The organism is Blautia sp. AF34-10 (genome assembly GCF_003477865.1).
GTDB lineage: Bacteria > Bacillota > Clostridia > Lachnospirales > Lachnospiraceae > Fusicatenibacter > Fusicatenibacter saccharivorans.
This window is the reverse complement of the sequence record NZ_QUED01000001.1, coordinates 57,672-173,014: the sequence shown is the minus strand read 5'-3', so window position 1 is coordinate 173,014 and position 115,343 is coordinate 57,672. Positions and strand designations below refer to the sequence as shown.

The 115,343-nt window shown below is 49.0% G+C and carries 97 protein-coding genes, 9 tRNA genes, 15 pseudogenes and 2 riboswitches (2 of these 123 cut by a window edge); of the genes and pseudogenes, 107 read left to right on the top strand and 14 right to left on the bottom strand.

Going from position 1 to position 115,343, the window contains the following annotated elements:
- From rffA to DWZ60_RS00785, 13 genes and pseudogenes are all read left to right on the top strand, one after another.
- Positions 1-723: pseudogene (rffA, locus tag DWZ60_RS20535) on the top strand (dTDP-4-amino-4,6-dideoxygalactose transaminase) (it extends 410 nt beyond the left edge of the window).
- A gap of 6 nt (positions 724-729) precedes the next feature.
- Positions 730-1,338 (top strand): YdcF family protein, encoded by a 609-nt coding sequence (locus DWZ60_RS00845; protein ID WP_055221246.1) that lies wholly within the window; start codon positions 730-732, stop codon positions 1,336-1,338.
- A gap of 280 nt (positions 1,339-1,618) precedes the next feature.
- Positions 1,619-1,849 carry a hypothetical protein gene (locus DWZ60_RS00840; RefSeq protein WP_055227097.1) on the top strand — a complete coding sequence of 77 codons (231 nt, stop codon included), beginning with the start codon at positions 1,619-1,621 and terminating at the stop codon, positions 1,847-1,849.
- Positions 1,850-1,933: 84 nt separating this feature from the next.
- Positions 1,934-3,352 carry a 23S rRNA (uracil(1939)-C(5))-methyltransferase RlmD gene (gene rlmD / locus DWZ60_RS00835; protein ID WP_119221126.1) on the top strand — a complete coding sequence of 473 codons (1,419 nt, stop codon included), beginning with the start codon at positions 1,934-1,936 and terminating at the stop codon, positions 3,350-3,352.
- Between the two features lie 235 nt (positions 3,353-3,587).
- Positions 3,588-4,277, top strand: a complete 690-nt coding sequence (locus DWZ60_RS00825) for a response regulator transcription factor (RefSeq protein WP_055181289.1) — start codon at positions 3,588-3,590, stop codon at positions 4,275-4,277.
- Positions 4,253-5,518: a sensor histidine kinase gene (locus tag DWZ60_RS00820; protein ID WP_119221125.1), complete on the top strand. Its 1,266-nt coding sequence runs from the start codon at positions 4,253-4,255 to the stop codon at positions 5,516-5,518. The genes DWZ60_RS00825 and DWZ60_RS00820 overlap by 25 nt, the downstream gene beginning before the upstream one ends.
- Before the next feature lie 177 nt (positions 5,519-5,695).
- On the top strand, positions 5,696-6,370 hold the full coding sequence (locus DWZ60_RS00815) for an ABC transporter ATP-binding protein (protein ID WP_119221124.1): 675 nt from the start codon (positions 5,696-5,698) through the stop codon (positions 6,368-6,370).
- Positions 6,367-8,796: an ABC transporter permease gene (locus DWZ60_RS00810; protein WP_119221123.1), complete on the top strand. Its 2,430-nt coding sequence runs from the start codon at positions 6,367-6,369 to the stop codon at positions 8,794-8,796. The genes DWZ60_RS00815 and DWZ60_RS00810 overlap by 4 nt, the downstream gene beginning before the upstream one ends.
- A 374-nt stretch (positions 8,797-9,170) precedes the next feature.
- Positions 9,171-9,242 (top strand): hypothetical protein, encoded by a 72-nt coding sequence (locus tag DWZ60_RS00805; RefSeq protein WP_279220571.1) that lies wholly within the window; start codon positions 9,171-9,173, stop codon positions 9,240-9,242.
- Positions 9,243-9,498: 256 nt separating this feature from the next.
- Positions 9,499-10,494 carry an ROK family protein gene (locus DWZ60_RS00800; protein ID WP_173841560.1) on the top strand — a complete coding sequence of 332 codons (996 nt, stop codon included), beginning with the start codon at positions 9,499-9,501 and terminating at the stop codon, positions 10,492-10,494.
- 396 nt (positions 10,495-10,890) lie between these two features.
- On the top strand, positions 10,891-11,919 hold the full coding sequence (locus DWZ60_RS00795) for a zinc-dependent alcohol dehydrogenase (RefSeq protein ID WP_119221122.1): 1,029 nt from the start codon (positions 10,891-10,893) through the stop codon (positions 11,917-11,919).
- Between the two features lie 9 nt (positions 11,920-11,928).
- Positions 11,929-12,321: a VOC family protein gene (locus DWZ60_RS00790; protein ID WP_117760520.1), complete on the top strand. Its 393-nt coding sequence runs from the start codon at positions 11,929-11,931 to the stop codon at positions 12,319-12,321.
- Between the two features lie 18 nt (positions 12,322-12,339).
- Positions 12,340-13,704: an MFS transporter gene (locus tag DWZ60_RS00785; RefSeq protein WP_119221121.1), complete on the top strand. Its 1,365-nt coding sequence runs from the start codon at positions 12,340-12,342 to the stop codon at positions 13,702-13,704.
- 32 nt (positions 13,705-13,736) lie between these two features.
- On the opposite strand, the gene DWZ60_RS00780 is transcribed toward DWZ60_RS00785, so the two are convergent.
- Complete coding sequence (locus DWZ60_RS00780) at positions 13,737-14,042, bottom strand: MarR family transcriptional regulator (protein ID WP_243038165.1); 306 nt, start codon at positions 14,040-14,042, stop codon at positions 13,737-13,739.
- 223 nt (positions 14,043-14,265) lie between these two features.
- On the opposite strand from DWZ60_RS00780, the pseudogene DWZ60_RS20530 reads away from it, so the two are divergent.
- From DWZ60_RS20530 to DWZ60_RS00755, 7 genes and pseudogenes are all read left to right on the top strand, one after another.
- Positions 14,266-15,119, top strand: a pseudogene (locus tag DWZ60_RS20530) (YitT family protein).
- A gap of 256 nt (positions 15,120-15,375) precedes the next feature.
- Positions 15,376-16,776 carry a rhamnulokinase gene (gene rhaB, locus DWZ60_RS00770; RefSeq protein ID WP_118601434.1) on the top strand — a complete coding sequence of 467 codons (1,401 nt, stop codon included), beginning with the start codon at positions 15,376-15,378 and terminating at the stop codon, positions 16,774-16,776.
- Positions 16,777-16,810: 34 nt separating this feature from the next.
- Positions 16,811-17,683 (top strand): hypothetical protein, encoded by an 873-nt coding sequence (locus DWZ60_RS17700; RefSeq protein WP_243038164.1) that lies wholly within the window; start codon positions 16,811-16,813, stop codon positions 17,681-17,683.
- Positions 17,677-17,895 carry a hypothetical protein gene (locus DWZ60_RS17695; protein ID WP_243038163.1) on the top strand — a complete coding sequence of 73 codons (219 nt, stop codon included), beginning with the start codon at positions 17,677-17,679 and terminating at the stop codon, positions 17,893-17,895. The genes DWZ60_RS17700 and DWZ60_RS17695 overlap by 7 nt, the downstream gene beginning before the upstream one ends.
- The gene (locus DWZ60_RS17690) at positions 17,892-18,230 is read left to right on the top strand and encodes a hypothetical protein (RefSeq protein WP_243038162.1); all 339 of its coding nucleotides are present in this window, start codon (positions 17,892-17,894) and stop codon (positions 18,228-18,230) included. The genes DWZ60_RS17695 and DWZ60_RS17690 overlap by 4 nt, the downstream gene beginning before the upstream one ends.
- A gap of 45 nt (positions 18,231-18,275) precedes the next feature.
- Positions 18,276-19,097, top strand: a complete 822-nt coding sequence (gene rhaD, locus DWZ60_RS00760; RefSeq protein WP_055265851.1) for a rhamnulose-1-phosphate aldolase — start codon at positions 18,276-18,278, stop codon at positions 19,095-19,097.
- 210 nt (positions 19,098-19,307) lie between these two features.
- Entirely contained in the window at positions 19,308-20,990 is a 1,683-nt protein-coding gene (locus DWZ60_RS00755; RefSeq protein WP_119221120.1) for an AAA family ATPase, read from the top strand.
- 64 nt (positions 20,991-21,054) lie between these two features.
- Here DWZ60_RS00755 and DWZ60_RS00750 read toward each other — a convergent pair whose 3' ends face one another.
- A complete protein-coding gene (locus tag DWZ60_RS00750; protein ID WP_119221119.1) occupies positions 21,055-21,987 on the bottom strand; it encodes an AEC family transporter in 933 nt (310 codons plus the stop codon).
- A 587-nt stretch (positions 21,988-22,574) separates the two neighbouring features.
- Here DWZ60_RS00750 and DWZ60_RS17685 point away from each other — a divergent pair.
- Genes DWZ60_RS17685 through DWZ60_RS00740 form a run of 3 tightly spaced genes read left to right on the top strand, consistent with a single transcriptional unit; the run spans position 22,575 to position 24,005 of the window.
- Entirely contained in the window at positions 22,575-22,814 is a 240-nt protein-coding gene (locus DWZ60_RS17685; RefSeq protein ID WP_243038161.1) for a hypothetical protein, read from the top strand.
- A complete protein-coding gene (locus tag DWZ60_RS17680; protein ID WP_243038160.1) occupies positions 22,807-23,217 on the top strand; it encodes an L-2-amino-thiazoline-4-carboxylic acid hydrolase in 411 nt (136 codons plus the stop codon). The genes DWZ60_RS17685 and DWZ60_RS17680 overlap by 8 nt, the downstream gene beginning before the upstream one ends.
- A gap of 29 nt (positions 23,218-23,246) precedes the next feature.
- Complete coding sequence (locus DWZ60_RS00740; protein WP_119221118.1) at positions 23,247-24,005, top strand: class I SAM-dependent methyltransferase; 759 nt, start codon at positions 23,247-23,249, stop codon at positions 24,003-24,005.
- A gap of 98 nt (positions 24,006-24,103) precedes the next feature.
- On the opposite strand, the gene DWZ60_RS00735 is transcribed toward DWZ60_RS00740, so the two are convergent.
- On the bottom strand, positions 24,104-24,760 hold the full coding sequence (locus tag DWZ60_RS00735; RefSeq protein WP_119221117.1) for an SDR family NAD(P)-dependent oxidoreductase: 657 nt from the start codon (positions 24,758-24,760) through the stop codon (positions 24,104-24,106).
- Positions 24,761-24,989: 229 nt separating this feature from the next.
- Between DWZ60_RS00735 and DWZ60_RS00730 the strand changes: the two genes are divergently transcribed.
- The 7 genes and pseudogenes from DWZ60_RS00730 to DWZ60_RS00705 all read left to right on the top strand — a co-directional run bounded on the left by DWZ60_RS00730 (position 24,990) and on the right by DWZ60_RS00705 (position 30,645).
- Positions 24,990-25,721: an ABC transporter ATP-binding protein gene (locus DWZ60_RS00730; RefSeq protein ID WP_117804223.1), complete on the top strand. Its 732-nt coding sequence runs from the start codon at positions 24,990-24,992 to the stop codon at positions 25,719-25,721.
- Positions 25,721-26,643: pseudogene (locus tag DWZ60_RS00725) on the top strand (SufB/SufD family protein). The gene DWZ60_RS00730 and the pseudogene DWZ60_RS00725 overlap by 1 nt, the downstream one beginning before the upstream one ends.
- A 186-nt stretch (positions 26,644-26,829) precedes the next feature.
- Positions 26,830-27,477 carry a beta-galactosidase trimerization domain-containing protein gene (locus tag DWZ60_RS00720; RefSeq protein WP_118601439.1) on the top strand — a complete coding sequence of 216 codons (648 nt, stop codon included), beginning with the start codon at positions 26,830-26,832 and terminating at the stop codon, positions 27,475-27,477.
- A 211-nt stretch (positions 27,478-27,688) separates the two neighbouring features.
- Entirely contained in the window at positions 27,689-28,078 is a 390-nt protein-coding gene (locus DWZ60_RS18880; protein ID WP_330422003.1) for a hypothetical protein, read from the top strand.
- Positions 28,021-28,524 carry a PfkB family carbohydrate kinase gene (locus tag DWZ60_RS18875; protein WP_330422002.1) on the top strand — a complete coding sequence of 168 codons (504 nt, stop codon included), beginning with the start codon at positions 28,021-28,023 and terminating at the stop codon, positions 28,522-28,524. Before DWZ60_RS18880 ends, DWZ60_RS18875 begins: the two co-directional genes overlap by 58 nt.
- A complete protein-coding gene (locus DWZ60_RS00710; protein WP_022462642.1) occupies positions 28,524-29,183 on the top strand; it encodes a TatD family nuclease-associated radical SAM protein in 660 nt (219 codons plus the stop codon). The genes DWZ60_RS18875 and DWZ60_RS00710 overlap by 1 nt, the downstream gene beginning before the upstream one ends.
- 80 nt (positions 29,184-29,263) lie before the next feature.
- Positions 29,264-30,645 (top strand): annotated as a pseudogene (locus DWZ60_RS00705) (uracil-xanthine permease family protein).
- A 282-nt stretch (positions 30,646-30,927) separates the two neighbouring features.
- Here the strand turns inward: DWZ60_RS00705 and DWZ60_RS00700 are convergent.
- Positions 30,928-31,410 carry a hypothetical protein gene (locus tag DWZ60_RS00700; protein ID WP_022462640.1) on the bottom strand — a complete coding sequence of 161 codons (483 nt, stop codon included), beginning with the start codon at positions 31,408-31,410 and terminating at the stop codon, positions 30,928-30,930.
- A gap of 216 nt (positions 31,411-31,626) precedes the next feature.
- On the opposite strand from DWZ60_RS00700, the gene DWZ60_RS00695 reads away from it, so the two are divergent.
- Positions 31,627-32,868 carry an Nramp family divalent metal transporter gene (locus tag DWZ60_RS00695; RefSeq protein WP_118594598.1) on the top strand — a complete coding sequence of 414 codons (1,242 nt, stop codon included), beginning with the start codon at positions 31,627-31,629 and terminating at the stop codon, positions 32,866-32,868.
- Positions 32,869-32,944: 76 nt separating this feature from the next.
- Here DWZ60_RS00695 and DWZ60_RS00690 read toward each other — a convergent pair whose 3' ends face one another.
- Both DWZ60_RS00690 and DWZ60_RS17675 read right to left on the bottom strand, forming a co-directional pair.
- Positions 32,945-33,580: a LysR family transcriptional regulator substrate-binding protein gene (locus DWZ60_RS00690; protein WP_243038159.1), complete on the bottom strand. Its 636-nt coding sequence runs from the start codon at positions 33,578-33,580 to the stop codon at positions 32,945-32,947.
- Between the two features lie 50 nt (positions 33,581-33,630).
- Entirely contained in the window at positions 33,631-33,801 is a 171-nt protein-coding gene (locus DWZ60_RS17675) for a helix-turn-helix domain-containing protein (RefSeq protein WP_242998360.1), read from the bottom strand.
- A 137-nt stretch (positions 33,802-33,938) separates the two neighbouring features.
- Between DWZ60_RS17675 and DWZ60_RS20525 the strand changes: the two are divergent.
- From DWZ60_RS20525 to DWZ60_RS17665, 41 genes and pseudogenes are all read left to right on the top strand, one after another.
- Positions 33,939-35,697 (top strand): annotated as a pseudogene (locus tag DWZ60_RS20525) (ABC transporter ATP-binding protein).
- Between the two features lie 41 nt (positions 35,698-35,738).
- The gene (locus DWZ60_RS00680; protein ID WP_119221146.1) at positions 35,739-37,448 is read left to right on the top strand and encodes an ABC transporter ATP-binding protein; all 1,710 of its coding nucleotides are present in this window, start codon (positions 35,739-35,741) and stop codon (positions 37,446-37,448) included.
- Between the two features lie 311 nt (positions 37,449-37,759).
- Positions 37,760-37,850, top strand: a riboswitch (glycine riboswitch).
- A 209-nt stretch (positions 37,851-38,059) separates the two neighbouring features.
- A pseudogene (locus tag DWZ60_RS00675) lies at positions 38,060-39,423 on the top strand (alanine/glycine:cation symporter family protein).
- 286 nt (positions 39,424-39,709) lie between these two features.
- Positions 39,710-39,976: a hypothetical protein gene (locus DWZ60_RS00670; RefSeq protein ID WP_118742045.1), complete on the top strand. Its 267-nt coding sequence runs from the start codon at positions 39,710-39,712 to the stop codon at positions 39,974-39,976.
- Positions 39,973-40,158, top strand: coding sequence for a hypothetical protein (locus DWZ60_RS00665; protein ID WP_022462634.1), 186 nt, complete (start codon positions 39,973-39,975; stop codon positions 40,156-40,158). Before DWZ60_RS00670 ends, DWZ60_RS00665 begins: the two co-directional genes overlap by 4 nt.
- 119 nt (positions 40,159-40,277) lie before the next feature.
- On the top strand, positions 40,278-40,595 hold the full coding sequence (locus DWZ60_RS00660) for a rhodanese-like domain-containing protein (RefSeq protein ID WP_022462633.1): 318 nt from the start codon (positions 40,278-40,280) through the stop codon (positions 40,593-40,595).
- A 106-nt stretch (positions 40,596-40,701) separates the two neighbouring features.
- Entirely contained in the window at positions 40,702-41,244 is a 543-nt protein-coding gene (gene yfcE, locus DWZ60_RS00655) for a phosphodiesterase (RefSeq protein WP_022462632.1), read from the top strand.
- Between the two features lie 16 nt (positions 41,245-41,260).
- Positions 41,261-42,418 (top strand): THUMP domain-containing class I SAM-dependent RNA methyltransferase, encoded by a 1,158-nt coding sequence (locus DWZ60_RS00650; RefSeq protein ID WP_022462631.1) that lies wholly within the window; start codon positions 41,261-41,263, stop codon positions 42,416-42,418.
- A 161-nt stretch (positions 42,419-42,579) separates the two neighbouring features.
- Entirely contained in the window at positions 42,580-43,104 is a 525-nt protein-coding gene (locus DWZ60_RS00645; RefSeq protein ID WP_055219714.1) for a hypothetical protein, read from the top strand.
- A 44-nt stretch (positions 43,105-43,148) separates the two neighbouring features.
- Positions 43,149-44,879, top strand: a complete 1,731-nt coding sequence (locus DWZ60_RS00640; protein ID WP_119221116.1) for a carbon starvation CstA family protein — start codon at positions 43,149-43,151, stop codon at positions 44,877-44,879.
- A 128-nt stretch (positions 44,880-45,007) separates the two neighbouring features.
- Positions 45,008-45,610 carry an XTP/dITP diphosphatase gene (locus DWZ60_RS00635; RefSeq protein ID WP_117760504.1) on the top strand — a complete coding sequence of 201 codons (603 nt, stop codon included), beginning with the start codon at positions 45,008-45,010 and terminating at the stop codon, positions 45,608-45,610.
- A 20-nt stretch (positions 45,611-45,630) separates the two neighbouring features.
- Positions 45,631-46,110: a metallophosphoesterase family protein gene (locus DWZ60_RS00630; RefSeq protein ID WP_055265863.1), complete on the top strand. Its 480-nt coding sequence runs from the start codon at positions 45,631-45,633 to the stop codon at positions 46,108-46,110.
- A 320-nt stretch (positions 46,111-46,430) separates the two neighbouring features.
- A tRNA-Pro gene (locus tag DWZ60_RS00625) sits at positions 46,431-46,504 on the top strand.
- Positions 46,505-46,510: 6 nt separating this feature from the next.
- Positions 46,511-46,581: transfer RNA gene (locus tag DWZ60_RS00620), tRNA-Gly, on the top strand.
- Between the two features lie 26 nt (positions 46,582-46,607).
- Positions 46,608-46,681, top strand: a tRNA-Arg gene (locus DWZ60_RS00615).
- A gap of 46 nt (positions 46,682-46,727) precedes the next feature.
- Positions 46,728-46,801: transfer RNA gene (locus DWZ60_RS00610), tRNA-His, on the top strand.
- A 19-nt stretch (positions 46,802-46,820) separates the two neighbouring features.
- Positions 46,821-46,892, top strand: a tRNA-Gln gene (locus DWZ60_RS00605).
- A gap of 18 nt (positions 46,893-46,910) precedes the next feature.
- Positions 46,911-46,983 (top strand) — tRNA-Lys (locus DWZ60_RS00600).
- 69 nt (positions 46,984-47,052) lie between these two features.
- Positions 47,053-47,134: transfer RNA gene (locus DWZ60_RS00595), tRNA-Leu, on the top strand.
- 133 nt (positions 47,135-47,267) lie between these two features.
- Positions 47,268-48,932 carry a transcription termination factor Rho gene (gene rho / locus DWZ60_RS00590; RefSeq protein WP_119221115.1) on the top strand — a complete coding sequence of 555 codons (1,665 nt, stop codon included), beginning with the start codon at positions 47,268-47,270 and terminating at the stop codon, positions 48,930-48,932.
- 131 nt (positions 48,933-49,063) lie between these two features.
- The gene (gene rpmE, locus DWZ60_RS00585) at positions 49,064-49,264 is read left to right on the top strand and encodes a 50S ribosomal protein L31 (protein ID WP_022462139.1); all 201 of its coding nucleotides are present in this window, start codon (positions 49,064-49,066) and stop codon (positions 49,262-49,264) included.
- A 104-nt stretch (positions 49,265-49,368) separates the two neighbouring features.
- Positions 49,369-50,352, top strand: a complete 984-nt coding sequence (locus DWZ60_RS00580; RefSeq protein WP_117804214.1) for a DUF1385 domain-containing protein — start codon at positions 49,369-49,371, stop codon at positions 50,350-50,352.
- 3 nt (positions 50,353-50,355) lie between these two features.
- Complete coding sequence (prmC, locus tag DWZ60_RS00575; protein WP_330421997.1) at positions 50,356-51,156, top strand: peptide chain release factor N(5)-glutamine methyltransferase; 801 nt, start codon at positions 50,356-50,358, stop codon at positions 51,154-51,156.
- Between the two features lie 131 nt (positions 51,157-51,287).
- The gene (prfA, locus tag DWZ60_RS00570; RefSeq protein ID WP_022462136.1) at positions 51,288-52,364 is read left to right on the top strand and encodes a peptide chain release factor 1; all 1,077 of its coding nucleotides are present in this window, start codon (positions 51,288-51,290) and stop codon (positions 52,362-52,364) included.
- 92 nt (positions 52,365-52,456) lie between these two features.
- Positions 52,457-53,377, top strand: coding sequence for a nucleotidyltransferase family protein (locus tag DWZ60_RS00565; RefSeq protein WP_055219722.1), 921 nt, complete (start codon positions 52,457-52,459; stop codon positions 53,375-53,377).
- 103 nt (positions 53,378-53,480) lie between these two features.
- Positions 53,481-54,827 carry a phosphoglucosamine mutase gene (gene glmM, locus DWZ60_RS00560; RefSeq protein WP_022462134.1) on the top strand — a complete coding sequence of 449 codons (1,347 nt, stop codon included), beginning with the start codon at positions 53,481-53,483 and terminating at the stop codon, positions 54,825-54,827.
- Entirely contained in the window at positions 54,824-55,858 is a 1,035-nt protein-coding gene (locus DWZ60_RS00555; RefSeq protein WP_055219726.1) for a tetratricopeptide repeat protein, read from the top strand. Before glmM ends, DWZ60_RS00555 begins: the two co-directional genes overlap by 4 nt.
- An 18-nt stretch (positions 55,859-55,876) precedes the next feature.
- Positions 55,877-57,112, top strand: a complete 1,236-nt coding sequence (gene hflX, locus DWZ60_RS00550; protein WP_119221114.1) for a GTPase HflX — start codon at positions 55,877-55,879, stop codon at positions 57,110-57,112.
- 247 nt (positions 57,113-57,359) lie between these two features.
- Complete coding sequence (locus tag DWZ60_RS00545; protein WP_117813196.1) at positions 57,360-59,768, top strand: ribonucleoside triphosphate reductase; 2,409 nt, start codon at positions 57,360-57,362, stop codon at positions 59,766-59,768.
- A gap of 158 nt (positions 59,769-59,926) precedes the next feature.
- Positions 59,927-61,204 carry an O-acetylhomoserine aminocarboxypropyltransferase/cysteine synthase family protein gene (locus DWZ60_RS00540; protein WP_055227011.1) on the top strand — a complete coding sequence of 426 codons (1,278 nt, stop codon included), beginning with the start codon at positions 59,927-59,929 and terminating at the stop codon, positions 61,202-61,204.
- A gap of 41 nt (positions 61,205-61,245) precedes the next feature.
- Positions 61,246-61,728: an acyl-CoA thioesterase gene (locus DWZ60_RS00535; RefSeq protein WP_022463109.1), complete on the top strand. Its 483-nt coding sequence runs from the start codon at positions 61,246-61,248 to the stop codon at positions 61,726-61,728.
- 132 nt (positions 61,729-61,860) lie between these two features.
- Positions 61,861-61,941: riboswitch (ZMP/ZTP riboswitch) on the top strand.
- Positions 61,942-62,019: 78 nt separating this feature from the next.
- A complete protein-coding gene (locus tag DWZ60_RS00530) occupies positions 62,020-62,733 on the top strand; it encodes an IMP cyclohydrolase (protein WP_022463110.1) in 714 nt (237 codons plus the stop codon).
- A 31-nt stretch (positions 62,734-62,764) separates the two neighbouring features.
- Complete coding sequence (locus DWZ60_RS00525; RefSeq protein WP_055227009.1) at positions 62,765-63,943, top strand: phosphoribosylaminoimidazolecarboxamide formyltransferase; 1,179 nt, start codon at positions 62,765-62,767, stop codon at positions 63,941-63,943.
- Positions 63,944-64,186: 243 nt separating this feature from the next.
- Positions 64,187-64,429, top strand: a complete 243-nt coding sequence (locus DWZ60_RS00520; protein WP_022463113.1) for a hypothetical protein — start codon at positions 64,187-64,189, stop codon at positions 64,427-64,429.
- Complete coding sequence (locus DWZ60_RS00515) at positions 64,416-64,943, top strand: DNA-deoxyinosine glycosylase (RefSeq protein ID WP_022463114.1); 528 nt, start codon at positions 64,416-64,418, stop codon at positions 64,941-64,943. Before DWZ60_RS00520 ends, DWZ60_RS00515 begins: the two co-directional genes overlap by 14 nt.
- Positions 64,944-64,947: 4 nt before the next feature.
- Positions 64,948-65,178 carry a hypothetical protein gene (locus DWZ60_RS00510; protein ID WP_022463115.1) on the top strand — a complete coding sequence of 77 codons (231 nt, stop codon included), beginning with the start codon at positions 64,948-64,950 and terminating at the stop codon, positions 65,176-65,178.
- 38 nt (positions 65,179-65,216) lie between these two features.
- Positions 65,217-65,561 carry a metal-sensing transcriptional repressor gene (locus DWZ60_RS00505; RefSeq protein WP_119221113.1) on the top strand — a complete coding sequence of 115 codons (345 nt, stop codon included), beginning with the start codon at positions 65,217-65,219 and terminating at the stop codon, positions 65,559-65,561.
- A 30-nt stretch (positions 65,562-65,591) separates the two neighbouring features.
- Positions 65,592-66,416 (top strand): Mrp/NBP35 family ATP-binding protein, encoded by an 825-nt coding sequence (locus tag DWZ60_RS00500; RefSeq protein WP_055219741.1) that lies wholly within the window; start codon positions 65,592-65,594, stop codon positions 66,414-66,416.
- Between the two features lie 335 nt (positions 66,417-66,751).
- A pseudogene (locus DWZ60_RS00495) lies at positions 66,752-66,978 on the top strand (HPr family phosphocarrier protein).
- Between the two features lie 328 nt (positions 66,979-67,306).
- The gene (locus DWZ60_RS17670) at positions 67,307-68,461 is read left to right on the top strand and encodes a DEAD/DEAH box helicase (protein ID WP_243038157.1); all 1,155 of its coding nucleotides are present in this window, start codon (positions 67,307-67,309) and stop codon (positions 68,459-68,461) included.
- Positions 68,462-68,544: 83 nt separating this feature from the next.
- Positions 68,545-69,798 (top strand): ATP-dependent DNA helicase, encoded by a 1,254-nt coding sequence (locus DWZ60_RS17665; RefSeq protein WP_119198574.1) that lies wholly within the window; start codon positions 68,545-68,547, stop codon positions 69,796-69,798.
- On the opposite strand, the gene DWZ60_RS00485 is transcribed toward DWZ60_RS17665, so the two are convergent.
- The gene (locus DWZ60_RS00485; protein ID WP_055219743.1) at positions 69,789-70,682 is read right to left on the bottom strand and encodes an AraC family transcriptional regulator; all 894 of its coding nucleotides are present in this window, start codon (positions 70,680-70,682) and stop codon (positions 69,789-69,791) included. The two genes, DWZ60_RS17665 and DWZ60_RS00485, sit on opposite strands and share 10 nt — an antisense overlap.
- 264 nt (positions 70,683-70,946) lie before the next feature.
- On the opposite strand from DWZ60_RS00485, the pseudogene DWZ60_RS00480 reads away from it, so the two are divergent.
- The 7 genes and pseudogenes from DWZ60_RS00480 to DWZ60_RS00450 all read left to right on the top strand — a co-directional run bounded on the left by DWZ60_RS00480 (position 70,947) and on the right by DWZ60_RS00450 (position 80,756).
- Positions 70,947-72,115: pseudogene (locus tag DWZ60_RS00480) on the top strand (galactokinase).
- A 40-nt stretch (positions 72,116-72,155) separates the two neighbouring features.
- On the top strand, positions 72,156-73,649 hold the full coding sequence (gene galT / locus DWZ60_RS00475) for a UDP-glucose--hexose-1-phosphate uridylyltransferase (RefSeq protein WP_055219747.1): 1,494 nt from the start codon (positions 72,156-72,158) through the stop codon (positions 73,647-73,649).
- Between the two features lie 72 nt (positions 73,650-73,721).
- Positions 73,722-74,738, top strand: coding sequence for a UDP-glucose 4-epimerase GalE (galE, locus tag DWZ60_RS00470; RefSeq protein WP_022463123.1), 1,017 nt, complete (start codon positions 73,722-73,724; stop codon positions 74,736-74,738).
- Between the two features lie 187 nt (positions 74,739-74,925).
- Positions 74,926-76,826: pseudogene (gene ftsH, locus DWZ60_RS00465) on the top strand (ATP-dependent zinc metalloprotease FtsH).
- 92 nt (positions 76,827-76,918) lie between these two features.
- Complete coding sequence (gene uvrC / locus DWZ60_RS00460) at positions 76,919-78,778, top strand: excinuclease ABC subunit UvrC (protein ID WP_119221112.1); 1,860 nt, start codon at positions 76,919-76,921, stop codon at positions 78,776-78,778.
- Positions 78,779-78,872: 94 nt separating this feature from the next.
- Entirely contained in the window at positions 78,873-79,808 is a 936-nt protein-coding gene (gene hprK / locus DWZ60_RS00455) for an HPr(Ser) kinase/phosphatase (protein WP_119221111.1), read from the top strand.
- A 4-nt stretch (positions 79,809-79,812) separates the two neighbouring features.
- Positions 79,813-80,756 (top strand): annotated as a pseudogene (locus tag DWZ60_RS00450) (ROK family glucokinase).
- Here DWZ60_RS00450 and DWZ60_RS00445 read toward each other — a convergent pair.
- A complete protein-coding gene (locus DWZ60_RS00445) occupies positions 80,668-83,445 on the bottom strand; it encodes a transglycosylase domain-containing protein (protein WP_279220296.1) in 2,778 nt (925 codons plus the stop codon). The pseudogene DWZ60_RS00450 and the gene DWZ60_RS00445 sit on opposite strands and share 89 nt — an antisense overlap.
- Before the next feature lie 205 nt (positions 83,446-83,650).
- On the opposite strand from DWZ60_RS00445, the gene DWZ60_RS00440 reads away from it, so the two are divergent.
- Positions 83,651-84,346 carry a YigZ family protein gene (locus tag DWZ60_RS00440; protein WP_022463129.1) on the top strand — a complete coding sequence of 232 codons (696 nt, stop codon included), beginning with the start codon at positions 83,651-83,653 and terminating at the stop codon, positions 84,344-84,346.
- A 13-nt stretch (positions 84,347-84,359) separates the two neighbouring features.
- Entirely contained in the window at positions 84,360-85,388 is a 1,029-nt protein-coding gene (locus DWZ60_RS00435) for a S66 family peptidase (protein ID WP_055226999.1), read from the top strand.
- A 72-nt stretch (positions 85,389-85,460) separates the two neighbouring features.
- Here the strand turns inward: DWZ60_RS00435 and DWZ60_RS00430 are convergent, their stop codons facing one another.
- The 5 genes from DWZ60_RS00430 to DWZ60_RS00410 all read right to left on the bottom strand — a co-directional run bounded on the left by DWZ60_RS00430 (position 85,461) and on the right by DWZ60_RS00410 (position 87,832).
- Positions 85,461-86,144 (bottom strand): Crp/Fnr family transcriptional regulator, encoded by a 684-nt coding sequence (locus tag DWZ60_RS00430; RefSeq protein WP_119221110.1) that lies wholly within the window; start codon positions 86,142-86,144, stop codon positions 85,461-85,463.
- A gap of 151 nt (positions 86,145-86,295) precedes the next feature.
- Positions 86,296-86,613: a thioredoxin gene (gene trxA / locus DWZ60_RS00425; protein ID WP_117509658.1), complete on the bottom strand. Its 318-nt coding sequence runs from the start codon at positions 86,611-86,613 to the stop codon at positions 86,296-86,298.
- 174 nt (positions 86,614-86,787) lie between these two features.
- Positions 86,788-87,588, bottom strand: coding sequence for an NAD(+) diphosphatase (locus DWZ60_RS00420; protein ID WP_243038156.1), 801 nt, complete (start codon positions 87,586-87,588; stop codon positions 86,788-86,790).
- An 81-nt stretch (positions 87,589-87,669) separates the two neighbouring features.
- Positions 87,670-87,741 (bottom strand) — tRNA-Gly (locus tag DWZ60_RS00415).
- Positions 87,742-87,761: 20 nt separating this feature from the next.
- Positions 87,762-87,832: transfer RNA gene (locus tag DWZ60_RS00410), tRNA-Gly, on the bottom strand.
- A 251-nt stretch (positions 87,833-88,083) separates the two neighbouring features.
- Between DWZ60_RS00410 and DWZ60_RS00405 the strand changes: the two genes are divergently transcribed.
- The 10 genes and pseudogenes from DWZ60_RS00405 to DWZ60_RS00360 all read left to right on the top strand — a co-directional run bounded on the left by DWZ60_RS00405 (position 88,084) and on the right by DWZ60_RS00360 (position 97,881).
- Positions 88,084-88,350 (top strand): 4Fe-4S dicluster domain-containing protein, encoded by a 267-nt coding sequence (locus DWZ60_RS00405; RefSeq protein WP_158554987.1) that lies wholly within the window; start codon positions 88,084-88,086, stop codon positions 88,348-88,350.
- A 174-nt stretch (positions 88,351-88,524) separates the two neighbouring features.
- Positions 88,525-88,980 carry an Lrp/AsnC family transcriptional regulator gene (locus DWZ60_RS00400; RefSeq protein ID WP_022463135.1) on the top strand — a complete coding sequence of 152 codons (456 nt, stop codon included), beginning with the start codon at positions 88,525-88,527 and terminating at the stop codon, positions 88,978-88,980.
- Positions 88,981-89,091: 111 nt separating this feature from the next.
- On the top strand, positions 89,092-90,216 hold the full coding sequence (alr, locus tag DWZ60_RS00395) for an alanine racemase (protein WP_055226992.1): 1,125 nt from the start codon (positions 89,092-89,094) through the stop codon (positions 90,214-90,216).
- A gap of 206 nt (positions 90,217-90,422) precedes the next feature.
- Positions 90,423-91,276 (top strand): annotated as a pseudogene (locus DWZ60_RS00390) (amino acid ABC transporter substrate-binding protein).
- Positions 91,277-91,282: 6 nt separating this feature from the next.
- The gene (locus DWZ60_RS00385) at positions 91,283-91,930 is read left to right on the top strand and encodes an amino acid ABC transporter permease (protein ID WP_055226988.1); all 648 of its coding nucleotides are present in this window, start codon (positions 91,283-91,285) and stop codon (positions 91,928-91,930) included.
- Between the two features lie 24 nt (positions 91,931-91,954).
- Positions 91,955-92,713 carry an amino acid ABC transporter ATP-binding protein gene (locus DWZ60_RS00380; protein ID WP_117760494.1) on the top strand — a complete coding sequence of 253 codons (759 nt, stop codon included), beginning with the start codon at positions 91,955-91,957 and terminating at the stop codon, positions 92,711-92,713.
- Positions 92,714-92,880: 167 nt separating this feature from the next.
- Positions 92,881-94,317 (top strand): adenylosuccinate lyase, encoded by a 1,437-nt coding sequence (purB, locus tag DWZ60_RS00375; RefSeq protein ID WP_117760493.1) that lies wholly within the window; start codon positions 92,881-92,883, stop codon positions 94,315-94,317.
- A gap of 141 nt (positions 94,318-94,458) precedes the next feature.
- Complete coding sequence (locus DWZ60_RS00370; protein WP_055265795.1) at positions 94,459-95,739, top strand: adenylosuccinate synthase; 1,281 nt, start codon at positions 94,459-94,461, stop codon at positions 95,737-95,739.
- 25 nt (positions 95,740-95,764) lie between these two features.
- Positions 95,765-96,457 carry a hypothetical protein gene (locus tag DWZ60_RS00365; RefSeq protein WP_022463142.1) on the top strand — a complete coding sequence of 231 codons (693 nt, stop codon included), beginning with the start codon at positions 95,765-95,767 and terminating at the stop codon, positions 96,455-96,457.
- A 27-nt stretch (positions 96,458-96,484) separates the two neighbouring features.
- Positions 96,485-97,881, top strand: a pseudogene (locus tag DWZ60_RS00360) (glycine--tRNA ligase).
- A 76-nt stretch (positions 97,882-97,957) separates the two neighbouring features.
- Here DWZ60_RS00360 and arcC read toward each other — a convergent pair.
- A complete protein-coding gene (gene arcC / locus DWZ60_RS00355; protein WP_022463144.1) occupies positions 97,958-98,887 on the bottom strand; it encodes a carbamate kinase in 930 nt (309 codons plus the stop codon).
- Between the two features lie 197 nt (positions 98,888-99,084).
- Here arcC and DWZ60_RS00350 point away from each other — a divergent pair.
- The 16 genes and pseudogenes from DWZ60_RS00350 to mraZ form a co-directional block, all read left to right on the top strand.
- Positions 99,085-100,559: pseudogene (locus tag DWZ60_RS00350) on the top strand (UDP-N-acetylmuramoyl-L-alanyl-D-glutamate--2,6-diaminopimelate ligase).
- Positions 100,556-102,783: pseudogene (gene priA / locus DWZ60_RS00345) on the top strand (replication restart helicase PriA). The pseudogenes DWZ60_RS00350 and priA overlap by 4 nt, the downstream one beginning before the upstream one ends.
- Positions 102,784-102,846: 63 nt before the next feature.
- Entirely contained in the window at positions 102,847-103,338 is a 492-nt protein-coding gene (def, locus tag DWZ60_RS00340; protein WP_055219778.1) for a peptide deformylase, read from the top strand.
- A gap of 27 nt (positions 103,339-103,365) precedes the next feature.
- The gene (gene fmt / locus DWZ60_RS00335) at positions 103,366-104,337 is read left to right on the top strand and encodes a methionyl-tRNA formyltransferase (protein ID WP_119189001.1); all 972 of its coding nucleotides are present in this window, start codon (positions 103,366-103,368) and stop codon (positions 104,335-104,337) included.
- A gap of 87 nt (positions 104,338-104,424) precedes the next feature.
- Positions 104,425-105,120 (top strand): zinc metallopeptidase, encoded by a 696-nt coding sequence (locus tag DWZ60_RS00330; RefSeq protein ID WP_119221109.1) that lies wholly within the window; start codon positions 104,425-104,427, stop codon positions 105,118-105,120.
- Positions 105,110-106,477, top strand: coding sequence for a 16S rRNA (cytosine(967)-C(5))-methyltransferase RsmB (gene rsmB / locus DWZ60_RS00325; protein WP_306665733.1), 1,368 nt, complete (start codon positions 105,110-105,112; stop codon positions 106,475-106,477). Before DWZ60_RS00330 ends, rsmB begins: the two co-directional genes overlap by 11 nt.
- A gap of 3 nt (positions 106,478-106,480) precedes the next feature.
- On the top strand, positions 106,481-107,521 hold the full coding sequence (rlmN, locus tag DWZ60_RS00320; RefSeq protein WP_055226967.1) for a 23S rRNA (adenine(2503)-C(2))-methyltransferase RlmN: 1,041 nt from the start codon (positions 106,481-106,483) through the stop codon (positions 107,519-107,521).
- Positions 107,522-107,551: 30 nt separating this feature from the next.
- A complete protein-coding gene (locus tag DWZ60_RS00315; RefSeq protein WP_022463152.1) occupies positions 107,552-108,295 on the top strand; it encodes a Stp1/IreP family PP2C-type Ser/Thr phosphatase in 744 nt (247 codons plus the stop codon).
- Positions 108,289-110,348, top strand: a pseudogene (pknB, locus tag DWZ60_RS00310) (Stk1 family PASTA domain-containing Ser/Thr kinase). Before DWZ60_RS00315 ends, pknB begins: the two are co-directional and overlap by 7 nt.
- A 41-nt stretch (positions 110,349-110,389) precedes the next feature.
- On the top strand, positions 110,390-110,554 hold the full coding sequence (locus DWZ60_RS17160) for a hypothetical protein (protein WP_158576257.1): 165 nt from the start codon (positions 110,390-110,392) through the stop codon (positions 110,552-110,554).
- Positions 110,555-110,556: 2 nt separating this feature from the next.
- Positions 110,557-111,441: a ribosome small subunit-dependent GTPase A gene (gene rsgA / locus DWZ60_RS00305; protein ID WP_055219788.1), complete on the top strand. Its 885-nt coding sequence runs from the start codon at positions 110,557-110,559 to the stop codon at positions 111,439-111,441.
- Position 111,442: 1 nt separating this feature from the next.
- The gene (gene rpe, locus DWZ60_RS00300) at positions 111,443-112,126 is read left to right on the top strand and encodes a ribulose-phosphate 3-epimerase (RefSeq protein WP_022463156.1); all 684 of its coding nucleotides are present in this window, start codon (positions 111,443-111,445) and stop codon (positions 112,124-112,126) included.
- Positions 112,127-112,160: 34 nt separating this feature from the next.
- A complete protein-coding gene (locus DWZ60_RS00295) occupies positions 112,161-112,814 on the top strand; it encodes a thiamine diphosphokinase (RefSeq protein WP_147326103.1) in 654 nt (217 codons plus the stop codon).
- Between the two features lie 124 nt (positions 112,815-112,938).
- Positions 112,939-114,036 carry a redox-regulated ATPase YchF gene (gene ychF / locus DWZ60_RS00290; protein WP_022461456.1) on the top strand — a complete coding sequence of 366 codons (1,098 nt, stop codon included), beginning with the start codon at positions 112,939-112,941 and terminating at the stop codon, positions 114,034-114,036.
- A 28-nt stretch (positions 114,037-114,064) separates the two neighbouring features.
- Positions 114,065-114,940 carry a prolipoprotein diacylglyceryl transferase gene (lgt, locus tag DWZ60_RS00285; protein ID WP_055265775.1) on the top strand — a complete coding sequence of 292 codons (876 nt, stop codon included), beginning with the start codon at positions 114,065-114,067 and terminating at the stop codon, positions 114,938-114,940.
- 323 nt (positions 114,941-115,263) lie between these two features.
- Positions 115,264-115,343, top strand: the beginning of a protein-coding gene (mraZ, locus tag DWZ60_RS00280) for a division/cell wall cluster transcriptional repressor MraZ (protein ID WP_022461070.1). 352 nt of this gene lie beyond the right edge of the window; the window shows 80 of its 432 coding nt (coding positions 1-80); the start codon lies at positions 115,264-115,266; its stop codon lies off the right edge, out of view.

Here is a 115,343-nt window from a genome sequence, read left to right as displayed (position 1 = left end):
ACCATCATGGATATTGCAAAACGCCATAACCTGAAGGTTGTAGAGGATGCGGCACAGGGTGTGAGCGCGTACTACAAGGGAAAAGCCCTTGGAACGATCGGCGATTTTGGCTGCTACAGCTTCCATGAGACGAAAAACTATACGATGGGAGAGGGCGGCGCGCTGCTGTTCCAGGATGAGAATTATCTGGAAAAAGCAGAGATCCTTCGTGAAAAGGGAACGAACCGCAGCAAGTTTTTCCGCGGACAGATCGACAAATATACCTGGATCGACTACGGCTCCTCCTATCTGCCGAGTGATATGAATGCGGCTTACCTGCTTGCAGAACTCGAGGAACATGAGAAAATCGACAGAAAGCGGATGGCCATCTACAACTATTACCATGAGCAGCTCCGTCCGCTGGCTGAGGCTGGAAAGATCGAGCAGCCGGTTGTGCCGGAAGGCTGTGTACATAATGCACATATGTACTTCATCAAGGCAAGAAATCTGGAAGTGCGTACAAAACTGATCAACTATATGAAAGAGCGCGGTGTGATGTGTGTCTTCCATTACGTTCCGCTCCATACCTCCCCGGCCGGACAGAAGTTCGGTGTTTTCCACGGAGAGGACAAATACACAACAAAAGAGAGCGAGCGCCTGATGCGTCTGCCGATGTTCTACAGCCTGTCTGAACAGGATATGGCATATGTCGTAGAGTGCCTCATGGACTTTAAAGAGTGGTAACATTTCATGTATGAGAAGTTTTTAAACTACTTTACGGACTATATTTTCGTGAAGGATGAGCCGCAGAAAGCCGATGTGATTTTTGTGCCGGGAAACGGATATCCGCAGATGGCGGCGCACGCGGCAGAACTCTGGAAAGAAGGATTTGCGCCGTATGTGCTTCCATCGGGAAGATACAGTACTGTGCTCGGGCATTTCGCCGGTGTACAGGATCTTGCGGAGCAGTACGGCGGGAACTATGAAACCGAGTGGGAGTTTCTGCGGACGGTACTGCAGAAAAACAGCGTGCCGGAGAAAGCGATTCTGCGCGAAGACCAGGCGACGTATACGTATGAAAATGCACTGCGGTCACGGGAAGTGACAGATGCGGCGGGCATCGAGGTGAAAAAAGCGATCCTCTGCTGCCGGAATCTCCATGCGAGACGGTGTATTCTGTATTACCAGCTTGTCTACCCGGAGACAGAGTTTTTTGTCTGTCCTTCGGATATTGAGTTCACCAGAGAAAACTGGCATACAAAGGGTGAATGGATCGACCAGGTGTTAGGAGAAATGGAGCGCTGCGGCGGTCAGTTCCACAAGATTCTGCGGGAACTGCCGGCGGATTCTGAATTTTAACACCAGTAGACAAGAAGTCCTCAGCTTCTAAAGTGGTGGGATGAATTGTTAAAAGAAACATAACGGCAGTGGTAGGCGGAGAGAAATCGGTATCCTCCACTGACATGAGGAAAGTCACAGTCGAACTATTCTCGACATGTCAGACTCCGTGCAAATACCGATTGTGAGTTGAAACGAAAAGATTTATAAAAAAGAGCGGAAATTGTGGTAAAATTGCGGCTCGTATGGTATACTATCGTTAAGTTAAGTTTCTAATCTAAAGCAAAGGTTGGTGGACAGTATGAATAAGATTGATGAAGTATTAGAGCTTTTAAAACAGAGAGAACGTGAGAGCGAAAAACCGAAAAACGTGATTTTATGGGTCCTTGCCATTGTCGGAGCGGTAGCGGCAGTTGCAGGAATCGCATACGCAGTATACCGGTTTGTAACTCCGGATTATCTGGAAGACTTCGAAGATGATTTCGATGACGATTTCGACGATTACTTCGAGGATGAAGACGAAGATAAGTAGGATGGAAAAAAGAAACTCCGGTGCCGGAACGTGGTACCGGAGTTTTTCTGTCCGGAAATCAGTTTGACATAGAAGGAGAAGAGAATGAAAAAAGGAGAAATTTACGAGGGAGTCGTGGAAGGAATCGATTTCCCGAATAAAGGACGTGTACATGTGGAGGGCGAGACGGTTACCGTGAAAAATGCAATTCCGGGACAGAAGATCCGCTTTCAGATCAACAAAAAAAGAAAGAACCGCATGGAGGGCCGCCTGCTCGAAGTAACAGAAAAATCCCCGATGGAAAAGCGCGATCCGGTCTGCAGTATTTTCCCGTCCTGCGGCGGATGCATGTACCAGACGATGAGTTATGAGGATCAGCTTGCAATGAAGGCCGGTCAGGTGAAAAAACTGCTCGACGATGCCCTCGTGGAGGCCGGCCAGGTCAATGAGGCGGGGGAGGCCGATTATCCGTTCCTTGGAATCAAGGGAAGTCCGAAGGAGTTTGCATACCGGAATAAAATGGAGTTTTCCTTCGGCGATGAATACAAGGACGGCCCGTTGTCTCTCGGACTTCATAAAAAGGGAAGCACCTACGATGTCCTGACCGCGTGCGACTGCAAAATCGTGCATGAGGATTTCACAAAGATTCTGACCTGCGTGCTGGCGTACTTTAAAGAGCGGAACGCAAGTTACTACCACAAGATAAGCCACGAGGGTTACCTGCGCCACCTGCTGGTGCGAAGAGCCGAGAATACCGGAGAAATCCTGGTAAATCTCGTCACCACAAGCCAGGAAGAATGGGATCTGATGCCGCTTGTGCAGGAAGTGCTTGGTCTGCCGCTGGAAGGAAAGGTTGTCGGATTCCTCCATATCATAAATGATTCCCTGGCAGATATTGTAAAGAGCGATGAGACAAAAGTGCTCTACGGACAGGACTACTTCTATGAAGAACTCCTCGGACTGAAATTCAAGATCACCCCGTTCTCCTTCTTCCAGACCAATTCCCTTGGCGCGGAAGTTCTCTACAGCACCGCCCGCGAGTTCGTCGGCGAGACGAAAGACCGCACGATCTTCGACCTCTACAGCGGAACCGGAACCATCGCCCAGATCCTTGCACCGGTCGCAAAAGAAGTGATCGGCGTGGAAATCGTGGAAGAAGCTGTTACAGCTGCAAAAGAGAACGCAGAGGCAAACGGCCTTACCAACTGCAGTTTCCTCGCCGGAGACGTGCTGAAGGTGATCGATGAAATCGAAGAAAAACCGGACTTCATCGTTCTTGATCCACCGCGCGAAGGAATCCATCCGAAGGCTCTGCCGAAGATAGTTGATTTATATAGGTGTGAAAAAATGCTTTACATCTCCTGCAAGCCGACTTCTCTTGCGCGGGATCTGGTAGAGTTTGCAAAATATGGATACCGTGTAGAAAAGGTCTGCTGTGTTGATATGTTTCCGGGAACGGTGCATGTGGAGACGGTTGTTCTTTTGTCCCAACTGAAACAAAAGCCAGATGTATCTCACAGGTAAAGAGAAAATGCGGAATTGAGGTTGGAAAGAATTTGCGCGTTGCAACGAGGAGAATGGACTGCTTGCAGGGCAATTCGACGACTGCCGCGACAGACTTGGAACTTGTTCCAAGTCCTAATTTACCTAAAAATGAAGATAGCAGGCAACCGCAGTGTCCAGAAGATAAAGAGAGTGCAATTGTGGAGGCATTGAAGCATTTTAAGATGAATAGTTAATAAAGAGAGGTGCAGATGCTATGCCAGGTATACTCGTGGTTGAAGATGATGAAAATTTAAATCGTGGAATTACATTTTCACTGAAAAAATCCGGATATGAGGTTTTTTCAGCAGAATCAGTGAAAAAAGCGAAAAGAATTGCAAGTGATCATAATGTGGATGTTACCATTTGTGATGTGAATCTTCCGGATGGGAATGGACTGGAATTTGTAAGGTGGATGAGATGCAATTATAATACATACATTATTTGTCTTACAGCACTAGATCAGGAGATGGATCAGGTCATGGGATATGAAGCAGGGGCAGATGATTATATTACAAAGCCGTTTAGTCTTTCGGTACTTCTTTTGAAAATAGAAGCACATTTCCGCCGCAGACAGGAGAAAACGGAAGCCGGAAAGATGATTTCGGGAGATATCGTATTTATCGCAGGAGAAATGAAAGTCCTGATAAAGAGTCGTGAAATCAGTCTGACAAAAACGGAGTTGAAAATGCTGACTTTTTTTCTTCAGAATCCGAAACAGATTCTTTCAAAAACACAAATATTGGAAAATGTGTTTGATCTGGAAGGGGATTTTGTGGATGAAAATACAATCGCTGTCAATATCAGAAGACTCCGTGAGAAAATCGAAGACAATCCGGCTGCACCGGTCTATATCAAGAATATCAGAGGTCTTGGGTATATATGGAATCAGGAGGTAAGGCAGTGACAAAGAGATATCGCAAGAAGATTACAGTAGTGCTCTCCTTGGTATTACCTGTCATAGTATTGTTTGCAATATTAAATTGCTTTACCACGTATGTGTTTTATGAAGATTACAAATATAAAATGAATCTTATGACAGAGATTGCTGCAAAGGAAGAATTTTCCGGGCTGGATGCTGTTTCGGAATTGCTTAAGGATAAGGATATTGAAACTAACGAACAGGGAAGGCGATTATTGGAGCAATATGGATACTGGGGGAATAAAGGGAATGCATTTTATTCGCAATTCCAGCATCAGGTTATGGTGACCGGTGCTGTAAGCACTGTGATATGCGTGTTTTTTTTGACTTTTTTACTTTATTGGAAGAAAAAAGAAGATGCGTGTCATCAGAAAATATTAGACCAGTTGGAAGAAATTCTGATCAGATTCCGTGAAAATAAATTTGATGATTTACTGAAAACGGAAAATTACGCAGAACTGGAAAAATTGAATGACCAGCTTGAAGCAATCGGACATCATATTCAGTTGCTAAAGGAAGAAGCACGGACAGAAAAAGAGAGCACGAAAGAAATGGTTTCTGACATCTCACACCAGTTAAAGACACCGGTTGCAGCTTTGGATATATGTTTTAGTGTGCTGATGCAGAATGACTTAAGTGCCACAGAACAGGAGGAGTTTCGTATCCGTTGTCGGAGTGCTCTGGATGGACTGGAGACATTATTGCAGTCGCTTCTTGAAATATCCAAGATGGAAACTGGACTGATTCAGATGAATAAGAAAAAACTTCCACTTATAGATACTGTCATATCTGCTGTGAATCGTACATATCCAAAAGCGGATGAGAAAGAAATTGAATTCGTTTTTGACTATGAAAAAGAGCTGGAAACATGCACGATTATGCAGGATAAAAGGTGGCTTGGCGAAGCTGTGATCAACGTTCTGGATAATGCGGTCAAGTACAGTCCGGGTGGTTCAAAAATATTTATCCGGTTACAAAAAAGAAACGATCTTGTAAGAATGGAAATTGAGGATCAGGGAATTGGTATTCCGCAGAATGAGTATCACAAAATTTTTCAACGATTTTACAGAGGAAGTTCCAGGGAGGTCATGGAAAAGAGTGGTACAGGAATCGGACTTTTTCTATCGAGAGAAATTATCGAAAAGCACGTAGGTATGATTACGGTAACCTCCGGCAAAAAGAAAAAAGGAAGCACGTTTGTGATTCAATTACCATATGTTAGTTAAATTTTAAATGAGCAGAAATCTTACAATTCTGTAAGACTTCTGCTCGTTTTTGAAAGTGAAATGAAAGATTATCCTGATACAATTTGGATGTAGGTTGAAAAATGACCAAATATATAAACAGACAAAGAAAGCGTGTTGAAAAGGTACGTTTTACAGAATTGAAAAGGAGGTAGCACATTGAGTGTGATATTAGAAACCAAGCAGCTTTGTAAGTTTTATGGCGCAGGTGAGAATCAGGTCAAAGCGGTCAATCAGGTGGACATTCAGATTGAGCAGGGAGAATTTGTCGCAATTGTCGGAAAGTCAGGTTCCGGTAAAAGTACATTACTTCATATGCTTGGAGGGCTAGACACCCCGACAAAAGGCAGTGTTACTTTAGCAGGGAAAGATTTATACAGGATGAAGGAAGATGCCCTTGCTGTTTTCCGCAGAAGAAAAATCGGATTTGTTTTTCAGGCATTTAATCTGGTTTCATCTGTTAATGTCTGGGAAAATATTGTACTGCCACTGGGGCTGGATGGAAGAAAAGTGGATGAAGCGTATGTAAATGATATTATTGCAACTCTGGGGATTGAAAACCGGATTTATAATCTGCCAAATCAGTTATCCGGAGGACAGCAGCAGAGAGTAGCAATTGCAAGAGCACTGGTGAATCGTCCGGAAATTATATTTGCAGATGAGCCGACAGGAAATCTTGATTCTAAGACCAGTGATGAGGTAATCGCTCTGCTTAAGATGACAGCAAAAAAATATGGACAGACAATTGTAATGATTACCCATAATGACGAAATTGCACAGGTCGCTGACCGTATTCTGGTGATTGAGGACGGACAGGTGGTGGATTTCAGATGAAGACAATAAGCAGGATTGCATATAGCAATGACAAAAAGAACAAGACAAGAAGTATACTGATTATGATGTCCATATGTCTGACTATGATGCTGCTTGTGATTATCAGTACTGTGGGAAATGGAATGATGCGTTTGCAGAAAAGTCAGGCGGCAGGCTCATATGGAAGCAATTATGGTCTGTTTGTCGCAGCAGATGGTACGCAATTAAAAGAAGTGGAACGCAGAGCTGAGATATCTGATATCGGCATCATGTGTACGGAGGGCATCCTGAAAGGAAATGAAAATGGCGGGTTTGTCAGTGCGGATGAAACGGTCAGGAAAATGCTTCCCTATAATCAGGAATATGTGTTGAAGGAAGGTACCTATCCGGAAAAGGCGCAGGAAATTGCCGCAGGACGCGCTTTCTTTGATGCAGTGGGATACCATGATGTAAAGGTCGGAGACACCGTAACATTGGAGTACCGTTCCGGCATGCAGTCGGAATACGCACCGGTGGAATTTACTGTCAGCGGGATTTTATATGACCGGGATGAATATACCATCGAGGCTTCCTATGTTGTATTCGGTTCGCAGGATTTTTATAATGAGCGTGTTGCGGAGGGTGACAGGCAATATAATATCTATTTTACCTTGAGCGATTCTGCAAATGTATCTATGAATAATGTTGCGCCTGTTATAAAAGAAATCGCGGATTCCTGCGGCATTGACCAGAAAAACGTGATCATCAATGACCTCTACCTGCAGTGGGTATTGCAGCCGAGCTATGAAATGATTGTGGTTTGTGGAACCCTGATCCTCGGAATCGTGCTGTTTTCCATTGTGGTCATTTATAATATCTTCCAGGTCGGGATCGCCCAGAAGATTCAGGAGTACGGAAAAATCAAGGCGTTGGGTGCAACCAGAAAGCAGATGAAGCAGTTGATTTTTCGTGAGGGCATTCTTCTGGCGGTTCCTTCGATACCGCTGGGGCTGCTGTTTGGTTTCCTGATTGCAAAAGTCAGCTTCAACTGGCTGGTGGAGCAGGGAAATCTGGTATCGTCCGGAATCAAGAACCATCAGGTGCCTCTGTTTTCACTGACAATTATACTCATCTGCATTTTTGTATCGTTTCTTACGGTCGTTTTGGCTCTGCGCAAACCCATGAAAATTGTTTCCCGGATTTCACCCATCGAAGCGACACGGTATCTTGACGGTTCCAAAACGCAAAAACAGGGCAGACGAAAAGGCAGAAAAGATGTCACCGTTTTCTCCATGGCAATGGCAAATGTGACAGGCAATCCGAAAAGAACCATTGCTACGATTCTTACCATGGGGCTTTCCTGTGTATTGTTTGTAATTATCTCTAATTATGTTGGAAATATTGACACGGAGCACGAGGCGCGGATTGCAATCAACCATGGACAATTTGAGTTGCAGCTGGATTATTCCCAGAATTATGATGAAGCTTATTCGGAGAATAATCTGGACACAATCCTACAGAACAACCCACTGAATGATTCAATGAGTGAAGAAATCAAAAGCATTCCAGGAGTGACAGATGTCATGACGAGAGAGATTGTCTCTGTAAATCTGGACGGAAAGAGATTTCCGGCTGCTGTTGTGAGTAAAAAGGATTTTGATTTTATGCGCCAAGACGGGGATATTGGCTCTATGGACTATGATCAGGCGGTAAAGAATGGTGAGATTTTCTTTGGCTGGTCGACGTGGATGGAACAAGATGGATATGCTCCGGGAGAATCCATTGCATTTGACTTTGAGAATGGAAGTGAAACCTATACCTATCAGGGAAAGATTGCAGGATCCTTTGTAAGTGCGGACACTTATCTTGTCATTCCGGAAGGTGTATACCGTTCCATGAATCCGAGGGGAACAGCCTATGGCTATCTGTGGGTGGACTGTGATAAAAAAGATGTTGCATCTGTGGAACAGAGTCTGAATACTTTGATTTCTAATACTTCGCATATAAAAATGGATACCTATCATGCACAGTTACAATCTGCAGAATACGCAAGCCGTATGATGAAGCTTGGCTGCTATCTGTTCATGGCAATTGTCGGTCTCATTGGGTTTATGAATCTGGCAAACACCATGATCATCAATATCACCACGAAGAAGCAGGAATACGGTGTGCTGCAAGCGGTAGGCATGACCAATAAGCAGTTGAATCTGTGCTTACAAATACAGGGCTTGATTTTTACGGTTGGCACCATCTGCGTCGCACTTGCTGCCGGTCTGCCCCTTGGCTATGCACTGTTTTCCTATGCGAAGCATAATGGGATTTTTGGAATGAACGTTTATCATGTTCCTCTTATCCCGATTCTTGTTATGATTCTTCTGGTTGGTATTCTACAAATTGTGCTTTCCTGTGTTTTAAGCAGTAATCTGAAAAAGGAAACGCTGGTAGAAAGAATAAGGTATCAGGGATAGCAAGTAATATGTAATGAACTAGGTCTTAACGAAGAGGAAAAATAGATAACTTCCATTTTGTATGTATGATAAATCTAAACAGTATTTTAGCAACATTTCCTGAGTGGGGGCAGAAAGTGCCCCCACTTTCACGATTTGGGGGCGAAAAGCACCACCATATATCATAAATGATGGGTTCAAGGGAAAAATCCCTTATAAGTTTTTTGAAAACTGTCGTTTGGTAAAATCTATTCCATTTTTAAAAGCCTTGCGATAAAATATGTTCTGTGAGACGGTAGTTCTTTTGTCCCAACAAAAGCCAGATGACACGATAGAGATCGACTTAGATTTAGAAGTTGGATGCAATCAGTGCTGAGTTGAAAGCTCGTGATCAGATGGAATGGGTCAGATTGGTAAATGGTATTCGTAATATGGCAGAAGAACTTGTGCTAAAAGAATTGGTGTAGATCTAAAGCGTGGAAAACTCCTTCGGGAGCTTTTGGCTGTTTATAAGATAAATTCTGTCGGAGATTTATTATAAAACATTACTTTACAAGAAGAATAAAAAAGCATATAATTCTTTTATAATATATTTAATAAAAGAGGGTAAGAAAACGGAAAATAAAGATAAAAAAAATACAACAAAGAAAAAAAATAATTAATTATGTGCTAAACAAGCATGTTACATCCAAGGCGGAAATCGCAAAAGAGTTAAACTTGAGTATGCCGACTGTGTTAGCAAATGTGAATGACTTATTAGAAAAAATGGTGTTGGAAGAAACTGGGGAATATGCTTCGACCGGTGGACGAAAGGCAAAAAGTATAGGGATTAATAAGTCATACTGTCATGCAATGGGAATTTTGATTACAGCGAATCATATAGAAATGGTATTAGTAAATCTTGGAGATGAGATTATAAAAAAAGATCGCATCCGTTTAAAATTTACGGCAGAATTATTCTATTGTACAGAGGTGGCACAAAAGGTCAAAACTTTTCTTGAAGGCGAATTAGCGAAGGACACGCTACTTGGGATTGGAGTGGCGATTCCAGGAATTATTGATCAGAAAGAACGGATCGTTTTAAAATCTCATGCTTTAGGTATAGAGAATTATAGTCTGCGCTTTTTAGAGCAGGCGTTGGAAATTCCAGTATATTTTGAAAACGATGCTAATGCTGCAATGCTTGCAGAAAAAAAGCAAAAGTATCCAAATGCGATATATCTGTCTTTGAACCACACCTTAGGAGGTGCATTCTGCATAGATGGAAAGCTGTTTCGCGGGCAGAACCAGAAAGCAGGGGAGTTTGGTCACATGATACTCGTTCCCGGTGGAAGAAAGTGTTATTGTGGTAAATCAGGATGTGCAGATGCATATTGTGCAGCAAGTGTACTGACACAAGATAACAGGCAGTCACTGGATGCATTTATGGAAAAAATTGAAAGTGGTGATGAAAAAAATTTGCAGACATGGAATGAGTATTTGGATCATCTTGCTGTTTTGATATCAAATCTGCGGATGGCATATGATATGGACATCATACTAGGAGGTGATGTGGGAGGCGTATTGTCAGATTATATGATACCACTGGGAGAAAAAGTGATGGCATATAATGGCTTTGAGCATGATGTTTCATACTTGAAAAATTGTTCGTATAAGAAAGAAGCGTCGGCTGTTGGAGCCGCGAAATACTTTTTTACAAAACATATGGTAGAATTGTAATTTTTTTGAACGCAGATAAGCAGTCCACCGCATCTGGTGCGTAGGGAATTAAGCGTTGGGTAAGGGGATGTTTAGTCTGTTGGAGTTAAAAACTCCCACTGACAGGTTGCAAAGCGAATGCGATGTCCGATTTATATGTGTGAAAAACGAGAAGTCGTGTAAAATTAGAAAAAGATATTATAGTAAAAAACGGAAAGAAAACAGTAACTACGGTTTCCTTTCCGTTTTTTTGCATATTAATTGTGAAAAATATACAAAAAATATATTTTGAAATTATGAAATATATAAAAACATGAAAAAACATATTGACAAATTGTGTTTATAGGGCAATAATATAATTACTTTAATAAAACGTTTTATAAAACGCATAACAATATAAAAAAGGAGGAAACAACTATGTTACAGCAGGTAATGACAAATCCAGGAGAAATTATTTTCAGAGAGGTTCCGGTTCCGGAGGTAAAGGAAAATCAGGTTTTGGTAAAGATTATGAATATTGGTGTTTGTGGATCAGATATTCATGTTTATCATGGAAAACATCCGTTTACAAAATATCCGGTAACACAAGGACATGAGGTTTCCGGTGAGATTACAGAACTTGGAAAAAATGTCACAGAGTTTCATGTGGGACAGAAGGTGACGATAGAGCCGCAGGTATATTGTGGACATTGCTATCCATGTCGTCATGGAAAGTATAATCTCTGTGAGGAATTAAAAGTAATGGGATTTCAGACGACAGGAACAGCATCTGAGTATTTTGCAGTGGATGCATCTAAAGTAACACCTATTCCAGAAGATATGTCCTATGAAGAAGGAGCTATGATTGAACCTCTTGCTGTGGCAGTTCATGGTGTAAAACAGATAGGTGATGTGGCTGGCATGAATATTGCAGTTCTTGGAGCAGGACCGATTGGAAATCTCGTGGCACAGGCAGCAAAAGGAATGGGGGCAGCGAAAGTGATGATCACAGATATCAGTGATCTTAGACTGGCAAAGGCAAAAGAATGTGGAATTGATGTGTGTGTGAATACCAAAAATAAAGACTTCGGTGCGGCAATGCTCGAAGCATTTGGCCCGGACAAGGCAGATGTGATCTACGACTGTGCCGGAAACAATATCACAATGGGACAGGCAATTAAATATGCAAGAAAAGGAAGCACGATTGTACTGGTGGCTGTTTTTGCAGGAATGGCAGAAGTAGATCTTGCAGTGGCAAATGACCACGAACTTGACATTAAGAGCACGATGATGTACCGCCATGATGATTATATAGATGGAATCAGATTGGTAAATGAGGGCAAAGTTCATTTGAAACCGCTCATCTCAAAAACATTTGCTTTTAAAGATTATCTGAAGGCATACCAGTATATTGATGATAACCGCGAGACAACGATGAAAGTAATTATCAACGTCAGTGAAAAGTAAGGAGTTCGTATGGAAAATAAATATGGAATTGTCGGAGTTGCCCATGTCGGGCTTCCGACAAACGATTTACAGAAAACAGTTGAGTTTTATAAGAGTCTTGGATTTGAAGTGATTATGCAGTCTTATAATGAAAAAGCAGGGGAAAAAGTGGCATTTTTACAGATAAAAAATTATTGTATAGAGACTTTTGAAAATGGGCAGGCGGCAATGTCAGACGGTGCATACCAACATGTTGCACTTGATGTGGAAGACATTGAAAGTATGTATCAGAAAATCTGCAATGAAAAATACACAATTATTACAGACGGAATCGAAGAACTACCATTTTGGGAAAATGGTGTGAAGTATTTTATGATTAAGGGACCAAATGAGGAAAGAATAGAGTTCTGTCAGAAACTCTGATAAAAATAGGAGAGACATATGGGAAGCGAAAACAAAAATGGAAAAGTACCGCTGATCAGTAAGATTGCATATGGGTTTGGTGATGTTGGATGTAATTTCAGCTGGATGTTCGTCAGTAATTTTCTGATGATATTTTATACAGACGTGTTCGGAATCAGTATGGCGGCTGTGTCAGCACTGATGCTTTTTTCAAGATTCTGGGATGCAATCAATGATCCAATCGTCGGGGGACTTACGGATAAAACAAAATCGAGATGGGGACGGTACCGTCCATGGCTGTTAGTAGCGGCACCAATTACAGCAATTCTTCTTGTGATGACATTCTGGGCAAGACCTGACTGGCCGCAGAATGGAAAGATCATTTATATGGTAATTACATATTGTCTGCTGGTTTTGGGATATACCTGTGTGAATATTCCATACGGAACCTTGTGTGGTGCTATGACACAGGATATTGATGAACGTGCAAAAATAAATACATCCCGTTCGGTTGCAGCGATGATTGCAATTGGTGTGTTAAATATTATCACAGTTCCGCTGCTCAGCAAATTCGGCAGTCACAGTGCAAAGACAGGATATCTAACGGTTGCGGTCATATATGGGTGTATTTTTACAGCCTGTCATTTCTTCTGCTTTGCGAAGACGAAAGAGGCAGTGATTACTCCGGAAAAAGAAAAAATTTCTGTAAAGGTTCAGTTGAAAGCAGTTATGCAGAACAGACCATATCTTCTTGCGTTGGCAGGACAGATATTATTTGGATTTACATTATATGGTAGAAATGCAGATATTCTGTATTATTTTACATATGTGGAAGGGAATGCCTCCTACTACACAACTTATTCGATGTGCATCATTATTCCTTCTATCATCGGGGCAGCTTGTTTTCAACCATTATTCCGCAAGTTGAATAACAAAGGAAGAACAGCCTCTCTCTTTGCTTTATTTACAGGAATTTCCATGTTATCTATGTTTTTCTTCAATGCCAAAGAATCACCAGCTATTTTTTACGCATTATCTGGTCTCACACAGTTTTTTTTCTCTGGATTTAATACCGCAATCTATGCAATTATTCCAGACTGTGTGGAATATGGTGAGTGGAAAACCGGACTTAGAAATGATGGTTTTCAGTATGCATTTATTTCACTTGGAAATAAAATCGGAATGGCAGTTGGAACAGCACTTTTAGCAGGATTACTTGGAAAATATGGTTACATTGCAAATCAGACACAAAATGCAACTGTACTTTCAATTATGAAACATGCATTTACGACGATTCCAGGTGCACTTTGGATTGTGACTGCGGTTGTATTATTTTTCTACCGGTTAAATAAAAAACGTTATAACGAGATTGTGGAGGAACTGAAAAATGGAAGAAAAAGTTAACATCGTGGCATTGGAAGAATTGCTGATTGATTTTACGGAAGCAGGACACAGCCAGGATGGGAGGAAATTAAAATACCGATACCAATAGAAATTTTAAAATCGGATACAATCTGAATGGCGTTTGCTTTTCTTCTGCCGGTGGATGCAAAAAGCCGTTTTTTTTCTATCAGACCTTCCTGCTCCAGAAGGTTGAGGTTCTGGCTGACTGTGGATAAACCCATCTGCAGTTCCTGAACGATCTGCTGCTTGGAGGTCTTTTTCTTTCTGTAAATATATTGGTAAACCTTTGATTTATTTATTTTTTTGAGACTAATATTGGTCAATCCCTTTTCGCTCATGTTGTTCTCCTGATTACGTTGCAAGATAATGTTAAGTTTATTGTAGCATAGAACGAAAAAAAGCAATAAAAAGGATATGTATTACAGAAAGCTGACGGAAAAGCAACAACGATACACAAATATGTTGGAATGATTTCTGGAAAGGGTTTACATATCTTCAAAATGCCATTAATATAAAGAAGGGATCTTCCCATCCATAAAAAATAAGATACGGAGAATTAACATGAAAAAACAATTGAAGGATACTCAGATTCTGTTGGAAATCCTGATCCTGACAGCAGCTGTTGCTATTATTGCAGCGGCAGTCTATTTTTTTCTGGTACCAAGCCATACTTCTGTCAGCAGTATTTCGGGTCTTGGTATCGTACTTTCCAACTTTGTACCGTTGCCCCTTTCCGCCATCACCATGATTCTGAACGTAGTACTTCTGATCATCGGCTTTTTTACCTGCGGAAGAGAATTTGGTGTAAAAACCGTCTACACCAGTATCATGCTTCCTGTTTTTCTTGGAGTTTTTGAAAAAATCTTCCCGGATTTTGGTTCGATGACAAACAGTCAGGAGCTGGATGTTCTGTGCTATACACTTGTAGTCAGTGTGGGACTCAGTATTCTTTTTAACAGAAATGCTTCTTCCGGCGGACTTGATATTGTAGCAAAGATCATGAATAAATATCTTCATATGGAGCTTGGAAAAGCCATGTCTCTGTCTGGTATGTGTGTTGCTCTGTCTGCAGCACTCGTTTACGACAAGAAAACGGTAGTTTGAGTATTCTTGGAACGTATTTTAACGGAATTGTTCTGGATCATTTTATTTTTGACCATAATATCAAACGCCGGGTATGTATCATCACTCCAAAGGAAGAAGAACTTCGGGAATTTATTCTTCATGAGCTGCACAGCGGTGCTACGATCTACGAAGCCTATGGTGCCTACAACATGCAGAAGCGCAAAGAAATCATCACGATCGTAGACAAGACAGAATACCAGAAATTGATGAATTTTATCAACAAACTTGATCCGAAAGCGTTTATCACAGTTTATAATGTATCCAACATGAGATATCAGCCTAAAATGTAAAAAAGTTCCGCAGCACCTCAATCACAGAAGTGCTGCGGAATTTTTTTACCGTAATTTCCTGTGAAAACGTTTCTTGAATTACCCCATGGAGCAAAAACTCCGGCGCGGCTGAAGGAGAAGAAGAGCGAACGGATGCAGATGGATACGATCAATGACATCGTTATAGTGCAAATAAGGACACTTTTTTAGACAAAGCGTGTTCTTTTTTTACCACATAAAGTTATCTATAATTAGAGACAGAAAATGGAGGAAGGGTATGAAAAGATATTATTTAGCAATTGATATAGGAGCATCCAGCGGAAGGCATATTCTCGGGCATATGGAAGATGGGAAAATGGTTCTCGAGGAAATTTACCGTTTCCCGAATGGAATGCAGAAACGGGACGGTGAGAAGGTGTGGGATATCGAGGCACTCTTTGAAGCCGTGTTGGCCGGAATGAAAAAATGCAGAGAACTTGGAAAGATCCCGGTGAGTGTCGGAATTGATACATGGGCAGTTGATTTTGTCCTTCTGGACAAGGATGATCAGCGGATCGGAAATGCCGTTGCTTATCGCGATGACCGCACGAAAGGAATGGATGAGGAGGTTTATCGCACGGTGCCGGAGGAAGAACTCTATGCATCGACCGGCATTCAGAAACAGATTTTTAACAGTATTTATCAGCTTATGGCGTGGAAGAAGAAAAAACCGGAACAGCTGGAAAAAGCAGAGACGTTGCTGATGATTCCGGATTACCTGAATTTCCTGCTTTCCGGCGTGAAAGCGCAGGAATACACAAATGCAACAACGACCCAGCTCGTCAATCCGGAAACCGGGGACTGGAACAGGGAGATGATTCAAAAACTGGGATACCCGGAGAAAATCTTCCTGCCGATCCGTGAACCGGGGACTGTGATCGGTCGTCTGAAAAAAGAAATTCAGGAGCAGGTCGGCTTCGACTGTGAGATTGTTCTTCCCGCAACACACGACACAGGCTCCGCAGTAGTCGCTGTGCCAAGCAATGAGGAACATGTACTCTACATCAGCTCTGGAACCTGGTCTCTGATGGGAACAGAATTAAAAGAGGCCGATTGCGGAACAGAAGCTATGCAGCACAATTTTACCAATGAGGGCGGCTACAACAGAAAATACCGTTTCCTGAAAAATATCATGGGTCTGTGGATGGTCCAGTCTGTGAAAAAAGAAATCGCAGAAGATTTAAGCTTTGGAACGATCTGCGAAATGGCATCGAAATGCACCATCCCATCTATCGTGGATGCAAACGACGATCGTTTCCTTGCACCGGAACATATGACAGCCGAGGTACAGAAGGCATGTGAAGAAAGTGGCCAGCAGATACCGCAGGGAATTGCAGAGGTTGCAGCAGTGATCTATAACAGCCTGGCAGTATGCTATGCAAAGACATTAAAAGAACTGGAAGAAAAAACAGGCTGCCGGTACCGAACTATTCATGTCGTAGGCGGCGGCGCCAATGCCGGTTATCTGAACTGGCTGACAGCAGAAAAGACCGGAAGAACCGTGCTGGCGGGACCGACCGAGGCAACTGCCATCGGCAATCTGGCGGTGCAGATGATCACCGGAAAGGAATGCAGCAATTTGAAGGATGCGAGAAACTGTATTTTCCATTCCTTCGAAATCAAACAATATGAGCCATAAAAAATGAGACGAAAGGTTAAAAGGGGCAAAGAACATGTTAGTTGAAACAAAAGCAAAAGTAGGTGTATTTGCAATCGCACTGGGTGCATATCTGCCGCAGTTCCCGACGCTGGTTCCGGAATTTGAGACACAGTACGATGCGTTCAAAAAGACGATTCCGGATACCGTTGAAATGATCGATGGTGGAATCGTTACAACGAAAGAATTATCGATGGAAGCAGGAGATAAGTTTCGTGCAGCGGATGTAGATCTTGTTATTTTACAGCTTCTGACCTACGCGACCAGCTACAATATGCTCCCGGCAGTCCGTGACCTGAATGTGCCGGTTGTACTTGTGAATGTGCAGAAACGGAAAGCACCGGATTATGCGAATACCGATACGCCAAAATGGCTCGGTGAGCTGTATGCCTGTGGAGCAGTCGGTGAGATGGTAGCCGATCTGGAGCGTGCAGGAAAACGTCATGCCGTTATCACCGGTGTTGTAGAAGGCGGAGATGCTTACGTGGCAAAGGAAATCGACGAGTGGTGCCGGGCAGCCCAGGTACGCAGAAGATTCCGCTACACCAATATTGCCCAGATCGGAAGACCATATCCGGGAATGATGGATCTGTATATCGATGAAACCAATCTTTACAACCGGATGGGACTTTACACGAAACAGTTCGACTGGGAGAAAATGTGGGCAATCGCGGATCCTGTCACAGATGAGGACGCAATCCGCGCCAAGGCAGAGGAGATTCTGGATACTTTTGATATCGAGGGCGGTGCAACGGTAGAGACCGTATGGGATATGGCAAAATATGTCGTTGCATTTGAAGAGTGGGTGAAAAAAGAAGATCTTGGTATGGTGGCATCCCATTATGACGCTTTGCCAAGGGGGTTGCCGGAAAACTGGACAGCATGCTGATCCCGGCATTTTCCATGCTGATTAAACAGGGCACAGCCTGCGCCGTAGAGGGTGATATGAAAGTTGCAATGGCAATGAGCATTCTGAAAACAATCGCCGGAACCGGTCAGCTTTCTGAGATGTATTCGATCGATTTCAATGAGGATATCTGTATTATCGGCCACTCCGGATCGGGAGATGCTGATATTTCGCAGGCGAAAAACCGTCCATGAAAATCGTTGATGTTTTTCATGGCAAGACGGGCGGCGGATATCTGACGCAGTTTTATCCGCCGGTCGGAGATGTTACATATCTTGGAATTACGCAGGATAAAGACGGTCATTTTAAATTTGTTGCTGCAGAGGGTGTCAATGAGGATGGTCCGATCTTTACCTTTGGCGATACAAACATGAGAACACGTTTCTCCATTGGGGCAAGAGAGTTCTGCAACAGATGGAGTGAGGCGGGACCAACACATCATATGGCAGCAGCTGTCGGACATCATATTGATACGATTCTGAAAGTGGCAAAAATCCTGGATGTGCCGGTAGACATTGTATGCCGGTAAATATCGATAAAAGAAGAGAAAAGAGAGAAAGAAGAGGGAAATAACATGAAATTCTTAGATGCAGAATTTGTAAAGGGCTTTATCCGCATGGCAAATGATGGCTGGGAGCAGGGATGGCATGAGAGAAACGGCGGAAACCTTTCTTACCGTGTGAAACCAGAAGAGGTTGAAGAGGTAAAAGAAAACTTTGAGGCCAGAGAGTGGAATCCGATCGGAACCGCCGTTCCAAATCTTGCGGGAGAGTATTTCCTGGTAACCGGAAGCGGAAAATATTTCCGAAATGTCACAATCAAACCGGAAGACAGCATCTGTATGATTGAGCTGGATGAAAAAGGTGAAAATTACCGCATCGTCTGGGGTCTCGTCAACGGAGGACGTCCGACCTCAGAGCTTCCGAGCCATCTGATGAACCTGGAGGTAAAAAAACTTCAGGACGAAAGATACCGCGTTGTGTACCATGCACATACCACCAACGTGATCGCGCTTACCTTTGTTCTGCCGCTGGAAGATAAAGTATTTACCCGCGAACTCTGGGAGATGGCAACCGAGTGTCCTGTTGTATTCCCGTCCGGAATAGGTGTCGTTCCGTGGATGGTTCCGGGAGGCAGAGAGATCGCCGTTGCCACGAGCGAGCTGATGAAGAAATATGATCTTGCTATCTGGGCACACCACGGCATGTTCGCCGCCGGCTTTGATTTTGACCTGACCTTCGGTCTGATGCATACCGCAGAAAAATCTGCAGAAATCCTGGTAAAAACACTTTCTATGCAGCCAACGAAACGCCAGACGATCACACCGGATGAATTCCGCCATCTGGCAAAAGACTTCGGCGTAACACTTCCGGAAGAGTTTTTGTATGAGAAATAAAACTGGAAACTGATAGTGAAAAATGGCCGTCTGATCCTTGCACTGAGGAATGGGACGGCCATTTTTTTGCTGTGCAGAAGAAAAAGTCTATTAATTTCTTTCGGAATTTGATAAACTATAAGATAAGATTATCGATTAGAAAACAGTGGAACATTTCATTATCAGACAGAAAATGCTGGTGTGTCTGCGCTCAGAAAGGAAAGATGAAATATGACTTCAGCGATTAGTATAGGAAAGCAGGATTTTGCTTCCCTTCGAGAAAATCATTATTTTTATGTTGATAAAACCGATTTTATCAGACAATGGTGGGAAAGTGGAGATGACATTACGCTGATCACACGTCCGAGAAGATTTGGCAAAACATTGAATATGAGCATGCTGAATTGTTTCTTTTCCAGACAGTATGCAGAAAAAGGTACCATCTTTGAAGGGCTTTCCATCTGGAAACAGGAAAAATACCGCAGACTGCAGGGAACTTATCCGGTGATTTTTCTGAGCTTTGCGGACGTAAAACAGAATAACTATCAAGATGCAGTGCAGAAGATAAAAAATATTATTGTAGATGCTTATCGCCAACATCGGTATTTGGAGCAGGAAGAATGCTTTACGCAAAATGAGAAACAGCAGATGCTGGAAATTACAGAAAAAATGCGTGATGTGACAGCACAGGATGCATTAAAAAATCTTTCCAGTTATTTGAATCTTTTATATGGAAAAAAAGTTTTAATCTTTCTGGATGAATATGACACGCCCATGCAGGAAGCCTATATTCATGGATACTGGGGTGAATTTGCCGGATTTATGAGAAGCCTTTTCAATGCGACATTCAAAACAAATCCATATCTGGAACGTGCTGTGATGACTGGAATTACCCGTATTTCCAAAGAATCTGTTTTTTCGGGCCTTAATAATCTGACGGTTATTACAACAACATCGGATGCCTATGCAGACTGTTTTGGTTTTACAGAAGAAGAGGTATTTCAATCATTAGATCAATTTGGAATGCCGGAAAAGAAAGATCTGGTAAAGCAATGGTATGACGGATTTTGCTTTGGCACGCATCGTGATATTTACAATCCGTGGTCTATTACAAATTATCTGAAAGAGAAAAAACTGCGGCCCTACTGGGCAGCTACAAGTTCCAATGGATTGATCAGCAAACTCCTGCAGTCAGCATCGGTAAATATGAAGGAAGAACTGGAAAAACTGATCAACAGACAACAAATTGTAGTTAATTTTGATGAGCAGATTATATTTGGACAATTAGAACAGGATGAAAGTGCGGTATGGAGTCTGTTGGTGGCAAGCGGTTATCTGAAAGTGGAGGAGATTGAATACAGAGGACTGACGCTGGAGCCATGGTATTCTCTTTCCATCACAAATCTGGAGACTGTGAGCATGTTTTCGAATATGTTCAAAAGCTGGTTTGCAGCGGCATCTGCCAATTATAATGAATTTATCAAAGCAATGCTGAATGGTGATGTAAAAGCGATGAACCTCTATATGAATGATATTGCACTTGCTACATTTAGTAATTTTGATGCTGGAAAACATGCGTCCGAGCGGAGCCAGCCAGAGCGGTTTTATCATGGATTTGTACTTGGGCTGCTGGTGGAAGTGCGAGATCTTTATGAGGTGCGTTCCAATCGGGAAAGTGGGTATGGAAGATACGATGTGATTCTAATTCCCAGAAATTTGGATCGAGATGCTATGATTCTGGAATTTAAAGTAAAAGAAACGGAAGAAAAAACGCTGCAGGAAACGGTACAAAAAGCACTGGCGCAGATTGAAATAAAGAAATACGACGCGGAACTGAAAGAACGGGGAATCCCAAAAGAAAGAATCCGGCATTATGGATTTGCGTTTGAAGGGAAAAAGGTACTAATTGGGTAATAGAAAACGCTGTCAATGCTTCTCTGGAAGGGGAAGCGGGACAGCGTTTTTCTGTTAATTGTGATTAGAGTACCATTTGAAGCAGCATTACCATAAGCGGCATCGTCACAATAGAAGCCAGCGTAGTAACAACATTGATGGCACTGGCATAGCGCGAATCGTTGCCGTATACCTGGCACATCTGGGTAACCGTGGAAGCAGATGGCGTGATGATGGCGAGAAAAACGATCAGAATCAGTGTCGGTCCGTCAGCGGAAAGGTCGGCGAGATGGCTGAGTTTTAAGAGAACAAGCACCATCAGCGGAACGGCGATCAGGCGGAGAAAGGTCACGAAGTAAATTCGTTTATTCGCAAAAATCTGCCGGAAGTCCATGCCGGCAAAAAGCATACCCGTAACAATCATACTGACAGGGCCAACCATGCTTCCGACAGAATGAAGCGTATTGTTGACCAGCGCAGGAAGCCGGATGCCCGTGAAAAAAAGAAGAATTCCGACGAAAATAGAAATAATATTGAGGTTCAGAACAATCTTCTTCCAGTCATAGGAAGCCTCACGGCTGATCACCTTTTTGCAGTGCGTCCAGAAAAAGACAAGCTGTACGCTCATATAAACACAGCTGTAAAGCACCCATTCCGCTCCTAAAACAGCCGTCACAAGCGGCACAATCAGATTGCCGGAATTGGAGTAGTAAACAGAAGTTATCTCAACCGCATCCAAATGAAACACCCGTCCAAGAGCTGAAACCGCAAAAAGAAGCACAACCTGCATCAGAAGCGAAGCCGCAAACGCAACCAGCAGCCCCCGCACCGTTTCCGGCGTGTAATCGACCTGAAACGCATTCAGAATCACGCAGGGAATGATCAGGTACAGCACAATTTTCGACAGAACTTTGCTGTCCTCATCCTTTAAAAGTCCGGCTTTTACGATTAAAAAGCCCATAAAAATCATAAGAAAAAGCTGCGCGATCTGTTGCGCAAGAAGAATACTGATCGTCATAAAAATCTCCCCATATGTGTGTCTTATAGAAAATATTATAAGGTGGAGGAGAGGGGATTTCAATTTCTTTTTGAGAGATTTGGGTCGAAATAATGGTGAAAATATAAGAAAAATGGCTGTTGACCAAAAGAAAGTGCTGTCATATAATATATTCGACAAGAGAGCCGTTGGTCAGTGTACACCTGACCGCCGGATAAAGCTTCTAACTAAAAATAGCGCCTAACTTTACCAGAGCAGGGGCGCTATTTTGATTTGACAAAATTACACGATTGCAATATAATATACTTAACAAGACAGCCGGAAGGTGAGCGCAATCACCCGATCTGGCGAAAATATTAAATAGCTATAAGAAGTGGCCATCCATGCTTACCAGAGAGCAGGATGGCCATTTCTTAATTTCTATTAATAAAGGAAGGCTGAATTATAGTCAAGAAATTTTTGCGATTTTAAAACAAAGTAATAAAAAGTGTGATATAATAACCTCATAATGAAAAGTAAAATTCTGCCTATTTTTCAACATTGTAGGCGGCAATTTTACACCTGCCAGTTAGTGAATCCTAATAAAAGTAAGATGGAGGTACCCGCCCATGATGGAATACACCAGCAAATATTGGAACATGCTGACTCCTTTAATAAAGAAAAGTCTGCTAAAACGCTACGGAAAAGAGGAGACCGCAGAGCTTCTCCGCAAGACCAACCAGATCTACCGCGACATGCTTCGCCGCGCCGATGATATCGGAAAGGACAACCCGATGGCGTCGAATCTCTATGAGGCTCATTTTTCTTGCGCTCTGGGATGCGTCGGACAGACAGATTTCTGTGGATGAACTGCGTACAATCTCAGAGGAGATGATGTCCTTCCCGCTTCTGAAAGCCATGGGCCTGATGATTAATGCGAATAAGAAGAGCGGCATGGCGCGGATTGCGAAGATGATGCATAAGGATGCCGCCTGGCTGGAAGCACATCCGCAGTATAAGGCGTATTCGTGGGATTTTCATTTTGATGAGACGAAGCATCAGGACGGTTTTTATTACCACTTCACCCAATGTCCCCTGAACACCTTCGCCCGAAAAGAGGGCTATCTGGAAGTGCTGCCGATTATGTGCGACATTGATTACAAGACAGCAGCCCTGATGCACGCGAAGCTCTACCGTGACCATACACTGGCAGGCAGCGGTGAGGTCTGTGATTACTGGTTCGTGGGGGACAAGGTGGAAAATCCGAAATAAAACAAGACCGGACCGGAACTGCCGAGACGATGCTGCAGTGCTTCTACGCCCGCGCCATGCACAGCAGAAATCCGAAAAACAAGTTCCGCGACACCAAAGCAGAAGAGCTGATTGACCGCATCGACTATGATTTCAGCAATGCGAAAAAGGACACAGCAATGAGCGGCGGAATCGTAGCGCGGAGTGTTGTGTTTGATGAGCTGGTCAGCGACTTTATCCGAAAGAACCCGGATTGTACCGTCGTCAACATCGCCTGTGGTCTGGACACACGGTTTTACCGCATGGATAATGGAAAAATTACCTGGTACAATCTCGATCTGCCGGAGACGATTGAGGTGCGCGATTCCATCTATCAGGAATCCGGCCGCGTTTCCACGATTGCGTGTTCCGTGCTCGATCCGGCATGGGCCGATCAGGTAAAAGTGTGGGGCAAAATGCTTTTCATTATCGAAGGTCTGACCATGTACATGAAAGCGGATGAGGTCAGAATGATGCTCGCCATCATCCGCGATCATTTCGACAATGCCTACGTCTGCATGGAAACGCTGTGCCCGTACTTTGTAAAGAAAGAAAACATCGAAAAATCTATTCAGGCGACGGGCGCGACGTTTACCTGGGGTGCGAACAGCTTTGCAGACCTGGGCGATATTGCCGCCGGTTTCCGAAAAGTAAAAGACGACAACATCGCCCGCGGTATGGAAACGCTGAATCCCATCTACAAGCTGGTGATGTGGATGCCGATCATCCACAAATTCGCAGAGAAAATTCTGGTGTTTGAAAAAGCGTAAGAAAAGAAATGAAAAGAAACAGGCAGCCCGGCAGCGGAAAAGCCCCAAAAGCTTCCGTGCAGGGAACCTGTTTTTTGCTTGTACAGGAAATTAACAAATCATTCATCCGGCCACACAAAGTGTGCGTTTCCCGCCTCAAGTCCGTCGATCAGAATATTCTGTCCCGTGCAGAACCGGTTCGTCACGGTCATAAAATACGCCCAGTCCGCCGTTTCCTCGACGGTCATCCACCGTTTCAGCGGTGTCAGATCCATGATCTGATCCCAGAGCTTTTGGTCTTCTGTGACAGGCAGATTCAACTCGGTCAGTACGCCGCCGAAATCAAGGCTGTTGCACGTTCCGCCATACGGTGCAATGCGGAGTGCCACGTTTTTCGTGTAGGCGAGCACACCGCCCTTGCTTGCCGTGTATTCCGGAAATTCAGCTCCGGTATGGCCGCTGGCCGAGCCGATCATAAGGACGGCGCGGATGGTGTCATGAATGCCATACGCCTCTGTGATTGCGATGGTTCCCTTTAAATTGATATCAATATCATTCTCGTTCTGCACACCGGCGTTGTTGATGACAATATCGAAAGGCGCAAGCGCCGGATACTGTTCCCTGTCGCGGATATCAAGGCAGAAATGAGTATACAAATCCTGGCTGATCGAAGCCTCCTTCCGGTCAAATCCGGTAACATCAAAGCCTTCTTTTAAAAATTTCTCCGCAATCGCCTTTCCGATTCCGGAGCTGGTTCCTGTAATAAGTACACGCATACGATAACCTCCCGATGAAATATTACCCTCATTATACCGCAAACACAGCATGCGATCCAGAAGAAACGAAAAAGAATGCAGGAAAAGAAAATGTTACGGGAAAAATCACTGTATAAAACAAAAGAGTCTCCCAAACTGCAACAAATAATTGACAGATTTTAGGAGAAGGAGTAGAGTTTTTGAAAGGGGGATTATCCCTGCAAAGAGTGAAAACAAAAGAGGTGCAAATATGCTGAAAGTAGACAATCTTACCTTTGAAGTAAACGAAGAGGGAAGAAAACGCTGCCTCGTCAACCACATCAGTTTTGAGGTAAAGGACGGGGAAATGCTGGTGATTACCGGACCGAACGGCGGCGGAAAATCGACGCTGGCAAAAGTACTTGCCGGCATTGAGGAAGCAAACGGCGGAGAAATCTTCCTGGATGAGGAAAATATTACCGGTTATGATATTGACCACCGCGCAAACGCTGGCATCGGCTATGCATTCCAGCAGCCGCCGCGTTTTAAAGGAATGACGGTGAAAAAAATGCTGTCGCTGGCAGCCGGAAAAGAACTGACGGAAGCCGAGAGTTGTAAACTCCTCTCCGCTGTCGGACTCTGCTCTGCCGATTACCTGAACCGCCAGATGGACGGTACGCTCTCGGGAGGAGAGATGAAGCGTCTGGAGATCGCAACGGTTCTTGCAAAACCGCATAAGGTCAGCATTTTCGATGAGCCGGAGGCCGGCATTGACCTGTGGAGCTTTTCCATGCTGATCAAACGGTTTGAAGAAATCCACAAAGAGAAGAAAGAATGTCTGATCCTCATTTCTCATCAGGAACGCATTATCCAGATGGCAGACAAGATCATGGTGATCGAGGACGGCCAGGTGAAAGAATACGGTACAAAGGAAGACGTACTGCCGACCCTGTTCCAGCAGAAAACAGGCCGGATGTGCGGCCAGGAAGGAGGCACATGCTGATGGTACAGGTAGATGAGACAACCCAGGGCGTATTAAATCAGATCAGCGAGGGATTTGAGCAGAAAGGGGCATATAATCTCCGCCAGAACGGCATTCCGCTCTGCCACGGTGACAGTGAGCATATCAAAATCCGCAAAAAAGAGGATAAGCCGGGCATTGATATTTTGATCGATGGCGAGACGAAAGGTGAAAAAGTATTTATCCCGGTTGTCGTCAGCGTTTCCGGCATGACGGACCTTGTTTACAATGATTTCTACGTTGCGGATGGCGCCGATGTTACGATTGTAGCGGGCTGCGGTATCCACAACGGCGGCTGCAACGACAGCCGGCACGATGGTATCCATACGTTCCATGTAGGAAAAAATGCCAACGTGCGCTACGAGGAAAAGCATTATGGCGAGGGAAACGGAACGGGACAGCGGATTCTGAACCCGGTGACAAATATTGAAATCGGAGAAAATTCCGTTTTTACGCTGGATACCGTACAGATTAAGGGCGTTGACTCAACGATCCGCACGACGAATGTTGTGATGGATGCAAACTCCAAACTGTTTGTGCTCGAACGTCTGATGACAGACGGTGACCAGAAGGCAGAGTCGGATATTGAAGTATGTATGAACGGAAGCGGTTCTTCCGCACAGATTATTTCACGTTCTGTCGGAAAGGGCAATTCCTCACAGGTCTTCCATCCGAAGGCAGTCGGCAAAAACAAATGCCACGCCATATCCAGTGCGATTCTATCATCATGGATCACGCCCAGGTCGGATCTATTCCGGAGATCCAGGCAAAACATGTGGATGCGGCAATCATCCACGAGGCGGCGATCGGACGGATCAATGATGAGCAGCTATTGAAACTCAGAACGCTCGGCATGACGGAAGCGGAGGCGGAAAACGTCATTATTGAAAACTTCCTGAGCTGAAGAAAAAAAGGAAACAAGAGAACAAAAAAGAGGCATTTCCAGTCTGCATAGATGGAGATGCCTCTTTTTGTGCATTTTTCACAAAAGCAAGTAGTAAATTTTACTAAAATAAAAAGTAAAATATTTTGACTTTTAACATATGATAAATTTGTACTGTTGAAAAAAGGAAAGATACAAGATAGAGAAATGGGGAAAGCGAAAATGGGTATTGTGATCAATCATTCCGAAAATATTTTCCTGCCGCAGATGATCATTACGAAGCCGGAGATGGAAGAAAAGGTGGAAGCGTTTGTGAAAAACGGCGGAACCGTAATCGTGACGTACCGACACGCCGTGAAAGATGCGGACAACAACGTTCCGTTCGGCGAGACACTGCCGGTGCACTACAATGCGCTTGCGGGTCTGACCGTAGAAGAGACGGAGAGCCTGCAGGACTATGATGCATTCCCGGTTGTGGGAAGCGGCGTGTTCGAGGGCGTGGAAGGCACAGGCGGAATTTTCCGTGATATGATTCAGGTGCAGGATGCGGAAGTGCTGTTCCATTACGCGGATGCGTTCTATCTGGAATTCGCAGCCGTGACGAGAAAACAGACCGGCAGGGGAACTTTGTATTACGTGGGCTGCGGCCTGGAAGAGAAGATCACGAAGCTTCTGATGGAGCAGGTGATGCGGGACTGGCATTTCCAGATGGTGCCGTCCGAAGAGAGCCTTGAGATCGTGACGAGAGGAAACGAGAAGCAGAAGGTGACGATGTACATCAACCACAATGCAAAGGAAGTGACGTATGGGGATATGACACTGGCACCGTTTGCATGCAAGATTTTAGAAGCATAATATAAAAGAGTAAACGAGAGAAAAGGCGCGGCCGCTCGGAGCAAAAAACAGCTTCGGGCGGGCCGTGCCTTTTGCGTGCTGACAAAAAAGATGCAAAAAGCGGAATTCTGTGTTGACAAGTGTCCGAAAAAAACTTGTAAATAAGACGCGAGTGTGCAAAAATAGACATAAAACAGATGCGGAGGCATCCTGAAAAAAAGAGGAGAACAACATGGAAAAACAGAAAAAGATAGCACTGATTAATGATCTGACAGGCTTTGGACGGTGCTCGACGGCTGTGATGGCGCCGATCGTGTCGGCGCTGAAGATTCAGGCGGTGGCAGTTCCGACCGCAATTCTCTCAGCACACACGCAGTTTCCGACGTATTACTTTGATGATTATACTGACCGGATGAAGGATTACATTCAGACCTATAAGGATCTGAAGCTCGATTTCGATGCGATCTCGACCGGCTTCTTAGGATCGGAACAGCAGGTGGATATCGTGCTTGATTTTATCCGCCATTTAAGACGGACCGCAACTTTGTCATCGTCGATCCGGTCATGGGAGACTATGGGAAGCTGTATCGGACGTACACGAAAGAGATGTGCGAAAAGATGAAAGAACTGGTTCACTACGCGGATATCATCACGCCGAACTTGACAGAGCTCTGCACACTGATCGATGCGCCGTATCCGGAGAACGGGGCTTCGATTGAGGAGCTGAAAGAGATGTGCGGAAAACTGGCAAAGCGGGGACCGAAACACATCGTGGTGACGGGCATCCACTTTAACCAGACGCAGATTGCCAACTTTATCTATAACAAAGGCGAAGACTTCCAGATTGTCATGGTAGACCGCATCGGCGGCGACCGGAGCGGTACGGGAGATGTCATTGCGGCAATTATCGCAGGCATGTATCTGAACGGCCACAGCCTGTACGAGTCGGTGAAAAAGGCGGCGGATTACGTATCGAAATGCATCCGCTACTGCGAAGAAAACGAAGTGCCGAGCTACTGGGGACTCTGCTTTGAAATGTTTATGAAGGACTTAACGGAGGAAGCGTAATGTATTTATATACTGTAACCGGAGCCGTCGGCGAGGAAGGGTATCTCGACCTTGCAAAGAGCGGCGATCTTACCGGAAAAAATGTCTATGTCAACATGACAAACAAATGCCCGTGCAGCTGTGTGTTCTGTCTGCGCCAGACGAAACAGCAGCAGGAGGGAAATACACTGTGGTTAAAAGAGGGCGAGCCATCCGTTGAGACGATGCTGGAGCTGTTCGCACAGTACGATCTGAACGTGATCAATGAACTGGTCTTCTGCGGCTTCGGAGAACCGCTTGAGCGGCTTGAGGATGTCTGTCGGGTGATCGATTCCTTAAAAGAAACGTATCCGAACCTGAAAGTGCGTCTGAATACGATCGGTCTTGCCAACCTGATCTATGGAAGAGATGTCACCCCGGAATTAAAGGGAAGATTTGATACCGTCTCGATTTCCTTAAACGCGCCGGATGAAAAGGAATTTCTGGAGCTCACGCGGTCGAAATTCGGCATCCAGTCGTACGAGGCGATCAAGGAGTTTGCGGTTCTTTCCAAACAGTATGTGCCGAATGTTGTGATGACGGTTGTCGAGAAAGTCATGCCAGAGGAGAAAATTCAGAAGTGCCAGGAGATCTGCGATACCTTAGGAGTTACTTTACGTGTCCGCCCGTTTGAAAATTGAGAGGCCCGCAATCTTTCGCTTGTATTTGAACGACATAACGCCTATAATGGGAAAGAAAAACAAAAGAGAGGGAGAGACGTATGAACGAGTCTAATGGAGTCATCCGCGATGCGAGAAAGCTCGGTATTCCTAAAATGCTGATTCTCGGATTGCAGCACATGTTTGCCATGTTCGGTGCAACCATTCTGGTGCCGATTCTGGTAAACAGCTACTTTGTAGACGCATGCGGCGAGGGGCCGTCCCGCGGTCTTACCGTATCCGTCACACTGTTCTGCGCCGGCTTTGGAACCCTGCTGTTTCATCTGTGCGCGAAATTTAAAGTACCGGCATTTCTTGGTTCTTCGTTTGCATTCTTAAGCGGTTTCGCCGCTGTTGCAAACCTGAATACCGGAAAATATGCCAGCATGAGTGTCAACGACAAGGCAGCCTATGCCTGCGGAGGTATTGTGGTAGCAGGTCTTCTGTACCTGATTTTTGCCTTGATCATCCGCATGGTCGGTGTCAAACGCGTGATGCGCTACCTGCCGCCGGTTGTCACAGGTCCGGTTATCATCTGCATTGGCCTCAGCCTTGCTGGTTCCGCCATTAATAATGCTTCGACGAACTGGTTCCTGGCACTGGTTGCGCTGGCAGTCATCATCATTTTCAACATCTGGGGAAAAGGAATGCTCAAAATCATTCCGATTCTGATGGGCGTTGTGATTGCCTACGCTGTGGCAGTTGTCCTGAATGCACTCGGCATCAAAAATCCGGACGGATCCGTGATCATCAACTTTGCGCCGGTTGCACAGGCAGGCATCGTCGGACTTCCGCCGCTGCAGCTCTGCAAATTCGATCTGACCAGCATTATGATCATGGCACCGATCGCGATCGCGACCATGATGGAGCATGTCGGTGATATGTCGGCGATCTCTGCAACCGTAGGAGAGAACTTCCTTTCTGATCCGGGCCTGCATAGAACCCTGCTCGGTGATGGTCTTGCAACCGCAATGGCAGGTTTCATCGGCGGACCGGCCAACACGACGTACGGCGAGAACACCGGCGTTCTGGAATTGAGCCGCGTACATGACCCGAGAGTCATCCGTATTGCCGCAGTCTTTGCGATTATCGTCAGCTTCATTCCGAGGTATCGGCACTCATCAGCACCATGCCGTCCTCTATCATCGGAGGCGTCAGCTTCATGCTGTACGGTATGATTTCTGCCATCGGTGTGCGCAACGTGGTAGAGAATAAAGTAGACCTGACCAAATCGAGAAACCTGATCATCGCGGGCGTCATCTTTGTCTGCGGACTGGGCTTCAGCAACGGTCTCTCCTTTACGATCGGCGGAACGACCGTCACCCTGACTGCACTTGCCATTGCAGCCATCGCAGGAATCCTGCTGAACATGATTCTGCCGGGCAATGATTACGAATTCGGCGTAAACGAGTCCGGGGACGAGAACAGAGGAATCCACGCATAAAGAAAAATGCAAAAGAAAATCCGTTTTTTCTGCATCTGTATTCTGCACAAAGGAATGTGCAGAAACAGAGGGGAAAAAGCGGATTTTCTTTGTATTTCGGTACGGGCAAGTGTATACTGAAGAGTAAGAAGATGTAAGGTTGGTAAAAAAATGACACACGAAAGATCGAAAAAGGGGATGATGGGACAGGTCGTCGGATCCTTATATTACCTGGATCCAACGGTGATTCCGCGGCTGAAAAGTCTGCGAAGCGGTGACGATCCGGTGTTTTCGTTTGGTGTTTTATTTTACGCGCTCAAACGCAATCCGCGGAGAGTGGTTCAGCACGTAGATGATGCCGCGCCGTTCAAATCCGTTTTTCTGGATCAGATGCTGCATGATTTGATTGTCCGTATGCGTATCGACGCGCAGGTGCGGGATCTGTGTCCAGCAGTAATCGACGATCTGGGAGAAAAATCCGTGGATTGTTCCGTCTGAGGCAACCTGGTGGATCGTGCCATACGGCGCATCGGAGAGCCAGGAGCCGTCGTCGATCTGCAGATACGTCGGATCCTCACCGATGATGAAGGCAAACGCGCCGTGCAGCGTGCCGTTTTCTTCCAGGACAAAAAGCTGTTTGTCACGGATTCTGTTGTGAATCAGCTCCTCCGGCGGAAAATGGTTTCCCCACTGATTCGGATTTCCGGTTTCCTGCATAAAAGAGCGGGCGTACGCATAGATTGACATGAGCGAAGTAAAATCCTCCGGGACGGCAAGTCGTATCATGATAAAAATTCTCCTTTTAGTTCAAAATAAGCAGTTTTATTGTAGCACAGTGGACGGTGAAGCACAAGAAAGAGAAAACAGGATTTGACTTTTTGAAAAATCCCATGTACAATGCAGTTAGTTGCAACTAACTAAAGCAGCCAAAACCACAACAAAACGATTTCTGCCGGTCTTGGATGGGCCGGTTCCGCATCAAATTGTCAGAAAGGAAAGAATATGAAACAAAATCGAAAACGAAAAGAGACGGCGGGCATGAATTTTCTCCGCTATCTCGGCCCGGGACTTCTTGTCACGGTCGGTTTTATCGACCCGGGAAACTGGGCATCCAACATTGCCGCCGGATCGGGTTACGGCTACGAGCTTCTGTGGATGGTCACCCTGTCCACGATCATGCTGATTTTTCTGCAGCACAATGCGGCGCATCTCGGCATTGTCACGGGAAAGTGCCTCTCGGAGGCGGCGAGCCTCTATCTGCCTGCGTGGCTGAAAAACACGATTCTTGCGACGGCGATGATGGCAGCGGTGGCGACCGCAATGGCGGAGATCCTCGGCGGTGCGATTGCGCTCCAGATGCTGTTCGGCATTCCGATCAAGCTCGGCAGCATGATGATTCTCGTGCTGGTTCTGATCTGTGAGTTTACAAGTGCTTACAAACGGATTGAAAAACTGATCATTGTGTTTGTCTCGCTGATTGGCTTTTCGTTCCTCTTCGAGGTCTGGATCGCCGATATCGACTGGGCGCAGGCGGCTGTCGGCTGGGTAAAACCGTCGTTTCCAGAGCACTCAATGCCGGTCATCTTAAGCGTCCTCGGTGCGGTCGTCATGCCGCACAACCTGTTTCTCCACTCGGAAATTATTCAGAGCCGCCAGTGGAATCTTGAGGATGATGAGGTGATTGCGCGCCAGTTAAAGTATGAGTTCAAAGACACCCTGTTTTCTATGATCATCGGATGGGCCATCAACAGTGCAATGATCCTGATGGCGGCCGCAACGTTTTTCCAGCCGCAGAATGCAAAGCAGGTGGATGATCTCGCAACGGCGGGAAAGATGCTGACACCTCTCCTTGGAAATGCCGCATCGGTGATTTTTGCAGCAGCGCTTCTGCTCGCCGGAATTTCATCGAGCATCACCGCGGGAATGGCGGGCGGAACGATTTTTTCGGGGATTTTTAACAAGCCGTATGAGATCAAGAGTAAGGAGACACGCTGGGGAATCCTTCTTACCATGATCCCGGCCGCAGCGGTCATTCTTCTGATTGATTCCCCGTTCCAGGGCCTTCTCTATTCACAGATGTTCCTTGGAATGCAGCTCCCGATTACGGTATTTACACAGATTTATCTGACGTCCTCGAAAAAAGTCATGGGAAAATACGCGAACAGTCTGCAGCTGAAAATTGCCCTGTTTGCGATTGCGGTGATTGTGACACTGCTGAATATCGCGCTGCTGTTTGTGCAGTAAAAAGAATGAGAAATAAAAAAAAGAAGTCCGCTGTGCTGATCCCTGAAAAAGAGACCGGCGCAGCGGACTTCTTCTATTATAATATGCTCTCCATGCAGGCATCGACAAAGTCCTGCAGAAGCGGAGAGAGTTTCCGCCCCTTTTTCCAGATCACGGCGATCTGCGTTTCCAGGTCGCTTTCTGCGAGCGGCTGGATGCGGAGTCCCTGGCAGAGAGAGCTCATGGACTGCGGGAAAATGGCAGTGGCAAGGCCTTCCTTTGCCCAGAGCATCGCGCCGCGGGGATCGTCGCAGACGCAGAAAAGATCGGGCTCCATGCCGCGCGAGTGGAACGCATCCATGATGAGCGCCTCATACCGGCGGTAGATGATGAGCGGAATATTCAAAAGATCCGGGAGCTTTAGCGATCCGTTCTTCTCGGGAAGCATATCTTTTGAAGAAACGGCAATCATAGGTTCAGAGCTTAAAATTTTATAGTCTACATCGTCGAGCCGCAGCGGCGTGCGGGCGATGGAAATGTCGATGATGCCGTCCATCAGATAGCGGTACAGCGTGTAGGTGATGCCGTCGTGCACCTCGAAGTTAACATCGGGATTGCGGCGGGAAAAAAGCGAGACGCACGGCATGATCGTCGCAACGGTGGTCGGTGTGATGCCGAGGCGCAGAACCCGCTTTTTGCCGACCTTTGCGACCTCAAGCTCCGTCGATTTCACGTACTCGAGCAGGTTGGCGGAGCGGTCGTACAGCAGTTTTCCGGCTTCGGTCAGGCGGACGCCTGGCGGGTGCGTTCAAATAAAGTGACGTTCAGTTCGGCTTCCAGCTGCTTTAACTGATAACTGAGCGGCGGCTGGGACATATTGAGGCGGCGGGCGGCCTCGTGAATGCTTTCGGTTTCGGCGATGACGCGGAAATATTCAAGCTGGCGCAGTTCCATAAGAGACTTCCTTTCGTGAAATTATCTATGATATTAAAATTGTATCACTAAGCTATAAAAACAATACTATTCGTATTAATCATATGAGATTATACTGTCAATGTCAAGAAACAAAGAAATGGAGAGTGAAAAAGAAGATGAAAAGTCTTGGAGTCTACTTGAAGCACTACAAAAAAGAGAGCATCATCGCTCCTTTGTTCAAGCTTCTGGAAGTCGTATTCGACCTTCTGGTGCCGATGGTTGTTGCCAGATCATCGATGTGGGTATCGCAGGCAATAACCGTCCGTACATCGTCAGCCGTTTTGGAATCCTCGTTCTGATGGCGGCAGTCGGACTTTGCTGCAGCTTCACCGCGCAGTATTTCGCGGCAAAAGCGAGCGTCGGCTGTGCAACCGAGCTTCGCCAGGCGGTCTTTGACCACATCCAGGCTCTGTCCTTTACGGAGCTGGATACCATTGGAACCGATACGCTGATCACCCGTCTGATCAACGATATCAACCAGGTGCAGAACGGAATCAACATGGGTCTGCGTCTGCTGCTGCGGAGTCCGTTTATCGTATTCGGTTCCGTTGTGATGGCATTTACCGTCAACGTAAAATGTGCCATCGTATTCCTGGTTACTATTCCGATCCTGTTCGTTGCTGTATTCGGCATTATGCTGGTCAGCATCCCGCTGTTCAAAAAGGTACAGGCGGCACTCGACCGCGTCACCGGAATGACAAGAGAAAATCTGAACGGTGTCCGTGTCATCCGTGCGTTCTGCCGTGAGGAGCAGTCTGTTGCCGATTTCGAAAAGAGCAACGATGAGCTGACTTGTCTGAACGAGTTTGTCGGAAAAATTTCCGCACTGTTAAATCCGCTGACCTATGTCCTCATCAACATCGCAGCCGTTGTCCTGATCTGGCAGGCAGGCTTCAGGTTAACATCGGCAGTATGCAGCAGGGACAGGTTGTCGCACTTTACAACTACATGCTGCAGATCATCGTGGAACTGATCAAACTGGCATCGCTCATCATCACCTTAAACAAATCCGTTGCCTGTGCAGAGCGTGTCTCCGGCGTACTGGCGGTTCCGACAACCATGAACTACCCGGCAAAAGGCGGCGCTGCAAAGAAAGTAACTGGCGATGCAGCTGTTACATTTAAAAATGTCAGCTTCACCTATGCAGGAGCCGGCGCAGAGAGCTTATCGGATATCAGCTTTACCGCAAAACGCGGACAGACCATCGGAATCATCGGCGGTACCGGAAGCGGAAAATCGACGCTGGTCAGCCTGATTTCCCGTTTCTACGATGCGACCAGCGGTGACGTCATGGTAGACGGCGAGAATGTAAAGAATTACACGAAAGAAGAGCTCTGCAATAAAGTCGGTGTTGTTCAGCAGAGAGCAGTGCTCTTTAAAGGCAGCATCCGCGACAATATGAGGTGGGGCAAAGAGGACGCCACCGATGCAGAAATCTGGGAGGCGCTCACCACAGCCCAGGCGAAAGAAGTCGTAGAAGGCAAACAGGATCAGCTCGATTTTATGCTGGAGCAGAACGGAAAGAACCTCTCCGGCGGACAGAAACAGCGTCTTTCTATTGCGCGTGCGCTGGTAAAAAAACCGGAAATCCTGATTCTGGACGACAGCTCGAGTGCGCTTGACTTTGCAACGGATGCAAAACTCCGCAAAGCCGTCCACAATCTCGAAGGAAACACGACAACCTTCCTCGTATCCCAGCGAATCGCCGGCATCCGTCAGGCAGACCAGATCCTCGTTCTTGGAAATGGTACGCTCGAAGGAAACGGCACACACGACGAGCTGATGAAAACCTGCGAGGTTTACCGCGAGATTTACTTCTCCCAGTTCCCGGAAGAGCGTGCAGCTTATAACAACGAAAGCGGGGTGATCGCATGAAAAAGACAGAAAACAAGTCCGGAAAAAGCGGCATGCAGGTCATGAAAAAGCTGATGGCGTTTATCGGAAATTATAAAATTTTCTTAGGCCTTAGTATTGTCCTGGCTGCGGTTACCGTTATTTTACAGCTTTATATTCCGATCCTGTTCGGCGATGCGATCGATGAGGTCGTTGCAGCCCACCAGGTCAATTTCCCGGAGATGTGGTTCTATCTGAAACGAATCGTATTCTTCACCCTCGTTTCCGCACTTTCCGCATGGATCATGAACCTGATCAACAACCGTATGACGTACCGCATCGTGCGCGACCTTCGTTCCCAGGCGATCCGTCATATCCAGGTGCTGCCGCTGTCCTATCTGGATCAGCACAGCTCCGGAGACATCGTAAGCCGTGTTATCGCAGATACCGATATCTTATCGGACGGTCTTCTGCTTGGCTTTACGCAGCTGTTCTCCGGCATCGTAACCATTATTGTGACACTGTTTTTCATGTTCTCGAAGAACGTATGGATCACCCTTCTTGTGATCTGCCTGACACCTCTGAGCTTCTTCGTGGCAAAATTTATTTCCGGCCGCTCGTTCAAAATGTTCCAGAAACAGAGTGAGACGAGAGGAAAACAGACCGCACTCATCGATGAGATGATCGGAAACCAGAAAGTAGTCAAAGCGTTCGGCTATGAGGAAAAAGCTTCCGAGCGTTTTGCAGAGATCAACAAAGATCTGCAGAAATACAGCCAGCAGGCCGTGTTCTACAGTTCCTTAACGAACCCGTCCACCCGTTTTGTCAACAACGTGATCTATGCCGGTGTTGCCCTTGTGGGAGCTTTCATGATCCCGGGCGGCGCGCTGACCGTCGGCGGACTTTCCGTTCTGCTGTCGTACGCAAATCAGTATATGAAACCGTTCAATGATATCAGTTCCGTTATCACCGAGATGCAGAACGCGCTTGCCTGCGCAGACCGTATCTTTGCTCTTCTGGAAGAGAAAGAGGAAAGCGCAGACCCGGCCGGAACGATCGATACCGTGACAGGAAATGTGACGATCGATGATGTAGCATTCAGTTATGATAAAGAGAAAAAACTGATCGAGAACTTTAATCTTGACGTACAGCCGGGCATGCGTGTTGCCATTGTCGGCCCGACCGGATGCGGAAAGACGACGTTTATCAACCTGCTGATGCGCTTCTATGATGTCGATGCCGGGAAGGTCTGCATCGACGGAAAGCCGATCGACGAACTGTCCCGCCATGCGCTCCGCAGCTGTTTTGGTATGGTGCTGCAGGATACCTGGATCAAACAGGGAACCGTGCGCGACAACATCAGCTTCGGAAAGCCGGATGCGACGGAAGAGGAGATTGTCAATGCGGCCAAAGAGGCACACAGCTGGGAGTTTATCAAGCGTCTGCCGAAGGGGCTTGACACGGTTCTCAGCGAAGACAGCATCAGCCAGGGTCAGAAACAGCTTCTCTGTATCACCCGTGTCATGCTCTGCCTGCCGCCGATGCTGATCCTCGACGAGGCGACCTCCAGCATCGATACCCGTACCGAACTGCAGGTTCAGGAGGCGTTTGACAAGCTGATGCAGGGCAGAACGAGTTTCGTCGTTGCCCACCGTCTGTCCACGATCCGCAACGCTTCGCTGATCCTCGTCATGAAAGACGGAAAGATCATCGAGCAGGGACGCCATGAGGAGCTTCTTGAGAAGAAAGGCTTCTACTACAATCTGTACAACAGCCAGTTCCAGGCGTCATAAAAGATATTTGGAAAAGAGAACAGCAGATCTGTGCCGCGCATGCGATTTTGAGGCGTGCGCGCTCAGATCTGCTGATTTTTTATATGTTTTTGCAATATTCTGAAAAAAATACGGCATGGGGTATTGACGAATCCTATCACAGGTGCTATAGTTTTACAAAAATAAAAAAAGACGTAGAAGTTTTTAGAAAATGTGCGGAGAGCCTTTGGAAATTTAATTTTCGAAAGGTGCACGACCGAAGAAGTAAAACTTTCAGGTGCTGGTTCTCTTCTTAAAACAAGAACGGACGGGAGACGGCGAGGACTAAAAACGGAGTGGTCTCTGGAGAAGCTCTTGAAAAGAGTGCCGAAGGTGCAATGCAGCGATGCAGAATCTCTCAGGCAAAAGGACAGAGTCAAAAAAGATACAGAAGAAAAACAGCCGCGGAACAAAAAAAGCGGTGCGCAGAAACGAAAAAATTCCGGAAGCGCGGTTTTTTGCTGTATTTTTCAATCAGAGCCATGTTCTGCAGGAAAAATTCCGCAGGAGATGGTATTTTTTTTCTCAAAACGGTGCGGATGTGTGATCCACATCGTTCAGACCATACGTCGAATGGAAAGGGAGAAAAGAAAATGGATGCATTGAATCAGGCAATTGCGCAGATCAGTGATGTGCTCTGGAACAGCGTACTGCTGTTTCTGCTGGTAGGTACGGGAGTTTATTTCTCTGTTCGGACCCGCTTTGTACAGGTAAGAAAGTTTAAGACCGCGTGGAACCGCGTCTTCGGCGGTTTCTCGTTAAAGGGTAAGAAGGCCGGAAAAGACGGCATGACTTCCTTCCAGGCACTTGCAACAGCGATCGCCGCACAGGTCGGAACCGGAAACATCGCAGGATGTGCGACCGCACTCGTATCCGGCGGCCCGGGAGCCATCTTCTGGATGTGGCTTGCTGCGTTCTTCGGCATGGCAACGATCTACGGCGAGGCGTATCTCGCGCAGATCTCCAAACGCCGCGATGAGAGCGGAGAAGTCATCGGAGGACCGGTTTACTACATTACCCACGCATTCAAGGGAACGTTTGGAAAAGCACTGGCAGGCTTCTTTGCCGTAGCCGTTATTCTGGCACTTGGCTTTATGGGAAATATGGTACAGTCGAACTCCATCAGTGATGCGTTCTACACCGCATTTTCCGTACCGAAATGGGTGATGGGTGTGATTGTAGCCGTTCTCGCCGCATTCATTTTCATCGGAGGTATCTCCCGTATCGCATCCTTCACCGAAAAAGTTGTTCCGGTGATGGCAGCACTGTATCTCGTCGGAGCCCTTGTTGTTATTCTGATCAACATCCAGCATGTGCCGTCAGCGATTGCTCGATCTTTATCTGTGCATTCCGTCCGGACGCCGTATTTGGTGCAGCAGCCGGTATTACCGTGCGGAAAGCCATGCGTTACGGTGTTGCCCGAGGCCTCTTCTCTAATGAAGCCGGTATGGGTTCCACCCCGCATGCCCATGCGATTGCCGATGTCGAGAACCCGGAGGATCAGGGTGAAGTAGCGATGATTGGTGTCTTTATTGATACCTTCGTTGTCCTGACCATGACCGCTCTCGTTATTCTTTCTTCCGGCGTTCTGGAAGAGATGATGAGTACCGGTGTTAAAGGAACCCCGGTCGCACAGGCGGCATTCCGAACCGGCCTCAAAGGCTTCGGACCGGCGTTCGTAGCGATCTGTCTTCTGTTCTTTGCATTCTCGACCATCGTCGGATGGTACTTCTTCGCAAGACAGAACGTACAGTATCTGTTCGGAAAGAAAGCAGTCGTTCCGTTCTCGCTGATCGTCGTTGTGTTCGTTTTCCTCGGCTCTCTGCTGAAAGTGGATCTCGTATGGAACCTGTCAGACCTCTTTAACGGCCTGATGGTAATTCCAAACCTCATGGCGTTGATCGTCCTCGCAGGAACCGTAGCAAAAGCGGCAAAAGGTGAAAAAGTAGAATTCTAATCATATATACAGAACGGGAAAAAGGAGGAAAGTCTGCTGATGCAGACTTTCCTTTTGCAATTATTCAGAGCCACATCTCGATTCCGCTGCGCTGCATCTCGATGTGGCTTCTCGCCATATAAAATTTCAAGAAGAACTGTTCGTTCATGCGAGCATGACTCACAGTTCTTCTTGAAATTTTGCATGGCTCTGAATAATTGCAAAAAGAAAGACCGGCAGGGGAGCTACCGGTCTTTCAAGGGGAGTATAAATAATTAATAAGGGGTTATTAATTGTAAAAAAATTTATGAAGGGTAAATTCTTTTACAAAATTGATTATAATACAGATAACGGGAAAAAGCAACATCGAAATTCAAAAGTTGGAAAAAATTACCACAATTTGGAAAGCAGTGGTCCGAAAGCAGGAAAAACACTGTATTTTTGGGCTTGCATTCCCCACTTTGGAACAGATACCGTGGAAAAACAGGGTTCTGGATGCATAATCTGCGCGGAAAAAGCGATACTAAAGGATGTCGCAGGACAAAAAAACATTCAGGAGGAAGCAAGATTATGACCAGAAACAGCAAAAATGAATACAGCAAAAACGAGTACAGCAAAAACGGATACGAGAAAAGCGAATACAGCAAAAACCAGAAGAACAGCAGAGACTGCAATCATGTGAAAGACCGTGAGATGTCATCCTACGGTCAGCAGAACCGGGAGCAGGACGAGAAGGATGAGTATGAAAAATACTAAGTAAACCTTGGGATTCCGGCAGAAAAAGCCGGCGGAGGGTCCCATACGGACTCTGCCGCCGGTTTCTGCATACATATAAAACAGGAGAGAAAGTCAGATCCGGAGAGGGGGACCAGGATATGGCAGGCATGACACTGCTGGCGGCAGACCAGCTGGACTGGTACGTGGGAAAACCGTGGGCGATGATCATCGATGTGCGGAACCGGCGGGAATACGAAAAAGGGCATGTGAAAGGAGCGGTGAATCTTCCCTATGACCATCTGCTCGAACGGGTCTGTCTGCCGCGGGACAAAATTCTTGTGATCTGCTGTGAGCGGGGTGCCGCGAGCATGGCGGAGGGAAAGCGGCTGGCGGAGAACGGATACGAGGTCAAAACGGTCATCGGCGGAATGCATGCATACCGCGGACGATATCTGGTGGCGGGAGAAGAACTGTAAGGGGGCGGCAATCCAACATTTCTTCTTGTCAAGCGGGAAAAGATACGGTAAGATGAAACAGAAAACAATACAAAACCAAACCACAAAACGAAAGAGAGATCACGATATGAAATACATGTTTGCATCTGATATTCACGGTTCTGCCTATTACTGCAGAAAAATGCTGGAAGCCTTCGAGGCAGAGGGCGCAAGCCGCCTGTTTCTGTTAGGCGACCTTCTCTATCACGGCCCGAGAAACGATCTTCCAAAAGAATACGCACCGAAACAGGTCATCGCCATGTTGAATGAGAAAAAACAGTACCTCACCAACGTGCGCGGAAACTGCGACGCAGAAGTAGATCAGATGGTACTGGAGTTCCCGGTGCTGGCAGATTACGGCATCCTGATCGAGGGAGGCCATACCTTCTATATGAGCCATGGCCACATCTACAATGAGCAGAATCTGCCGCCGCTGATGGATGGAGATATCTTCCTGTACGGCCATACCCACGTCCTGCGTGCCGAGAAAAAAGGCGCACACACCTTTCTGAACCCGGGTTCTGTATCTCTGCCGAAAGAGGGCAATATCCCGACCTATGCAATCCTCGAGGACGGCGTATTTACGATCAAAGGCTTTGACGGCACCGTCGTAAAACAGCTCACATTATAAGAGGGGACGGGAGAGTATGGAATTATATGAACTGATCGCCCCGTGCCACTTCGGCCTGGAGGCGGTGATGAAACGTGAAATCCTCGACCTCGGCTACGAAATCGAGCGCGTGGAGGATGGAAAAGTAACGTTTCTTGCAGATGCAGAGGGAATCGCCTACGCCAACCTGTTCCTTCGCACGACCGAGCGTATCCTGCTCAAAGTAGGACAGGTCCACGCCGAAACGTACGATGAACTCTTTGAAGCGACAAAAGCGCTCCCGTGGGAGAAATTTATCCCGAAAAACGGAAAGTTCTGGGTAACGAAGGCAAACTCCATCAAGAGTAAGCTCTTCAGCCCGTCCGATATCCAGTCGATTATGAAAAAAGCGATTGTCGAGCGATTGAAACAGGTCTACCACATGGAGTGGTTCCCGGAGGACGGTGCACAGTACCCGATCCGTGTTTCGATTTTAAAAGACGAGGTTACGATCGGACTCGATACCTCCGGCGTTTCCCTTCATAAGAGAGGCTACCGCAAGCTGACCGCGAAAGCGCCGATCACCGAGACCCTTGCCGCAGCACTTATCATGCTGACTCCGTGGAAGGGTGACCGGATTCTTGTCGATCCGTTCTGCGGAAGCGGTACGTTCCCGATCGAGGCGGCCATGATGGCGGCCGATATTGCACCGGGTCTCAACCGTTCTTTCCTTGCGGAGCAGTGGACGCACCTCGTGCCGAAAAAATGCTGGATGGATGCGGCGGAGGATGCACGCTACCGGATCCGGAACGATATTGAGACAGATATTCAGGGCTTTGATATCGACGGAGATGTCATCAAGAGTGCCAGAGAGAACGCAAAGCTGGCCGGTGTGGATCACCTGATCCATTTCCAGCAGCGTCCGGTTGCCGAGCTGTCGCACCCGAAAAAATACGGTTTTCTGATTACCAACCCGCCGTACGGTGAGCGCCTGGAGGACAAAAAAGATCTTCCGGCCCTGTATCAGACATTAGGAGAGCGGTACCGCGCTCTCGATTCCTGGTCGATGTATCTGATCACGAGCTACGAGGATGCCGAGCGGTATCTCGGCAAAAAGGCGGATAAAAACCGTAAAATTTACAATGGAATGCTGAAAACCTACTTTTACCAGTACGCGGGACCGAAGCCGCCGCGCCGGGAAAAAGAACAGAAATAATACAAATGGAGGAGCAATGCCGAATGATTTTTGGCGTTGCTCCTTTTTGATAACAAAAATTAAAAGAAGAATTTTAGAAAAGTTTAATATTTTCTTGAAATCACTGCACTACTGTGCTAAACTGTCCTCATGCGAAATTTTTTCATCAAGCGGAGGAAACCATGAACGGACAGGAGATCAGAGACAGGCTGCTGCATTCCTACGAGAGGAGCTACGATATCGTAAAGCCGTCCGAAGTAAACGGCCATACATACGATGCCTGTGCAAGCTACCACGAGAGCGGCGCAAAATACGTGCTCTCAAAGAAAGCAGAGCTGTGGAGGATCAGCTGTCATGAGCATGCGTATTTTAAAGCGGTGGAAGAACTGAACGACCAGGACGTCGAAACATTTCTGACGGACCTGACAGAATGGATAGAGCCAAAGGTGGTTCGCGAGGGGAAGGAAGTACCGGATACCGACCACATGTACACGCTGGTCACCGGTATTTTTTTTGCGGACAAACCGGTTGCGGACAGCGTAAAGAAGAAAATCCGAAAATATAAGTATTATAAAAATTACCGGTTTTCTTTGAGAGGCTACTGTCAGGTGCGGCTGCTCGTCTTTGATACGGCAGAACAGAAAGTGTTTGGAAACCGGGCGGCTTGGGAATTGGTAAAGGGATATGCTAAGATGTTCCGGTCTTAGTTATCTATAAATTTATTCTACCAAAAAGAGGGAGGAAAAAACAAATGAATAGTATTCTTGTACTGGTTGTCGGAATCGGCATTCTGATCGCCGGATACGTATTCTACGGAAAATGGCTTGCCGGGCAGTGGGGCGTTGATCCGAAACGGAAAACCCCTGCATTCACCGAGGAGGACGGTGTGGACTACGTTCCTGCCAAAGCTCCTGTCTTAATGGGACATCACTTCTCATCCATCGCAGGCGCAGGCCCGATCAACGGACCGATTCAGGCCGCTGTCTTTGGATGGGTTCCGGTTCTTTTATGGGTACTCATCGGCGGTATCTTCTTTGGAGGCGTTCATGATTACGGCGCACTGTTTGCATCCCTGCGCCACAAAGGACAGTCCATCGGCGAGGTTATCGCAGACACCATGGGAAGTAAAGCGAAAAAACTCTTTATCGTTTTCGCTTACCTGACCCTGATTCTTGTTGTTGCAGCCTTCGGTTCCATCGTTGCCAATACCTTCAAGGCAGCCTATACCGAGAGCGGCGCTGTCGATGTGGCAGCAAGTTCTGCAAATGCAACAACCGCTATGATTTCCATTCTGTTTATCGTACTTGCTGTTGTGTTCGGCTTCATGGTATACAGAAAAAATGTATCTCTTGGCGTTTCCACCATCGCAGGCGTTGTAGCTATCGTTGTCTGCGTTGTTGTTGGATTAAACTTCCATCCGATCTATCTCTCTGAGACAGCATGGATGGTAATCGTTGGTATCTATATCACCGTAGCTTCTGTTGCACCGGTCTGGATTCTGCTTCAGCCGCGTGACTACTTAAGCTCCTTCCTTCTGTACTTCATGATGATCGTAGCCGCTGTCGGTGTCATCGGAAGTGCTCTGATGGGCCATGCATCCCTGGATATCCCGGCATTCACCGGATTCAAAGATACGCTGGCTCCGACCGGAAGTTCTCTTGGATTTATGTTCCCGGCCCTGTTCGTAACCATCGCCTGCGGAGCAATTTCCGGATTCCATTCACTCGTTGGTTCAGGAACTACATCGAAACAGCTTGACAATGAGAAAAATGCCCGCCCGATCGCATACGGCGGTATGCTGATTGAGTGTGCGCTTGCGATTGTATCTCTGTGTGCAGTCGGCTACATCTGGTCCAGATACGCAGACGGAACCACCGTTGTTCCGACCGCTGTATTTGCAACCGGTATCTCCGAGATGGTAGCAACCATTCCGGGACTTGGCGGATCGACTCATGTACTGTACTCTCTGCTGGTTCTGACTGTATCGGTATTCTGCCTGACTTCTCTGGATACCGCAACCCGTCTGGCAAGATACATGTTCCAGGAGTTCTGGCTTGAGCCGGGACAGACTTACAAAGAGGCAACCGGCTACAAAGCCGTTCTGACCAATCCGGTTGTATCAACCGTTATCACCGTAGTACTCGGCATCGGCCTTGGCCTGACCGGTTATTCCAAAATCTGGCCGCTGTTCGGTGCATCCAACCAGCTGCTGGCAGCCATCGGACTTCTTGCTGTTGCCACCTGGCTCGGAAAAGTCGGCAAAAACAACAAAATGTTCCTGTTCCCGATGGTATTCATGCTGATCGTAACCATCACATCCCTTGTACAGACCCTGATCGCAAACTTCAAGGGCCTTGGCGCAGGCGTTGGCATCGGCTGGTGCGTAGCACGTATCGTGCTGGCAGGCCTGCTTGTCATCCTGGCGCTGATCCTGGCTTTCGATGGATTCAAGACTCTGGCAAATCAGAAAAAAGCAAAATAATGTGTGATTACAAAAAAAGGCTCCCGGATAAAACGGGGGTCTTTTTTTGTGACAGGGTTCTTGTGTTTGCGTCACACATACGGTATAATGATCGCAAGTTATTTCAGCGTGAAAGAAGGAAAACGGTTATGAAAAAAATTGTATTTGCAACAGGAAATGCCGGCAAAATGAAAGAAATCCGTGAAATCCTTGCGGATCTGCCGGTGGAAATTTATTCGATGAAAGAAGCCGGCATTTCGGTCGAGATCGATGAGAACGGCAAAACCTTTGAGGAGAATGCAAAAATCAAAGCACAGACCGTTGCCGGATGCACAGACGGCGACATGATCGTGCTGGCGGATGACTCCGGTCTGGAAGTGGATGCCTTAAACGGCGAGCCTGGTGTCTATTCGGCAAGATATATGGGAGAGGATACGTCCTACCGCATCAAAAATCAGAGCCTCGTTGACCGCCTGGAGGGCGTGCCGGTGGAAAAAAGAACGGCACGATTCGTCTGTGTGATTGCAGCCGCCTTCCCGGATGGAACAGTCTGTACCACCAAAGGAACGATCGAGGGAAAAATCGGTTACGAGGAACGCGGGGAGAACGGTTTTGGCTATGACCCGATTTTCTATCTGCCGGATATGAGCCGCACGACCGCAGAACTTTCTCCGGAAGAGAAAAACGCAGTCAGCCACAGAGGAAAAGCACTGGCGGCGATGAAAGAACAGATTGCATCATATTTGAAATAAGAAGAGGGAAGAGAATGAGTATGAAATTTCTGATAGTGAGCGATACCCATGGACGGATGTATAACCTCGAGGAGGCCATGGAACGTGAGGAGTTCGACGGCATGATCCACTGCGGTGACGTGGAAGGGATGGATGACCTGATCAAATCCAAGGTAAACGGCCCGTGCTATATGGTCATGGGAAATAACGACTGGTTTTCAAACCTCCCGGCGGAGATTCAGGTGAACATTGATGATTACCGTGCCTTTATCACACACGGTCATAACTACGGCGTATCGCTCGGCCTGGAGGGAATCTATGCGGAGGCGCTTTCCAGGGGTGTGGATATCGTACTGTTCGGCCATACGCACCGGCCGGTCGCAGAAAAGCGTGGAAATCTCTGGATTGTCAATCCGGGCAGCCTCACGTATCCGCGTCAGATGGGAAGAAAACCAAGCTATGCCATGCTGACGATCAACGAAGAGCATGAGCTTTCGGTGGAAATCAAGTATCTGGATTAAAAAACGGGTCGAAAAAGGGCGGAGAACAGCCCAAAATCGAATGAATTATCGCAACTAACATGACTATTCCAAAGAAAACAGGGTAGTACCGGAGCAGGTTCTGACTAATTCTTAAAAAGTTTGTCAAAAAAATACAATTTAGGTGTTGACAGATGAGAAAAGATATGATAAGATCTCTTTGTTGTCCGGTGAGAACAAAACAACACAAAAAACATTTTGAAAAAAATGAAAAAAAGTGTTGACAAACCGAAAACAATGTAATATAATAAATCTTGCGTCGAGCGCGAAAGGGTTAAACGCAAATCGGGAAACCTTGTTTACGGGGTGTGGCTCAGCTTGGCTAGAGCGCTGGTTTGGGACCAGGAGGTCGCAGGTTCGAATCCTGTCACCCCGATGTCGTGCGGGTGTAGTTCAATGGTAGAACACCAGCCTTCCAAGCTGGATACGTGGGTTCGATTCCCATCACCCGCTTGCTGCTACAATTTTGTAGAAGCTGTGTGCTTGTAGCTCAGTTGGATAGAGCAACGGCCTTCTAAGCCGTGGGTCGGGGGTTCGAATCCCTCCAAGCACGCTTCACTAAAATTAAATAGTGAAAAAGACTGTAAGTCGTAATTATGGTGGGTATAGCGCAGTTGGTTAGCGCGCCAGATTGTGGCTCTGGAGGCCAAGGGTTCGAATCCCTTTATCCACCCTGCCAGCAAGGCGAAACATTGGCTATCGCCAAGCGGTAAGGCACAGCACTTTGACTGCTGCATTCGCTGGTTCGAATCCAGCTAGCCCAGTTGGATGCAAAAGTATACGGAGCATTAGCTCAGTCGGTAGAGCACTTGACTTTTAATCAAGTTGTCCGGGGTTCGAATCCCCGATGCTTCACTAAATAACCCATAGAAAACGCCCATGGAGGTTTTCTATGGGGTTTTTCTTTTCTTGAAAAAATAATATGCGGTTATGACGGAATTGGCAGACGTGCAGGATTTAGGTTCCTGTGCCTTTCGGCGTGTGGGTTCGAGTCCCACTAACCGCAGAAAAATCCACAGCAATAAAATGACAAAAATCAGATTCTAAATAATTGCAGCAAAAATATTCGCGCATCAAATATCTTAAAAACTCCAAACAGAACCGAAAATCAAATAGAGAATAGATAGAGGAAAAATGGTATGACAAGAGAAAAGTATGAGTCATTGCCTTTGAGCACGCTGAAAGCGCTGGCAAAATCCAGAAACATGAAGGGGATTTCCACCCTGCGGAAAGAAGCGCTGATTGAGCGGATGCTGGAAGAAGATCAGAAAGAAAACCAGAAAAACATGGAAGAGCCGACGGTTCTAAAAGAGGAAAAAAAGACGGAAACTGTACAGGATCAGAATCAGGAACCGCAGGAAAAGCGGGAGGACGGTATGGAGCGCCAGAATCGGGAAACCTCGGAAAACGGCACCGCGCGCCCGTACCAGAGACCGCGGTATGTCCGCCGGGAAGAGCGCAGTGAAAACGGAGAGCGCCAGGAGTACCGTCCAAGAGCACCGCGTTTCAATGAGCGTAGATTTCAGGAACCACGGAATTATAATCAGAATAACCGTGAGGAAGAGCAAAGACAGGAGCCGTGTCAGGAAGCAGGGCAGGAAATGAGACAGGAGCCGCTGCATCAGGAAGCAAGACCAGAGACGAGACAGGAACCGCGTCAGGAAACCAGCACGCTCGACAGCGGCCAGGAGGCCTGCGGCATCCTCGAGGTCATGCCGGACGGATTTGGATTTATCCGCTCCGACAACTATATGCCGGGCGACAGCGATGTCTACGTTTCCCCGTCCCAAATCCGCCGTTTCGGACTGAAAACGGGAGATATCATCCGTGGAAACACGAGAGTAAAGTCCGCAACCGAAAAATTCAGCGCCCTTTTATACTTAAAGAGCGTCAACAATCTGCCGCTCGACCAGATCATGCGCCGCGGCAATTTCGAAGATATGACACCGGTCTTCCCGGATGAGCGGCTGCGCCTTGAGCGCCCGGGCGGAAGCATGGCGATGCGGATCGTGGATCTTGTAAGTCCGATCGGAAAAGGCCAGCGAGGCATGATCGTCTCCCCGCCGAAAGCCGGAAAAACGACGCTTTTGAAGGATGCGGCAAAATCCATCCTGCGGAACAACCCGGAGATGTATCTGATCATCCTTCTGATCGACGAGCGGCCGGAGGAGGTCACCGACATCAAAGAAGCGATCCAGGGCTCCAATGTGGAGGTTATTTATTCCACGTTTGATGAGCAGCCGGAGCACCACAAACGCGTGTCCGAGATGGTCATTGAGCGCGCGAAACGTCTTGTGGAGAGTAAAAAAGACGTTACGATCTTCATCGACAGCATCACACGTCTCGCCAGAGCTTACAACCTGACCGTTCCGCCGAGCGGCCGTACCCTTTCCGGCGGTCTCGATCCGGCAGCACTCTACATGCCGAAACGGTTCTTCGGCGCGGCCAGAAACATGCGTGAGGGCGGAAGCCTGACAATTCTTGCAACGGCGCTTGTGGACACCGGAAGCAAGATGGACGATGTCGTTTACGAGGAATTCAAAGGCACCGGAAACATGGAACTCGTGCTCGACCGGAAACTGCAGGAACGCCGCGTATTCCCGGCCATCGACATAGCCAAATCGGGAACAAGAAGAGAAGATCTGCTTCTGACACCGGATGAGCAGGAGGCCGTTTACAATATGCGGAAGGCATTAAACGGCATGAAATCCGAGGAAGCCGTGGAAAATATTCTGAATATGTTTGCCCGCACCAGAAACAACGGCGAACTGATTCAAATTTTAAAAAAACAAAAAATAGTATAAGGCTTGCAATTTTCAAAATTGTGTGATACAATGAGAAAGCTGTGCAAGGTTGATGAGATTTTGTCAGCCTGAAATACGAAATCATCAGAGTAAATCTGAGAAGATAACAATATTAAGAAGAGGTGAATAAAATGAGAGAAGGAATCCATCCAGAATACCATCAGGCAACTGTTACCTGCAACTGCGGAAATACTTTCGTAACAGGTTCTACCAAGAAAGAGATCCACGTTGAGATCTGTTCTAAATGCCATCCGTTCTACACTGGCCAGCAGAAAGCTGCTGCAGCTCGTGGACGTATCGAGAAGTTCAACAAGAAATACGGCATGAAATAAGAATTGAATCAAGCAAGATGAAAAACGGGCTGAGGTTGGAAGATCTCAGTCCGTTCTTGCGTTACGGATGCAGAAAATCCCCTTTGAGGAGGTAAACGTAAATTATGAAATCATCCAATATTGGCGGCCAGGCCGTGATGGAAGGCGTCATGATGATGAACAAGGATCACTATTCCGTCGCAGTACGCCGGCCGGACGGGGAGATTGAGGTTAAAGTAGAGCAGCACAGGCCGCTGACAAAGCACAAGGGGCTTTTAAAAGTTCCGATTCTGCGCGGCGTCTTCAGCTTTGCCGATTCGATGATCGTTGGCATGAGTTCCCTTATGTACTCCGCTTCGTTCTATGAGGACGAGGAGGAGGAAAAGAAAAAGCCGGCGACGAAAGAGGAAGAGGAGCAGCAGAAAGCGAAAAAAGAAAAGACAGACAGGCTGATGATGTACGGAACCGTCACATTTTCCGTTGTCATCGCCGTCGTTCTCTTTCTGATGGTGCCGTACTTCCTGTCCGAACTGCTGCACAAAGCGGGAGCCGGAACGACACTGACCGCGGTGGCAGAGGCCTTTGTGCGTGTGGCACTGTTCCTAGGCTATCTGGCAGCCATTTCCCGTATGGAAGACATTCAGCGCGTGTTCATGTACCACGGCGCCGAGCATAAATGCATCAACTGTGTTGAGCACGGTCTGGAACTGAACGTGGAAAACGTCTTAAAGAGTTCCCGGGAGCACAAGCGCTGCGGAACGAGCTTTCTTATGTACGTCATCGTCATCAGCATCATCTTTTTCATGTTCATCCGGGTCGATTCCCCGGTGCTGAAAATTGTGATCCGCCTGCTTCTCATTCCGGTGATCGCGGGCGTTTCGTATGAAATTATCCGCCTGGCGGGAAAAAGTGACAATAAACTGGTCAACCTGATCAGTAAACCGGGCCTGATGCTGCAGCACCTGACGACGCGCGAGCCGGATGCCGAGATGGCAGAGGTTGCGATCGCCGCTGTGGAGGCTGTGTTTGACTGGAGAGCGTACCTGAACGAAAACTTTGGTTATACGTACCCGGCCAAAACCGAAAAGAAAGAACATGAGGAGCCGTGACCGATGAGTGTGCACGATAGAAAAAACTTGAAATCTGCACTGGAATCCGCTATTCTGTACTTACAAAAGCAGGGGGTGGAGGAAGCCCGGCAGGACGCATGGCTTTTACTGGAGCATGTCTGCGGGATCAGCCACAGCACCTACTTTGTACACAGTGAAGATGAAATGCCAAAAGAACAGCAGGAGCAGTACGAAGCGCTGGTCAGAAAGCGCGGCGAACACATTCCGCTGCAGCAGCTGACCGGAGAGGCGTGGTTCTACGGAATCCCGTTTTTTGTGAATGAGCATGTACTGATTCCGCGGCAGGACACCGAGATTCTTGTGGAGGAAGCGCTCCGCGGCCTTCCAAAAGATGCACGGATTCTCGATCTCTGCACCGGTTCGGGATGCATCCTCATATCGCTTCTTGTGACGAGAGAGGACTGCACGGGAATCGGCGCGGATCTCTCCGAGAAAGCCTTACAGGTTGCGGAAAAGAACGGCGCACAGGCGGGCGGACGGGCATCGTTCGTAAAGAGCAACTTATTTGAAAACATCGAGGGAACCTTCGATGTGATCGCAAGCAATCCGCCGTATATCCGCACGGATGTGATTGAAACGCTGATGCCGGAGGTGCGCGACCATGAGCCGCGGATGGCACTCGACGGCAGTGCGGACGGTCTTGTCTTTTACCGGAAGATTACAGAGCAGGCAGGAAGCTATTTAAAAGAGGGCGGAAAGCTCTGTTTTGAAATTGGATACGATCAGGGAGATGAAGTGCGGGAGCTGATGGAAACCCACGCTTTGCCGATGTACAGGTTCTGAAAGATCTGGCAGGCCTGGACCGCGTGGTGGCCGGTATCTGGCACAAAAAACCCTGACAGAAATGAATTTTAATTTTGACACCATAATGACATCATAAACAGACGAAAACAGTAAAAAGGAGCAGTCATTTTATGTTTGATAAACTTGATGATATCCTCATGCGTCTCGAGGAGGTACTGAATCAGTTAAGCGAGCCGGACGTCGCTGCCGATGCGGCGAAGTTCCAGAAGCTGATGAAGGAGCAGGCAGAACTCCAGCCGATCGCAGACGCATATAAGGACTATAAAACACAGAAACAGACCATCGAAGAGAGCCTGATGCTTCTCGAGGAGGAATCCGACGAAGAGATGCGTGAAATGCTGAAAGAAGAGCTCTCCGATGCGAAAAAACGCGTAGAGGAGCTGGAGCAGGAACTCAAAGTCCTGCTTCTGCCGAAAGACCCGAACGATGACAAGAACGTTATCGTAGAGTTCCGCGCAGGTGCCGGCGGAGACGAGGCGGCACTCTTTACCGCAGAAATCTGCCGTATGTACATCAAATACGCAGAGAGCCGCGGCTGGAAAACCGAGCTGACCAGCGCCGATGAAAACGGAATCGGCGGCTTTAAAGACGCAACACTTCTGATCAACGGAGCAGGCGCGTACTCCCGGATGAAGTACGAGAGCGGCACGCACCGCGTACAGCGTGTGCCGGAAACCGAGTCCGGCGGAAGAATCCATACCTCAACCATGACCGTAGCGATCATGCCGGAGGTGGACGACGTCGAAGTACAGATCGACCCGAAAGATTACAAATTCGATGTATTCCGTGCTTCCGGAAACGGCGGCCAGTGTGTCAATACGACCGACTCAGCAGTCCGTCTGACCCACTTCCCGAGCGGCATCGTCATTTCCTGCCAGGATGAGAAATCACAGTTAAAGAATAAGGACAAGGCACTGAAGATTCTGCGTGCCCGTCTGTACGACTTAGAGCAGCAGAAACAGCACGATGAGATGGCCGAGCTTCGAAAGAGCCAGGTCGGAACGGGAGACCGCTCCGAGAAGATCCGTACGTACAACTTCCCGCAGGGACGTGTGACGGATCACAGAATCAAACTGACCTTATACAAACTGGACGCCATCATGAACGGCGATCTGGATGAAATCATCGACAGTCTGATTGCAGCCGATCAGGCCGCAAAGCTGAGCAGCATGCAGGAAGAAGCATAATAATAAACGCTGCGAATCACGATTGGTCTACAGGATCGATTGCTGATAGAATAAACAAGAGAAAAAAGGGGAAAAGAGAAAGGGAAAACGCTATGAAGAAAACAGCACTTGTGATCATGGCAGCCGGAATCGGCAGCAGATTTGGAAAGGGAATCAAACAGCTTGAGCCAGTAGGACCAAACGGGGAGATCATCATGGATTATTCCATCCACGATGCACTGGAAGCCGGCTTCAACAAAGTAGTCTTCATCATCCGCAAGGATCTGGAGAAAGATTTCAAGGAAGTCATCGGCAACCGCATCAGCAAAATCACAGAGGTGGAATATGCATTCCAGGAGCTCGATGATCTGCCGGCAGGCTTTGCAAAACCGGAAGGCCGTACCAAACCGTGGGGAACCGGCCAGGCCGTTCTTGCCTGCAAAGGTCTTGTAAAAGAGCCGTTTGCTGTTATCAATGCTGATGACTATTACGGAAAAGATCCGTTCGTAAAACTGCACGACTACCTCGTACAGGAGCATGATGTGGATGAAGTTATGCCGATCTCCATGGCAGGATTCGTGCTTGGAAACACCTTAAGTGACAACGGCGGTGTTACAAGAGGTGTCTGCGTCGTTGATGAAAACGGAAACCTGACCGGTGTCAACGAGACGAAAAACATCGTAAAGACCGCAGAGGGCGCAGGCGTTGAAAAAGAAGACGGAACGGTTGATCCGATCGACAAAAACTCCCTTGTTTCCATGAACATGTGGGGACTGCAGCCGGAGTTCATTGATCTTCTGGAGAAAGGCTTTGTTGAATTCCTTTCTGCACAGAAAGAGGGAGATGTAAAAGGCGAGTACCTCCTTCCGATCTACATCGACGAGCTGCTGCACGCAGGAAAAGCAGAAGTAAAAGTTCTTCCGACCGACGCAGAGTGGTTCGGCGTAACGTATCAGGAAGACAAAGCTTCCGTAACAGAAGCATTCCGCAAACTGATTGCGGACGGCGTATACAGCGAGAAGCTGTACGACTAATTACGTATTTTGTTATTTGAGTGAATAACCAGAAAAAGCGTGTTTGAATGATTGCAAAAAATTTCAGACACGCTTTCTGCCCGAAAGGGGAAAGGAGCATACCATGGGTAAATATTTTGGAACAGATGGATTTCGCGGAGAAGCAAACATTGATCTGACGGTTGAGCATGCATATAAAGTGGGAAGATTCCTCGGATGGTATTTCGGAAAAGACCACAAAGCACAGATCGTCATTGGAAAAGACACCAGACGCTCCAGCTACATGTTCGAATATTCGCTGGTAGCAGGACTGACCGCATCGGGAGCAGACGCTTATCTGCTGCACGTAACGACCACCCCGAGCGTTTCCTATGTTGTCCGTACTGAAAACTTTGACTGCGGAATTATGATCTCCGCCAGCCACAACCCGTTCTATGACAACGGAATCAAAGTCATCAACGGCCTGGGACAGAAACTGGAAGCCGACATCGAAGCGCAGATCGAAGCCTACATCGACGACGGAACACCGAAGATCCCGTTCGCAACGAGAGAAGACATCGGACGCACCGTGGATTTTGCAGCCGGAAGGAACCGCTACATTGGACACCTGATCTCGATTCCGACAAAATCCTTTAAAAACATGAGAGTCGGACTCGACTGCTCCAACGGAAGTGCCTCTTCCGTAGCCAAGAGCGTGTTTGATGCCATCGGCGCCAAGACATATGTGATCCACAACGAGCCGGACGGAACAAACATCAACTGCGGCTGTGGTTCCACCCACATCGAAGAGCTTCAGAAATATGTAAGAGAGAAACACCTCGACGTCGGATTTGCCTACGACGGAGACGCAGACCGCTGCATCGCTGTCGATGAGCTGGGAAATGTGGTAGACGGAGACCTGATCATGTATGTCTGCGGTAAATACTTAAAAGAAAAAGGCCAGTTAAACGGAGATACGATTGTGACCACGATCATGTCAAACCTCGGTCTTTACAAAGCGTGTGACCGCGCCGGTATCCGGTATGAGAAGACGGCAGTCGGCGACAAATACGTGTGCGAGAACATGATGGCAAACGGCTATTCTCTCGGCGGAGAGCAGTCCGGCCACATCATTTTCAGCAAGCACGCGACGACCGGTGACGGAATCCTGACCTCCCTGATGGTGATGGAAGTGCTGATAGATAAGAAACTCCCGCTCAGCACCCTGACAGCCGAGGTAGTGATTTACCCGCAGCTCTTAAAGAATGTCCGCGTGGCAAACAAAGCAGCTGCAAAGGCCAACCCGGCAGTACAGAAAGCAGTAGAAGACGTAGCAGAGGCCCTGGGCGATGACGGACGCATCCTCGTAAGAGAGAGCGGCACCGAGCCGGTGATCCGTGTCATGGTGGAAGCACCGGACGACGCAACGTGTGCAAAATACGTAGACCAGGTTGTTTCTGTGATGCATAAAGAAGGACTTGTGACAGAATGAAAAAAAGACTGGTAATCTTTTTTCTGGCGGCGGCAATGGTGCTTGGCGGCTGTGAAAATAAAAATTCAAAGCTTTATAAAAAGGGCATCGAGGCGCTCGAACAGAAGGACTACGTAACGTCGATTGCGATGCTGGAGGGAGCCGTAAAGGCAGGCGACCGACTGGCGGAGAGCTACCGGTCGCTCGGCATCGCTTATCTGAAAAGCCAGGAGTATGACAAGGCAAAAGAGGCTTTCAAGAGCAGTCTTTCGAGCATGAAGCACAAAGACGCGGAGTTTTCGCGCGATGTCATGTATTACGAGGCGGAAACCTGCGTACAGGCCGGAGATCTGGATGGAGCCATTGAGATCTGCACCAATATTCAGGAAGAAAAGGCCGATGCCGATGCGCTGTTCCTTAGGGGACGCGCGTACTTCCTGCAGAAGAATTACGAGCAGGCGAAGGTGGATTTTGATGCGGCAGTGGAGACGAAGGAGAGCTATCAGCTCTGCCTTGACATTTACGAGCTGTATCAGGAGAGCAGCATGAAAGCGGACGGAGACCGTTACCTCGAAGCGGCAGTGAAGATTGAGCCGAAAACGACCGAGGATTATTATAACATCGGCTGTGCATACTACTATCTGGAGGAGCAGGACGAGGCGGTCAAAGCGTTCTCGAAGGCAATGAAGGACGGCAGCAGCGCGGCGATGGAAATGCTCGGCGAGGTTTACCTTTCCAATGGTCAGAACGACGAGGCGAAAGCACTGTTTTCTTCGTATCTTTCGACAGATGGCTTTGCGGCGGCAGCAAACAACGGGCTGGCGCTCTGCGCACTTGCGGAAAACGACACGGACAGTGCACTCTCGTATATCGAGGAAGGACTCAAAACGGCAGAGGATTCCGACCGGGAAAATCTGCTGTTCAACCAGATTGTATCCTATGAAAAACGGGCGGATTTTGATACCGCGAAGTCGCTGATGGCGGATTTTCTGGCAGCATACCCGGAAAACACCGCGGCGCAGCGGGAAAATACGTTTCTCCAGAACCGATAACAGACGGAGGAAGTTGGATTGTTTGATTTAAGAGAAGAACAGGAGCGCGTGATTCTGGTCGGCGTACAGGAAAACGGCGGCGCAAACGCAGAAGAATCGCTCGACGAGCTGGCGGAACTGGCCAGCACCGCCGGTGCGAAGGTGGAGGGCCGCCTGGTGCAGGTGCGGGAGGCCATTCATCCGGGAACGTACATCGGAAAAGGAAAATTAGAGGAATTGAAAATTCTGGTGCGCGCCTGCGATGCGACGGGCATCATCTGCGACGATGAGCTCTCCTCGATCCAGTTAAAAGGGCTGGAGGAAGCACTGGAATGCAAGATCATGGACCGTACGCTTTTGATCCTGGATATCTTTGCGGCGCGCGCCGTGAGCAGCGAGGGTAAAATCCAGGTTGAGCTGGCCCAGTTAAAGTACCGTGCGTCCCGACTTTCCGGCCTTGGCACATCGCTTTCCCGTCTCGGCGGCGGAATCGGTACGAGAGGACCGGGAGAGAAAAAGCTGGAAACCGACCGGCGCCTGATCCGCACGCGTATTACGCAGTTAAAACGTGAGCTTGAGGAAGTACGCCAGCACAGAGAGCTCCTTCGTGAAGGCAGAAAACGTTCCAAAATCCCGGTAGCGGCGCTCGTAGGCTATACGTCAGCGGGAAAGAGCAGTCTTTTAAATGCACTGACAGGATCGGAAATTCTGGCAGATGCAATGCTGTTTTCCACGCTGGATACGACGACGCGGTCACTGACCCTTCCGGATGGACAGGAAATCCTGCTGACCGATACGGTTGGATTTATCAATAAGCTGCCACATCATCTGATCGATGCATTCCGCAGTACGCTGGAGGAAGCACGGTATGCCGACTATATTCTCCACGTTGTGGATACGTCAAATCCGCAGATGGAGCTGCAGATGCAGATCGTGTACGATACGCTGCGGGAACTGAAAGTTGAGGACAAAAAGATCGCCACCCTGCTGAACAAGCAGGATAAGCTTCTTGCCCCGGTGGTTGTAAAAGATTTCCGGGCAGACGCGAGCCTTGCGGTCTCTGCCAAAACAGGACAGGGACTCGAAGACCTCAAAAATTTACTCTCCTCGTGGATGATGGAGGGAAAAATCTATATCGAGCGCCTCTATCCGTACGATAAGGCGGGAACGATTTCACTGATCCGCGGATACGGAATTCTGCTCGAAGAAGAATATCTGCCGGAAGGCATCCGCGTAAAAGCCTATGTACCGAAGGATATCTATCCGAGGGTATAGAGGTATGGCAAGCGGGCTTAAAAACGGCAGTACATCCCTTTAAGCGCCGTACAGCGCCGAAAAATGGAAGGGACAGAATACAAGTAAAAGTACCATATCTAGTGATGTTAGAAAATTTTACACTAGATATGGTACTTTTTACTATTGACGGGAGAAACATGCTCTGCTATCATATGGTTCAGACACTGCAAAGAGTGGAACCTTAAAAAGGCCTTGCAGAAACGGTTGAATTAACAGGAGGGATTCCATGTTTCAGGTAGAAAAGAGAGACGGAACGATTGCAGAGTTCCAGATGAAAAAGATTACCGATGCGATTGGAAAAGCATTCGGCGCAAAAGATATGCAGTTCAGCGATGACATGCTTCAGATGCTGGCACTGCGCGTAACAGCGGACTTTCAGTCCAAGATCAAAGACGGAAAAATTTCAGTGGAGGCAATTCAGGACAGCGTGGAGAACGTGCTGATCCAGTGCGGCTACGCAGAAGTGGCAAAAGCTTACATTCTGTACCGCAAGCAGAGGGAAAAAATCCGCAACATGAAATCGACGATCGTAGACTACAAAGAGATCGTGGACAGCTACGTAAAAGTAGAGGACTGGCGTGTCAAAGAGAACTCGACCGTAACGTATTCTGTCGGCGGTCTGATCTTAAGCAATTCCGGCGCGATCACAGCCAACTACTGGTTATCAGAGATTTATGATGACGAGATCGCCGAGGCACACCGCAACGCGGATATTCACATCCACGACCTGTCGATGCTGACCGGCTACTGTGCAGGATGGTCGTTAAAACAGCTCATCAAAGAAGGACTTGGCGGCATCAACGGAAAGATTACTTCTTCTCCGGCAAGACATCTTTCGGTTCTGTGCAACCAGATGGTCAACTTCCTCGGCATTATGCAGAACGAGTGGGCAGGTGCGCAGGCATTTTCTTCATTTGATACGTATCTGGCGCCGTTCGTCAAAGTGGACAACTTAAGCTACGGCGAAGTGAAGAAGTGCATCGAGGCGTTTATCTACGGCGTCAACACACCGAGCCGCTGGGGAAGCCAGGCACCGTTCTCCAACATCACACTCGACTGGACCGTACCGGATGACCTCGCGGAGCTTCCGGCGATCGTCGGCGGTAAGGAGATGGACTTCAAGTACAAAGACTGTAAAAAAGAGATGGATATGGTCAACAAAGCGTTCATCGAGACGATGATCGAGGGAGATGCCAACGGAAGAGGCTTCCAGTACCCGATCCCGACCTACTCCATCACATCCGATTTTGACTGGTCCGATACGGAGAATAACCGTCTGCTGTTCGAAATGACTGCAAAATACGGTACCCCGTACTTCTCCAACTACATCAACAGCGATATGAAACCAAGCGACGTGCGCTCCATGTGCTGCCGTCTCCGCCTGGATCTGCGTGAGCTTCGAAAGAAAACCGGCGGATTCTTCGGTTCCGGCGAGAGCACCGGATCGGTCGGCGTTGTCACCATCAATATGCCGCGTATCGCATATCAGTCCAAAGATGAGAAAGAGTTCTACCGCCGTCTCGATCATATGATGGATATTGCCGCACGTTCGTTAAAGACGAAACGTGAGGTCATTACCCGTCTCCTGGACGAGGGACTGTATCCATATACGAAACGGTACCTTGGAACGTTTGAGAACCACTTCTCAACCATCGGTCTGATCGGTATGAACGAGGCCGGCTTAAATGCCGCATGGCTCGGAAAGGGTCTGGAGGATCCGAAGACACAGCAGTTTACGAAAGAAGTTCTGAACCATATGAGAGAGCGTCTTTCTGATTACCAGGAGGAGTACGGCGATCTGTACAACCTTGAGGCAACTCCGGCGGAGTCGACCGCATACCGTCTGGCAAAACACGACCGTGCAAAATGGCCGGATATCAAGACCGCAGGCCATGAGGGAGATACCCCGTACTACACCAACAGCTCCCATCTGCCGGTGGACTATACCGAGGATATTTTCTCTGCGCTTGATATTCAGGATGATCTGCAGACGCTGTACACCTCGGGAACTGTATTCCATGCGTTCCTTGGCGAAAAACTGCCGGACTGGAAAGCAGCAGCTTCCCTTGTGCGGAAGATTGCAGAGAACTACAAACTGCCGTACTACACGCTGTCCCCGACGTATTCTGTCTGTGCGAACGACGGCTATCTCGCCGGCGAGCATTTTACATGTCCGATCTGTGGAAAAGAGGCAGAGGTTTACAGCCGTATCACGGGATATTACCGTCCGGTCAAGAACTGGAACGACGGAAAACGCCAGGAGTACAAGAACAGAACTGTATATGATATCATCCACTCCAAATCGCCGGAGCAGAAAATGAAATCGTACGGCGCAGCAGAGAAACTGGCAGAGCAGGCCGCTGGAAAAGAAGAGCCGAAAGCCGCTGCAGCAGATAAAATCGAGGAAGACGGCATGTACCTGTTCACGACAAGCACCTGCCCGAACTGCAAAATGGCAAAAGAAATGCTCGCCGAGGAGCAGTATGAGGTGATCGACGCAGAGCGTCACCCGGATCTTGCCGCACAGTACGGCATCATGCAGGCACCGACTCTTCTCGTTGTGGAGGACGGCCAGGCGCAGAAGATTGTGAATGCTTCCAATATCCAGAAATATGTGGATGAATATCTCTCCTAAATCTGTGCGCATATAGTTGCAGGAAAGAACAAACAGAGTTATAATAGGAAAAAGTGATACCCTCGCCCGGGCATCCCGGGTGGGGGTATTATTATGGCGCTGAGCACAGCAGAAATCGGCCCGGTGGACCGGTTTCACTTACAGAAGGGAGAAAAATTATGGGATACAGCCAGGACACAATCTGTGTACAGGGAGGATGGCAGCCGAAAAACGGTGAGCCGCGTGTACTTCCGATTTACCAGAGCACAACATTCAAATATGCAACCAGCGAGGAAATGGGAAAACTGTTCGATCTGGAGGAAGAGGGATATTTCTATTCCCGTCTGCAGAACCCGACGAACGACGTCGTAGCACAGAAAATCTGCGATCTGGAGGGCGGCGTGGCAGCCATGCTCACATCTTCCGGCCAGGCGGCAACGATGCTTGCTGTTACCAACATCTGTGAGGCAGGCGACCACGTTGTCTGCGCGGCAAAGGTTTATGGAGGAACCTCCAACCTGCTCGCCGTTACCTTAAAACGATTCGGCATCGAGACTACCCTCGTGGACCAGGATGCGCCGGCAGATGAGCTGGAAAAAGCATTCCAGCCGAACACCAAAGCTGTCTTTGCCGAGACGATTTCCAACCCGGCAGGTGTTGTACTTGACATTGACAAGTTTGTTAAACTTGCACATGAGCACGGCGTTCCGATGATCTGCGACAACACCTTTGCAACCCCGATCAACTGCCGTCCGTTCGAGTTCGGTGTAGATATTGTCACCCATTCCACCACAAAATACATGGACGGCCATGCAATGGCGCTCGGCGGAGCGATTGTCGATTCCGGAAACTTCGACTGGGATGCGCATGCAGACAAATTCCCGGGCCTTACTACACCGGACGAATCGTACCACGGCGTGATTTATACGCAGAAATTCGGTAAAAAAGCGTATATCACAAAAGCAACCGCACAGCTGATGCGTGATATGGGAGCGTGCCAGTCCCCGCAGAATGCATTCCTGACGAATGTCGGTCTGGAGACCCTGCACCTGCGCGTGGAGCGTCACTGCAGAAATGCCGAGAAAGTGGCAGAGTTCCTGAAAAACCACCCGAAGGTAGCATGGGTTGAGTACGCAGGCCTTGCAGACAGCAAATACCATGCGCTGGCAGAAAAATACATGCCGAACGGAACCTGCGGCGTTCTCTGCTTCGGACCGAAGGGCGGAAGAGACGGTGCGATGCGTTTTACGAACGGCCTGAAAATGGTAGCAATTGTAACACACGTTGCCGATGCAAGAAGCTGCGTTCTGCACCCGGCAAGCCATACCCACCGCCAGCTGAACGATCAGCAGCTCATCGAAGCCGGTGTTCTGCCGGATCTGATCCGTCTGTCGGTCGGCATTGAGGATGTGAACGATATCATTGCAGACCTTGATCAGGCGCTTGCGAACGTATAAAGATACAAAAAACAGGATGTGAAAAGGAGCGTATTGGTAAAATGGAAGAAATGGCAAAGAAACGCGTAAAAGATTCTGAGACAGAGCAGTCGTATCTTCTGATGCACCGCCATATCAACGGCTATGGCCGTCTGTTCGGCGGCCAGCTGGTCGCGTGGATCGATGAGCTTGCCGGTCTGGTGGGACGCCGCCACTGCGGCCACGAAATCACCACCGCGTGCATCGACAATCTGAACTTCAAGCATCCTGCTTTTCTGAACGACACCGTCGTACTGGTCGGAAGAGTGACGTATGTCGGACGCACCTCAATGGAGGTGCGCGTCGACACGTACGTGGAAGAGCTTGCGACCGGCATTCGGAAAATGATCAACCGTGCCTACGTGGTGATGGTGGCCATCGACGAGAACGGCCGCGCACTTCCCGTCCCGGGCCTGATTCTGGAATCCCCGGAGCAGGAGGCCGAGTGGGAGGGCGGAAAACGCCGCTATGAACTGCGAAAAGAGCGTCACAGAGAGGGGTTCTAAGTTGACGTTCACCCACACATTTGCAGAATCCACCGGGGCGTTTACCGGAGCTGTCTTCGTGCATTCTGAAAATTTCATTTAAAAAAATCCCGCCGTGTCCCTTGACAGGCGGGATTTTCCATGTTAAGGTAAAGGCAGTTATACGACTGACGGAAGTGGAAATGACCACAGGGAGTATAGCGTGAGAAGAGGCCGACCGTCTGGGCAGAAGAATGCTTGGGGGAGTGGGTCTGTTTTTTTATCCAAAAACAGAAAATCCCATTCCAGCCACCTTGAAAAGGAGATCAGAAGATGAAAAAAGTATCACTGGAACAGGAATTAAAAGGAAATGCATATCCAGGAAGAGGAATTGTGATCGGCAGATCCAAAGACGGCACAAAAGCCGTTGCCGGATACTTTATTATGGGCAGAAGCCAGAACAGCCGCAACCGTGTCTTTGTTGAGGAGGGTGAGGGAATCCGCACACAGGCGTTTGATCCGTCGAAGCTGGAAGATCCGAGCCTGATCATCTACGCACCAGTACGCGTTCTGGGAAATGATACGATCGTAACAAACGGAGACCAGACCGATACCGTATACGAAGGATTGGAGCAGGGAAAAACGTTTGAGGTATCCCTTCGAAGCAGAGAGTTTGAGCCGGATGCACCGAACTACACTCCTCGTATTTCCGGTGTGATGCACGTAGAGAACGGAACGTACGGCTACCAGATGTCGATCTTAAAGAGCAATAACGGCGATCCGTCCCAGTGCAACCGCTACACCTTCTCCTATGATAACTGTGTAGCAGGGGAAGGCCATTTCATCCACACCTACATGCACGACGGCAATCCGCTGCCAAGCTTTGAGGGTGAGCCAAAACTGGTCGAGATTCCGGATGACATCGATGCTTTCACCGAACTGCTCTGGAGCAGCTTAAACGAGGACAACAAGGTGTCCCTCTTCACACGCTATATCGACATTGCAACCGGCAAGTATGAGACAAGAATCGTGAATAAAAATAAATAAGAAATCGAGTGTTTTGCGAAAGGAGAAAATCATGAAAGAATTAGCGTTAAAATACGGATGCAACCCGAACCAGAAACCTTCCAGAATTTACATGGATGATGACAGAGATCTTCCGATCGAAGTATTAAGCGGCCGTCCGGGCTATATCAATTTTCTGGATGCCTTCAATGGCTGGCAGCTGGTACGTGAGCTGAAAGCAGCCACCGGTCTTCCGGCAGCAACTTCCTTCAAGCACGTTTCCCCGGCAGGTGCAGCCGTAGGTCTTCCGCTGGACGAGATCCTGCGTAAAATTTACTGGGTAGACGATATGGGAGAGCTTTCTCCGTTAGCATGCGCTTATGCAAGAGCCAGAGGCGCAGACCGTATGTCTTCTTTCGGCGACTTTATCGCACTTTCTGATGTCTGCGACAAAGACACCGCATCCCTGATCAAACGCGAGGTTTCTGACGGTGTCATCGCTCCGGGATTTACCGATGAAGCACTGGAAATCCTGAAAGCAAAGAAAAAAGGTAACTACTGCGTCATCAAAATCGATGAGAATTACCGTCCGGCTCCGCTCGAGCACAAACAGGTCTTCGGCATTACCTTTGAGCAGGGCCGCCAGGAGCTGCCGATCGACGATGAGCTGCTCTCCAACGTGGTAACCGAGAACAAAGAGATTCCGGAAGCAGCAAAACGCGATCTGAAGATTGCACTGATTACCTTAAAATATACCCAGTCCAACTCCGTATGCTTCGTCAAAGACGGTCAGGCCATCGGTGTCGGTGCAGGCCAGCAGTCCCGTGTGCACTGCACCCGTCTTGCCGGACAGAAAGCCGACAACTGGTTCCTGCGTCAGTGCCCGAAGGTGCTGGATCTGCAGTTTGTAGACGGCATCCGCCGCGCAGACCGTGACAATGCGATCGACGTTTACATCGGCGAGGAGTACATGGATGTTCTCGCAGACGGCGCATGGGAGAAGATCTTCAAAGTAAAACCGGAAGTCTTCACAAGAGAAGAGAAACGTGCATGGCTCGACCAGATGAAGGGCGTAACCTTAGGTTCCGATGCCTTCTTCCCGTTCAGCGACAACATCGAGCGCGCACACAAGAGCGGCGTCCAGTACATCGCAGAGCCGGGCGGATCAGTCCGTGATGATGCTGTGATCGAGTGCTGCAACAAGTACAACATGGCAATGGCGTTTACGGGAATCCGTCTGTTCCATCACTAAAAAGAAATGCGTTTTATATTTATATAAGAAGAAAGAATCCGGTCTCTGGGCGGCCGGATTCTTTCTTTTTTTCGCACATGTATCATCAAAGAGAGAGTAGCACTTTCTGAAGAATAAAAAATAAGCAGGAAGAGGGCGGTACCGCCCTTTTTCTGTCGAAAACCCCTGTTCTTTTTCGGAAAAGTGTGATAAAATACCCCATGGGCGTATCTTTTGCCCGCTGCAAAAAGGAGGATGAGGAATATGCGGCAGATGGAATTTAAAATGGAGCGACAGGGACTTCTCGAGGAAGGCCAGGAAGTCAACGTGACAGAAAGCGCACTGCCTACCTCCTATTATTATACGATTACCCCGGCAGTGGCCATGAGCAGGAATTATCAGGCGTATGAGAGGCTGCAGTCCCGGAAGGGAATCGTAAAAGAAGTAAAAGAGACACCGAGAGGATTCTATACGGTAGTGGAGTTTGATGAAGATGAGCCGACCTGACGAGAACAAAAATGAGCACCCGGTGGTGCATCCGATTCCGCCGGTTTACCGCGCCGATTCCCGGATTCTGATTCTCGGCAGTTTTCCGTCCGTAAAATCCAGGGAGACCGGATTTTTTTACGGCCATCCGCAGAACCGTTTCTGGAAAGTGACGGCAGCCGTGTGCGGGGAAGAGGTGCCGCAGACCGTGGAAGAGAAGAAGGCGTTTCTGCTCCGGAATCATATCGCTGTCTGGGATGTGATCGCGTCCTGCGTCATCACAGGCTCGAGCGATGCGAGCATCCGCGATGTTGTGCCGAATCCGCTGCAGGACATTCTGGAATGCGCCGATATCCGGCAGATTTACTGCAACGGGGCGACCGCGTGGAAGTATTACCGGAAGTACCAGGAGAAGCAGCTGGGACGGGAAGCGGTTCGCCTTCCGTCGACGAGTCCCGCGAACGCCGCATGGTCTGTGGAGCGGCTGCTTGGCGAGTGGAGCCAGTGCGGAGAAGTCTTACGAAACGGAGAGTGACAGGATGAAAAAAGAGTACGAGACCGTCTGGGAGATTTTTAATGAGTGTGCCAATAATCAGATGCGGGACGTCTTTTTCGACGAGATCGAGACGGATGACCCGGAGGCGTATATCCGTCAGAAATTTCCGGACAAAAACTTAAAATATGAAAAAACGGTGGAAGCGGACGGATCTCTGGTCTTTGACATTGAGACCTCCGGCATCCGCCAGCGGTTTACGTTTACAGAAATCTGAATCGCGCAGAAAATACCAGAAAAGCGGAGAAAAAAACGATGAGTGAAGAAAAACACACGCATGTGCATGTGCTGGAAGACGGCACCGTGATCGAGCATTCCCACGATCACGCCCACGGGCACCATCATACAAATACAAAAGCAGTCTTAAACCGCCTCTCCCGCGCGATCGGACACATGGAGTCGATCAAGCGGATGGTAGAGGAAGGCCGGGACTGCGCTGAGGTTCTGATCCAGCTGTCTGCCGTGAAGGCGGCCATCAACAACACAGGAAAAATTATCCTGGAGGATCACATTGAACATTGCATCGTCGATGCAGTCGAGCATGGGGACACAAAAGCGATTGAGGAGCTGAATAAGGCGATCGACCGCTTTGTCAAATAAGCAAGAAAAACAAGAAAAGAGGAAAGAAACATGGCAAAAGAATGCAGCAATTCGAGCTGTTCCAAAGAAAGCTGCGAAGGATGTCCAAGCAAAGCAGGACAGGGCAAACCGGATTTTCATATTGATCTGAATGCCGATTCTTCGATCAAACATGTCATTGGCGTTGTCAGCGGCAAGGGCGGTGTTGGTAAATCCATGGTAACCGCATCTCTGGCAAACCAGAAAGCAAAAGAGGGCTACAAGGTTGGTATCCTCGATGCCGATATCACAGGACCGTCCATCCCGAAAATGTATGGCCTGAAAGGACCTGCAAACGTAGATGACAAGGGCGTTTACCCGGCAGTTGCAGCAAACGGCGTAAAGGTAATGTCCATCAACCTCCTGCTTCCGGGCGAGGAAGAGCCGGTCATCTGGAGAGGACCTGTCATCGCAGGAACCGTAAAACAGTTCTGGACCGATGTCATCTGGGGCGACCTGGACTATCTCTTCGTCGATATGCCGCCAGGAACCGGTGATGTTCCGCTGACCGTTTTCCAGTCTCTTCCGGTAGACGGCGTAGTGATCGTATCTTCCCCGCAGGATCTGGTGCGCATGATCGTCATGAAAGCCTACAAGATGGCACAGATGATGAGCGTTCCGGTGCTCGGTATCGTAGAGAACTACAGCTACCTCGTATGTCCGGACTGCGGCAAAAAGCTGTCCATTTTCGGCGAAAGCCACATCGACGAGATCGCAGCCGAGATCGGCGTGCCGGTTCTCGGCAAAATGCCGATTCATCCGGAGTTTGCCGAGCTGGTGGACGAAGGAAGATTTGCAGAAGTGGATAACACCGATATTGCAAAGATCAACATCTAATCATTAAATATAGAAGCAAGTAATGGCATGAAAAACTCGTTTTTCCTTGATTTTACAAGGAAAAGCGGGTTTTTTTGACAAGATTTTTACGTTTCTTTTGGCAAAAACTATTTTATTTTAAACGGATTTTGTGTAACCGGTTACACACGACTGCGCAAATGAGACAAAAAGCGACAAATATGAAGGGTTAATGAGAAAAACTTGCATAAAAAACATGCATAATATGGCAAAAACAAGGAAATAAATTCAATATTGACATTTAAAGAGAAAAAGTGCATAATCTACCTCAACGATAGGAAAACAAACAGCTATTGATTAAGAAAGAGGTGAATCGTATGTCACACTGCGTAGTAAGACTCAATGGAACTGAGGAAGTAGAGGAGTTTGTAAAAGCAGCTTCCAAATGTGATTTTGATATTGACATTTTTTACAACCGCGTTATTATTGATGCAAAATCCATTCTTGCATCCTCAGCATGGATCTGAACCGTGATCTCACCGTACACTGCTATGGTGACAGTCCGGCATTCAATAAAACCCTGCAGAAATTTGCTGTAGCATAAATTTTATTAAGGGAAACGAAAAAAATTCAGCCTGCGCCGCCAGCGAGAGTAGAGACAGAATTTGCGCAGGGGACTTTCTGAAGAAAAACTAATCACACGAGACACATAACTTCAGAGAGAAAAAAGGAGACTGTTGCGGCAGTCTCCTTTTTTCTGTATAATGATAACTATTCAGAGCCATGCGAAATTCCAGAAAAGGACACGAATCATGCTTGCATGAATGAGCGTTCTTTTCTGGAATTTCATATGGCGAGAAGCCACATCGAGATGCAGCGCAGCGGAATCGAGATGGGGCTCTGAATAGTCTGGTTAGAAAAGGAGCGGGCTAGTGGAAGAGAAGAAGAAAGAGATCCGGATTTCCGTGCGGAATCTGGTGGAGTTTATTCTGCGCAGCGGGGATCTGGACAACTCGTCGGGAGGTTTCGGCGAGCGCGATGCCATGCAGGCGGGAACGCGGGTGCATCAGCAGATTCAGAAAAAACGGGGCGCCGATTACCGTGCGGAGGTTCCGCTGGTTCACGAAAAAGAATATGAGCATTTCATCCTGCGCGTCGAGGGAAGAGCAGACGGCATGTACGAGGACGGAACCACGACCGTGATCGAGGAGATCAAGGGAACGTACCGTGACCTCGAAACGATGGAAGAGCCGGTTCCGGTACATCTGGCACAGGCGAAGTGCTACGCTTACATCTACGGCTTTCAGAACCGCAAAGAGGAGATGGGCGTGCTGATGACGTACACCCTGCTCTCCTCCGAGGAGGAAGGCCTTCTGCGCCCGCTCACCAAAGAAGAGGTAAAGCCGGAGCACTCCAACTGGCGCATCCGCCATTTTCTGCAGACGTACAAGCTCCCGGAACTGGAGCAGTGGTTCGATGAGCTACTCGACGCCTGGTTTATCTGGGCGGAATTCCAGTACCAGTGGCAGAAAGCGCGAGATGCCTCAATGCAGCACCTCGAATTCCCCTTCCCGTACCGGAAAGGCCAGCGGGAACTGGTGAGCGGCGTCTACCGTACCATTCTGCGGAAAAAAGAACTCTTCGTCCAGGCGCCGACCGGCATCGGAAAAACAATGTCCACGGTCTTTCCGGCCATCCGCGCGATCGGAGAGGGCTGCGGCGACCGTCTTTTTTATCTGACTGCGAAAACCATCACCCGTACCGTGGCAGAGGAGGCGGTCTCCATTCTAAAAGAGAAGGGACTGCAGTTCAAAGCAATCACGCTGACCGCAAAAGAAAAAATGTGCATCCTCGATGAGCCCGAATGCGATCCGATCCACTGCCCGCGCGCGAAAGGCCATTTTGACCGGATCAACGCGGCGGTGTACGAGATGCTGACGGAATGCGATTCCTACACAAGAGAGGAAGTCCTGCGCCAGGCGGAAAAATGGAACGTCTGCCCGCACGAGTTCCAGTTTGATGTGGCTTCGTGGGTGGACGGCGTGATCTGCGATTACAACTATGCGTTTGATCCGACCTCGAAATAAAACGCTTTTTCGCAGAAGGAACGAAGGGTGATTACATCTTTCTGATCGACGAGGCGCACAACCTGGTCGAGCGGGGCCGCGATATGTTCAGTGCCACGCTCGTCAAAGAGGAGATTTTAAAGGTCCGCCAGCTCCTCCGCCCGTATGCACCGGGCAAAAAGCTCGAGAAGGCGCTGAATCGCTGCAATCACCAGATGCTCGTCTACAAAAGAGAGTGCGATTCCTGCACGGAGCTGGAAAGCGTATCGACGTTTCTTATGATGGTCAATCAGCTGCTGGAAGAACTGGCGGGCTGGCTGGAAGCGCATAAGACAAGCGAAATCCGGAAGCAGGTTCTGGAATTTTACTTTAACTTGCGAAATTTTTCCGAGATTTACAATTTAGTGGATGAAAATTATCTGATCTACACGAGTTATCTCGATAACGGCGATTTTGCACTGCGCCTGTTCTGCGTCAACCCGGCGGAGAATCTGCAGCAGTGTATCAACCAGGGGCGGTCGGCCGTCTTCTTTTCCGCGACGCTGCTGCCGGTGCAGTATTATAAGAAGATGTTCAGCACGAATACGGACGATTACGCGATTTACGTGGAGTCCCCGTTTGATCCCGCGAAGCGGTGTCTGGCGATCGGAAGCGAGGTCAGCACGAAGTATCAGCGGAGAAACCGCGCAGAGTTTGAGAAGATCGCTGCCTATCTGAATGAGATGATCCAGAGCCGGAAGGGCAACTATATGGCGTTCTTCCCGTCATACCGCCTGATGCAGGATGTCTATGCGGTCTATGAGGAACTGTATGCAGATGAAAACGTGACCTGCCTGATCCAGGAGTCGGCGATGCGGGAGCAGGAGAGAGAAGCGTTTCTGGAAGCGTTTGCGAAAGACAACGAGAAAACGCTGGTGGGATTCTGTATCATGGGAGGCATTTTCTCGGAGGGAATTGATCTGGACGGGGAAAAGCTGATCGGCGCGGCCGTTGTGGGAGCCGGAATCCCGCAGGTGGGGCCGGAGAGAGAACTTTTAAAGCAATATTTTGACCGCAGCGGAGAGAACGGTTTCGACTACGCGTACCGCTATCCCGGCATGAATAAAGTATTGCAGGCGGCAGGGCGCGTGATCCGTACGACGGAGGACACGGGTGTGATTCTGTTGCTCGACGAGCGGTTCCGAAACCGGGAGTACCGCGAGCTGTTCCCAAGAGAATGGGAGGACTGCCGGATTGTGCAGCGCAGCAGCCTCCCGGAGGTAATCCATTCGTTTTGGGAGAGGGTGGATTGTGAGAGCGGATCAAAAGCCGGGCAGCAGGAAATGAAATCTCGGTGCAGCGCTGAACGTTACGTGTGATCCGCGCGGTTCCGGTATTCGCTCGGCGAGCAGCCCATCTGCTGCCGGAAAATTTTAGAAAAATAGGCAGGACTGGAAAATCCGGTCTGTTCCGCTACGGAAGTGATACTGGCCTGGCGCTCGAGAAGGAGCGGCAGGCTTTTTTCAATACGGTAATCGAGAAGATAGTCAAACAGGGATTCGTTCATGCATTTCTTGAAAAAACGGCAGCATTCACTGCGGCAGATGTGGATCTGTGCGGCGAGATCCTCGAGCGTCAGATGCTCCATATAATGGCGGTGGATGTAGTCGAGCAGAATGCGGAGCCGCTCAACATCACGCGCTGCCGCCGTGTTCTGGGATTCACCGGAAAACGATGCGTGGCGGTAAATCTCAATCCAGATCGACAGCAGAAGCTCCTGGATTTCCATCTCAAACGCGGACGGCTGTGAAAGCGAGAGGTCGTAGATGCGGTGCATACAGGCAAGTACCTGGTTCTGCCAGTCGATCTCCGGCGAAAAGACGATGGAGGCGAGCTGCATATCCGTCAGCACCGGTTCGACGTAGCGCGTCTGGATCACACTGTTTGAAAAACCATAGAGAAAGCGCGGGGCGAACGTGGTTGAAATATAGACGCAGTCCATCCCGTCGATCATGTGGCCGCTGTGAAGCGCATTCGTGTTGCAGAAAATGCCGTCCCCTTCTTTTAAGACATACGATTTGCCGTTGACCTGATATCCGATCTGTCCCGAGAGGACAAACGTCAGCTCAATTTCCGGGTGCCAGTGCCAGGAAAAGGAGCCGCGCTCGTAGCGGGAGAGCTGTTCGTAACTGATGTTGACAGGAAATTCATAGCTGCCGTGGGCCTTCAGCTCACGGTTTTCTTTATCCATGCGGATCTGCATGAAACGTACCTCCAATCCATAAAATCCATTAAAAATCATACGATAAGTAAAGTATGCGGCAAAAAGGGAAAAAAAACAAGAAAAAATCGAAGATCACCTCAATATAATTATCGTTTGCCCCAATATTGTTGTTGCAGATGGGCGTACGGCTCACTATAATGATACTTAAGAAGATAAGAAAAAACACACAAACACACAATACACACACAACACACAAAACGAAACCATGAAAACAACACACCAAAAAGAAAAGGAGACAACAAAATGAAACAGCAGGTACTGGATTGTTTTGCAAAACTGTTCGGGGGAGAGGGCGACATCCGCACCTACTTCGCACCTGGACGTGTGAACCTGATCGGTGAGCACACCGATTACAACGGAGGCCACGTATTTCCATGCGCACTGACCATCGGAACCTACATGGCAGCAAGAAAACGTGACGACAGAAAGCTTCGTTTTTACTCTATGAACTTTGAAAAACTCGGCGTGGTAGAATCTTCTCTCGATGAATTCCTGATGGGAAAAGAAGGCAACTGGACCGCATATCCGAAGGGAATGATGTGGCATTTTGCCAGAAGGGCTTCCCGGTAGAGCAGGGCTTCGATATCGTGCTCTACGGAAACATTCCGAACGGCTCCGGCCTTTCCTCTTCCGCATCCGTTGAGACCGTAACCGGCGTAATGCTGCGTGACATGTTCGGCTACGACACCATCTCCATGATCGACATCGCTCTGTACGGCCAGTTCTCCGAGAACAACTACAACGGCGTCAACTGCGGTATCATGGATCAGTTCGCCATCGCCATGGGCAAAAAGGACTGTGCGATCTTTCTTGACACCAGCGATCTGAAATATGAGTACGCACCGGTTAAACTGGAAGGCGCAAGAATTGTCATCTCCTGCAGCAACAAGAAACGCGGCCTTGGCGACTCCAAATACAACGAGCGCCGCAGCGAGTGCGAGACTGCTCTGGCTGAGATTCAGAAAGTCAAAGACATCAAGAGCCTTGGCGAGCTGACCGAGGAAGAGTTTGAGGCAGTGAAAGATGCCATCAAAGATCCGGTCCGCCAGAAACGTGCAAAACATGCTGTTTACGAGAACCAGAGAACCGTTCAGGCCGTTGCAGCTTTAAAGGCAAACGACATCGCAAAATTCGGCGAGCTGATGAACGCATCCCACGTTTCCCTGCGTGATGACTATGAGGTAACCGGCATCGAGCTGGATACTCTTGTGGAAGAAGCATGGAACTGCCCGGGTGTCATCGGATCCCGTATGACAGGCGCAGGCTTCGGCGGATGCACCGTCAGCATCGTAAAAACAGAAGATATTGACAACTTCATCGCAAAAGTAGGCGCAGCTTACAAAGAAAAAATCGGCTATGCCGCAGACTTCTATGTCGTAGACATCGGAGACGGCGCAGGCGTATTAAAATAAGAAATAAAAAAGCTGGATCGGCAGCAGGGAGGAAGCTACAGTGATTAACGAGAGTATTGCAAAACTGGTAAAATATGGAGAAAATGCCGGTCTTGTTTCGGGACTGGATAAAATCTATGCGACAAACCGGATTCTGGAAGTCATGCAGATTTCCGATTACGAAGAGCCGGAGCAGATTCCGGAGACCCCGGATCTGGAAGAGACTTTAAATGAACTGCTTGATGATGCAGCTAAGCGCGGTCTTCTCGAACACAACAGCGTCGTTTACCGCGATCTGTTCGATACGAAACTGATGGACTGCCTGATGCCGCGCCCGGGAGAGGTGGTAAAGAAGTTTGAGGAACTCTATGCGAAGAGCCCGCAGGAGGCAACCGATTACTTCTACAAACTGAGCCAGGATTCCAACTACATCCGCAGATACCGCATCGCAAAGGATATCCGCTGGAGCGTACCGAGTGCCTACGGCGATATCGATATCTCGATCAACCTCTCCAAACCGGAGAAGGACCCGAAGGCGATCGCGGCTGCAAAACTGGCAAAACAGAGCGGTTATCCGAAATGCCTGCTCTGCAAGGAGAATGTGGGCTATGCGGGACGCGTCAACCACCCGGCGCGCCAGAACCACCGCATCATTCCGCTGACGATCAATCAGACGGAGTGGGGATTCCAGTACTCGCCATATGTGTATTACAATGAGCACTGCATCGTGTTCAATTTCCAGCATAACCCGATGAAGATCGAGCGCGCGACCTTTGTGAAGCTGTTTGACTTTATCAAGCTGTTTCCGCACTACTTCATCGGTTCCAATGCGGATCTGCCGATCGTGGGAGGCTCCATTTTAAGCCACGATCATTACCAGGGCGGCCACTATACCTTCGCAATGGCGAAAGCGCCGATCGAGCGCCATTTTACCATCAAAGGATACGAGGATGTGGAAACCGGCATCGTCAAATGGCCGCTGTCCGTCATCCGGATCCGCCACAAAGATGAGAAACGGCTGATCGATCTGGCAGAGCATATTCTGAACTGCTGGAGAGGTTACACGGATGAGGATGCGTTTGTATTCGCCGAGACTGACGGAGAGCCGCACAACACGATCACGCCGATCGCAAGAAAAGTGGGCGATACGTTCGAACTCGATCTGGCACTGCGCAACAACATCACGACGGACGAATGCCCGCTCGGTGTTTACCATCCGCATGCACAGTATCATCACATCAAAAAAGAGAACATCGGCCTTATTGAGGTTATGGGACTTGCGATTCTGCCGGCGCGCTTAAAAGATGAGCTGGAAGAGCTTTCCAAATGCCTCGTAGAGGGAAAAGATGTCCGCGCTGTCGCAGAGCTGGAGAAACATGCCGACTGGGTAGACGAATTCCTGCCGCGCCATCCGGAGCTGAACAGCGAAAATGTGATGGATATCCTGAAAGAGGAAGTCGGAAAAGTCTTTGTCGGCGTACTCGAGGATGCCGGCGTTTACAAGTGCACCGAGGAAGGCAGAAGTGCATTTGCAAAATTCATGGAAACGTTGTAGAATAAACTAAATGTTTCAATTAACCCGCTGCGGCAAAAAACAGCAGCGAAGGAAAACATGGAGGATACCAAAATGAAAATCTTAGTTACTGGCGGTGCAGGCTATATTGGAAGCCACACCTGTGTGGAACTGCTGAACGCAGGCTATGACGTTGTTGTCATGGACAACCTTTACAATGCAAGCGAGAAAGCCATCGAGCGTGTAGAACAGATTACCGGAAAGAAAGTAACCTTCTACAAAACCGATATGCTGGACCGCGAAGGCGTAAAGAAAATTTTCGACAACGAGAAAATTGACGCTGTCATCCATTTCGCAGGCTTAAAAGCAGTCGGCGAGTCCGTACATAAACCGATTGAATATTATCACAACAACATGACCGGAACCCTGATTCTCTGCGATGAGATGAGAAACCACGGCGTAAAGAACATCATCTTCAGTTCTTCTGCAACCGTATACGGCAATCCGGCACAGATTCCGATCACCGAGGAGTGCCCGAAGGGAACCCCGACCAACCCATACGGCTGGACAAAAAGCATGCTCGAGCAGGTTCTGACCGACATCCACACCGCAGATCCAGAATGGAATGTTATCCTGCTTCGTTACTTCAACCCGATCGGAGCGCATAAGAGCGGCCTTATCGGAGAGGATCCGAAGGGCATCCCGAACAACCTGCTTCCGTATGTCGCACAGGTTGCCATCGGAAAACTCGAGTGCATCGGCGTTTTCGGTGATGACTACGATACTCCGGACGGAACTGGTGTCCGCGATTACATCCATGTTGTTGACCTGGCACGCGGCCATGTAAAAGCCATCCAGAAACTGGCTGACAACGAGGGCGTTTCCATTTACAACCTCGGAACCGGCAAAGGCTACAGCGTACTCGATGTGATCCACGCATTCGAGAAAGCATGCGGCCATCCGCTGAAATACGAAATCAAACCGCGCCGTGACGGTGATATCGCAACCTGCTACTCCAAATGCGACAAAGCAAAAGAGGAGCTTGGCTGGGAGGCTGAGTACGGCATCGAGGAGATGTGTGCCGATTCCTGGAACTGGCAGCAGAAGAATCCGAACGGATATAACGACTAATGTAATGTGAGTGTTATCTGGCGGCCCGCCGATACTTGAAAGAGTGTCGGCGGGCCGTTTTTGTATAGATAAATTCAGTCTTTTTTCACAAAGTCCGGCTTGCTAATTAAGAGGGAATCCGATATAATGTAAGAGTTAAAGTGTCCGTAAAAAAAGAGGGGCGGTTTGACATACAAGGAGGAAAAGCATGGACGATAGAAAAAATCAGAACCGGGAACCAGAAAACGGCTCCGGGGGAGGACCGAAAAACAGACAGACGATACTCATTATCCTGATCTGCCTCCTCGTCAGCCTGATGGTGATGGGACTTCTGAACAATGCCCTTGGGGGAATTACTTCCGAGGATCTTGACTATAGCAAATTCCTGGATATGGTAAACAACGATGAAGTGCAGGAAGTTGTCTTGAAATCGGGAACACTGACCGTAACGCCGAAAGACCAGAAATCGGAGGGAATCACCTATCAGGTAACGATGATGGGAGATGAGCAGGAGCTGGTCGATCTGTTACAGGAGAAAGGCATTACGTACCACAAAGATCCGCCGGATTCTACCGGAACGATCATTTACACATTGCTGACCGTCATTCTGCCGGTTGTAATGCTTGTCGCTGTCATGGTATGGGTGATGCGCAGCATGAACAAAGGCGGCGGAGTCATGGGCGTAGGAAAGAGCAGAGCAAAGGCCTACGTACAGAAAGAAACCGGCGTGACATTCCGCGATGTTGCGGGACAGGACGAGGCAAAAGAATCGCTCCAGGAGGTTGTGGATTTTCTGCATAACCCTGGAAAATACACGACAATCGGTGCAAAACTTCCGAAAGGAGCGCTTCTTGTAGGCCCTCCTGGAACCGGAAAAACACTGCTTGCCAAAGCCGTAGCCGGTGAGGCGCACGTACCGTTTTTCTCGATGTCCGCTTCGGAATTTGTCGAGATGTTCGTCGGTGTCGGTGCATCGCGTGTGCGTGACCTGTTTGAGGAAGCAAAGAAAAACGCACCGTGCATCATCTTTATCGATGAGATCGATGCGATCGGAAAGAGCCGTGACAACAGCTACAACAGCAACGACGAGCGGGAGCAGACGTTAAACCAGCTCCTCGCCGAGATGGACGGATTCGACAGCTCCAAGGGTATTCTAATCCTTGCGGCCACAAACCGCCCGGAGGTTCTTGACCCGGCGCTGCTGCGTCCAGGCCGTTTTGACCGCCGGATTATCGTAGAAAGACCGGACCTGAAAGGCCGTGTGGAAATCCTGAAAGTACACGCCAAGAACGTATCGCTCGATGAGACGGTTGATCTCGACGGCATCGCACTTGCGACATCGGGAGCCGTTGGTTCTGATCTTGCAAATATGATCAACGAGGCAGCGATTCTTGCGGTCAAGAACGGAAGAAAAGCCGTTTCCCAGAAGGATCTTCTCGAGGCAGTCGAGGTTGTCCTCGTCGGAAAAGAGAAGAAGGACCGCATCTTAAGCCAGGAAGAGCGAAAGATCGTTTCCTACCACGAGGTAGGCCACGCACTTGTTACTGCACTGCAGAAGGATTCCGAGCCGGTACAGAAAATCACGATTGTGCCGCGTACGATGGGTGCGCTCGGCTACGTCATGCAGGTGCCGGAGGAGGAGAAATACCTCAACACGAAGAGCGAACTCGAGGCGATGATCGTCGAGTGCCTCGGCGGAAGAGCGGCAGAGGAGATCGTATTCGGCAACGTGACAACGGGAGCTTCGAATGATATCGAGAAAGCGACGAGATTGTCCGCGCGATGATCACGCAGTACGGTATGTCGGAGAAATTCGGTCTGATCGGTCTTGCGACCCAGCAGAATCAGTACCTCGACGGAAGAATGGTCTTAAACTGCGGCGATGCCACAGCAACCGAAATCGACCACGAGGTCATGAAGATCTTGAAAGAGTCGTATGAGCAGGCAAAAGAACTTCTGGCAGCTAACCGCGATGCGATGGATGAAATCGCAGCTTACCTGATCCAGAAAGAGACGATCACCGGAAAAGAATTTATGGAGATTTTTCATCAGGTGATTGCAAAACGGAATGGAAACGCGGAAGAAGCGGTTGAAAATCCAGAAATATAAAAAGAAAGCAAAAAGGCCCGGCGGGAGCAGAGAAAACGATCTCTGCACGCTGGGCATTTTCAACATTACAGTCCCAAAAAGAGGAGGGTCATATGGCGTTTGATATCCAGGAAGAACTGAAAAAACTGCCGGGGAAACCCGGCGTCTATCTGATGCACGACGCGGACGATACAATTATCTACGTAGGAAAGGCGATTTCGCTGAAAAACCGTGTCCGCCAGTATTTCCAGACGAGCCGCAACAAAGGGCCGAAGATTGAGCGGATGGTCACGCATATCGCCCGTTTTGAGTATATTGTGACGGATTCCGAACTGGAGGCGCTCGTGCTGGAGTGCAACCTTATCAAAGAGCACCGTCCGAAATACAATACGATGCTGAAAGATGACAAGGCGTACCCGTACATTAAGGTGACCGTGAACGAGGATTTTCCACGCATTCTGTTTTCCCATCAGATGAAGAAGGACAAGGCGAAATATTTCGGCCCGTACACGAGCGCCGGAGCTGTGAAAGATACGATCGAACTGTTGCGGAAGCTGTACGATATCCGTTCCTGCAATAAGAGCCTGCCAAAGGAGATCGGCAAGGACCGCCCGTGTCTTTACTATCACATCCACCAGTGTAAGGCACCGTGCCAGGGATACATTTCCAAAGAAGAGTACGGCGAGCAGATCAAAAAGGCGATCAGTTTTCTGAATGGAAATTACAATGACATGATCAAAGAGCTGACTGGAAAAATGACGGAGGCGGCTGAGGAGATGCGGTTCGAGCAGGCGGCGGAGTACCGTGATCTGATCGACAGCGTGCGCAGGATCGGCGAGCGGCAGAAGATTACGAACAGTAACGGCGAGGACAAAGATGTCATTGCGCTTGCGATGGACAAAGAGGATGCGGTGGCGCAGGTCTTCTTTATCCGGAACGGAAAGCTGATCGGGCGGGAGCATTATTATCTGCGGATTGGCGAGGAGGAGCAGAAAAGCGAGGTGCTGCTCACGTTTATGAAACAGTTCTATTCCGGCACGCCGTTCATCCCGCGGGAAATCATGATTTCCGAGGAGATTGCCGAGCAGGAGCTGATGGAAGAGTATTTAAGCAGCAAACGGGGCCAGAAGGTCCGCATCCGCGTGCCGAAAAAGGGCAGCAAGGAAAAAATGGTGGAACTGGCAGAGCGGAACGCACAGATCGTTCTCGACCAGGACCGCGAGCGGATCAAGCGGGAAGAGGGTCGGACGGTCGGTGCCGTAAAAGAGATCGCCAGATGGCTGAACCTACCGTCGATCGACCGCATCGAGGCGTACGATATCTCCAATATCAGCGGTTTCCAGTCGGTCGGCTCAATGATCGTCTACGAGAAAGGAAAGCCAAAGCGCGCCGATTACCGAAAATTCAAGATCAAATCCGTCGAGGGACCGAACGATTACGCCAGTATGAAAGAGGTCTTAAGCCGCCGTTTTCTGCGCGGCATCCAGGAGGACAGCGGTTTCGAGCGGCTGCCGGACCTGATCATGATGGACGGCGGACGCGGCCAGGTTAACATTGCGCTTGAGGTGCTTGAAGAAATGGATCTTGCGATTCCGGTCTGCGGTATGGTAAAGGACGACAAGCACCGCACGAGGGGGCTGTATTTCCGAAACGTGGAAATCCCGATCGACCGGAACAGCGAGGGCTTCAAACTGATCACACGCGTGCAGGACGAGGCGCACCGCTTTGCAATCGAATACCACCGCCTGCTGCGGAGCAAGGGCCAGGTCCACTCGATTCTCGACGACATCCCGGGCATCGGGTCGACAAGAAGGAAAGAACTGATGCGCCACTTTCAGGGAATTGATGATATCAAGGCGGCAACCGTGGAAGAACTTTCCGGACTTCCGGGCATGAATAAAAAGGCGGCGGAGCAGGTCTACACATTCTTTCACGCACCTGCACAGGAGGAAAATGAGGATTCGTCAAAATAGTTAAATTTCTAGGTTGCCCGTGATGCTTTATTGTGCTAAAATCATAGAAGAGACGGATTTAAAAAGACGTCGAATGAAGTCGGAGGACAGGAAAATGAAAGAAATTGAAATGACCAAAATGGTGGAGGAAATGGATCTCCGCAACCTGACATCAGAGGTTGATATGACAGATCTTGTCATTGCCACACCGGATATCAACCGTCCTGCACTGCAGCTGACCGGTTACTATGAGCATTTTGCCAATGAGCGTGTGCAGATCATCGGTTATGTAGAGTTCACGTATCTGCAGCATCTTGAAGAGAGCGAGCGCGTCCGCGCGTTTGAAGAGTTTGTAAGCCGCAAGATCCCATGTGTCATTTTCACCACGAAGATGATTCCGGGACCGGAAATTCTGGAGCTGTGCAATCGTTATCAGGTACCGGCCTTTGCGGTAGACAAATCGACTTCCGTTTTCATGGCTGAAATCATCCGCTGGCTGAATGTCCAGCTTGCCCCGATGATCTCCATCCACGGCGTGCTGGTCGATGTATTCGGCGAGGGCGTTCTGATCATGGGCGAGAGCGGAATCGGAAAGAGCGAGGCTGCACTGGAGCTGATCAAACGAGGCCATCGTCTCGTCAGCGATGATGTGGTTGAAATCAGCCGTGTCAGCGACATTACGCTGGTCGGAACGGCACCGGATATCACGCGTCACTTTATCGAGCTGCGCGGTATCGGTATCATCGACGTCAAGACGCTGTTTGGTGTCGAGAGCGTAAAGGATACCCAGTCTATCGACCTTGTTATCAAGCTTGAAGAGTGGGACAAAGAGAAAGAATACGACCGTCTGGGCCTGGAAGAAGAGTATATTGAGTTCCTTGGAAACAAGGTTGTCTGCCATTCCCTTCCGATCCGTCCGGGCCGTAACCTGGCGATCATCGTAGAAACCGCTGCTGTCAACCACAGACAGAAGAAGATGGGCTACAATGCCGCACAGGAGCTGTACCGCCGTGTACAGGCTAACTTAGTGAAAAAAAGAGAGGAGAAGTAAGAAAATGGCAAACTATGTATTTGGAATCGATGTTGGGGGTACTTCAGTGAAATGCGGAATGTTCCAGACAGACGGAACTCTGTTGGAAAAATGGGAAATCCCGACCCGCACCGAAAACGGCGGAAGCGAAATTCTGCCGGATATCGCAAAAAGCGTAAAAGCAAAAATGGCTGAGAAGGGTATCGCAGCAGATGATGTTGCCGGTGTCGGCATTGACGTACCTGGCCCGGTTAATGACAAAGGTGAGCTTTCCATCGCAGTCAACCTGAACTGGGGATATAAAAATATCGTAAAAGAGCTTTCCGACGAACTCGGCGGAATGGCAGTAAAAGCAGCAAACGACGCAAACGCAGCAGCTCTCGGTGAGATGTGGGCAGGCGGCGGAAAGGGAAGCAAGAACCTGGTTATGGTTACCCTTGGAACCGGTGTCGGCGGCGGAATCATCGTGGACGGCAAGATCGTAGCAGGTGCTCACGGCGCAGGCGGCGAGGTTGGTCATGCATGTGTTGAGCCGGAAGAAGAAGCGGTCTGCAACTGCGGAAACCACGGATGCCTCGAGCAGATGACATCTGCAACCGGTATCGTTCGTCTGGCAAAGAAATATCTGGCATCCCATGATACTCCGTCTTCTTTAAGAGAAAGAGGAGAGTCCATCAGTGCAAAAGCTGTCTTTGATGCATTAAAAGAAGGCGATGCAGCAGCAGAAGCAATCGTTCAGGAGTTCTCCGAGTACCTCGGAAGAGCACTTGCAGTATTCGCATGCGTTGTTGACCCGGAAGTTATCGTAGTCGGCGGCGGTGTATCCAAAGCAGGCAGATCCTGATCGACGGCGTAGCTAAATACTACCGTGAAGCAGCATTCATCGCATGCAAAGATACCCCGATCGTACTCGCTTCCCTTGGAAACGATGCTGGTATCTACGGCGCAGCAAAAATGCTGATTGACTAATTGATTCAGATGGAAAAAGAAGTATAGAAAAACCGGTCCTGCTGGCATATGCCAGAGGGCCGGTTTTTTGTGCATAGACTTGACTGAAAAAGTTATTCGGAAGAGCCGCTCTCTTCGGACTGCGGCTGTACTTCCGATATCTCCGCCGGGGTATCCGGTTCTGACGGTGCATCAGGCGTCTCCGGTGTGTCAGGAGTCTCTGGTGTGTCAGGAGTCTCCGGTGTATTAGAAGGCGGATCGGCAGGTGTTTCGGGCGGAGCCGGAGTTTCCTGCGGTGCCTCCGTCGGTGTCGGGGTTGCCTGCGGAGTTGATGCTGCAGAAGGGGTTCTGGTCGGCGTCGGTGTTGAGGCCGGCGCGGTGTAGTGGCCCTTGCAACGCTCGGTCGGCAGATCGGATACCGCAAAGTATTCGGTGATGGACGGGCAGCTTGAGCGGGCGAGCAGGCCGGTCTTCGTACAGATCGTTGCCTCCTGTACTGTTGCGGAAGTTTCGAAATCCATATCGGCAAGGCTTCGTGGATTTCATTCATGACCTTTGCCCAGAGACGTTTGTGGAATTCACGGTCGCTCTCCGGAAACTCCGCGTGTGTATCATACGTTGCCCAGATGGCAGCGGTATAATATGGTGTAAAGCCTGCAAAGACGAGATCCTTGGCCTCATTCGTCGTACCGGTTTTTCCGGCTGCGTGCATATTGTCGAGGCGGGCGGCAACACCGGTACCTTTTTCCAGAACATCCTCCATGACATTGGTGAGGAGGGAGGCAGTGCTTGCCTTGAAGACCTGCGTTGCCTTGTTTTCTGTGTTGTCAATTAAAACATTTCCCTTGCTGTCGGTAACCTTTGTGTAGAACACCGGCTTGCGGTACTGGCCGCCGTCTGCGATTGCCGCGTAGGCTGCCGTCAGTTCGAGATCACTGACACCGTAGGTGATACCGCCGAGAGCCAGCGGCTGGATCACATCGTATTCCTCGGAGAGTTTGGAAAAACCAAGCTTCTTCAGATAATCAAAGCCGACCTTCGGCGTAAGCTCGGTCAGTACCTTGACGGCCGGGATATTGATGGAATTGATGATCGCCTGGCGGACGGTAACATCACCATGGTAGGTAAGATCCGAGTTCTGCAGCGGTGTGCCGTCACTGTAGTTGAACGGCTCATCCTTAATTACCGTAGCGAGTGTAATCTTTCCAAGGTCGAGCGCCGGTCCGTACGCGGAAAGAATCTTGAACGTGGAACCCGGCTGGGAATAATTATCGGTTGCGCGGTTGAAGGTAAGACTTGCTGTTTTTTCGCCGCGTCCGCCGACGATGGCTTTCACGTAACCGGTGCGCTGGTCCATAACGGTCATGCACGCCTGCGGCTGCGGGGTGAAGCTGCTGCGCTCGGCAACAATCGTATCGCCCTCCTGCATGATAGCGGCTTTGTACTGGTCGATATAGCTCTGTGCCTCCTCCTGGGAGTCAAAGAGCAGATCGAAATTCGGATCGCTGTTGCGGAAGTAGAGCTGCAGCATCTCTTTGCTGTAGTTCTGTACCTCGCCGTCTGCCTGCTCTACGGTGAGCGCCCAGTCGAGACCGATCTGCGTGTTCGCCGGGAAGTTCTCCGGATTCTGGAATTCCGTATCGAGAATCGACTGCATGTAGGAATCCTGTGTGGTATAGATTTTGAGGCCGCCGCTGTAGACAACGTTCTTTGCCTGCACTTCGGTGTAGCCTTTCTGTACCATCAGATCGTTGATCAGGTTGGTGATGACTTCATCGATAAAGTAGGAGTACGGCGCGCTCTCCGCCTGGGACTGCGTGTGCATGGCGATGCGGTCGTAAACATTGTCGTTCATGGCAATGGTGTATTCTTCTTCGGTGATGTAGCCCTGCTCTTTCATGTTGTTCAGGATCTTGTCGCGGCGCTGCTGGTTTTTCTCCGGGTGGTTTTTCGGATTATATGCCGTCGGCGCCTTTGGAATTGCGGCAAGAACGGCGCATTCAGAGAGCGTCAGATCTTTTGCATCCTTTCCGAAATACGTCTGCGCTGCCGTCTGGACACCGTAGCAGCCGGAACCTAAGTTGATCGTATTCAGATAATTTTCCAGAATAACGTCTTTGGCGTTTTCACCCTCTGCGGTCAGTGTTTTTTCCAGCTTCAGCGCCAGGTACTGTTCCTGGATCTTCCGCTTGAAGCTCTGCATCCGCGTCTCTTCCATCCAGTCAGTGAAAACATTGTTTTTTAAGAGCTGCTGTGTGATCGTGCTGGCGCCCTCGGTAAAATGAAAGCCGTGGCTGACGCCGACAACGAAAGCACGGATGATACCGCTCGGATCGATGCCGTTGTGCTCATAAAAACGGGCATCCTCAACCGCGACGATCGCGTGCTGCATATCGAGCGGAATCTCCTCAATCGAAATCGAGACACGGTTTCCCTGAGCCCCGGTCAGCTTCTGTACCTGGTTGCCGTCAGCATCGTAGATAAACGACGCGTTGCCGAGCGGCATGATATTTGCCTCCGAGATATCAGGGGCACTGTCAATCACGCCGCGGACAGCGCCGATCACAAGCCCGGCACCGCAGACGAGAACGACAAGAAGAAGACAGAACGCGATGCGCAGCGCCGTCACGCCGGCCGTCTTTTCAATCTTTCCGTAATGGGACCGCAGATCTTCACGTTTGTCTTCCAGATGACTTTTTCCAAAGTGCATATAGAAAATCCTCCTTATGTCATGTTCCTGCAAAACTGATTTAGTTCAGTAATCAATGGTGTTCCTGCCCTGCAAAAAGCAGGGTATACTTATTTTTATTATACCAAACAAAGGGCTGGAATAAAAGTATTTCTGAAAAGAATGCTGATTTTTCAGAAATGATATGGTAAGATAGGTACATATTTGGATGAAGGAGTAAGAATATATGATCGATCAGTTTCGGACGGTTTACCGGGGGGGAACCGGGGAAATCGTGGAGAAGAAATCACGTTTTATTGCGACGGTGCGTCTAGTGGAATCTGAGGAGGAGGCACTTTCCTGCCTGGAAGCTCTTCGGAAAAAATACTGGGATGCGCGGCATAACTGTTTTGTGTATATTATTGGAGAAAATCAGGAGACGGTGCGCTGCAGCGACGACGGGGAGCCTTCCGGCACGGCAGGGCGGCCGATGCTCGATGTGGTACAGGGAGCAGGCCTCCGCAATGTGCTTGTTGTGGTGACGCGGTATTTCGGCGGTACGCTGCTGGGAACGGGCGGCCTGGTGCGCGCGTACTCGCAGGCGGTGCAGGAGGGGCTGGCAAACAGTGTTCTGATTGACGAGATCTGCGGCGTGCGGCTGTTGATTGAGACGGATTACAACGGCATCGGTAAAATCCAGTATCTGCTCGGCCAGCGGGGGATTCCGATTCTGGAATCCGAGTACACCGATCAGGTGAAAATCCGCGTTCTCGTTCCGAAAACGGAGGTGGACCGTCTCTGCGCGGAGATTACCGAGGGGACGAACGGAAAGGCAAAACTGGAAAAAGAAGAGGAGCTGTACTTTGCGCAGAACGACGGAGAGCTGATCTTCGGGGATGCGCTGACGCAGTATAAGAATCTGGAGGCAGAAGAATTAGGATAAAGGAGGATGCGACATGAGGTTTCCGGAAAATCTGAAAAAGGGCGGAACGATCGGCTTTGTGGCACCATCGTTTGGATGCACAACAGAGCCATACAAGTCCGCGTTTGCAAATGCACAGAAAAAATGGAAAGAGATGGGATATCAGCTGGATCTTGGGCCAAACTGCTATGCAGAGCACGGCATCGGAATCAGCGCGGCACCGGAGGAGTGCGGAAAAGAGCTGACGGAATATTATGTCAGTGAGAAGAATGACTGTCTGATTTCCTGCGGCGGCGGAGAGCTGATGTGCGAGGATCTCGATTACGTGGATTTTGAAAAGATCAGAAAGGCACCGGCGAAATGGTATCTCGGCTATTCTGACAATACGCATTTTACGTATCTTCTGCCGACCATCTGCGATACGGCGGCTGTTTACGGTCCGTGTGCGAGTGATTTCGGCATGGAGCCGTGGCATAAATCCGTAGCGGATGCGTTTGGCGTACTGACGGGAGAAGTGCGTACCGTCCGCGGCTATGAGGGATGGGAAAGAGACGATGCGAAGGGCAGAAGCGAGGAAAATCCGTATCTGCCGTACCAGATTACAGAACCGCGCGTTCTGCGCCGCTTCCCGGATGCGGACAGTGCATTTGAGGGACGGCTCATCGGCGGCTGTCTCGACTGTCTCGTCAACATTCTTGGAACGAAGTACGACGGAACGGTTGATTTTGTGGAAAAATATAAAGAGGACGGTTTTGTCTGGTTTCTGGAAGCGTGCGATCTGAACGTCTTTGCGATCCGCCGCGCAATCTGGCAGATGGAGCACGCCGGCTGGTTCCAATATGTGAAAGGCTTTCTGATTGGCCGCCCGCTGCAGTTCGGACAGAAATTCGGGGAACTCGACCAGTACCGCGCCGTGACGGATCTGCTTGGAAAATGCAACGTGCCGATCGTGATGGATCTCGACATCGGACACCTTCATCCGGCGATGCCGCTGATCGTCGGAAGTTATGCGAAGGTGGCCGTGGAAGGAAATGAGATTGAAATTAAGATGGAGTGCCGTTAGAACGCTTTTGAAAAATATTTTCTCGAGCGGCAGGGCAGAGCCTGTGGGAAAATGTCTGCGCGCGTAGAAGAACTATCGGCGCATCCGGCAGATGCCGCGGAGCTTTTTGACATCGAGAATCGTGACCGTGCCGCGGGAGAGTGCGACGATGCCGTCTTTCTCGAACGACTTTAAGGTGCGGGAAACGACCTCTCTGGCACTGCCGAGGTTCCGCGCGATCTGTTCGTGCGTGGTGGAGAGCACCGGGGAACCGGTGCGGATGCGTTCATCCTCGAGATATCCGGCAAGGCGCTGGTCAAGCCGCGTAAAGAGGAGCTGGCCCATCGCCCACATGACTTCGGAAAAATGCTCCGTTGTTTCCCGGTAAATGTAGTTTTCAACGTAAATATTCTGATTCAACAGTCTGCGGAACGTGCTGGCCGGAGTGATGAGAACTTTCGTCTCCTCCTCGGCCTCAATCAGAATATCAAAGCTGATTTCCTGCATTGCACAGGAGGCAGACAGCGTGCAGACTTCGCCGGGACCGGTGGTAAACAGGGTAATTTCCCGCTGCTCGCCGGACTGGATAAAGATGCGGAGCTTGCCGGAGAGGACAAGCAGAACGCCGAGACAGTCATCGTCGCAACTGTAGAGAAAATCGCCGCGCTGATACGTCGTCAGGACGGAAGAGAGCACGAGTGTCTGCTGTTCATCGGCGGTAAGCTTTGAATAAAATGGATAATTCTCCTGAAAACAGGATTCCAGAAAAGATGACATAAATAAAACTCCTTTCGGAAGAAGAACGTTCTTTTGTAAACTACGGCAGCAGCCGTTTCTTTCATGATAGAAAAGAACAGAAAGAAATGCAAGAAAAAACGTATCGGTTTTTGTGCCGATACGTTTTTCTGCATTTCCAATATTACGCTGTTTATTTTACAGAGTTAATCAGTTCTTCCAGCTCCTCATAGGAAACGGCGCCGACGTTTTTCTTTACGAGCTCGCCGTTTTTGAAGAAAGCGAGGGTCGGAACGCTCATGACTTTAAAGGATCTTGCCAGCTCCGGTGCTTCGTCAACGTCTACTTTGTAGAACTGGATCTCCGGCATATCCTCAGCTGCCTCTTCGATGACCGGGGCGAGCATTTTGCACGGTCCGCACCAGGTAGCAAAGAAATCAACAACGGCAACGCCAGGTGCTGCCTGCAGAGCTTTTTCAAAGTTTTCGGATGTAACATGAATTAATGACATAATAGAAGTCCTCCTTTTTTAAAACGGGATTTTTTATTTCCCGGTAAGTGTTTTTCTGTTGTGACTGTAGAATACCACAGCAGAACGGGAAGTTCTGTGACTAAGTCACAAAATGATTTCTTATTTTTTATTTCGGTTCTTTTCCCTGGCGGAAGCATTCGATCATTTCACCGGTCAGACTGATGAGGTTCGGCGTCTCCGGAAGAGAATCGCGGTCAAACCATTCGGCAACGGAGAGTTCCTCGCGGTCGAGGGTAATGGACGGATCGCCGTCCACATCGCAGTAAAATCCGGCGAGCAGCGAGCGCTGAAGGACCACGGCTGACTCTTATAGTATCTCAGATTTTTGACCTTTAATCCGACTTCTTCCATGACTTCACGGTGCACCGTCTGTTCCAGCGTCTCACCGACCTCGGTATAGCCGGCCACGAGGGCGTACTGGCGGTGGCTGCTGTGGGAAGGTGCGTACTTCGTGAGCAGCAGGCGGTCACCATCAGTGATGGCGACAATGACGCTTGGGCAGATCACCGGATAGGAGAGTGCGCCGCAGGACGGGCACTGCATCGCACGTTCATTTCCGGGCGCGTGCATCTTGGTTCCGCAGCGGCCGCAGTAGGTGTGGTCTGTGTACCAGGTATGGATCTGGTAGCCGGTGATGCCGGCGAATCCGAGCCATCCCGGAACGGCGCGGCGCAGAATCAGTGTGTTTTCATATTTCCAGATATCAAATTCCGAAAGCTGCGGGCGGCGCAGTTCATAGTAATTGGTTTCGTCGATACGGAACAGAAATTTTGCTTTTTCCCGGATTTCCGGGAAAACAGGTGCAATTTCTGCAATCGAAGGATAGCGGATCTGCGGATCTTCAAAATTGCACAGAATTGTGTGATGACCGTAGATGAAAACGAGATCGGTATCGTTCGGTGTGGAAGGGTGGTAATCTACATAATATTTATGCGGAGCGATATCCTGAATCATAAGAACTCCTTTCCTTGGTAAAAAAGTTTTTGATAAAACAAAAAACCGAAATTCCTGTGAAGAAATTTCGGTAATAAAAAGAGCGCGAGACGGGATTCGAACCCGCGACCCCAACCTTGGCAAGGTTGTACTCCACCCCTGAGCCACTCGCGCATATACATCTTTTTGGATGAAGCGGGTGATGGGAATCGAACCCACGTATCCAGCTTGGAAGGCTGGTGTTCTACCATTGAACTACACCCGCAGATGATGGGCACTGATTTTTTTCTCTGTCTTGTTGACTGCCGTGCCTCACTGACAAAACGTATTCTACAGGAAAGCTGAGAAAAAGTCAACCCCTTTTTTGAAAAAAATTAAAAAATTTTCAAAACACTGAAAAAGGAGAAAATTCAGGGTGAAAGGGGCGTGAAAATGTCCGCAAAGATCAGCCTTGTTCCAGAACGGGAAATGTACTATAATAGAAAAACGGAAAAGCAAAAAAGGGGGAATTTCCCTATGCAGGAAAATGGAACAGAACTTCTGGTTTGCTGCACCGGTTGTCAGAGCTGTATGCCGTGCATGGTAAAAATCAACATCCCGGGTTTGTTTGCGCTTTACAACCGGACAGCGACGGAAGGCGTCGAAGCGGTTCGTGCAGAGTATGAGCGTCAGGACAAACGTGCCGATGACTGCATCAACTGTTATCGCTGTGAAAAGCAGTGCCCGCAGCACCTCGGGATCGGCATTCTGATGCAGGATATCGCGGAAACCTTCGGAGAATAGGAAAAAAGGAGCATCTGTGCAATTTAAAGAAGCATTCTAATCTTTCTATAAAATATTTTGGGAAAAACTGGACTTATCTGAAAAATTTGATATAATAGAAAGGTAGTGACAGGGAAATTTTATGCTAAAATCTGGAAAGAAGAGCCCTGTCAATTCTTATGGGAGGAAAAATACATGGATGCCATTGATTATAAGATTCTGAAGATATTGCAGAAAAATGCCCGCGAGACGGCTTCCAATATCAGCAAAGAGATTCATTTATCGGTTTCTGCAGTCATCGAGAGAATCCGTAAAATGGAAGAAACCGGAGTGATTAAAGAATACACCATTATTGTAGACGAAAAGAAAACGGGAAATGAGATGACCGCGCTGATGGAAGTCAGCCTGGAGCATCCGAAGTTCTTTGACAGTTTTGCAGATGCGATCCAGAAACTGGAGTACATCGTATCCTGCTATTATCAGACCGGAGATTTTGATTTGATTATCCGCATTTCCTGTCACTCATCCGACGAACTCGAAGAAATCCACCGCCAGGTGATGAGCCTTCCGGGCGTCGATGCGACAAGAACGCATGTAGTGCTGAAAAATGTAAAAAATATCTATTCCGCCATCCGCAGACCGGACAAATAAAAACCGGCATAGCCGGAATCTGATACGAGAGCGTGTCTGAAAATAATCCGAAAGAGTTTTCAGGCACGTTTTGGCGTCTCAGAAAAAGTACGGAAAGAAAGAAGGAAAAAAGTGAACAGATACTTACGCTGTTATGCAGAGATTTCACTCGAAGCGATCGGGCATAACATCAGAGAAGTGAAAAAAAGACTACCGGAGGGCGTGAAACTCCTTGGCGTTGTAAAAGCGAACGCCTACGGCCACGGTGCCGTTCCGGTAGCATCCTATCTGGAAAACCAGGTTGATTATTTTGCAACCGCAACCATCGAGGAGGCTGTCGAGCTCAGAGAAAACGGCATTTCCGCGCCGATCCTGATTCTCGGCTACGTGTCCCCGTCCCAGTACGGCGACCTTGTGGAATACGACATCACTCAGACGATCGACAGCTACGCACAGGCACTTGCCCTCGAAAAAGAGGCAGCACGCCAGAACCGGAAAGCAAAAGCACACCTCGCGGTCGATACCGGCATGACGCGGATCGGCTTCCAGGTGACAGAGCACGATGCGGATGAGGCGGCAAAAATCGCGGATCTTCCGCACATCGAGCTGGAAGGTATGTTTACGCATTTCTCCTGCGCCGATCAGGAAGACAAGACGTACTGTTCGATGCAGATGGAAAAATATGATAAGATGACGGCACTTTTAGCAGAGCGCGGCGTGACGATTCCGCTTCGCCATATCTGCAACTCCGCCGGAATCATGGAATTTGACGATCACCACTTTGAGATGGTGCGTTCCGGTATCATCACCTACGGCATTTACCCATCCGAGGAGGTAAAAAAAGAGCGCCTCGATCTGATCCCGGCGCTTTCATGGAAGAGCCATGTCATCCATGTGAAGGAAGTCGGCCCGGGCATCGGCGTCAGCTACGGTGCCACGTATGTGACCGAGAAACCGATGACACGGATCGCAACTGTTTCAGCCGGCTATGCAGACGGCTATCCGAGAGCTCTCTCGAACCAGGGCTGTGTGCTGATCCACGGGAAAAAAGCACCGATCATCGGAAGAATCTGTATGGATCAGATGATGGTGGACGTGACCGACATCCCGGATGTGCAGGTGGAGGACGTTGTAACGCTTGTCGGAACCGACGGGGATGAGACCATCACGATCGAAGAGATCGCCAACCCGGCGGCACGTTTCGATTACGAGATGCTCTGCGATATCAGCAGCCGTGTAACAAGGGTTTATAAATAGTTATCCAAAATAGAAAAATCAAAGTCTCCGAAGACGGAAAAAAGCAGAATCTGCTGACCGTTTCGGAGACTTTTTTGTGTTGGAACAGGTTTTCTGGATTATTTAACCGGTGCGGGTTGACAGGCGGTGCCGGAGTATGGTAGGATACCAATTAGTTTAGCGTAGTACAGTGATAACATGATCACGTAGAAAAGGAGAAGATTATTATGAAAAAGAAAATGGTTAGCATTTTGACAGCAGCCTTTTGTGTATCTGCCCTGCTGGCTGGCTGCGGCTTTGCAGACACAGCAAAAACATCCGCCTCATCAGCAGGAGCAGCATCCTCTTCCACAGACGGAACGACAACCTTTACCGTAGGCTTCGATGCAGAATACCCGCCGTACGGCTACATGGACGATGAGACCGGCGATTACACCGGATTTGACCTGGAGCTCGCCGAGGCAGTCTGCGAGATTTACGGCTGGAAGCTGGTAAAAACCCCGATCAACTGGGATGCGAAAGATACCGAGCTGAATTCTGGTGCGATTGACTGCATCTGGAACGGCTTTACCATGAACGGCAGAGAGGACGATTACACCTGGTCCGATCCGTACGTGGACAACAGCCAGGTGATGGTCGTATGTGAGAATTCCGGCATCAACAGCCTGTCCGATCTGGCAGGAAAGACGGTTGGTGTGCAGGCAGCATCCGCAGCACTCGATCTTTTACAGAGTGAGGAAGAAGGCGGTCAGAAAGAACTCGCCGATACTTTCGCCGCTCTGCAGCAGTTCCCGGATTACAACAATGCGTTTGTAGAGCTTCAGGCAGGTTCCATCGATGCGGTTGCCATGGATATCGGCGTTGCCAAATATCAGCTGGAAAGCCGCGGAGAAGGATACAAAATCCTCGACGAGTACCTGAACTCTGAGAAATATGCGATCGGATTCAAAAAAGGAAATACCGAGCTCTGCGATAAAGTAAACGAGGCCTGCAGCAGGTTCTGGCCGACGGAACATTCGACAAGCTCGCAGAAAAATACGGAATCGCAGACATGGTGTGTCTGGAGAAAAAAGGAGAGTAAAGCAGCATGAAGTTGTCCATAATTCTATCACAGCTTAGTACCGGAATGGCGGGAACGATCTCGATATTTGTCCTGACGCTCGTATTTTCCCTGCCGCTCGGTCTGCTGATCGCCTTCGGGCGTATGTCGAAAAACCGGATTGTGAGCGGAATTTTCCGGCTCTATATCTCCCTGATGCGCGGCACGCCTCTGATGCTGCAGCTCATGGTGGTTTACTTCGGACCGTTCTATCTGTTCGGTATGAACATCGGAAAATGGCGCTTTCCGGCGATTATCACCGGATTTGCCTTAAACTACGGCGCCTATTTTGCAGAAATCTACCGCTCCGGCATCGTTTCGATGGATCGTGGACAGTACGAGGCAGCAAAGCTTCTTGGTTATTCGAAGGGACAGACGTTTGTCCGAATTATTCTGCCGCAGGTTGTGAAACGGATTCTGCCGGCGATCACCAATGAGGTGATTACGCTGGTCAAGGATACGTCGCTGGCCTTTTCCATTTCCTATGTGGAAATGTTCACGATCGCAAAACAGATCGCGGCGGCCAAGACCACGATGGTTCCGTTCGTCGCCGCCGGTATTTTCTACTACATCTTCAACTTTGTCGTGGCGTGGGTGATGGAACTTTTGGAAAAGAAATTTTCTTATTATCATTAACTATAGAAGAGAGCGGAAAACGATATGATTTATCTGGAAATGAACCATGTAAGAAAGAGCTTTGGGGATCTCGAAGTGTTAAAAGATATTTCCCTCAAAGTAGAAGAGGGCGAGGTGCTCTCGATCATCGGCCCGTCGGGATCGGGAAAATCGACGCTGCTGCGGTGTGCGGCGATGCTGGAGACGATGGATGGCGGTGACCTGACGTATCTTGGCGAGCAGGCAGTCACCATGCAAAATGGAAAATCCGTTTATGCAAAGCCGGCCGTGCTGCGGAAAATTCAGGAAAACTTTGGAATGGTATTCCAGAGCTTCCACCTGTTTCCACATTATGATGTGATGAAAAACCTCTGCGATGCGCCGATTCATGTGCAGAAACGCAACCGTGCGGAGGTGGAAGCACAGGCAGAAGAGCTGCTGCAGAAAATGGGGCTCACAGGAAAAGAAAAGGCGTATCCGTGTCAGCTTTCCGGCGGTCAGTGTCAGAGGGTTGCGATTGCGCGCGCGCTGATGCTGAATCCGAAGGTGCTCTTTTTTGATGAGCCGACTTCGGCGCTCGACCCGGAGCTGACAGGCGAGGTGCTGAAGGTCATCAAATCTCTTGCGGAGATGAATATGACCATGGTGATCGTTACCCACGAGATGAATTTTGCCCGGGAGATTTCCAACCGCGTCATCTTTATGGAACAGGGCGTGATCGCCGTGGAAGGAACGCCGGACGAAGTCTTCGATTCCGAAAATGCCAGAATGCAGGGCTTTTTGGGAAAATTTCGTGAGAAGTAACGACGTTGCACTTGCCTAAAAAAACAACATGCGTTATACTAGAGCGTGGTTGAAACGTATTTCAAACACGCTCTTTATACGTCCCATTCTGTTTTTGGGAATGAAAAAGAGCGGGGATAAAAGAGAAACCGAATACACATTTTGACAAGAAAAGGAGAATCGTGTCTATGAGCGGAACTGACAGATATGTAAGCCCTCTTTCCGAACGTTATGCAAGCAAGGAGATGCAGTACATCTTCTCCCCGGATATGAAATTCCGTACCTGGAGAAAGTTATGGATTGCGCTGGCTGAGACAGAAAAAGAACTGGGACTTTCTATTACAGATGAGCAGATCGAAGAACTGAAAGCAAATGCCGAGAACATCAACTACGATGTGGCAAAAGAAAGAGAGAAAGTCTGCCGTCATGACGTAATGTCCCATGTGTATGCCTACGGCGTACAGTGTCCGAAAGCAAAAGGAATCATCCATCTGGGAGCAACCAGCTGCTACGTAGGCGACAATACCGATATCATTGTCATGAACGAAGCCTTAAAGCTGGTGAAGAAAAAACTGGTGAACGTTATCGCTGAGCTGGCAAAATTTGCGGATACCTACAAAGACCAGCCGACCCTTGCCTTCACCCACTTCCAGCCGGCACAGCCGACCACCGTCGGAAAACGTGCAACCCTGTGGATGCAGGAGTTCTTAATGGACCTTGAAGATCTCGAGTATGTACAGAGCACCTTAAAGCTGCTCGGCTCCAAAGGAACAACAGGCACACAGGCAAGCTTTTTAGAGCTGTTCGAAGGAGATCAGGAGACCATCGACAAGATCGATCCGATGATCGCTGAGAAAATGGGCTTCAAGAACTGCTATCCTGTTTCCGGACAGACGTATTCCAGAAAAGTCGATACGAGAGTATTAAACGTTCTGGCAGGCATTGCGGCAAGCGCAACGAAATTCTCCAACGATATCCGTCTTCTGCAGCACTTAAAAGAAGTCGAGGAACCGTTCGAGAAAGGACAGATCGGATCTTCCGCCATGGCATATAAGAGAAATCCGATGAGAAGCGAGCGTATCGCATCCCTGTCCCGTTATGTGATCACCGATGCATTAAATCCGGCCATCACCTCTTCTGTACAGTGGTTTGAGAGAACCCTCGATGACTCTGCAAACAAGAGACTTTCCATTCCGGAAGGCTTCCTTGCCATCGACGGTATCCTGGATCTGTGCATGAACGTCGTAGACGGACTTGTGGTTTATCCAAAGGTTATCTTAAAACACATGATGGCAGAGCTTCCGTTTATGGCAACTGAGAATATCATGATGGATGCGGTAAAAGCAGGCGGCGACCGTCAGGAGCTGCATGAGAGAATCCGCGAGCTGTCCATGATCGCCGGAAAACATGTCAAAGAGGAAGGCCGCGATAATGATCTTCTGGATCTGATCGCAGCGGATGAGATGTTCCATCTGACCAAAGAAGAGCTGGAAAAGACGATGGATCCGTCCAAATACACAGGCCGCGCATCCGTACAGGTTGACGCATTCCTGAAGAACGTAGTTAATCCGGTGCTTGAGGCAAACAAAGAGGCACTTGGCATGACTGCGGAAATCAACGTCTGATGCGTTTGATAAACAGAAATAATAAAAAAACAAATTTTATAAGTAATAATAAGTTTTACTTATGAAGAAAACATGGTATACTATGCATGAACGGCCGAAACAAAGAGGCCGCAAGTATACGTTGAATTAGGAGGATGTCACATGATTAAGGCAGTAGTAGGAGCAAACTGGGGAGACGAGGGAAAAGGTAAGATTACCGATATGCTCGCAAAAGAGGCAGACATTATTGTCCGTTTCCAGGGTGGTGCGAATGCAGGCCATACCATTGTAAACAACTATGGAAAGTTTGCACTTCATACCCTTCCATCCGGCGTATTTTACAGCCACACAACAAGCGTAATCGGAAACGGTGTTGCACTCAATATTCCGGTTCTGATCAAAGAGTTAAATGAGATCGTTTCGAAGGGAGTGCCGGCACCGAAGATCAAAATTTCCGACCGTGCACAGATGGTAATGCCGTACCACATCCTGTTCGATCAGTATGAGGAAGAGCGTCTGGGCGGAAAATCCTTTGGTTCCACCAAATCCGGTATCGCTCCGTTCTACTCAGATAAATATGCAAAAATCGGTTTCCAGGTAAACGAGTTGTTCGACGATGAGCACCTGAAAGAGAAACTGAAATCCGTATGCGAAACCAAGAACATTCTGCTCGAGCATCTGTATCACAAACCGCAGTTAAATCCGGATGAGATCTATGCAGAGCTGATGGAATACAAAAAAATGGTTGAGCCATACGTATGCGATACTTCCGCATTCCTGTGGAACGCGATTCAGGAAGGCAAGGAGATCCTGCTTGAGGGTCAGCTTGGTTCCTTAAAAGACCCGGATCACGGAATTTACCCGATGGTAACTTCTTCTTCCACACTGGCCGGCTACGGCGCAGTAGGAGCAGGTGTTCCGCCATATGAAATCAAGAAAATCGTAACCGTATGCAAAGCTTACTCCAGCGCAGTAGGAGCAGGTGCTTTCGTTTCCGAGATCTTCGGCGATGAGGCAGATGAGCTCAGAAGACGCGGCGGAGACGGCGGAGAGTTCGGTGCAACCACAGGCCGCCCGAGACGTATGGGATGGTTCGACTGTGTTGCTTCCCGTTACGGCTGCAGAATGCAGGGTACCACCGATGTAGCGTTCACCGTACTTGACGTACTTGGCTATCTGGATGAGATTCCGGTCTGCACAGCATACGAAGTAGACGGAAAAGAAATCCACGATTTCCCGAACACCAGCATTCTTGAGAAAGCAAAACCGGTTCTGAAAACCCTTCCGGGATGGAAATGCGATATCCGCGGCATCAAGAAATACGAGGATCTGCCGGAGAACTGCAGAAACTACATCGAGTTTGTAGAGAAAGAAATCGGATTCCCGATCACCATGATCTCCAACGGACCGGGAAGAGACGATATCATTTACCGCAATAAATAATTTAGGCGGTTTTTAGAGGATTTTTATGAAAAAAGCAGGACAGCTTCTCGCAGTTCTGACAGCGGCTTCCGTGCTGCTGTCGGGCTGTGAGAAGTTAAAAGATGTGACAACGACATCTGTCTATGTGAGCAAAAATGGTGTTGTGACAGAAGCCATTGTGGAAGATTACAGCAAAGACGATGATTACACGGAAGACGAACTGAAGGTCTTTGTGGAGGATGACATCAAAAAATTCACAGAGGAGCGCGGCGATGCGGATTCCGTGAAGCTGGAAAAATGCCAGATCAAAGAGGACAAGGTGGAGATCAGGATGGAATACGGAGATTACCAGTCCTACGCGGATTATCACGGAGCAGAATTTTTCGCAGGCACGCTGGATGAGGCAGAAGAAGCGGGATATGATTTTTCCGCTTCCTTTGTCGATTCTAAAGGCAATGAGGTTTCAGTCGAAGATGCGGTCAAAGGCGTTAAGCATGTACGCGTGATTGTCTGCGAGGAGCCGCTGGAAATCGTAACGGAAGATCCGGTGCTCTGCGTTTCCGGTACAGCCGTGATCAAAGGAAAAAACACGGTGGATACGGCCGGCGAGTGGACCACAAAGTCCACAGAGAGTGCTTCTGCGTCATCATCAGAGCAGACTAAGACAGAAGAAACAGAGCAGGAATATGAGCAGGACGTTCTTCTTGCCAGTCCTGTTATTGTTGTTTATGGTAAGTAAACAAATAAAATAGAGGAGTAACTAACTATGGAAAAGACAATGGACAAAATTGTGGCAGTAGCAAAATCCAGAGGTTTTGTATATCCGGGTTCCGAAATTTACGGCGGCCTGGCAAATACCTGGGATTACGGCCCGCTCGGTGTTGAGCTGAAAAACAACGTGAAAAAAGCATGGTGGCAGAAATTCGTGATGGAGAGCCCGCACAACGTAGGTGTTGACTGCGCGATCCTGATGAACCCGCAGACATGGGTAGCTTCCGGTCATCTCGGCGGATTTTCCGATCCTCTGATGGACTGTAAAGAGTGCCACGAGCGTTTCCGTGCAGACAAGCTGATCGAAGACTTCTGCGAGGAAAAAGGCATTGAAATCGAAGGCGGCAGTGTAGACGCATGGTCCCAGGAAGAGATGAAGAACTTCATCGAGGAGCATCAGATTCCGTGTCCGTCCTGCGGAAAACATAATTTTACCGATATCCGTCAGTTCAACCTGATGTTCAAAACCTTCCAGGGTGTTACAGAGGATGCGAAGAACACCGTATATCTTCGTCCGGAGACTGCACAGGGTATCTTCGTAAACTTCAAAAACGTACAGCGTACTTCCAGAAAGAAAATTCCGTTCGGAATCGGTCAGATCGGTAAATCTTTCCGTAACGAGATTACACCGGGTAACTTCACCTTCCGTACCCGTGAGTTCGAGCAGATGGAGCTGGAGTTCTTCTGCGAGCCTGGCACCGATCTTGACTGGTTCCAGTACTGGAGAGGCTTCTGCATCAACTGGCTGAAGAGCCTCGGCATGAAAGACGAAGAGATGCGTGCAAGAGACCATTCTCCGGAAGAGCTGTGCTTCTACAGCAAGGGAACAACCGATATCGAGTTCCTGTTCCCGTTCGGATGGGGCGAGCTGTGGGGAATCGCAGACCGTACCGATTACGACCTGACTCAGCATCAGAATGTATCCGGACAGGATATGACCTATTTCGATCCAGAGAAGAACGAGAAATACATCCCGTATGTTATCGAGCCGTCTCTTGGTGCTGACCGTGTCGTTCTGGCATTCCTGTGCAGCGCTTATGACGAGGAAGTTCTCGACGCAGAGAAGAATGATGTTCGTACCGTGATGCATTTCCATCCGGCACTGGCACCGGTAAAAATCGGTGTGCTTCCGCTTTCCAAGAGCTGAACGAGGGCGCTGAGAAAGTCTTTGCAGAGCTGTCCAAGAAATACAACTGCGAGTTTGATGACCGTGGAAATATCGGAAAACGGTATCGCCGTCAGGATGAGATCGGTACTCCGTACTGCATCACCTACGACTTCGATTCCGAGACCGATGGTGCTGTTACCGTCCGTGACCGTGACACCATGGAGCAGGAGAGAATTAAAATTGAGGATCTCGATGCTTACTTTGCAGATAAATTTACTTTCTAATCTGGCTTTTTAGTCCGGAAAAAGAGTAGAAAAAAAGGATTCCCACTCGAGGGAATCCTTTTTTGTATACTTTGTATTACTCAATAATCGTACCTGTTTTTCCCTGGAATCCGGCGAGTGCGGAATCAATGGAAGTGATGACTGCGGTACGGCCGATGCCTTTCTCGAGGAAAGAAACAGCTGCTTCCATCTTCGGCAGCATGGAGTTTTCTCCGAACTGGCCTTCTGCGATGTATTTCTTCGCGTCAGCAACGGTGATGTGCTCCAGCGGTTTTTCGTCCGGGGTACCGTAGTTGATGGAAACGTTTTCCACGCTGGTCAGGATCATCAGCATGTCTGCGTTCAGCATTTCTGCCATCAGGCCGCTGGTGAGGTCTTTTTCGATGACTGCGGATGCACCCTTTAACTCTTCATTCTGTGGGAGAACCGGGATTCCGCCGCCGCCTGCTGCGATGACAACCTGTCCGGCATCGAGAAGAAGACGGATGGAGTCGATCTCTACGATATCCTGCGGCTTCGGAGCAGCAACGATTCGGCGGTAGCCGTCCTCGGTTTTCGTTACGTAGTTTCCTTTTTCTTCCTCTGCGTCAGCCTCCTCTTTGGTAAGCGTACGGCCGATCAGTTTGACCGGATTGTTGAAGGCATCGTCGTACGGATCTACTTCAACCTGTGTAAGAATCGTGGATGTGGTTTTGAAGATTCCCCTGCGGAGAAGCTCAGCACGGATGGCGTTCTGCAGGTCGTAGCCGATGTAGCCTTCGCTCATAGCGGAGCAGACAGACATCGGGGCTGCGCTGTAGTCGGTGTGCATTTTGCCGAATTCATTCATCGCCATGTGGATCATGCCGACCTGCGGCGCATTGCTGTGGGTGATGACAACATCAGCACCGGCAGCAACGAGATCTGCGATTACTTTTGCGGAACGTTTTACGGCTGCTTTCTGTTCCGGCAGCGTCGTTCCAAGAGCTTTGTGTCCCAGTGCAACAACTATTTTTTTTCTTTTCATTGGAAGATACCTCTCTTTGCAGTTCATAGATTTTGATACGAAAAAACCAGGCATCAATATAGAACTATTATAAAGTTTATGGAGGCAAAAATCAAGAAGAAACCGACATTGCGCACATTGAAATGTTTTTCGGACTATGGTATTCTATAAAAGTATCTGAGTCGTAGGGATTTGAAACGTGAAAGGGAGGTCCCGGCATGAAAAACATGCGCACGTTACAAAAACGGATCGCATATCAGCTCCAGCAGGGCAGTCTGGATGCGGAAGTTACAGGAATCACATGCGACAGCAGAAAAGTACAGCCGCAGAACGTGTTTGTCTGCATCCGCGGAAACAGGATGGACGGGCACGTATATGCAGAAGAAGCAGTCGAGAGGGGCGCTGCTGTTCTGGTTGCGGAGCGGGAACTGGAAGGGATTCCGGAAAAGGTAACCGTACTCGTAGTAAAGGACAGCAGAGAAGCACTCGCACAGCTTTCCTGTGCCTGGGAGGACGATCCGGCGCAGCACCTTGTGACAATCGGAGTGACCGGCACGAAGGGAAAGACGACGACTGCATATATGATTTACGAAATCCTGCGAAAAGCAGGGATACGCGCAGGACTCATCGGAACGATCGAGACGAGGATCGGGGAAAAAAGCATTCCGTCAGAAAATACAACGCCGGAGCCTGTTGTGCTGCAGAAGCTGTTTTCTGAAATGATGCGGGAGGGCTGCACCCATGTTGTGATGGAGGTTTCCTCGCAGGCGGAAAAACAGCACCGGTGTGATGGAATTACGTTTGATTACGGTGTGTTCACCAACATTGGAAACGACCACATCGGCGCCGGGGAGCATGCATCGTTTGCAGAATATCTGTCCTGCAAAAAGAAGCTGCTTCGCACCTGCAGAACCGGAATTGTAAACCGGGATGACAAAAGGTTTCCGGAGATCATAAGGCAGAGCACCTGCCGTCTGGTGACATTCGGATGCAGGGAAAAAGCTGATTTTATGGCAGCAGATGCAGCACTCGATCAGGCGCCCGGCGTGCTCGGTGTCTCATACCGGGTGCAGGGCGCAGCGGATTTTCCGGTACGGGTAGATCTGCCGGGTCTGTTTTCCGTTTCCAACTCGCTTGCCGCCATTGCGGTCTGCGCGCAGATGGGAATCCCGGAAAAGGCGATGCAGGAGGCACTTTCCGCAGTCCGCGTCCGTGGGCGGTGTGAGGCAGTTCCGGTGTATCCGGAAATGACGCTTCTCATTGACTACGCACACAATGCGATGAGCCTCGAAAGCCTGTTAAAGACACTGCGGAAGTACCATCGAAGCGCCTGATCTGTCTCTTCGGCTGCGGCGGAAACCGCGCGCGGGACCGGAGATTCCAGATGGGAGAGGTGTCGGGGCGTCTGGCGGATCTGACCGTCATCACCTCGGACAATCCGCGGGATGAGGAACCACAGGCGATTCTGGACGATATCCGGACGGGAATCGGGAAAACAGAAGGCGCTTTCGTTGAGATTGCAGACCGTAAGGAGGCGATCCGGTATGTGATCGAAAACCGGCAGCCGGGCGATCTCGTGGTGCTCGCGGGAAAAGGCCACGAAACGTATCAGATCCGGAAGGGGAAACGGTACGAGATGGATGAGCGCGTGCTGATCCGGGAAATACTGGAAGAAAGTAAGGGGAATGTATGAGCAGCGTTTACGCTGATGTAATCGTAGACATCACAAATGAAAAACTGGACCGGACCTTTCAGTACAAGGTTCCGCCGGAACTGACAGGGGAGATCAGTCCGGGAACGGCGGTACAGATTCCGTTTGGAAACGGAAACCGCACGATCACCGGCTATGTGCTTTCCGTCGGAAACGAGCCGAAATATCCGCAGGACCGGATGAAGGCCATCCTCGCGGTACAAAAGGATGCGGCGACCGTAGAGACGAAGCTCATCGCGCTCGCCGCGTGGATGCGTCATACGTACGGATCGACGATGATCCAGGCGTTAAAGACGGTGCTTCCAGTCAAAGTAAAGGCGCGCGGGAAAGAAACCCGCGAAATTGCGCTTCTTGCAGATCCTGCGAGATGTGAGGAGCTGCTGGAAAACTACAGAAAGAAAAATTATAAAGCGAGAATCCGTCTCTTAAACGCGCTGCTGGCCCAGCCGGTTCTTCCAGGGCCGGTTGTGAGCAAGAAACTGAAAATCACGGCAGATACGCTGCACGTGATGGAAGAGCAGGGCGTGTTGGAAATCCGCCGTACGAGCACCTGGAGAAATCCGGTATCTGATGCGGCAGGAAGAACAACTGCGGGAAAACCAAACGAACAGCAGCAGGCCGTGGTGGACGGCATTCGAAAGGAATGGGAAGGACAGAACCGCCCCTGCCTGATCCGCGGTGTGACGGGAAGCGGCAAAACGCTCGTCTATATGGAGCTGATGGAGCGAGTGCTCTCAGAAGGAAAACAGGTGATCGTGTTGATCCCGGAGATTGCGCTGACGTATCAGAACGTGGAGCGGTTCTGCGCACGGTTTGGAACAAGGGTCACGGTGGTCAACTCGCGGATGACACCGTCCGAGCGCGCCGACCAGATGGAGCGCGCGCGGCGCGGGGAGGTCAGTATTATGATCGGTCCGCGTTCCGCACTCTTTGCACCGTTTCCGGATCTGGGGCTGATCGTAATCGATGAGGAGCATGAAACCTCCTATAAAAGTGAAGTGACGCCGCGCTACCATGCAAGGGAGACCGCCGTGCGCCGCGCCGGGCTGGAGCATGCCCATGTGGTGATGGGTTCGGCAACGCCGTCGGTGGATGCTTCTTACGCCTGCGAGACGGGAGCGTACGCGCTGTTCCGGATGGATGCGCGGTACGGAAATGCAGCACTTCCGTCCGTATGGATCGCGGATATGCGGGAAGAATTACAGATGGGAAACCGTTCGATTCTGTCCGGAAAACTGCGGGAAGAGATCGAAAAACGGCTTGAAAAAAAGGAACAGGTTGTACTGTTTCTGAACCGCAGAGGCTATGCGGGCTTCGTCTCGTGCCGTGCATGCGGCCATGTGATGAAATGCCCGCACTGCGATGTATCACTGACAGCACACAATAACGGAAAGCTCGTCTGCCATTACTGCGGTTATGAAACACCGCAGGTACATGCGTGCCCGTCGTGCGGTTCCCCGTACATCGGCGGCTTCCGTGCCGGCACACAGCAGATCGAGCAAAACGTGAAAAAGCTGTTTCCAAAGGCACGCGTTCTTAGGATGGACGGCGACACGACAAAAACGAAAAACAGTTATGAAGAAATCCTGTCCTCATTTGCGGCGGGGAAGGCCGATATCCTGATTGGAACCCAGATGATCGTAAAAGGCCACGATTTCCCGAATGTCACGCTGGTGGGAGCGCTGGCGGCGGATCTCTCCCTGAATGCAGTCGATTACCGTGCCGGGGAGCGTACGTTCCAGCTGCTGACGCAGGCAGTCGGCCGCGCCGGAAGAGGCGAAAAGCCGGGAATGGCAGTCATTCAGACGTACCATCCGAACATTACAGCATTCAGACGGCGGCAGAGCAGGATTACGGGACATTTTACGAGAAAGAAATGGACTACCGCCGTCTGATGGGATATCCCCCGGCGGCGGAGCTTCTGGCGATCCACGGAGCCGGGGAGGATGAAGCGCATCTGACGCAGGCGATGGAATACATTCGCAGATATCTCATCCGCATCCGGGGAAACCGCGAAGTCCAGATCATCGGCCCGGCAAGTGAGGCAGTGTCGAAAATCAATGACCTGTACCGCATGGCCGTGTATGTACGCGCGCCGCAGGAAGAGGTGCTGGCAGGGCTGCGGGAAAAACTGGAGCGGTATATCGAGATTAACAAAGGCTTCCGTACCGTTTATTTACAGTTTGACTTCAGCAGAAAGTATTAGTTTTTTCATACTGTTTACACATAGATTATTTATAATAGAAGAGCAAAAGAAAGGAAAAGAATTATGGCAATCAGAGAAATCAGAGTCGTAGGCGACCGCGTATTAACGAAAAAATGCAGACCGGTGGAGAAGATGACACCAAGAATCAGCGAGCTGATCGACGACATGTTTGACACCATGTATGAGGCAAACGGTGTCGGCCTTGCCGCACCGCAGGTCGGCATCTTAAAGAGAATCGTAGTCATGGATGTGGATGGAACCCCACATCTTCTGATCAATCCGGAAATCCTGGAGACTTCTGGAAGCCAGACAGGAGCAGAAGGATGCTTAAGCCTTCCGGGAAAATCCGGTACAGTAACCCGTCCGAATTACGTAAAGGTAAGAGCGCTGGACCGCGACATGCAGCCGTTTGAACTGGAGGGAACAGAACTTCTTGCCCGCTGCATCTGCCACGAGTGTGATCACCTCGACGGACATATGTATACAGAAAAAGTAGAAGGCGAACTCTGGGACAACACGTACGATGAGTATGAGGAGTACGAGGACGAAGAGTAAGTCTTAAAATAAAGGAGATGACTTCAGATGAAAGTGGTATTTATGGGAACCCCGGATTTCTCCGTGGGAACACTTGAGGCACTCGTGGAGGCCGGTTATGAGATCACAGGCGTTGTGACCCAGCCGGACAAACCGAAGGGCCGCGGAAAACAGATGATGCCGACACCGGTGAAAGAGGCAGCCGAAAAACACGGCCTTCCGGTCTATCAGCCGCGCCGCGTGCGGGATGCAGAGGCGATCGAGGAAATCCGGAAAATGGAGCCGGATGTGATCGTTGTCGTTGCATTCGGCCAGATTATTCCAAAAGAGATTTTGGACATGCCGAAATACGGATGCATCAACGTTCATGCCTCCCTGCTTCCGGCTTACCGCGGAGCAGCGCCGATCCAGTGGGCTGTCATGAACGGCGATGAAGTGAGCGGCGTAACCATTATGAAGATGGATGAAGGCCTCGACACAGGCGATATGCTGACGAAAGTGGAAGTTCCGCTTGCAGCAGATGAGACCGGCGGCAGTCTCTTTGACAAGCTCGCCGCAGCCGGAGCAAAACTTCTGGTGGAGACACTTCCAAAACTTGAAAAAGGCGAAGTGACACCGGAAAAACAGCCGGAGATAAGCACCACAGAGTATGCGCGGATGATCAAAAAAGAAGACGGAAAGATCGACTGGACGAAGAGTGCCGTTGAGATCGAACGTCAGATCCGTGCGATGAGCCCGTGGCCGAGTGCTTTTACAAAAGTAAACGGAAAGAATCTGAAAATCTGGGGTGCCAAAGTCATTGCCATGTTCGGCGGCGATCTGTTCTCGAAAATTCCGGGACAGAATCCGACGAAGAGTGCCGGAAAAGTCTGGGTGGCAGATGAGACAGGCCTCCATGTAAAGACGGGAGACGGCATTCTGGTGATCGAGGAGCTGCAGCTCGAAGGAAAGAAACGGATGAAAGCCGCCGATTTCCTGCGCGGCTATGCGATCGAGCCGGGTACCAGACTTGGCGAATAAAAGAGAAAAAGCAACCTGAAGTTGAGGCGGGGAACGGCACAGCGGTGTGATGGCTGCTGTGCCTGAGAAAAAAAGGAGAAAAACGATATGGGACTTTTTTATGACAGTACGTATCTGCTGGTGATTCTTGCCGCACTGATTTCCATGGCGGTATCCGCCCGCATGAACACGATTTTCAGCAAATATCAGACCGTCCGCTCGTACAGCGACATGACGGGACGCGAGGCGGCGATGCGCATTCTGCATCAGGCCGGCATCTACGATGTGACCGTCCGCCACGTATCCGGTAAACTGACCGACCACTATGATCCGCGGACAAAAACCGTGAATTTATCGGATGCGGTTTACGATTCAACCTCGGTCGCAGCGATCGGCGTCGCAGCGCATGAGTGCGGCCATGCCGTACAGCACAATACGGATTACGTGCCGCTGAAAGTAAGAAGCGCCATTGTTCCGGCAGCGAACCTTGGATCCCAGCTTTTCTGGCCGCTGTTCCTGATCGGACTGATTTTCAGCCTTCCGATGCTTGTGAAAGCCGGGATCTGGCTGTTTGTGCTGGCACTGGCATTCCAGGTGGTAACACTTCCGGTCGAGTTCGATGCGTCGAGAAGAGCATTAAAAATGCTCAGTGAGGGCGGTATGGTGACAGAGACGGAACACGATGGAGTCAAGAAAGTACTCTGGGCTGCAGCCATGACATACGTGGCAGCGGTGATCGGTTCTCTGCTGCAGCTGCTCCGGCTGCTGATTTTATCCGGAGCATTTAGGAGAAATGATGACTGATACAATCAATACAAGAGAGCTGATTATGAACATTCTGCTTGAGATGGACAGGGAGAAAACACCCTGCCATCTTGCTGTAAGGGACGCCCTCGATAAATACCAGTTCCTGCCGCGTCAGGACCGTGCGTTTATCAAGCGGGTCTGCGAGGGAACCGTGGAATACGGCATCCAGAATGACTACATCATCAATCAGTATTCCAAAATCAAGATCAACAAATGCAAGCCGGTGATTCGTGCGATCTTACGGATGTCGGTGTACCAGATCCGTTTTCTTGACGCAGTACCGGATTCGGCAGTCGTCAATGAGGCGGTGAAACTGGCGGAAAAGAAGCATTTTTACAACTTAAAGGGCTTTGTCAACGGCGTTCTGCGCACGATCGTGCGGGAGAAAGATCATCTGCCGATGCCGAAGGAGAACAATACTACGCAGTATCTTTCCGTGAAATACTCCATGCCGGAATTTCTGGTTGAGGAGTTCGTATCCCAGTACGGAAAAGAAACGGCAGAAACGATGATGGCGGATTTCCTGAAAGAAAAACAGGTGACGATCCGTATCAACCGCTGGAACAATACGATCGAGGAGACGAAGAAAAGCCTGGAAAGCCAGGGGGCAGAGCTGGAAAAAGCGCCGTATCTTGGCGAGGCGTTCTATTTGAAAAACTTTGAGACGATCGCATCACTGAATGCCTTCCAGGAAGGCCGGTTCCAGATTCAGGATGTGAGCTCCATGATGGCGGCGCATCTGGCGGATCCAAAGCCGGGTGACCAGGTGCTGGATCTCTGCGCGGCACCGGGCGGAAAGAGCCTCCATGCAGCAGATAAAATGAGAAATCAGGGATGCGTGGAAGCGCGTGATCTCACCGAATACAAGGTCGATCTGATCCGGGAAAATGTGCAGAGAGCAGGTGTTTCCTGCGTCGTGCCGAAGGTAAAAGATGCGGAACAGCTCGATGCGGAATGGATCGGAAAAGCGGACGTTGTGATTGCAGACCTGCCGTGCACCGGATACGGCGTCATCGGCAGAAAGCCGGATATCAAATATTATGCTTCAAAAGAAAAAGAAGAGGAGCTGGTACGGATTCAGCGGGCAATCCTTGCAAATGCCGCATCGTACGTAAAGCCGGGCGGCACACTGCTGTACAGCACATGTACCGTCAACAGAAAAGAAAACGGCGAGAATGCCGCATGGTTTCTGGAACAGTTCCCGTTTGAAGCAGTCAGTCTGGATGAACTGCTGCCGGATGAGCTGAAAAGCGGAGAAACGGCCAAAGGACAGTTGCAGCTGATCCCGGGGGTACACAAGACAGACGGATTTTTCCTTGCAAAATTCCGGAAAACAGAGGAAGGACGGGCGTAACAGATGGATATTAAATCAATGACCTTAGACGAATTAAAGGACGCCTGCCAGCAGATGGGAGAAAAGCCGTTCCGTGCCAAACAGTTATACGACTGGATGCATCATCGTCTGGCGGGCAGCTACGATGAGATGACGAATCTCTCGCTTGCCTTCCGGGAAAAATTAAAGGAACAGTATCCGCTTACCTGTCTCGAAAAAGTGCAGGTGCAGGAGTCCAAAATCGACGGAACGAGAAAATACCTGTTCCGCCTTAGCGACGGCAACGTGATCGAGAGCGTCTGGATGAAGTACCACCACGGAAATTCCGTCTGCATCTCATCCCAGGTCGGCTGCCGGATGGGCTGCCGCTTCTGCGCGTCCACAATCGGCGGACTCGTGCGGTGCCTGACTCCGTCGGAGATGCTCGACCAGATTTACCGGATTTGGGAGGACACCGGGGAGCGGGTCTCCAATCTGGTTGTCATGGGAACGGGTGAGCCGATGGACAACTACGACAATCTGGTGCGCTTCGTGCGGCTGCTTTCGAGCCAGGAAGGACTCAACATCAGCCAGAGAAACATCACCGTTTCCACCTGCGGAATCGTGCCGAATATGTACAAATTGGCAGATGAGGGACTCCAGATCACCCTGGCACTTTCCCTTCATGCGCCGAACGATGAAAAGCGCCGCGAGCTGATGCCGATTGCCAATAAATATTCCATTGATGAAATTCTCGATGCATGCCGCAATTACTTTGCAAAAACAGGCCGTCGGATTACATTTGAGTACTCTCTCGTTGGCGGGAAAAATGACAGCGAAGCCGATGCAAAAGAGCTTTCCGCGCGGATTTCGGATATCAACTGTCATGTAAATCTGATCCCGGTCAACCCGATCAAAGAGCGCGATTACGTGAAATCAACGAAAAAAGTCGTAGAGAATTTCAAAAATAAACTTGAAAAATACGGAATTAATGTTACTATTAGAAGGGAAATGGGCGCTGATATTGACGGAGCCTGTGGACAGTTAAGAAAAAGTTTTATTGATAAATCAAACGAACAGCCGTAAAAAAGCGGCTGTCAATACAGGAGAAAAAGCATGAAGGTATTTTCTGCAACCGATATCGGACAGAAACGGACGATGAACCAGGATTTTGTGTTTGCCTCCGCCTCTCCGGTCGGAAACCTTCCGAACCTCTTTGTCGTTGCAGACGGCATGGGAGGCCATAACGCGGGCGATTTTGCTTCGCGTTACGGTGTTTCTGTACTGGTGGAATCTGTAAAAAGAGATACGAATTTCAACCCGGTGCGGATCATTCGGCATGGAATTGAAGCAGCAAACAGCCAGATTTTTGAGCAGGCAAAACGAGATATATCCATGGAAGGCATGGGTACGACGATGGTAGTAGCTACGGTTGTCGGCAACTATGCCTACGTTGCAAACGTAGGAGACAGCAGGCTGTATCTGGCAGCAGATGGCACGTTTGACCAGGTGACGCAGGACCATTCCCTGATCGCAGAGATGGTGCGCCTTGGAGAACTCACTCCCGAGCAGGCGCGGAATCACCCGGACAAAAACATTATTACCAGAGCAGTAGGCACACAGGATACCGTAAAGATTGATTTCTTTGACATTCAGCTTGAAGAGGGCAATCAATTGGTGATGTGCTCGGACGGCCTTTCCAACATGGTAACGGATGAGGAGATTTTCGAACTCATCTGCCGAGAAGACGGTGAGGACAAGGCGAAACGTTTAATTGATAAAGCAAATGCAAATGGCGGCAGAGACAATATCGCAGTCATTGTCGTTGAACCATTTACAAACGAGGTGAAAGAATGTTAAAAGAGGGCGTTATTTTAGGAGAACGATATGAGATCATAAGCCGGATCGGTTCCGGCGGTATGGCTGATGTCTACAAAGCAAAAGACCACAAGCTGAACCGCATGGTGGCCGTCAAGGTTTAAAACCGGAATTCCGGGAGGATAAAACCTTTATCCGCAAGTTCCGCACGGAGGCACAGGCCGCAGCAGGACTGTCCCATCCGAATATTGTAAACGTGTACGATGTCGGGGAGGACCGCGGCGTTTACTATATCGTCATGGAGCTTGTCGAGGGAATTACTCTGAAGGATTACATTGACCGCAAAGGAAAACTGAGCGTAAAAGAGGCGACCAGCATCGCCATTCAGGTTTCCCTTGGTCTTGAAGCAGCACACAACCGCAATATTGTACACCGCGATGTCAAACCGCAGAACATCATCATTTCCACAGACGGAAAAGTAAAACTTTCCGACTTTGGTATTGCAAAGGCAACTTCTTCCAATACGATCAGTTCGAACGTTATGGGAAGCGTACATTACAGCTCTCCGGAGCAGGTGCGCGGCGGATATTCGGACTATAAGAGTGATATCTATTCCCTTGGTATCACCATGTACGAGATGGTAACCGGAAGAGTGCCGTTTGACGGCGACACCACCGTTGCCATCGCAATCAAGCATCTACAGGAGGAGATTGAATCTCCATCCAAATATACCCCGAACCTTCCGTTCGCACTGGAGCAGATCATCTTAAAATGTACCCAGAAGAGCCCGGACCGCCGTTACAACAACATGGCGGAGCTGATCGATGACCTGAAGCATTCGCTGATGGAGCCGCAGGGCAACTTCGTAAAAGTAACTCCGTTAAGCTCCCACGCCGAGACCGTTATGGTATCCGCAGAGGAATTAAGCCAGATCCGTTCCGGCGCAGCAGCAAAAGCAAATGCGCAGACGGCAGAGGAGCCGGCCCGCAAGCGCTACAGCAAGATCGAGGATGAGGACGAGAACGAAGATTACAGCTACGAGGACGAAGAAGAAGAGGATGAGGACGAAGACGAGGATGACCGCGATTCCTATGATGAGGATGACGACGATTCCTATTACGACGATGAGGATGACGATGACAAAGCCGGAAACAAACTTGAGAAGATCATTACGATCGGCGGTTTTGCGATTGCAGCCATCATCATCTGCATGCTGATCTACTTCATCGCACAGGCAGCCGGCATTGTCGGCGGAAAAGGACCGACCGCAGCTTCTTCTGGTTCTGCATCATCATCGAGCAGCACGGAAGTTGTTTCTTCCAGCAGCAAAGAAGAGGAAAAAGTAACCGTTCCGGATCTGAGAAACAAAACAGAGGCAGATGCAGCCACACTGGCAAACAGCCTGAAGCTTGGCGTAGTCAATGGCGGAACCGAGGCATCGGATGTCATTGAGGCAGGAAAGATCTGCCGTCAGGATCTGACACCGGGAACGAAAGTTGATAAAAATGCAACGATTACGTATTATGTAAGCTCCGGAAAAGAAACCGTAACGATTCCGACCGGTATTGTGGGAACACAGAAAGACGCTGCAAGCGCTGCTCTGACCCAGCTTGGACTTCAGGTTTCTACCACGGAGGATTTCAGCGATACGGTTGCCGAAGGATATGTAATTTCCGTTGATCCGGCCGAAGGAAGCCAGGTTGCACCGGAATCCACCGTTACCCTCGTTGTCAGCAAGGGATCACAGGATGCGGAAGAGATTGCAATCCGTGATGTTATCGGTCTGGATGAGGAAACTGCAAAATCAATCCTGAGCGATTTCAATATTATTGTAAAAACAGGAACCAGCAGCAAGGTGGCCGAGGGTGAAGTCATGGAGGTTGACCCGGCAATCGGAACCAAAGTGAAGAAAGGTTCGGACGTTACGATTTATGTCAACAGCCCAAGTGCACAGCCAACAACGCCGGATGAAAATACACCGACCCCGACACCGGCCGAGCCGGGCGCAAATACCGCTACGGATGTTACCTGGTCCTGCAGCCAGACCTTAAGTGCGCCGGATCAGTATCAGGGTGGTATTGCAAAATTGAGCTGATCCAGGATGATGGAAACGGAAACGAGACCTCCATCACCATCATGGACGGACAGGCCATTACGAGCTGGCCGTATTCTGTCAACACCAACTGGAGTGCTTCATCGTCTGCTTCTTCTACCGGAAGAATCGTCTTCTATGAGATGGATTCGAGCGGAAGTTATCAGGCAATTGCACAGTACCCATCGGTTCCGTTGAGTGAAGGGTGAGTATGACAGGAAAGATTATGAAAGGAATTGCCGGATTCTACTACGTAGACGTAGAAGAATCCGGCATTTATGAGTGCAAAGCAAAAGGAATTTTCCGAAAGGAAGGCCAGAAACCGCTCGTCGGAGATCTTGTGGAAATCGAGATTCTGGATGAAGCGGAAAAAACAGGAAATATGACCCGGATTCTGCCGCGAAAGAATGAACTGATCCGTCCGGCAGTGGCCAATATCGATCAGGCGCTTGTGATTTTTGCGCTGGAAAATCCGACCCCGAACCTGACGCTTCTGGACCGTTTTCTTGTGATGATGGAACAGCAGAACGTTCCGACGGCAATCTGTTTCAATAAAAGAGATCTTGCGGGGGAAGATTACACAGACCATCTGCGAAGCGTCTATGAGAACTGCGGTTACCGTGTCTTTACGGTGAGTGCAGCGAAAGAGCAGGGCATGCAGGAAGTGGAAGCATACCTGAAAGGGAAAACAACGGTGGTAGCCGGTCCGTCCGGCGTCGGAAAATCTTCGATCACAAACCGGATGCAGAAAGAAATCCAGATGGAGACCGGAGAGATCAGCAAAAAGCTGAAAAAAGGAAAACACACGACGCGCCATTCCCAGATGATCCCGATCGACCATGAGACGTATCTGTGCGATACGCCGGGGTTCAGCTCGCTTTATACAACCGATATGGAAAAAGAGGAGCTGAAAAACTTTTTCCCGGAATTTCATCCGTACGAAGGAAAATGCCGTTTCCTCGGCTGCATCCACGGAAAAGAGCCGGGCTGTGCCGTCAAAGAGGCACTGGAACAGGGAAATATCAGCAAAGAAAGATTTGAAAACTATACCATGTTCTATGAAGAACTGAAAGAACAGGAAAAGAGGAGATACTAGCATGAGCCGAGTATATCAGTTGGCACCTTCTATTTTATCCGCAGACTTCAACCGTCTCGGAGAACAGATCCAAAGGGTAGAGAAAGCAGAGTGCCGGTGGCTTCATATCGATATTATGGATGGAATGTTTGTACCATCCATTTCGTTTGGAATGCCGGTGGTAAAGTCGATCCGAAAAGAAAGCAGTCTGTATTTTGATGTTCATATGATGGTAAAGGACCCGGAGCGGTACGTAGAAGAATTTCAAAGCTGCGGGGCGGATATGATCACGGTTCACGCGGAGGCATGCCGCGATCTGGCAGAAACCGTGAAAAAGATTCATGAAACAGGCGCAGATGCCGGAGTTGCCGTAAATCCGGATACGCCGCTTTCTGCGGTTACGGACGTGATGGATCAGGTAGAAATGATTCTGATTATGAGCGTTTATCCTGGCTTCGGCGGCCAGAAGTATATCCCGGAGTCGACGGAGAGGATCCGTACGCTCCGCAGAATGCTGGATGAAAAGGGACTGGAGCATGTGCACATTCAGGTCGATGGCGGCATCAACCGCGCGACCATCGATGAAGTCCTTGCGGCAGGTGCCAACATCATCGTGGCAGGCTCTGCTGTATTTGGCAGCAACATCGAGCAGAACGTGCGCGAGCTGCAGGAAAAAATTTCTTCATACAGCAAAAAGGCAGAATAAGATACAAAAAGACAGAAAAAAGAGGCAGGGAAACGTGAGAACATGTATTATTTCGGGAGGGATGATCGAACCGGATTTTGCCTTCCCATATCTTCAGAAACAGCAGTTTGATATTATCCTGGCAGCAGACCGGGGACTGGAGTTCTGCTACCATTACCAGATTATGCCGACGTATATTCTGGGAGATTTTGACAGTTTATCTCCGGAGATTTTAAATTATTACAAGGAGAACCATGTCGCACCGATCCGGGAATTTAATCCCATGAAGGACAATACGGACACGGACATCGCATTTCAGCAGGCGATTGTTCTGGGAAGCAGTGAAATCACGATCCTCGGAGCAACAGGAGGAAGACTCGACCATTTCTTAAGTATTGTGCAGAACCTGAAAACGGCATGGGAGAAGAAAATTCCGGCTTACATCGTGGACAGCCGCAATCTGATTACGATTCCGGTGGAAACTTCGTTTGAAATCCGGAAAGAAGATCAGTTCGGAAAGTACGTTTCGTTCTTCCCGCTGGAAAAGGAAGTCGCATCCATCACCCTGGAGGGCTTCGCCTACCCGCTCGACCATCACTATCTGCCGAATACTTCGGGTGGTCTGTGCGTGAGCAATGAGATCGTCGAGGAGACCGCGCATGTATCGTACGAGGGCGGCATTCTTCTGATGGTACAGTCAAGAGATTAAAATCCATTGAAATCAAAGAGCCCGTGTGCTATAATTTATAGTTGCATTGGGCTCTTTTTGTGCATAAAAAGAACCCGAACAGAAAAAGAAGCGAAAAATAAAAACAAAGGAGATATAGATTACTATGAAATTAGGTATCGTGGGCCTTCCGAACGTCGGAAAAAGTACACTTTTCAATTCCCTGACCAAAGCAGGAGCAGAGAGCGCAAACTATCCGTTCTGTACCATTGACCCGAATGTCGGCATCGTGCCGGTTCCGGACAAGCGTCTGCAGCAGCTCGGAGATTTCTATCAGTCCAAGAAAGTAACACCGGCTGTCATCGAGTTCGTTGACATCGCAGGTCTTGTAAAAGGTGCATCCAAAGGAGAGGGACTTGGAAACCAGTTCCTTGCCAATATCCGTGAGGTAGACGCTATCGTTCACGTTGTCAGATGTTTCGAGGATCCGAACGTTATCCACGTAGACGGCAGCATTGATCCGCTCCGTGATATCGAGACCATCGACCTTGAGCTGATCTTCGCCGACCTTGAGGTACTCGAGCGCCGTATTTCCAAAACTGCAAAATCTGCAAGAATGGACAAAGAGGCAGCAAAAGAGCTCGAATTCCAGGAGCGTCTGAAAAAACTGCTCGAGGACGGAAAAGATGCCATCCTGATGGAGCTGCAGAACGAGGACGAGGAGAAATGGATCGCAGAGTACAACCTGCTGACCAGTAAACCGGTCATCTACGCAGCAAACGTAGCAGAGGATGATCTCGCTGACGACGGTGCAAACAACTCCTATGTACAGTCCGTCCGCGAATATGCAAAAGAGCACAACAGCGAAGTATTCGTCATCTGCGCCGAGATCGAGGCAGAAATCTCCGAACTCGAAGAGGATGAGAAAAAAATGTTCCTCGAGGATCTTGGTCTTACCGAGTCCGGCCTGGAAAAACTGATCGCAGCAAGCTACCGTCTGCTCGGCCTCATGAGCTTCCTTACAGCAGGAGAGGATGAGACCCGTGCATGGACCATCAAAGTCGGAACAAAAGCACCGCAGGCAGCCGGAAAAATCCACACCGATTTCGAGCGCGGATTCATCAAAGCCGAGGTTGTCAATTATCAGGATCTGCTCGACTGCGGTTCCTACGCAGGAGCAAGAGAGAAAGGCCTTGTGCGTATGGAAGGAAAAGATTACATTGTCCGCGACGGCGATGTCATCCTGTTCCGTTTCAACGTTTGATAAGTAATAATAAGAGAGAATATAAGTTATGGATATGGAAATTAATTTTCCCAATCTCGGGATCTATCTCGACCATGTGGGAAAAAGCATCAGTATTTTCGGATTTTCCATCGCCTATTACGGCATCGTGATCGTAACCGGTATGATGATTGCGATCTGGATTGCCCAAAGAGAGGCAAAGCGGACAGGGCAGAACCCGGAGCAGTACCTCGATCTTGCGATGATCGGCATCGCAGCCGGTATTCTCGGGGCGCGGATTTACTACGTTATATTTGCCTGGGACTATTATAAGGATGATCTTTTGAGTATTTTCAACATCCGCCAGGGCGGACTTGCCATCTACGGCGGCATCATCGGTGCCTGCATTGCGGTGGTGATTTACAGCAGAAAGAAGAAACAGAACTTCAGCCTTCTGATGGATACCGCGAGCATGAGCATCGTGTTCGGTCAGATTATGGGACGGTGGGGAAACTTCTTTAACCGTGAGGCATTCGGTGACTACACTAACAACCTGTTTGCGATGCAGCTTCCGGTTTCCGCGGTCCGTGCCAATGAAATCACACAGAAAATGTGGGATCATGTGGTGACGGTAAACGGCGTCGAGTATATTCAGGTGCATCCCACCTTTTTATATGAAAGTTTATGGAATGTGGGTGTCCTGCTTTTTCTTTTCTGGTTTCGGAAAAGAAAAAAATTTAACGGCGAAGTGTTCCTGATGTATCTGATAGGATACGGCCTTGGAAGAATCTGGATCGAGGGACTCCGCACCGACCAGCTTCTGCTTCCGGTGGTGGGACTTCCGGTTTCCCAGCTCCTTTCGGGGTGCCTTGTGGTGGGATGTACCATCCTGGTGGTATGGAAACGAAAAAAATTATCATCCGGTGGGGAGACAGCCCATTCTTAAGGATAAAACCAGTGAAAAAAACAGAATAAAAATACAGAAAAAGGGAAAACCGGCAAAAAAGGTTTTCTCTTTTTTGATACAAAATTGGTATAAAAAAGGCGGAAAATGCGCATAAAAATGTTGCATTTTGGGGAAAATCTTAAAAATGAAATAGAAAAAAGACCTTGCTATTTTCCCTGAGTTGATATAGAATAAAAATATAAGTGGTAGAAAGTGGTGAAAAGTGGTGCGTTGTGGAGCGGATGTGGCAGTCTGGCTGCGGCGCGATACATGAAGTGGTGCGTGGGGAGACCGCCATTTCAGGTGATAAGAGGGTTTTCATTATGTTCATGGGAGAGTACAGTCATACGATTGACGCGAAGGGAAGATTGATCATACCGTCCAAGTTCAGAGAACAGCTGGG

What these genes read in the sequence shown, in the direction of transcription:
- DWZ60_RS00525 (WP_055227009.1), top strand. Translation starts at nt 62,765, where the DNA reads ATGAAAGAATTAGCGTTAAAATACGGATGCAACCCGAACCAGAAACCT.
- rho (WP_119221115.1), top strand. Translation starts at nt 47,268, where the DNA reads ATGACAAGAGAAAAGTATGAGTCATTGCCTTTGAGCACGCTGAAAGCG.
- DWZ60_RS00710 (WP_022462642.1), top strand. Translation starts at nt 28,524, where the DNA reads ATGTATTTATATACTGTAACCGGAGCCGTCGGCGAGGAAGGGTATCTC.
- fmt (WP_119189001.1), top strand. Translation starts at nt 103,366, where the DNA reads ATGAAAGTGGTATTTATGGGAACCCCGGATTTCTCCGTGGGAACACTT.
- DWZ60_RS00645 (WP_055219714.1), top strand. Translation starts at nt 42,580, where the DNA reads ATGAACGGACAGGAGATCAGAGACAGGCTGCTGCATTCCTACGAGAGG.
- DWZ60_RS00430 (WP_119221110.1), bottom strand. Translation starts at nt 86,144, where the DNA reads ATGTCATCTTTTCTGGAATCCTGTTTTCAGGAGAATTATCCATTTTAT.
- DWZ60_RS00315 (WP_022463152.1), top strand. Translation starts at nt 107,552, where the DNA reads ATGAAGGTATTTTCTGCAACCGATATCGGACAGAAACGGACGATGAAC.
- DWZ60_RS00695 (WP_118594598.1), top strand. Translation starts at nt 31,627, where the DNA reads ATGAAACAAAATCGAAAACGAAAAGAGACGGCGGGCATGAATTTTCTC.
- arcC (WP_022463144.1), bottom strand. Translation starts at nt 98,887, where the DNA reads ATGAAAAGAAAAAAAATAGTTGTTGCACTGGGACACAAAGCTCTTGGA.
- rhaB (WP_118601434.1), top strand. Translation starts at nt 15,376, where the DNA reads ATGAAAAGATATTATTTAGCAATTGATATAGGAGCATCCAGCGGAAGG.
- DWZ60_RS00740 (WP_119221118.1), top strand. Translation starts at nt 23,247, where the DNA reads ATGCTGCAGTGCTTCTACGCCCGCGCCATGCACAGCAGAAATCCGAAA.
- DWZ60_RS00750 (WP_119221119.1), bottom strand. Translation starts at nt 21,987, where the DNA reads ATGACGATCAGTATTCTTCTTGCGCAACAGATCGCGCAGCTTTTTCTT.
- DWZ60_RS00545 (WP_117813196.1), top strand. Translation starts at nt 57,360, where the DNA reads ATGTTTCAGGTAGAAAAGAGAGACGGAACGATTGCAGAGTTCCAGATG.
- DWZ60_RS00660 (WP_022462633.1), top strand. Translation starts at nt 40,278, where the DNA reads ATGGCAGGCATGACACTGCTGGCGGCAGACCAGCTGGACTGGTACGTG.
- DWZ60_RS00580 (WP_117804214.1), top strand. Translation starts at nt 49,369, where the DNA reads ATGAAATCATCCAATATTGGCGGCCAGGCCGTGATGGAAGGCGTCATG.
- DWZ60_RS17695 (WP_243038163.1), top strand. Translation starts at nt 17,677, where the DNA reads ATGCTGATCCCGGCATTTTCCATGCTGATTAAACAGGGCACAGCCTGC.
- yfcE (WP_022462632.1), top strand. Translation starts at nt 40,702, where the DNA reads ATGAAATACATGTTTGCATCTGATATTCACGGTTCTGCCTATTACTGC.
- galE (WP_022463123.1), top strand. Translation starts at nt 73,722, where the DNA reads ATGAAAATCTTAGTTACTGGCGGTGCAGGCTATATTGGAAGCCACACC.
- DWZ60_RS00535 (WP_022463109.1), top strand. Translation starts at nt 61,246, where the DNA reads ATGGAAGAAATGGCAAAGAAACGCGTAAAAGATTCTGAGACAGAGCAG.
- DWZ60_RS00520 (WP_022463113.1), top strand. Translation starts at nt 64,187, where the DNA reads ATGCGGCAGATGGAATTTAAAATGGAGCGACAGGGACTTCTCGAGGAA.
- DWZ60_RS00530 (WP_022463110.1), top strand. Translation starts at nt 62,020, where the DNA reads ATGAAAAAAGTATCACTGGAACAGGAATTAAAAGGAAATGCATATCCA.
- DWZ60_RS00845 (WP_055221246.1), top strand. Translation starts at nt 730, where the DNA reads ATGTATGAGAAGTTTTTAAACTACTTTACGGACTATATTTTCGTGAAG.
- DWZ60_RS00385 (WP_055226988.1), top strand. Translation starts at nt 91,283, where the DNA reads ATGAAGTTGTCCATAATTCTATCACAGCTTAGTACCGGAATGGCGGGA.
- hprK (WP_119221111.1), top strand. Translation starts at nt 78,873, where the DNA reads ATGAAAGAAATTGAAATGACCAAAATGGTGGAGGAAATGGATCTCCGC.
- DWZ60_RS00795 (WP_119221122.1), top strand. Translation starts at nt 10,891, where the DNA reads ATGTTACAGCAGGTAATGACAAATCCAGGAGAAATTATTTTCAGAGAG.
- DWZ60_RS00800 (WP_173841560.1), top strand. Translation starts at nt 9,499, where the DNA reads ATGCCGACTGTGTTAGCAAATGTGAATGACTTATTAGAAAAAATGGTG.
- DWZ60_RS00635 (WP_117760504.1), top strand. Translation starts at nt 45,008, where the DNA reads ATGAAAAAAATTGTATTTGCAACAGGAAATGCCGGCAAAATGAAAGAA.
- DWZ60_RS18875 (WP_330422002.1), top strand. Translation starts at nt 28,021, where the DNA reads ATGGGAGACTATGGGAAGCTGTATCGGACGTACACGAAAGAGATGTGC.
- DWZ60_RS17675 (WP_242998360.1), bottom strand. Translation starts at nt 33,801, where the DNA reads ATGGAACTGCGCCAGCTTGAATATTTCCGCGTCATCGCCGAAACCGAA.
- DWZ60_RS00405 (WP_158554987.1), top strand. Translation starts at nt 88,084, where the DNA reads ATGCAGGAAAATGGAACAGAACTTCTGGTTTGCTGCACCGGTTGTCAG.
- DWZ60_RS17685 (WP_243038161.1), top strand. Translation starts at nt 22,575, where the DNA reads ATGATGGAATACACCAGCAAATATTGGAACATGCTGACTCCTTTAATA.
- DWZ60_RS00515 (WP_022463114.1), top strand. Translation starts at nt 64,416, where the DNA reads ATGAGCCGACCTGACGAGAACAAAAATGAGCACCCGGTGGTGCATCCG.
- def (WP_055219778.1), top strand. Translation starts at nt 102,847, where the DNA reads ATGGCAATCAGAGAAATCAGAGTCGTAGGCGACCGCGTATTAACGAAA.
- DWZ60_RS00380 (WP_117760494.1), top strand. Translation starts at nt 91,955, where the DNA reads ATGATTTATCTGGAAATGAACCATGTAAGAAAGAGCTTTGGGGATCTC.
- rpmE (WP_022462139.1), top strand. Translation starts at nt 49,064, where the DNA reads ATGAGAGAAGGAATCCATCCAGAATACCATCAGGCAACTGTTACCTGC.
- DWZ60_RS00730 (WP_117804223.1), top strand. Translation starts at nt 24,990, where the DNA reads ATGCTGAAAGTAGACAATCTTACCTTTGAAGTAAACGAAGAGGGAAGA.
- DWZ60_RS00700 (WP_022462640.1), bottom strand. Translation starts at nt 31,410, where the DNA reads ATGATACGACTTGCCGTCCCGGAGGATTTTACTTCGCTCATGTCAATC.
- rlmD (WP_119221126.1), top strand. Translation starts at nt 1,934, where the DNA reads ATGAAAAAAGGAGAAATTTACGAGGGAGTCGTGGAAGGAATCGATTTC.
- rsgA (WP_055219788.1), top strand. Translation starts at nt 110,557, where the DNA reads ATGACAGGAAAGATTATGAAAGGAATTGCCGGATTCTACTACGTAGAC.
- DWZ60_RS00485 (WP_055219743.1), bottom strand. Translation starts at nt 70,682, where the DNA reads ATGCAGATCCGCATGGATAAAGAAAACCGTGAGCTGAAGGCCCACGGC.
- DWZ60_RS17665 (WP_119198574.1), top strand. Translation starts at nt 68,545, where the DNA reads ATGTTCAGTGCCACGCTCGTCAAAGAGGAGATTTTAAAGGTCCGCCAG.
- DWZ60_RS00365 (WP_022463142.1), top strand. Translation starts at nt 95,765, where the DNA reads ATGAAAAAAGCAGGACAGCTTCTCGCAGTTCTGACAGCGGCTTCCGTG.
- DWZ60_RS00565 (WP_055219722.1), top strand. Translation starts at nt 52,457, where the DNA reads ATGAAGAAAACAGCACTTGTGATCATGGCAGCCGGAATCGGCAGCAGA.
- rhaD (WP_055265851.1), top strand. Translation starts at nt 18,276, where the DNA reads ATGAAATTCTTAGATGCAGAATTTGTAAAGGGCTTTATCCGCATGGCA.
- DWZ60_RS00440 (WP_022463129.1), top strand. Translation starts at nt 83,651, where the DNA reads ATGATCGATCAGTTTCGGACGGTTTACCGGGGGGGAACCGGGGAAATC.
- DWZ60_RS00790 (WP_117760520.1), top strand. Translation starts at nt 11,929, where the DNA reads ATGGAAAATAAATATGGAATTGTCGGAGTTGCCCATGTCGGGCTTCCG.
- glmM (WP_022462134.1), top strand. Translation starts at nt 53,481, where the DNA reads ATGGGTAAATATTTTGGAACAGATGGATTTCGCGGAGAAGCAAACATT.
- DWZ60_RS00630 (WP_055265863.1), top strand. Translation starts at nt 45,631, where the DNA reads ATGAAATTTCTGATAGTGAGCGATACCCATGGACGGATGTATAACCTC.
- prmC (WP_330421997.1), top strand. Translation starts at nt 50,356, where the DNA reads ATGAGTGTGCACGATAGAAAAAACTTGAAATCTGCACTGGAATCCGCT.
- DWZ60_RS00435 (WP_055226999.1), top strand. Translation starts at nt 84,360, where the DNA reads ATGAGGTTTCCGGAAAATCTGAAAAAGGGCGGAACGATCGGCTTTGTG.
- DWZ60_RS00510 (WP_022463115.1), top strand. Translation starts at nt 64,948, where the DNA reads ATGAAAAAAGAGTACGAGACCGTCTGGGAGATTTTTAATGAGTGTGCC.
- DWZ60_RS17690 (WP_243038162.1), top strand. Translation starts at nt 17,892, where the DNA reads ATGAAAATCGTTGATGTTTTTCATGGCAAGACGGGCGGCGGATATCTG.
- DWZ60_RS00735 (WP_119221117.1), bottom strand. Translation starts at nt 24,760, where the DNA reads ATGCGTGTACTTATTACAGGAACCAGCTCCGGAATCGGAAAGGCGATT.
- uvrC (WP_119221112.1), top strand. Translation starts at nt 76,919, where the DNA reads ATGGCGTTTGATATCCAGGAAGAACTGAAAAAACTGCCGGGGAAACCC.
- rlmN (WP_055226967.1), top strand. Translation starts at nt 106,481, where the DNA reads ATGGATATTAAATCAATGACCTTAGACGAATTAAAGGACGCCTGCCAG.
- DWZ60_RS00720 (WP_118601439.1), top strand. Translation starts at nt 26,830, where the DNA reads ATGGGGAAAGCGAAAATGGGTATTGTGATCAATCATTCCGAAAATATT.
- prfA (WP_022462136.1), top strand. Translation starts at nt 51,288, where the DNA reads ATGTTTGATAAACTTGATGATATCCTCATGCGTCTCGAGGAGGTACTG.
- DWZ60_RS00670 (WP_118742045.1), top strand. Translation starts at nt 39,710, where the DNA reads ATGAAGGGTAAATTCTTTTACAAAATTGATTATAATACAGATAACGGG.
- rpe (WP_022463156.1), top strand. Translation starts at nt 111,443, where the DNA reads ATGAGCCGAGTATATCAGTTGGCACCTTCTATTTTATCCGCAGACTTC.
- DWZ60_RS00665 (WP_022462634.1), top strand. Translation starts at nt 39,973, where the DNA reads ATGACCAGAAACAGCAAAAATGAATACAGCAAAAACGAGTACAGCAAA.
- trxA (WP_117509658.1), bottom strand. Translation starts at nt 86,613, where the DNA reads ATGTCATTAATTCATGTTACATCCGAAAACTTTGAAAAAGCTCTGCAG.
- DWZ60_RS00370 (WP_055265795.1), top strand. Translation starts at nt 94,459, where the DNA reads ATGATTAAGGCAGTAGTAGGAGCAAACTGGGGAGACGAGGGAAAAGGT.
- DWZ60_RS00755 (WP_119221120.1), top strand. Translation starts at nt 19,308, where the DNA reads ATGACTTCAGCGATTAGTATAGGAAAGCAGGATTTTGCTTCCCTTCGA.
- DWZ60_RS00820 (WP_119221125.1), top strand. Translation starts at nt 4,253, where the DNA reads ATGGAATCAGGAGGTAAGGCAGTGACAAAGAGATATCGCAAGAAGATT.
- DWZ60_RS00505 (WP_119221113.1), top strand. Translation starts at nt 65,217, where the DNA reads ATGAGTGAAGAAAAACACACGCATGTGCATGTGCTGGAAGACGGCACC.
- DWZ60_RS00650 (WP_022462631.1), top strand. Translation starts at nt 41,261, where the DNA reads ATGGAATTATATGAACTGATCGCCCCGTGCCACTTCGGCCTGGAGGCG.
- DWZ60_RS17160 (WP_158576257.1), top strand. Translation starts at nt 110,390, where the DNA reads ATGGACGGACAGGCCATTACGAGCTGGCCGTATTCTGTCAACACCAAC.
- DWZ60_RS00445 (WP_279220296.1), bottom strand. Translation starts at nt 83,445, where the DNA reads ATGCACTTTGGAAAAAGTCATCTGGAAGACAAACGTGAAGATCTGCGG.
- ychF (WP_022461456.1), top strand. Translation starts at nt 112,939, where the DNA reads ATGAAATTAGGTATCGTGGGCCTTCCGAACGTCGGAAAAAGTACACTT.
- DWZ60_RS18880 (WP_330422003.1), top strand. Translation starts at nt 27,689, where the DNA reads ATGGAAAAACAGAAAAAGATAGCACTGATTAATGATCTGACAGGCTTT.
- DWZ60_RS00825 (WP_055181289.1), top strand. Translation starts at nt 3,588, where the DNA reads ATGCCAGGTATACTCGTGGTTGAAGATGATGAAAATTTAAATCGTGGA.
- DWZ60_RS00400 (WP_022463135.1), top strand. Translation starts at nt 88,525, where the DNA reads ATGGATGCCATTGATTATAAGATTCTGAAGATATTGCAGAAAAATGCC.
- DWZ60_RS00810 (WP_119221123.1), top strand. Translation starts at nt 6,367, where the DNA reads ATGAAGACAATAAGCAGGATTGCATATAGCAATGACAAAAAGAACAAG.
- DWZ60_RS00640 (WP_119221116.1), top strand. Translation starts at nt 43,149, where the DNA reads ATGAATAGTATTCTTGTACTGGTTGTCGGAATCGGCATTCTGATCGCC.
- purB (WP_117760493.1), top strand. Translation starts at nt 92,881, where the DNA reads ATGAGCGGAACTGACAGATATGTAAGCCCTCTTTCCGAACGTTATGCA.
- rsmB (WP_306665733.1), top strand. Translation starts at nt 105,110, where the DNA reads ATGATGACTGATACAATCAATACAAGAGAGCTGATTATGAACATTCTG.
- DWZ60_RS00420 (WP_243038156.1), bottom strand. Translation starts at nt 87,588, where the DNA reads ATGATTCAGGATATCGCTCCGCATAAATATTATGTAGATTACCACCCT.
- DWZ60_RS00780 (WP_243038165.1), bottom strand. Translation starts at nt 14,042, where the DNA reads ATGAGCGAAAAGGGATTGACCAATATTAGTCTCAAAAAAATAAATAAA.
- DWZ60_RS00840 (WP_055227097.1), top strand. Translation starts at nt 1,619, where the DNA reads ATGAATAAGATTGATGAAGTATTAGAGCTTTTAAAACAGAGAGAACGT.
- DWZ60_RS00330 (WP_119221109.1), top strand. Translation starts at nt 104,425, where the DNA reads ATGGGACTTTTTTATGACAGTACGTATCTGCTGGTGATTCTTGCCGCA.
- DWZ60_RS17700 (WP_243038164.1), top strand. Translation starts at nt 16,811, where the DNA reads ATGTTAGTTGAAACAAAAGCAAAAGTAGGTGTATTTGCAATCGCACTG.
- DWZ60_RS00680 (WP_119221146.1), top strand. Translation starts at nt 35,739, where the DNA reads ATGAAAAAGCTGATGGCGTTTATCGGAAATTATAAAATTTTCTTAGGC.
- lgt (WP_055265775.1), top strand. Translation starts at nt 114,065, where the DNA reads ATGGATATGGAAATTAATTTTCCCAATCTCGGGATCTATCTCGACCAT.
- DWZ60_RS00555 (WP_055219726.1), top strand. Translation starts at nt 54,824, where the DNA reads ATGAAAAAAAGACTGGTAATCTTTTTTCTGGCGGCGGCAATGGTGCTT.
- DWZ60_RS00540 (WP_055227011.1), top strand. Translation starts at nt 59,927, where the DNA reads ATGGGATACAGCCAGGACACAATCTGTGTACAGGGAGGATGGCAGCCG.
- DWZ60_RS00785 (WP_119221121.1), top strand. Translation starts at nt 12,340, where the DNA reads ATGGGAAGCGAAAACAAAAATGGAAAAGTACCGCTGATCAGTAAGATT.
- DWZ60_RS00500 (WP_055219741.1), top strand. Translation starts at nt 65,592, where the DNA reads ATGGCAAAAGAATGCAGCAATTCGAGCTGTTCCAAAGAAAGCTGCGAA.